The organism is Bradyrhizobium sp. CCGUVB4N, assembly GCF_024199945.1.
Taxonomy (GTDB): domain Bacteria; phylum Pseudomonadota; class Alphaproteobacteria; order Rhizobiales; family Xanthobacteraceae; genus Bradyrhizobium.
Window position 1 is genome coordinate 4,111,791 of sequence record NZ_JANADP010000001.1, and the last position, 112,789, is coordinate 4,224,579.

General features: G+C 64.5%; 104 protein-coding genes and 1 tRNA gene (1 of these 105 running past the window's edge). 71 read left to right on the plus strand and 34 right to left on the minus strand.

All coding sequences use genetic code 11. The features are described from left to right. Window positions 1-264: 264 nt before the first annotated feature. On the plus strand, window positions 265-408 hold the full coding sequence (locus NLM31_RS18480) for a hypothetical protein (protein ID WP_254130729.1): 144 nt from the start codon (window positions 265-267) through the stop codon (window positions 406-408). Between the two features lie 34 nt (window positions 409-442). Here NLM31_RS18480 and NLM31_RS18485 read toward each other — a convergent pair whose 3' ends face one another. Continuing rightward, the gene (locus tag NLM31_RS18485; protein WP_254130730.1) at window positions 443-646 is read right to left on the minus strand and encodes a hypothetical protein; all 204 of its coding nucleotides are present in this window, start codon (window positions 644-646) and stop codon (window positions 443-445) included. 113 nt (window positions 647-759) lie between these two features. On the opposite strand from NLM31_RS18485, the gene NLM31_RS18490 reads away from it, so the two are divergent. Then, window positions 760-1,524 carry a Crp/Fnr family transcriptional regulator gene (locus tag NLM31_RS18490; RefSeq protein ID WP_254193175.1) on the plus strand — a complete coding sequence of 255 codons (765 nt, stop codon included), beginning with the start codon at window positions 760-762 and terminating at the stop codon, window positions 1,522-1,524. Window positions 1,525-1,531: 7 nt separating this feature from the next. Continuing rightward, window positions 1,532-1,765, plus strand: a complete 234-nt coding sequence (locus tag NLM31_RS18495) for a DUF6894 family protein (RefSeq protein ID WP_254130732.1) — start codon at window positions 1,532-1,534, stop codon at window positions 1,763-1,765. Between the two features lie 7 nt (window positions 1,766-1,772). Here NLM31_RS18495 and NLM31_RS18500 read toward each other — a convergent pair whose 3' ends face one another. The 4 genes from NLM31_RS18500 to NLM31_RS18515 all read right to left on the minus strand — a co-directional run bounded on the left by NLM31_RS18500 (window position 1,773) and on the right by NLM31_RS18515 (window position 5,545). After that, entirely contained in the window at window positions 1,773-2,435 is a 663-nt protein-coding gene (locus NLM31_RS18500; protein ID WP_254135375.1) for a flavin reductase family protein, read from the minus strand. Between the two features lie 108 nt (window positions 2,436-2,543). Then, window positions 2,544-3,023, minus strand: a complete 480-nt coding sequence (locus tag NLM31_RS18505; RefSeq protein ID WP_254193176.1) for an MgtC/SapB family protein — start codon at window positions 3,021-3,023, stop codon at window positions 2,544-2,546. Beyond that, complete coding sequence (locus tag NLM31_RS18510; protein WP_254130734.1) at window positions 3,020-3,598, minus strand: peroxidase-related enzyme; 579 nt, start codon at window positions 3,596-3,598, stop codon at window positions 3,020-3,022. The genes NLM31_RS18505 and NLM31_RS18510 overlap by 4 nt, the downstream gene beginning before the upstream one ends. A gap of 210 nt (window positions 3,599-3,808) precedes the next feature. Continuing rightward, the gene (locus NLM31_RS18515; RefSeq protein WP_254130735.1) at window positions 3,809-5,545 is read right to left on the minus strand and encodes an ATP-binding protein; all 1,737 of its coding nucleotides are present in this window, start codon (window positions 5,543-5,545) and stop codon (window positions 3,809-3,811) included. A gap of 437 nt (window positions 5,546-5,982) precedes the next feature. Between NLM31_RS18515 and NLM31_RS18520 the strand changes: the two genes are divergently transcribed. Continuing rightward, a complete protein-coding gene (locus NLM31_RS18520) occupies window positions 5,983-6,951 on the plus strand; it encodes a catechol 2,3-dioxygenase (protein WP_254193177.1) in 969 nt (322 codons plus the stop codon). A 212-nt stretch (window positions 6,952-7,163) separates the two neighbouring features. Here NLM31_RS18520 and NLM31_RS18525 read toward each other — a convergent pair whose 3' ends face one another. Both NLM31_RS18525 and NLM31_RS18530 read right to left on the minus strand, forming a co-directional pair. Then, on the minus strand, window positions 7,164-10,679 hold the full coding sequence (locus NLM31_RS18525; RefSeq protein ID WP_254193178.1) for a molybdopterin cofactor-binding domain-containing protein: 3,516 nt from the start codon (window positions 10,677-10,679) through the stop codon (window positions 7,164-7,166). After that, window positions 10,679-11,161: a (2Fe-2S)-binding protein gene (locus NLM31_RS18530; protein ID WP_254193179.1), complete on the minus strand. Its 483-nt coding sequence runs from the start codon at window positions 11,159-11,161 to the stop codon at window positions 10,679-10,681. Before NLM31_RS18530 ends, NLM31_RS18525 begins: the two co-directional genes overlap by 1 nt. Window positions 11,162-11,421: 260 nt before the next feature. On the opposite strand from NLM31_RS18530, the gene NLM31_RS18535 reads away from it, so the two are divergent. From NLM31_RS18535 to NLM31_RS18570, 8 genes are all read left to right on the plus strand, one after another. Continuing rightward, window positions 11,422-12,879, plus strand: coding sequence for a 6-hydroxynicotinate reductase (locus NLM31_RS18535; protein WP_254196225.1), 1,458 nt, complete (start codon window positions 11,422-11,424; stop codon window positions 12,877-12,879). Beyond that, window positions 12,876-13,772, plus strand: a complete 897-nt coding sequence (locus tag NLM31_RS18540) for a UPF0280 family protein (protein WP_254193180.1) — start codon at window positions 12,876-12,878, stop codon at window positions 13,770-13,772. Before NLM31_RS18535 ends, NLM31_RS18540 begins: the two co-directional genes overlap by 4 nt. Window positions 13,773-13,787: 15 nt before the next feature. Further along, window positions 13,788-14,372, plus strand: coding sequence for an amino acid synthesis family protein (locus tag NLM31_RS18545; RefSeq protein ID WP_237858693.1), 585 nt, complete (start codon window positions 13,788-13,790; stop codon window positions 14,370-14,372). Between the two features lie 78 nt (window positions 14,373-14,450). Then, a complete protein-coding gene (locus NLM31_RS18550) occupies window positions 14,451-15,653 on the plus strand; it encodes an ABC transporter substrate-binding protein (protein ID WP_254193181.1) in 1,203 nt (400 codons plus the stop codon). A 172-nt stretch (window positions 15,654-15,825) separates the two neighbouring features. Then, the gene (locus NLM31_RS18555; protein WP_254193182.1) at window positions 15,826-17,715 is read left to right on the plus strand and encodes an ABC transporter permease; all 1,890 of its coding nucleotides are present in this window, start codon (window positions 15,826-15,828) and stop codon (window positions 17,713-17,715) included. Further along, window positions 17,712-18,503: an ABC transporter ATP-binding protein gene (locus NLM31_RS18560; protein WP_254130743.1), complete on the plus strand. Its 792-nt coding sequence runs from the start codon at window positions 17,712-17,714 to the stop codon at window positions 18,501-18,503. Before NLM31_RS18555 ends, NLM31_RS18560 begins: the two co-directional genes overlap by 4 nt. Beyond that, window positions 18,500-19,204, plus strand: coding sequence for an ABC transporter ATP-binding protein (locus NLM31_RS18565; RefSeq protein WP_128952391.1), 705 nt, complete (start codon window positions 18,500-18,502; stop codon window positions 19,202-19,204). The genes NLM31_RS18560 and NLM31_RS18565 overlap by 4 nt, the downstream gene beginning before the upstream one ends. A gap of 24 nt (window positions 19,205-19,228) precedes the next feature. Next, window positions 19,229-19,684 carry a MarR family winged helix-turn-helix transcriptional regulator gene (locus tag NLM31_RS18570; protein ID WP_128952390.1) on the plus strand — a complete coding sequence of 152 codons (456 nt, stop codon included), beginning with the start codon at window positions 19,229-19,231 and terminating at the stop codon, window positions 19,682-19,684. 165 nt (window positions 19,685-19,849) lie between these two features. Here the strand turns inward: NLM31_RS18570 and NLM31_RS18575 are convergent, their stop codons facing one another. Continuing rightward, window positions 19,850-21,046: an amidohydrolase family protein gene (locus NLM31_RS18575; RefSeq protein ID WP_254130745.1), complete on the minus strand. Its 1,197-nt coding sequence runs from the start codon at window positions 21,044-21,046 to the stop codon at window positions 19,850-19,852. 157 nt (window positions 21,047-21,203) lie between these two features. Here NLM31_RS18575 and NLM31_RS18580 point away from each other — a divergent pair, with 157 nt between their 5' ends. The 3 genes from NLM31_RS18580 to NLM31_RS18590 all read left to right on the plus strand — a co-directional run bounded on the left by NLM31_RS18580 (window position 21,204) and on the right by NLM31_RS18590 (window position 23,819). Further along, window positions 21,204-21,977 carry a ferredoxin--NADP reductase gene (locus NLM31_RS18580; RefSeq protein WP_254130746.1) on the plus strand — a complete coding sequence of 258 codons (774 nt, stop codon included), beginning with the start codon at window positions 21,204-21,206 and terminating at the stop codon, window positions 21,975-21,977. Window positions 21,978-22,083: 106 nt separating this feature from the next. Then, window positions 22,084-22,410, plus strand: a complete 327-nt coding sequence (locus NLM31_RS18585) for a hypothetical protein (protein WP_254130747.1) — start codon at window positions 22,084-22,086, stop codon at window positions 22,408-22,410. Between the two features lie 92 nt (window positions 22,411-22,502). Then, window positions 22,503-23,819, plus strand: coding sequence for a cytochrome P450 (locus NLM31_RS18590; protein WP_254193183.1), 1,317 nt, complete (start codon window positions 22,503-22,505; stop codon window positions 23,817-23,819). Here the strand turns inward: NLM31_RS18590 and NLM31_RS18595 are convergent. Together NLM31_RS18595 and NLM31_RS18600 are read right to left on the minus strand one after the other, a co-directional pair. Then, window positions 23,720-24,970: a DUF763 domain-containing protein gene (locus NLM31_RS18595; RefSeq protein WP_254193184.1), complete on the minus strand. Its 1,251-nt coding sequence runs from the start codon at window positions 24,968-24,970 to the stop codon at window positions 23,720-23,722. The genes NLM31_RS18590 and NLM31_RS18595 overlap by 100 nt on opposite strands. Window positions 24,971-25,006: 36 nt before the next feature. Continuing rightward, window positions 25,007-25,516: a MarR family winged helix-turn-helix transcriptional regulator gene (locus tag NLM31_RS18600; protein WP_254130750.1), complete on the minus strand. Its 510-nt coding sequence runs from the start codon at window positions 25,514-25,516 to the stop codon at window positions 25,007-25,009. Between the two features lie 154 nt (window positions 25,517-25,670). Here NLM31_RS18600 and NLM31_RS18605 point away from each other — a divergent pair, with 154 nt between their 5' ends. After that, window positions 25,671-25,895 (plus strand): hypothetical protein, encoded by a 225-nt coding sequence (locus NLM31_RS18605; protein WP_254193185.1) that lies wholly within the window; start codon window positions 25,671-25,673, stop codon window positions 25,893-25,895. A gap of 139 nt (window positions 25,896-26,034) precedes the next feature. Next, window positions 26,035-26,334, plus strand: coding sequence for a DUF2218 domain-containing protein (locus NLM31_RS18610; protein ID WP_254130752.1), 300 nt, complete (start codon window positions 26,035-26,037; stop codon window positions 26,332-26,334). 3 nt (window positions 26,335-26,337) lie between these two features. Here NLM31_RS18610 and NLM31_RS18615 read toward each other — a convergent pair whose 3' ends face one another. Both NLM31_RS18615 and NLM31_RS18620 read right to left on the minus strand, forming a co-directional pair. Then, complete coding sequence (locus tag NLM31_RS18615) at window positions 26,338-27,138, minus strand: ABC transporter substrate-binding protein (protein WP_254193186.1); 801 nt, start codon at window positions 27,136-27,138, stop codon at window positions 26,338-26,340. A gap of 10 nt (window positions 27,139-27,148) precedes the next feature. Further along, a complete protein-coding gene (locus tag NLM31_RS18620) occupies window positions 27,149-28,129 on the minus strand; it encodes a tripartite tricarboxylate transporter substrate binding protein (RefSeq protein WP_254193187.1) in 981 nt (326 codons plus the stop codon). Window positions 28,130-28,247: 118 nt separating this feature from the next. Here NLM31_RS18620 and NLM31_RS18625 point away from each other — a divergent pair, with 118 nt between their 5' ends. The 8 genes from NLM31_RS18625 to NLM31_RS18660 all read left to right on the plus strand — a co-directional run bounded on the left by NLM31_RS18625 (window position 28,248) and on the right by NLM31_RS18660 (window position 35,449). Then, window positions 28,248-28,958 carry a TetR/AcrR family transcriptional regulator gene (locus tag NLM31_RS18625; RefSeq protein ID WP_254130755.1) on the plus strand — a complete coding sequence of 237 codons (711 nt, stop codon included), beginning with the start codon at window positions 28,248-28,250 and terminating at the stop codon, window positions 28,956-28,958. Between the two features lie 74 nt (window positions 28,959-29,032). Further along, a complete protein-coding gene (locus tag NLM31_RS18630) occupies window positions 29,033-30,004 on the plus strand; it encodes an amidohydrolase (RefSeq protein ID WP_254193188.1) in 972 nt (323 codons plus the stop codon). After that, window positions 30,004-30,888 (plus strand): amidohydrolase, encoded by an 885-nt coding sequence (locus NLM31_RS18635; RefSeq protein ID WP_254193189.1) that lies wholly within the window; start codon window positions 30,004-30,006, stop codon window positions 30,886-30,888. The genes NLM31_RS18630 and NLM31_RS18635 overlap by 1 nt, the downstream gene beginning before the upstream one ends. Then, window positions 30,885-32,186, plus strand: a complete 1,302-nt coding sequence (dctA, locus tag NLM31_RS18640; RefSeq protein WP_254193190.1) for a C4-dicarboxylate transporter DctA — start codon at window positions 30,885-30,887, stop codon at window positions 32,184-32,186. Before NLM31_RS18635 ends, dctA begins: the two co-directional genes overlap by 4 nt. A 66-nt stretch (window positions 32,187-32,252) precedes the next feature. Further along, window positions 32,253-32,966, plus strand: coding sequence for a PIG-L deacetylase family protein (locus NLM31_RS18645; RefSeq protein ID WP_254193191.1), 714 nt, complete (start codon window positions 32,253-32,255; stop codon window positions 32,964-32,966). Next, window positions 32,963-33,646: a 4-carboxy-4-hydroxy-2-oxoadipate aldolase/oxaloacetate decarboxylase gene (locus tag NLM31_RS18650; protein WP_254193192.1), complete on the plus strand. Its 684-nt coding sequence runs from the start codon at window positions 32,963-32,965 to the stop codon at window positions 33,644-33,646. Before NLM31_RS18645 ends, NLM31_RS18650 begins: the two co-directional genes overlap by 4 nt. A 19-nt stretch (window positions 33,647-33,665) precedes the next feature. Next, entirely contained in the window at window positions 33,666-34,535 is an 870-nt protein-coding gene (locus NLM31_RS18655) for an ABC transporter substrate-binding protein (RefSeq protein ID WP_254193193.1), read from the plus strand. Continuing rightward, complete coding sequence (locus NLM31_RS18660; protein ID WP_375167493.1) at window positions 34,535-35,449, plus strand: DUF1932 domain-containing protein; 915 nt, start codon at window positions 34,535-34,537, stop codon at window positions 35,447-35,449. Before NLM31_RS18655 ends, NLM31_RS18660 begins: the two co-directional genes overlap by 1 nt. A gap of 42 nt (window positions 35,450-35,491) precedes the next feature. On the opposite strand, the gene NLM31_RS18665 is transcribed toward NLM31_RS18660, so the two are convergent. The 3 genes from NLM31_RS18665 to NLM31_RS18675 all read right to left on the minus strand — a co-directional run bounded on the left by NLM31_RS18665 (window position 35,492) and on the right by NLM31_RS18675 (window position 38,426). Beyond that, complete coding sequence (locus NLM31_RS18665) at window positions 35,492-35,782, minus strand: hypothetical protein (protein ID WP_254130761.1); 291 nt, start codon at window positions 35,780-35,782, stop codon at window positions 35,492-35,494. A gap of 157 nt (window positions 35,783-35,939) precedes the next feature. Then, on the minus strand, window positions 35,940-37,145 hold the full coding sequence (locus NLM31_RS18670; protein WP_254193194.1) for an amidohydrolase family protein: 1,206 nt from the start codon (window positions 37,143-37,145) through the stop codon (window positions 35,940-35,942). Window positions 37,146-37,184: 39 nt separating this feature from the next. Further along, the gene (locus tag NLM31_RS18675; protein ID WP_254193195.1) at window positions 37,185-38,426 is read right to left on the minus strand and encodes an amidohydrolase family protein; all 1,242 of its coding nucleotides are present in this window, start codon (window positions 38,424-38,426) and stop codon (window positions 37,185-37,187) included. A gap of 204 nt (window positions 38,427-38,630) precedes the next feature. Between NLM31_RS18675 and NLM31_RS18680 the strand changes: the two genes are divergently transcribed. Continuing rightward, the gene (locus NLM31_RS18680) at window positions 38,631-39,539 is read left to right on the plus strand and encodes an amino acid ABC transporter substrate-binding protein (RefSeq protein WP_254193196.1); all 909 of its coding nucleotides are present in this window, start codon (window positions 38,631-38,633) and stop codon (window positions 39,537-39,539) included. Window positions 39,540-39,549: 10 nt separating this feature from the next. Here the strand turns inward: NLM31_RS18680 and NLM31_RS18685 are convergent, their stop codons facing one another. Continuing rightward, entirely contained in the window at window positions 39,550-40,776 is a 1,227-nt protein-coding gene (locus NLM31_RS18685) for an MFS transporter (protein ID WP_254193197.1), read from the minus strand. A 92-nt stretch (window positions 40,777-40,868) separates the two neighbouring features. On the opposite strand from NLM31_RS18685, the gene NLM31_RS18690 reads away from it, so the two are divergent. Genes NLM31_RS18690 through NLM31_RS18705 form a run of 4 tightly spaced genes read left to right on the plus strand, consistent with a single transcriptional unit; the run spans window position 40,869 to window position 44,459 of the window. Then, window positions 40,869-41,339 (plus strand): MarR family winged helix-turn-helix transcriptional regulator, encoded by a 471-nt coding sequence (locus NLM31_RS18690; protein ID WP_254135378.1) that lies wholly within the window; start codon window positions 40,869-40,871, stop codon window positions 41,337-41,339. A gap of 2 nt (window positions 41,340-41,341) precedes the next feature. Then, the gene (locus tag NLM31_RS18695) at window positions 41,342-43,393 is read left to right on the plus strand and encodes an FUSC family protein (protein ID WP_254193198.1); all 2,052 of its coding nucleotides are present in this window, start codon (window positions 41,342-41,344) and stop codon (window positions 43,391-43,393) included. Beyond that, window positions 43,390-43,596 (plus strand): DUF1656 domain-containing protein, encoded by a 207-nt coding sequence (locus tag NLM31_RS18700; protein ID WP_212027832.1) that lies wholly within the window; start codon window positions 43,390-43,392, stop codon window positions 43,594-43,596. Before NLM31_RS18695 ends, NLM31_RS18700 begins: the two co-directional genes overlap by 4 nt. Then, on the plus strand, window positions 43,593-44,459 hold the full coding sequence (locus NLM31_RS18705; RefSeq protein ID WP_254193199.1) for an HlyD family secretion protein: 867 nt from the start codon (window positions 43,593-43,595) through the stop codon (window positions 44,457-44,459). Before NLM31_RS18700 ends, NLM31_RS18705 begins: the two co-directional genes overlap by 4 nt. Window positions 44,460-45,101: 642 nt before the next feature. Here NLM31_RS18705 and NLM31_RS18710 read toward each other — a convergent pair. The 3 genes from NLM31_RS18710 to NLM31_RS18720 form a co-directional block, all read right to left on the minus strand. Beyond that, on the minus strand, window positions 45,102-46,313 hold the full coding sequence (locus tag NLM31_RS18710; protein WP_254193200.1) for an acyl-CoA dehydrogenase family protein: 1,212 nt from the start codon (window positions 46,311-46,313) through the stop codon (window positions 45,102-45,104). Between the two features lie 23 nt (window positions 46,314-46,336). Next, on the minus strand, window positions 46,337-47,455 hold the full coding sequence (locus tag NLM31_RS18715; RefSeq protein ID WP_254193201.1) for a glycoside hydrolase family 172 protein: 1,119 nt from the start codon (window positions 47,453-47,455) through the stop codon (window positions 46,337-46,339). A 93-nt stretch (window positions 47,456-47,548) separates the two neighbouring features. Then, window positions 47,549-49,174, minus strand: coding sequence for a long-chain fatty acid--CoA ligase (locus tag NLM31_RS18720; protein WP_254193202.1), 1,626 nt, complete (start codon window positions 49,172-49,174; stop codon window positions 47,549-47,551). Between the two features lie 195 nt (window positions 49,175-49,369). On the opposite strand from NLM31_RS18720, the gene NLM31_RS18725 reads away from it, so the two are divergent. From NLM31_RS18725 to NLM31_RS18790, 14 genes are all read left to right on the plus strand, one after another. Next, window positions 49,370-51,229, plus strand: coding sequence for an NAD(P)/FAD-dependent oxidoreductase (locus tag NLM31_RS18725; protein WP_254193203.1), 1,860 nt, complete (start codon window positions 49,370-49,372; stop codon window positions 51,227-51,229). Next, on the plus strand, window positions 51,226-52,029 hold the full coding sequence (locus tag NLM31_RS18730; RefSeq protein ID WP_254193204.1) for a shikimate dehydrogenase: 804 nt from the start codon (window positions 51,226-51,228) through the stop codon (window positions 52,027-52,029). Before NLM31_RS18725 ends, NLM31_RS18730 begins: the two co-directional genes overlap by 4 nt. Before the next feature lie 131 nt (window positions 52,030-52,160). Continuing rightward, window positions 52,161-52,979 carry a lytic transglycosylase domain-containing protein gene (locus tag NLM31_RS18735; protein WP_254130772.1) on the plus strand — a complete coding sequence of 273 codons (819 nt, stop codon included), beginning with the start codon at window positions 52,161-52,163 and terminating at the stop codon, window positions 52,977-52,979. A gap of 112 nt (window positions 52,980-53,091) precedes the next feature. Next, window positions 53,092-53,313 carry a hypothetical protein gene (locus NLM31_RS18740; protein WP_092230347.1) on the plus strand — a complete coding sequence of 74 codons (222 nt, stop codon included), beginning with the start codon at window positions 53,092-53,094 and terminating at the stop codon, window positions 53,311-53,313. Window positions 53,314-53,325: 12 nt separating this feature from the next. After that, the gene (locus tag NLM31_RS18745) at window positions 53,326-53,748 is read left to right on the plus strand and encodes a hypothetical protein (RefSeq protein WP_254193205.1); all 423 of its coding nucleotides are present in this window, start codon (window positions 53,326-53,328) and stop codon (window positions 53,746-53,748) included. A gap of 310 nt (window positions 53,749-54,058) precedes the next feature. Continuing rightward, a complete protein-coding gene (locus tag NLM31_RS18750; protein WP_254130774.1) occupies window positions 54,059-54,505 on the plus strand; it encodes a MaoC family dehydratase in 447 nt (148 codons plus the stop codon). An 84-nt stretch (window positions 54,506-54,589) separates the two neighbouring features. Beyond that, a complete protein-coding gene (locus tag NLM31_RS18755; protein ID WP_254130775.1) occupies window positions 54,590-55,087 on the plus strand; it encodes a hypothetical protein in 498 nt (165 codons plus the stop codon). A 252-nt stretch (window positions 55,088-55,339) separates the two neighbouring features. Further along, window positions 55,340-56,494, plus strand: a complete 1,155-nt coding sequence (locus tag NLM31_RS18760) for a LuxR C-terminal-related transcriptional regulator (RefSeq protein ID WP_254193206.1) — start codon at window positions 55,340-55,342, stop codon at window positions 56,492-56,494. 226 nt (window positions 56,495-56,720) lie between these two features. Next, window positions 56,721-57,698, plus strand: coding sequence for an AraC family transcriptional regulator (locus NLM31_RS18765; protein WP_254130777.1), 978 nt, complete (start codon window positions 56,721-56,723; stop codon window positions 57,696-57,698). A gap of 61 nt (window positions 57,699-57,759) precedes the next feature. Beyond that, the gene (locus NLM31_RS18770) at window positions 57,760-58,314 is read left to right on the plus strand and encodes a DUF3455 domain-containing protein (RefSeq protein WP_254130778.1); all 555 of its coding nucleotides are present in this window, start codon (window positions 57,760-57,762) and stop codon (window positions 58,312-58,314) included. 2 nt (window positions 58,315-58,316) lie between these two features. Further along, a complete protein-coding gene (locus NLM31_RS18775; RefSeq protein ID WP_254193207.1) occupies window positions 58,317-58,565 on the plus strand; it encodes a DUF6894 family protein in 249 nt (82 codons plus the stop codon). Window positions 58,566-58,787: 222 nt separating this feature from the next. Beyond that, complete coding sequence (locus tag NLM31_RS18780) at window positions 58,788-61,823, plus strand: autotransporter domain-containing protein (protein ID WP_254193208.1); 3,036 nt, start codon at window positions 58,788-58,790, stop codon at window positions 61,821-61,823. Between the two features lie 147 nt (window positions 61,824-61,970). After that, window positions 61,971-63,089: a helix-turn-helix transcriptional regulator gene (locus NLM31_RS18785; RefSeq protein ID WP_254193209.1), complete on the plus strand. Its 1,119-nt coding sequence runs from the start codon at window positions 61,971-61,973 to the stop codon at window positions 63,087-63,089. A gap of 106 nt (window positions 63,090-63,195) precedes the next feature. After that, entirely contained in the window at window positions 63,196-64,317 is a 1,122-nt protein-coding gene (locus tag NLM31_RS18790; RefSeq protein ID WP_254193210.1) for a helix-turn-helix transcriptional regulator, read from the plus strand. Between the two features lie 199 nt (window positions 64,318-64,516). Here NLM31_RS18790 and NLM31_RS18795 read toward each other — a convergent pair whose 3' ends face one another. Next, entirely contained in the window at window positions 64,517-64,675 is a 159-nt protein-coding gene (locus NLM31_RS18795; protein WP_254193211.1) for a hypothetical protein, read from the minus strand. Window positions 64,676-64,733: 58 nt separating this feature from the next. Here NLM31_RS18795 and NLM31_RS18800 point away from each other — a divergent pair, with 58 nt between their 5' ends. Both NLM31_RS18800 and NLM31_RS18805 read left to right on the plus strand, forming a co-directional pair. Further along, window positions 64,734-64,967 (plus strand): hypothetical protein, encoded by a 234-nt coding sequence (locus NLM31_RS18800; protein ID WP_254193212.1) that lies wholly within the window; start codon window positions 64,734-64,736, stop codon window positions 64,965-64,967. A gap of 14 nt (window positions 64,968-64,981) precedes the next feature. Beyond that, entirely contained in the window at window positions 64,982-65,710 is a 729-nt protein-coding gene (locus tag NLM31_RS18805; protein WP_254130785.1) for a sulfite exporter TauE/SafE family protein, read from the plus strand. On the opposite strand, the gene NLM31_RS18810 is transcribed toward NLM31_RS18805, so the two are convergent. Together NLM31_RS18810 and NLM31_RS18815 are read right to left on the minus strand one after the other, a co-directional pair. Further along, window positions 65,707-68,910 carry an efflux RND transporter permease subunit gene (locus NLM31_RS18810; protein WP_254193213.1) on the minus strand — a complete coding sequence of 1,068 codons (3,204 nt, stop codon included), beginning with the start codon at window positions 68,908-68,910 and terminating at the stop codon, window positions 65,707-65,709. The genes NLM31_RS18805 and NLM31_RS18810 overlap by 4 nt on opposite strands. 133 nt (window positions 68,911-69,043) lie before the next feature. Continuing rightward, complete coding sequence (locus NLM31_RS18815) at window positions 69,044-70,285, minus strand: efflux RND transporter periplasmic adaptor subunit (protein WP_254193214.1); 1,242 nt, start codon at window positions 70,283-70,285, stop codon at window positions 69,044-69,046. A 200-nt stretch (window positions 70,286-70,485) separates the two neighbouring features. Here NLM31_RS18815 and NLM31_RS18820 point away from each other — a divergent pair, with 200 nt between their 5' ends. Continuing rightward, the gene (locus tag NLM31_RS18820; protein WP_254193215.1) at window positions 70,486-71,094 is read left to right on the plus strand and encodes a TetR/AcrR family transcriptional regulator; all 609 of its coding nucleotides are present in this window, start codon (window positions 70,486-70,488) and stop codon (window positions 71,092-71,094) included. 15 nt (window positions 71,095-71,109) lie between these two features. Here NLM31_RS18820 and NLM31_RS18825 read toward each other — a convergent pair whose 3' ends face one another. The 4 genes from NLM31_RS18825 to NLM31_RS18840 all read right to left on the minus strand — a co-directional run bounded on the left by NLM31_RS18825 (window position 71,110) and on the right by NLM31_RS18840 (window position 76,402). Further along, window positions 71,110-72,594 (minus strand): amidase, encoded by a 1,485-nt coding sequence (locus NLM31_RS18825; protein WP_254193216.1) that lies wholly within the window; start codon window positions 72,592-72,594, stop codon window positions 71,110-71,112. 188 nt (window positions 72,595-72,782) lie between these two features. Next, a complete protein-coding gene (locus NLM31_RS18830) occupies window positions 72,783-74,150 on the minus strand; it encodes an MFS transporter (RefSeq protein ID WP_254193217.1) in 1,368 nt (455 codons plus the stop codon). Between the two features lie 75 nt (window positions 74,151-74,225). Then, the gene (locus NLM31_RS18835; RefSeq protein ID WP_254193218.1) at window positions 74,226-75,755 is read right to left on the minus strand and encodes an aldehyde dehydrogenase; all 1,530 of its coding nucleotides are present in this window, start codon (window positions 75,753-75,755) and stop codon (window positions 74,226-74,228) included. Beyond that, entirely contained in the window at window positions 75,752-76,402 is a 651-nt protein-coding gene (locus NLM31_RS18840) for a GntR family transcriptional regulator (protein WP_254193219.1), read from the minus strand. Before NLM31_RS18840 ends, NLM31_RS18835 begins: the two co-directional genes overlap by 4 nt. A gap of 154 nt (window positions 76,403-76,556) precedes the next feature. Here NLM31_RS18840 and NLM31_RS18845 point away from each other — a divergent pair, with 154 nt between their 5' ends. The 3 genes from NLM31_RS18845 (at window position 76,557) to NLM31_RS18855 (ending at window position 78,613) form a co-directional block, all read left to right on the plus strand. Then, window positions 76,557-77,330 (plus strand): alpha/beta fold hydrolase, encoded by a 774-nt coding sequence (locus NLM31_RS18845; protein WP_254193220.1) that lies wholly within the window; start codon window positions 76,557-76,559, stop codon window positions 77,328-77,330. A gap of 55 nt (window positions 77,331-77,385) precedes the next feature. Further along, window positions 77,386-78,291, plus strand: a complete 906-nt coding sequence (gene rnz / locus NLM31_RS18850) for a ribonuclease Z (protein ID WP_254193221.1) — start codon at window positions 77,386-77,388, stop codon at window positions 78,289-78,291. Between the two features lie 118 nt (window positions 78,292-78,409). Further along, complete coding sequence (locus tag NLM31_RS18855) at window positions 78,410-78,613, plus strand: hypothetical protein (RefSeq protein WP_254130795.1); 204 nt, start codon at window positions 78,410-78,412, stop codon at window positions 78,611-78,613. 36 nt (window positions 78,614-78,649) lie between these two features. Here NLM31_RS18855 and NLM31_RS18860 read toward each other — a convergent pair whose 3' ends face one another. Beyond that, the gene (locus NLM31_RS18860; RefSeq protein WP_254193222.1) at window positions 78,650-79,513 is read right to left on the minus strand and encodes an IclR family transcriptional regulator; all 864 of its coding nucleotides are present in this window, start codon (window positions 79,511-79,513) and stop codon (window positions 78,650-78,652) included. Between the two features lie 139 nt (window positions 79,514-79,652). Between NLM31_RS18860 and NLM31_RS18865 the strand changes: the two genes are divergently transcribed. The 8 genes from NLM31_RS18865 (at window position 79,653) to NLM31_RS18900 (ending at window position 87,097) form a co-directional block, all read left to right on the plus strand. Continuing rightward, window positions 79,653-80,573, plus strand: a complete 921-nt coding sequence (locus NLM31_RS18865; RefSeq protein WP_254196227.1) for a dihydrodipicolinate synthase family protein — start codon at window positions 79,653-79,655, stop codon at window positions 80,571-80,573. A gap of 27 nt (window positions 80,574-80,600) precedes the next feature. After that, window positions 80,601-82,040, plus strand: a complete 1,440-nt coding sequence (locus NLM31_RS18870) for an FAD-binding oxidoreductase (protein ID WP_254193223.1) — start codon at window positions 80,601-80,603, stop codon at window positions 82,038-82,040. 2 nt (window positions 82,041-82,042) lie between these two features. Further along, window positions 82,043-83,143: a four-carbon acid sugar kinase family protein gene (locus NLM31_RS18875; protein WP_254196228.1), complete on the plus strand. Its 1,101-nt coding sequence runs from the start codon at window positions 82,043-82,045 to the stop codon at window positions 83,141-83,143. Further along, a complete protein-coding gene (pdxA, locus tag NLM31_RS18880; protein WP_254130799.1) occupies window positions 83,140-84,177 on the plus strand; it encodes a 4-hydroxythreonine-4-phosphate dehydrogenase PdxA in 1,038 nt (345 codons plus the stop codon). The genes NLM31_RS18875 and pdxA overlap by 4 nt, the downstream gene beginning before the upstream one ends. A gap of 13 nt (window positions 84,178-84,190) precedes the next feature. Then, entirely contained in the window at window positions 84,191-85,321 is a 1,131-nt protein-coding gene (locus NLM31_RS18885; protein WP_254193224.1) for an iron-containing alcohol dehydrogenase, read from the plus strand. Window positions 85,322-85,380: 59 nt separating this feature from the next. Beyond that, the gene (locus tag NLM31_RS18890; RefSeq protein WP_254193225.1) at window positions 85,381-86,352 is read left to right on the plus strand and encodes a tripartite tricarboxylate transporter substrate binding protein; all 972 of its coding nucleotides are present in this window, start codon (window positions 85,381-85,383) and stop codon (window positions 86,350-86,352) included. Window positions 86,353-86,495: 143 nt separating this feature from the next. Further along, a tRNA-Gln gene (locus NLM31_RS18895) sits at window positions 86,496-86,569 on the plus strand. A gap of 153 nt (window positions 86,570-86,722) precedes the next feature. Further along, window positions 86,723-87,097 carry a DUF1428 domain-containing protein gene (locus tag NLM31_RS18900; protein WP_254193226.1) on the plus strand — a complete coding sequence of 125 codons (375 nt, stop codon included), beginning with the start codon at window positions 86,723-86,725 and terminating at the stop codon, window positions 87,095-87,097. A gap of 12 nt (window positions 87,098-87,109) precedes the next feature. Here the strand turns inward: NLM31_RS18900 and NLM31_RS18905 are convergent, their stop codons facing one another. After that, window positions 87,110-87,892, minus strand: coding sequence for an inositol monophosphatase family protein (locus tag NLM31_RS18905; RefSeq protein WP_254193227.1), 783 nt, complete (start codon window positions 87,890-87,892; stop codon window positions 87,110-87,112). 2 nt (window positions 87,893-87,894) lie between these two features. Beyond that, window positions 87,895-88,896, minus strand: coding sequence for an inositol 2-dehydrogenase (gene iolG, locus NLM31_RS18910; protein ID WP_254196229.1), 1,002 nt, complete (start codon window positions 88,894-88,896; stop codon window positions 87,895-87,897). Between the two features lie 246 nt (window positions 88,897-89,142). On the opposite strand from iolG, the gene iolD reads away from it, so the two are divergent. From iolD to NLM31_RS18945, 7 genes are all read left to right on the plus strand, one after another. Further along, a complete protein-coding gene (gene iolD, locus NLM31_RS18915; protein WP_254193228.1) occupies window positions 89,143-90,984 on the plus strand; it encodes a 3D-(3,5/4)-trihydroxycyclohexane-1,2-dione acylhydrolase (decyclizing) in 1,842 nt (613 codons plus the stop codon). Window positions 90,985-90,999: 15 nt separating this feature from the next. Further along, window positions 91,000-91,899 carry a myo-inosose-2 dehydratase gene (gene iolE, locus NLM31_RS18920; RefSeq protein ID WP_254193229.1) on the plus strand — a complete coding sequence of 300 codons (900 nt, stop codon included), beginning with the start codon at window positions 91,000-91,002 and terminating at the stop codon, window positions 91,897-91,899. A gap of 209 nt (window positions 91,900-92,108) precedes the next feature. Further along, window positions 92,109-93,362: an ABC transporter substrate-binding protein gene (locus NLM31_RS18925; protein ID WP_254193230.1), complete on the plus strand. Its 1,254-nt coding sequence runs from the start codon at window positions 92,109-92,111 to the stop codon at window positions 93,360-93,362. Window positions 93,363-93,428: 66 nt separating this feature from the next. Then, window positions 93,429-94,292, plus strand: a complete 864-nt coding sequence (locus tag NLM31_RS18930) for a branched-chain amino acid ABC transporter permease (protein WP_254130808.1) — start codon at window positions 93,429-93,431, stop codon at window positions 94,290-94,292. Further along, window positions 94,292-95,263 (plus strand): branched-chain amino acid ABC transporter permease, encoded by a 972-nt coding sequence (locus NLM31_RS18935; RefSeq protein ID WP_254193231.1) that lies wholly within the window; start codon window positions 94,292-94,294, stop codon window positions 95,261-95,263. Before NLM31_RS18930 ends, NLM31_RS18935 begins: the two co-directional genes overlap by 1 nt. After that, window positions 95,253-96,020: an ABC transporter ATP-binding protein gene (locus tag NLM31_RS18940; RefSeq protein ID WP_254193232.1), complete on the plus strand. Its 768-nt coding sequence runs from the start codon at window positions 95,253-95,255 to the stop codon at window positions 96,018-96,020. The genes NLM31_RS18935 and NLM31_RS18940 overlap by 11 nt, the downstream gene beginning before the upstream one ends. Further along, the gene (locus tag NLM31_RS18945; protein WP_254193233.1) at window positions 96,017-96,736 is read left to right on the plus strand and encodes an ABC transporter ATP-binding protein; all 720 of its coding nucleotides are present in this window, start codon (window positions 96,017-96,019) and stop codon (window positions 96,734-96,736) included. Before NLM31_RS18940 ends, NLM31_RS18945 begins: the two co-directional genes overlap by 4 nt. Here NLM31_RS18945 and NLM31_RS18950 read toward each other — a convergent pair. Continuing rightward, complete coding sequence (locus NLM31_RS18950) at window positions 96,718-97,404, minus strand: TetR/AcrR family transcriptional regulator (protein ID WP_254193234.1); 687 nt, start codon at window positions 97,402-97,404, stop codon at window positions 96,718-96,720. The genes NLM31_RS18945 and NLM31_RS18950 overlap by 19 nt on opposite strands. 89 nt (window positions 97,405-97,493) lie before the next feature. Here NLM31_RS18950 and NLM31_RS18955 point away from each other — a divergent pair, with 89 nt between their 5' ends. After that, window positions 97,494-99,782: an arylsulfatase gene (locus NLM31_RS18955; RefSeq protein ID WP_254193235.1), complete on the plus strand. Its 2,289-nt coding sequence runs from the start codon at window positions 97,494-97,496 to the stop codon at window positions 99,780-99,782. 22 nt (window positions 99,783-99,804) lie between these two features. Here the strand turns inward: NLM31_RS18955 and NLM31_RS18960 are convergent, their stop codons facing one another. From NLM31_RS18960 to NLM31_RS18975, 4 genes are all read right to left on the minus strand, one after another. Continuing rightward, on the minus strand, window positions 99,805-100,110 hold the full coding sequence (locus NLM31_RS18960; protein ID WP_254193236.1) for a hypothetical protein: 306 nt from the start codon (window positions 100,108-100,110) through the stop codon (window positions 99,805-99,807). 100 nt (window positions 100,111-100,210) lie between these two features. After that, the gene (locus tag NLM31_RS18965; protein WP_254193237.1) at window positions 100,211-100,789 is read right to left on the minus strand and encodes an invasion associated locus B family protein; all 579 of its coding nucleotides are present in this window, start codon (window positions 100,787-100,789) and stop codon (window positions 100,211-100,213) included. Between the two features lie 64 nt (window positions 100,790-100,853). Continuing rightward, window positions 100,854-103,991, minus strand: a complete 3,138-nt coding sequence (locus NLM31_RS18970) for an efflux RND transporter permease subunit (protein ID WP_254193238.1) — start codon at window positions 103,989-103,991, stop codon at window positions 100,854-100,856. Next, complete coding sequence (locus NLM31_RS18975) at window positions 103,988-105,163, minus strand: efflux RND transporter periplasmic adaptor subunit (RefSeq protein ID WP_254193239.1); 1,176 nt, start codon at window positions 105,161-105,163, stop codon at window positions 103,988-103,990. Before NLM31_RS18975 ends, NLM31_RS18970 begins: the two co-directional genes overlap by 4 nt. A gap of 400 nt (window positions 105,164-105,563) precedes the next feature. Between NLM31_RS18975 and NLM31_RS18980 the strand changes: the two genes are divergently transcribed. The 5 genes from NLM31_RS18980 to exbB all read left to right on the plus strand — a co-directional run. Continuing rightward, window positions 105,564-105,803 (plus strand): hypothetical protein, encoded by a 240-nt coding sequence (locus NLM31_RS18980; protein WP_254135380.1) that lies wholly within the window; start codon window positions 105,564-105,566, stop codon window positions 105,801-105,803. Window positions 105,804-106,036: 233 nt separating this feature from the next. After that, window positions 106,037-108,445, plus strand: coding sequence for a TonB-dependent siderophore receptor (locus NLM31_RS18985; RefSeq protein ID WP_254193240.1), 2,409 nt, complete (start codon window positions 106,037-106,039; stop codon window positions 108,443-108,445). A gap of 305 nt (window positions 108,446-108,750) precedes the next feature. Continuing rightward, window positions 108,751-111,267, plus strand: a complete 2,517-nt coding sequence (locus NLM31_RS18990; RefSeq protein WP_254193241.1) for a TonB-dependent siderophore receptor — start codon at window positions 108,751-108,753, stop codon at window positions 111,265-111,267. 20 nt (window positions 111,268-111,287) lie between these two features. After that, the gene (locus NLM31_RS18995; RefSeq protein WP_254130820.1) at window positions 111,288-111,977 is read left to right on the plus strand and encodes a Fe2+-dependent dioxygenase; all 690 of its coding nucleotides are present in this window, start codon (window positions 111,288-111,290) and stop codon (window positions 111,975-111,977) included. Continuing rightward, window positions 111,974-112,789, plus strand: the 5' portion of a protein-coding gene (exbB, locus tag NLM31_RS19000) for a tonB-system energizer ExbB (RefSeq protein WP_254193242.1). The gene runs 189 nt beyond the window's last position; only the first 816 of its 1,005 coding nucleotides appear in the window; it begins with the start codon at window positions 111,974-111,976; the stop codon falls past the right edge of the window. Before NLM31_RS18995 ends, exbB begins: the two co-directional genes overlap by 4 nt.

Sequence of the window (112,789 nt, forward strand, 5' to 3'; positions counted from 1 at the left end):
CTATTCCTCGAACACTCTGCAATCGAGCAAACGCTGCTCGTCGCGGCCGTCTTGCGATTCATGATCGTGATCGCGGGCGTGAAATTCCCCGCTCGTGCTGGCCGCAAAACGACAGCGATACTTATGAGTTGGTTACGACTTGCGGTCCGGTAAGCCGAATCCGATCACAGCCGCTTGAGCGAAATCATTTTCCGCGCCGACGAAACCGTCCTGAAACAGAGCCATCCCACCAATAGGGGTATCGAGCTCACACAGGAGGCGAACATGCGCCGTATGGTTTTCGCAATTGCCTTGCTCGCGGTGGCTTCGGTCGGAATCTCGGCTTCGTTTGCCGCAGTCCACCAGGCCAGGACACTGACCTTCGCGGAGCGCTTCGCGCCGGCGCTTCCGCTGATGGACAAGCACTAGCATTGGCGTGCTTTGCGGCCTCGGGCCGCGCCGACTACTTCGGAGCCTGTGGAGCGGGTGAGGACAACGCGCGCTCCATCTCGGAGGCGGCTTCGCCGTCGCGGACCTTCTGCAACATCGCGTGACGCTCTGCGCCGGGCGGCAGTTTCTTTGCCGCGGCACGCGCGTCCTGTGTGAACTTGTCCAGGCGTTCCTGAAGGGACAGGGCGGGACGCGTTCGGTTGCGCTTTTTGGTCATGGTTTGCCCTTTCGAGCGCCAAGCCAACCATGTGCAGCCAATTCGCGTCCTTAACTTTTGTTGGAACCGGGCTGGCGGATTGCGGGTTTTTATCCCGACGGCGCCGCGGCGCCATGAGTTCCATCTCCACGACCGGAGCAAACGACGTGCCCAGCGACGCGATCCGCGCGGCGCTCATCAAGCGCCTGCGCATCTCGTCCGCGATCGCGGACGAGGACATCAGCGAGATCGAAGCCCTTCCGATTTCGGTGCGGCAGTACCCCGCCGAAACGGCGGTGGTGCGCGACGGCGAGCGCGCGACCGATTGCTGCCTGATCGCCGACGGATTCTGCGCGCGTTCCAAGACGATCGCAAACGGCAAGCGGCAGATCCTTTCGCTCCACATCCCTGGCGAGATTCCGGACCTGATGAGCCTGTTCCTGCACGTGATGGACCATGATTTGTCGACGCTGACGCCGGCGACGCTCGGCTTCATCAGCCACGAGACGCTGCAAAAGCTGCATCGCCGTAGGCCTGTCGTCGCCGAGCTGTTCTGGCGCGACACGCTGATCGATGCCGCAATGTTTCGCGAATGGATCGTCAATGTCGGCCAGCGTCCTGCGCCGGCGCGGCTCGCCCATGTCATGATCGAATTGCGCGAGCGCCTGAGGATCATCGGGCGCGTCGACGGGGCGAGTTTCGAGATGCCGCTGACGCAGGAGCAGATCGGCGAGGCGCTCGGGATTACCGCAGTTCACGCCAACCGCGTCATCAAGCAATTGCGCCAGGAAGGGATCGTCGAGTTCCATCGGGGCCACGCCACCGTGCTCGACGAACGGAAATTTTTGGAACTCGCCGATTTCGACGACCGTTATTTGCACCAGTCGCCAACCCTTTGAGGCGCCGATGCCCCGATTTCATTTCGACATCCACGAGAACGGCCGCTTCATTCGCGATGAGACCGGGCAGGACTTCGCCAACGCGGAAGGCGCGCGCAAGGAGGCGGTGCTCACCGGCGTGTCCATAGCTCGCGACGCGTTCGTTGCCGGCACGGCCCATCATGTCGTCGTGGATGTCCGGGAAAGCCAGCACGACCCGTGTCTCAAGGTGTCGATCACGCTCGAGGTCGAGGAGGCCTGAAGCAGTGCTACGCCTGCCGCTGGCTCCAGTAGTCGTCCAGCGTCGGCGTCTCCATGTCGAAACGATCGCGAATGGTCGCGCAGGTGCTGCCGCCGAGCCTGGCGATGGCATCGAGCCTGGCAGGGTCGATGTGCAGGCGTTCGGCGTCGACGACGTCTGAATGGTAATGCGCGAACAGGATCTCGCCCATGATGATCTGACGCGATTTGCCGAGTTCGAGCGTGATATGGCGGCGGCATTCGAACGCGGCCGGCGCTTCCTTGATCCAGGGCGACGCCACGGTCTTGCCCGGCATGGCGGTTAGCCCAGCGGCCTTCAACTCGTCATGCTCCGGCGCGAACGGCACGGCGCAGACATGCATCGCCTCGGCAATCGCGTGCGAGACGATGTTGACGGTGAAGACCTCGGTCAGGCGGATGTTGAGACCGGTGTCCTTGAACCGCATGTCCGGATGGTTCTCGACGCCGAGCGCGAGGATCGGCGGATCGGCCGACAGGCAATTGAAGAAGCTGAATGGCGCTGCGTTGATCTTCCCTGCGGGATCAACCGTCGTCACCAGCGCGATCGGCCGCGGTACGACGGTGCCGATCAGTAGCTTGTACTTGTCGCGCGCCGATAGCTCGCGGAAGTCGAACGTGACGTCGTCGGGAGTGTGAGCACTGCTGTCCATCATGTCTCTCAGGTCGGAACGGCAGTCGAGCCAGCGACCACCGAATTCTTCGGGGCAATTATCAGCGCTTCTGACCAAGATGCGAGCGGAAGATTTGAGCAAGGGGCGCTACGTTTGCCTGTGATCCCCGTGCTGCTCGTCCTTGCCGCCGAGCATTCGGTGCACCCAGTGCTCGATCCGGCGGCCGATCGTGAGCACAGCGAAGGCCAGCGCCAACGCGACCATAACGATCCTCCACTGTCCGGCGCCGCAGACGACGCCGAGGCATGCGGCAAGGAAGGTGCAGGCGGCACTGGTCAGACCGCGGACGCGAAATCGATCACTCTCGTGGACGATCACGCCGGCGCCGAGGAAGCCAATGCCGGTGAGGATGCCCTGGATGACCCGGCTCGTCGCATCGGCAACTCTGCTGGGCTCGGCGAGCTGCAACGCGAGCAGGACCATGGTCGCGGTGGAGAGGCCGACGATGCCGAGCGTCTTCAACCCGATCGGATTGCCATGCAGATCGCGGTTGAGCCCGATCGCGCTGCCGGCAAGCGTCGCGACACCGAGGCGCAGCAGGATTTCTGTCCAGTCGAGCTCCGTCATGTCTTGGGCAGTCGTCCCATCAGGTAGAATTCGTCATTCGGCCGCATGCCGGTGAAATTCGCCAGACGATTGGACAGCGCGAAGAAGGCCGCGATCGCCGCGATGTCCCAGATATCGTCGTCGCTGAAGCCGTGCGGGGCGAGGCTTGCGAAATCCTCCTCGGATATCCGTTGCGCGTCGGCCGAGATCTTCATCGCGAAATCGAGCATCGCCTTTTGCCGCGGCGTGATGTCGGCCTTGCGGTAATTGATCGCGACCTGGTCGGCGATCAGCGGATTCTTGGCGCGGATGCGCAGGATCGCGCCATGGGCGATCACGCAATATTGGCACTGGTTGGCTGCCGAAGTCGCCACCACGATCATCTCGCGCTCGGCCTTGGTCAGGCCGCTGTCCTTCTCCATCAGCGCGTCGTGATAGGCGAAGAAGGCGCGGAACTCGTCGGGCCGGTAGGCCAGCGTCAGAAACACGTTCGGTACGAAACCGCTCTTTTCCTGCACGGCGAGGAGACGGGTGCGGATGTCGTCAGGGAGCGTGTCGAGAGCGGGTGCGGGGAAGCGTTGCGCGGGCTTTGTCATGGGCATGGATTCCGGCTTGGGGCCGGCAACCATAGTCGATGCGGGAGGCCGCCTCAATGTGCTGTTCTCGTGCCCCGGACGCAGCGCAGCGCTCCTTCAGCGGTCTGCTGCAGAGCCGGAGCCCATGTCTCCGAGAGTTCAGTGTGCGCGGTGTGGGTCCCGGTTCTGCGCAGCAGCGTTGCACGCTGCAGCGCGTCCGGGACACGAGAGCTACCGCAGCGGCTTCTTCAGCAGCGAGAAGCGGTCCGGATCGAGGCCCATCGAGGGCTGCAGCATCGGTGTCTCGGCCGGCGCCAGCGTCTTGGCCGTCGGCGCCTGGAACACGGGGTCGTTCGGGACGTCGCGCTGCGAGGTCGCGCCGCGCCAGCGCTCGAGCACCGCGCCGACGAAATGCATGTCGTGACCCGACGTGATCGACGGCACGCTCGCGATGGTGGCTTCGCCGCGCGGCAGTTGGTGCGGCGGCACCTCCTTGAAGCGCAACCGCGTCGGCAGTGCGACGCCTTCGCCGAACGCCAGCACCTCGCGGGTGCCGAGCGAGGGCACGAAGGACAGCAGGTTCGCGGCCGCATCCGACACCGCGGCGCGCAGCAGCGCCTGGTCGCGATCGTTGGCAAGACGCATCGTGAACAGCGTGTTGCACTGGGAGATGATGGTGGCGTCGAGCTCGGCGGGACGCTGCGTGATCAGGCCGAGATAGACGCCGTATTTACGGCCTTCCTTGGCAATGCGCGAGACGGCCTTGCGGGTCGGACCGAAGCCGATATTGCGGTCGGCGGAAGCGTAACGGTGCGCTTCCTCGCAGACGAACAGCATCGGCGAGACGCCGTCGCTCCACAGGCCGAAATCGAACGCCATGCGGCAAAGCACCGAGACGACGGAATCGATGACCTCCGCCGGGAATCCGGCGAGCTGCATCACCGTCATCGGCTTGCCGTTGGCAGGCAGGCGGAACAGATGGCTGATCACCTCGGCCATGGTGTCGCCGCCGACATTGGCGTTGTCGAACATGAAGGCGTAGCGCGGGTCGTTCTTCACGGCCTCGATGCGCGAGATCAGCTTGTGATAGATGATGCGCGAAGAGCGGTTCTCCAGCTTGCCCATGCGCTCGTCGATCAGCGAGATCAGATCGACCAGACGATACGGCACCGGCGTATCGACGGTGAAGCCGATCTGCTTTGGATCGACGCGTTTCAGGCCGAGCCGATCGGTGTTCTGGTATTGCGTGTAGATGCCCTTGGCCATCGGGATGACTTCGGCGAGGACGTCGAGCTCCTCCGGCACGCCGGCGCGGCCGCCGAACAGCACGTCGACGATTTCCTCGAAATTGAACAGCCAGAACGGCAGCTTCAGGTTTCGCGGGTTGAGCACCAGCGCGCGGTCGCCAAAGCAGCGGCCATATTCGTTGTGCACGTCGAGCAGGAAGATGCGCAGGTTGGGCCGCGCTTTCAGGATCTCGTTGAGCAGCAGCGACACGCCGGTCGATTTACCGACGCCGGTCGACCCCAGCACCGCAAAGTGCTTGGAGAGCATTTCCTCGATATCGACATAGGCGACGACGGAACGGTCCTGCTGGAGGAAGCCGACATTGATCTGGTCCGAGCCGGTCGGCGCGTAGATGGTACGCAGCTCCTGGCTGGTGATCAGGTCGACCGCATCGCCGATGGTGGGATAGTTGGTGACGCCGCGCTGGAATTTGGCCTTGTCGGCGGCATTGAGGATCTCGCCGAGCAGGTCGACCGAGGCGATGGCGATGTAGTCAGGGCTCGACAAGTTCTCGCAGGACACCTCGGTGATCATGGCGACGATGACCGAGCTGGCGCAGCGGATGCTGACGAAGCGGCCGACGGTGGCCCGAACCTCCGAGACCGGCATCTGGCTTGCCGCCAGAAGCCCGACCCGGGCGAGCGATCCGCGTACCGAAATGACGCGTCCAAAGGAAGTCACGATGGATGAACCTGGAAAGTCCGAGGAGTTTGCCCCTGACTATGCGAGGTGGGGCTGCACAAACGGTTAAACGGCAGGCGCGGCAGCTTCGTTAAATGTGCCGAAATTCGGCAGGCTGGATTGTACCTAATGCATACTTGGGCACGGAATCGGCCGGAAAATGCTGCTTTGTTGGGCTCTTGTGGCCAAATTCGATTAAGGAAGATTTTACCATTCGGGCAGTCCGTCGGCCGTTCAGGGGACCGCCGTTCATCGATGGGAACGAGGTCCACGTCGCAGGGGCCATGCGTTGATTTGTTGACGGGACCTAATCATTTGTACATTAGTACAAATGAGCCCGTGGCCGAGTGCCGTCCGGGCGCACCCATCAAGATTGCGCCCTGCGCCCGATTGCGCGATGCCCGTGAACCGGATCGCCACGCTTCTGGAGGAAGCCCATGCAGCCCGAACCGATCCTCGATCTCGCCCATCTCGGCCACATGGAACTGCTGACGCCGAAGCCCGACGAGAGCCTGAAATTCTTCGTCGATGTCATGGGCATGACTGTCAGCGGGCAGAAGGGCGAGTCCGTCTACCTGCGCGGCTGGGACGATTACGAGCGCTATTCGCTCAAGCTGACGGCGTCGAAGACCTCTGGCATGGAGCACATGGCGTTGCGCGCGCGCAGCCAGCAGGCGCTGGAGCGCCGTGTCGCCGCGTTGAAGGGCTCTGGCTTCGACATCGGCTGGATCGACGGCGACATGGGGCAGGGGCCGACCTTCCGCTGCCGCGACCCCGATGGCCACATCGTCGAGCTCTATTACGAGACCGAATGGTACCAGGCACCGCCGGAGCTCAAACCTGCGCTCAAGAACCAGGCACAGCGTTTTCCCGCGCGCGGCGTCAATGTCCGCCGTCTCGACCACCTCAACTGCCTTGCCGTCGACATCAAGGCCAACCGCGAGTTCTTCGAGAATTATCTCGGCTGCCGCCTCACCGAACAGATCGTGCTCAATGACGGCCGCGAAGCTGCGATGTGGCTGACGATGTCGAACAAGAGCTACGACTTCGCCTATTCGCTCGACCATTCCGGCACGCGAGGCCGTTTCCACCACGTCACCTACGCGCTCGACAGCCGCGAGGAGATTCTCCGCGCTGCAGATATCTTCCTGGAGAACGGGGTGCACATCGAGACCGGCCCGCACAAGCACGCGATCCAGCAGACCTTCTTCCTCTATGTCTACGAGCCCGGCGGCAATCGCGTCGAAGTCGCCAACGCCGGCGCCCGCCTCATCCTCGCGCCGGACTGGAAGCCGATCGTGTGGACGGAAGAAGAGCGCAAGAAGGGCCAGGCCTGGGGGTTGAAGACCATCGAGTCCTTCCACACCCACGGCACGCCGCCGGTGGAGGTGAAGAAGCACAGCTGATCACCTCCGCTCTCTCCGTTCCCTCGCCCCTTGTGGGGGAGGGGCAGGGAGGGGGGTACCACACGGGGACTCTTTCCGTCGCGCAACTTGAGTTGGCGCGACATCAATCATCAGCACCTTTTCCTGGGCCACCCCTCTCCCTAGCCCTCCCCCACAAGGGGGGAGGGAACAGACCTCCGATGTAGAGGCCGTCGGGATTATGCCATCAGGCATTAGTGCGCCGACGCCCGCACGCGTGCGATCGTCTCGCGGACGCCGGTCCAGGCCGGCTTGTCCGGCGCAAACTGCCCACGCAGGAAGCCGACGAGCGCCTCGACCTGCGCGTCGCTCATGCTATTCCCGAAGGCGGGCATGTAGCCGAGATCGCTGGAGGCGGGCTCGGCGATGCCGTGCAGAATCACCTGCACGAGATTGTCCGGCGTCGTGCCGTGCAGATTGCTGTTGAGCGCGAGCGAGGGACGGCTGCCGAACAGCGGCAGGCCGCCGACCTCGTGGCAGACCGCGCAGGCGCCCTGATAGAGCCGCGCGCCGGTCGAGGACGCGACGGTGACTTGCGTTGTGCTCTCGAGCTTCGCCGCAAGCGCGGGCGCGTCCGCCTTAGTGTCGTTGAACGAGCCGAGATAGACCGCCATCGCGCGGATGTCGGGATCGGGCAGCGCTTTGAGATCCCTGACGATCGGCGCCATCGGGCCGGCAGCGACGCCGTGATAACGCGAATGTCCGGTACGCAAATAGGCGAACAGCTCGTCCTCGCTCCAGGGGATTGGAGCCTGCGATAGCGACGTCAGCGGCGGCGCCTCCCAGCCCTCGGCAAAGCCGCCGGCGAGATAGGCCCGGCGCTGCTCGGCGCCAAGCGCATTGCGCGGCGAATGGCAGGCGCTGCAATGGCCGAGGCTCTCGACCAGATAGGCGCCGCGATTCCAGGCCTCCGACTTGGCGGGGTCGGGCTTGAACGCCCTGGTCTGGTGGAACAGCGCATTCCAGCCCGCGAGCAGTGGACGCAGGTTGAACGGGAAGGTGAGCGTGTTCGCAGGGGCCGTTGCGCGCACCGAGGGCTGCGCCATCAGATAGGCGTAGAGCGCCTGCATGTCGGCATCATCAGTCTTCGAAAAGTGCGTGTACGGGAAGGCGGGATAGAGCTGTCGCCCGTCGCGATGCAGCCCCTCGCGCATCGCGCGCTCGAAGGCGGGATAGGACCAGGCGCCGATGCCGGTCTCGACGTCGGGCGTGATGTTGGTGCTGTAGATGGTGCCGAACGGCGTCGGAAGCGCGCGGCCGCCGGCGTTGAGCACGCCGCCGAGGCTGGTGTGGCATTCCGCGCAATTGCCGAGCGCTGCGAGCTGCTGACCGCGGGCGATCGTCGCGGCGGAATAGACCGATGCATCGGGCCGCGCGATCGGCGCGATGGCCCGCCCTGGCAGCAGCGCCGTGCCGATGCCGATCGCGGCGGTGCAGACGGCCGCGATCGTCGCGAAAATTCCGGCGCGCTTGGCGAAGGGATTCTCCCAGATGCGCGACGGTTTTGGCGCCGTGGTGGGCCCGGGCAGGGCCTGAGGTGTGGGCGAAGCCTCACCGTGCAACCCCTTCAGGATGCGCTCCGGCGTGAACGGCGGCTCGCGAAAGCGCACGCCGGTGGCATCGAAGATCGCGTTCGCGATCGCCGCCGCGCTCGGCACCGAGGCGGACTCGCCGACGCCGAGCGGTGGCTGGTCCTGTCGCGGCAACATCAGCACATCGATCTTTGGCACGTCGGGGAAGGGGATGATCGGATAGGCGCCCCATTCCCGCGCCGCCACTGCGCCGCGCTCGAACGAGACCTCCTCCATCAGCGCGCGGCTGGTGGACTGGATGACGTTGCCGTGGATCTGGTGGCGCACACCGTCCGGATTGATCATCAGGCCGGAATCCTGTCCCGCGACGACGCGGGTGACGCTGACGTCGCCGGTGGACTTGTTCACCGCGACGTCGGCGACCCAGGCCGACCACGCCGCGCCATAGCCGGGAAACTTGCTGTGGACATAGAGCGCATAGGCAAAGCCGCGGCCGTGGACGATATCGCCGTCCTTCTCCTCGCGCACCGGACGCGGCGTCCAGCCGGCGCGTTCGGCCACCGCGTTGACGAGATCGACGGCGCGCTGGTCCTTCAGGTAACGCAGCCGATATTCGATGGGATCGACGCCGGCCTCGGTCGCTGCCTCGTCGATATAGGATTCATGCGCAAAGGTGTTCGGCAGCGCCGAGACGCCGCGAAACCAGGACGCGCGCACGATCGGCGCCATGTCGTGGGCGACGACGCGCATGTGGTCGTAGTCGTAAGGCGGGATCGCGGTGCGATCGCCCATCTGGAGCACGGTGGGCTCGGATGGAATTCGTCCCGTCAGCAGCAGCGCGAGCGTTGGTGCCGCGTTCGAGGGATAGCGCGTGGCGAGATCGTAGCCGGCAATGCCGCCTTGAGCGTCGAGGCCGCCATTGACATCGATGAGCTGCGCGGTGCCCTTGGGCTCCCAGGCGTGCTCCTGCTCGCGCGTCAGCTGCACGCGCACGGGGCGGCCGACGGCACGCGACAGCAGCAGCGCGTCGGCGGTGACGTCGTCGGCGCAGTTGCGGCCATAGCAGCCGGCGGCCTCGAGCCGGATCACCTCGACCTCGCTCTCGGGACGTTCGATCAGCAGCGCGAGATCGGCGCGCAGCACGTGCGGGTTCTGTGTGCCCGACCAGACCCGGACGTTGCCGTCCTGGAAGTCGGCGACCGCGCAGGACGGACCGATCGAGGCGTGCATCTGATACGGCCAGACGTAAGTGCGCGGCATCGGCTTGGCAGCGCCGGCGATCGCCGCATCGACGTCGCCCTTGTCGATCAGCGTGCGCGGCGTCGACGGATGGGCGCGCAGCGCGGTCTCGACATCGGCGAGATCGGCGAGCTCAGGCGTCGGCTTCCAGCTCACCGCGAGCCGCTCGGCCGCGCGAATCGCGTTCTCCTCGCGCTCGGCGACGACGCCGACGAAATCGCCGATCCGCACGACGGCGACGAGACCGGGGATATCGCGCACCGAGGACTCGTCGACCGCGATCAGGCTGGTGCCGACGAAGGGGCCGGCATCGACGCCGGAATAGGGCGGCCGCACCACGCGGCCGTGCAGCATGCCGGGCAGGCGAATGTCGTGGACGAAGGTGAGCTCACCCGTGGCCTTGGCGGGAAGATCGACGCGCGGCATCGATCGGCCGACGATGGCGTAATCGCCGACGGCCTTGACCTGCACATCATCGTCAAGCTCGAGGCGAAGGGTCTCGCCGCCGATCAGTTCGCCATAGCTGACGCTGCGATTGTGGCCGCGGACGAGGCCGTCCTCGATCGCGAGCTCTTCGGCCGGCAGCTCCAGCCGTTCGGCCGCGCGTGCGATCAGGAAGTGCCGTGCTTGTGCTGCGGCCTTGCGCAAGGGAACGGCCGTGATCTGGATGGTCTCGCTCGCAATCGTCGCGCCCTGGTTCGGCACCACTGCGGTGTCGCCGAGCACCACGACGACGCGCGCAAAGGAGACGTCGAGCTCTTCGGCGACGATCTGGCCGAGTGCGGTGCGGATTCCGGTGCCGAGATCGACATGGCCGTTATAGGCCGTGACCGATCCATCGGCGGTGATGCGGACGAAGGTTTCGGATGTGACCTCGTCCACCGTGCGGACGACGACGAGCGAGCCGCGCTCAGCTCCGTTCGGATGCGGGGAGGACATCAATCACGGGCCTCGGCGAGCTGGCCCGATGCGCGCATCACGGCGCGCAGGATTTCGACATGGGTGCCGCAGCGGCAGAGATTGTAGCGCAGCGCGGCGAGCGCTTCCTGCTCGGTCGGCTGCGGGTTGATCGCAAGCAGCGCCTTGGTGGTCATGATCATGCCGTTGAGGCAGTAGCCGCATTGCGCGGCCTGCTCGGCGATGAAGGCCTGCTGCACGACATCAGGCTTGTCGCGCGTGCCGAGTCCTTCGAGCGTCACGATGTCGCGTCCGGCGCAGCCGCTGATCGGAATCACGCAAGAGCGCGCGGCCGTGCCGTCGATCAGGACAGTACAGGTGCCGCATTCACCCAGGCCGCAACCGTATTTCGGGCCGTTGAGTCCGAGATCATTGCGCAGCACATAGAGCAGCGGCGTCTGGCGCTCCGCCGCGACGTCGTGGATCCTGCCGTTCACGGTGAGGCGGATCGGTGCCTGCGTCATCCTCGTTCCCAAACCCTGCGATCGCAAAAATTCCAGATCGCTTGAAATCTACGTCGCGACGATACCGTTTGTACACAAACGTGCAAGCGGCCATGCCGCAGTGCAGCGCAACTGCCCGCTTTGTGGACAAAGCCGGGAGGCAAATGAGGTTTTATTCGGCAGGCGCGGCTTTTCGCGCGCGGCGCCGCTTGACAGCTATCAGGACCGCGCGCAACATCGTTCGTATACGAATGATAACCGCAATGTCTGCTGGCTTCGACATGGTGATGGAAACAACGAGCGCTGCCGTCGACAAGATCCGCTGCGATGCCTGTCCGGTGATGTGCTACATCAAGCCGGGCGCGGCGGGCGCCTGCGACCGCTATGCCAACCACGACGGCAAGCTTGTCCGCGTCGATCCGCACATCATTCTCGAACGCACGGTGTCGCAGGGCGGCAAGCTGGTGCCGTTCAGCCGCACCGAAGACTGGGACGGCAAGCTCGTCCATGAGCCCTCGACCTTCGTGACCGCGATCGGCGCGGGCACCACCTATCCCGACTACAAGCCGGCGCCGTTCATCGTCTCCTCCGAGGTCGACGGCGTCGACATGGTGACCGTCGTCACCGAAGGCATCTTCTCCTATTGCGGCATCAAGGTGAAGATCGACACCGACCGCTATCTCGGCCCGGAGACCGCGACCGTGCGGGCGCAGGGCGAGGCGGTCGGCCATGTCACCACCAGCGAATACGGCTCGCAGATGCTGTCGCTCGGCGGCGTCCATCATCTGACCGGCGGCTCCAAGAAGGAGGGCCGCGTCACCTGCGACACGCTGATGGATCTCGCCAATTGCAAGGCGGTGGAGCTCACCATCGACGGCGGCGCCAGCGTGGTGGTGCAGGCCGGCCAGCCGCCGATCGTCAACGGCGTCAAAGAAGAGCGCATGCGCGTCGGCTGCGGCTCGGCGACCATCGGCATGTTCGCCAAGCAATGGCACGGCAAGGTCGACGAAGTCGTGGTGGTCGACGACCATATCACCGGTGTGCTCAGCGAGCATCAGGCCGGCAAGCTGCTCGACATCGCCGACACCGGCATCAAGATGAAGGGGCGGCGCTCGACGCCCGGCCGCTATTTCCAGGTTGCCGATCCCGGCACGGGCTGGGGCGGCACCAACATCTCCGATCCGCTGGCGATCCTCGGGCCGTTCGACGCCAAGGAGGCCAAGCCCGGCCTCTCGATGCTGATGGTGTCCACGACCGGCGAGCACTCCTCCTACTATGTGCTCGACGAAGCCTTGAAGCCGGTCGAGACGGAGATGCCGGCCGACCTGAAATTCTCGGTCGAGCGCATTCAGGAAAATTGCGAGCCGGCGCTGTGCACCGTGCTGTTCATGGCCGGTGCCGGCGGTTCGTTGCGCGCCGGCGTCACCGACAATCCGGTGCGGTTGACGCGCTCGGTGAAGGACGCGCTGACGCGCGTCACCAGCGGCGGCGCCCCGGTCTATGTCTGGCCCGGCGGCGGCATCACGTACATGGTCGACGTGACCCAGATGCCTGCAGGCGCATTCGGTTATGTGCCGACGCCGGCGCTGGTTGCGCCGATCGAATTCACGATGAAATTGACCGACTATGCCGCGCTCGGCGGCCATATGGATTACGTGAAGCCACTGTCGGAGGTGAGGGACGGCGATGATGTCCGTCAGTTGCCCTGGCAGAACCCGATTCCGGGACGGCGGGCATGACACGGCTCCCGCAAATCGCATTGCTGTCTGATGGCCGGCGGCTGCATTTGCAGGATGGACCGATTGATCTGATCGTCGAGGCGAGGGGGCGCGAGCACGAGGTGCGCGCGGCTTACGAGGCTGGAGTGCGCCGCTTCACCGGTCTGCTCGACGAGCTCTGTGTGGAACTGCCGGAGCTACGGACGGCTGCCGAGAGGCAGACGTCGCTGAAGGGCGTGGTCGCGCGTCGCATGCACGCCGCTGTCGCGCCTTATGCCGCCGATGGCTTCATCACGCCGATGGCCGCGGTGGCGGGCAGCGTGGCCGAAGAGATTCTCGGCGCGATGCTGGACGCTGCGTCGCTCGACCGGGTCTACGTCAACAATGGCGGCGACATCGCGCTGCATCTCGGCGAAGGCGAGCATTTTTCCGTGGGGCTGATGGACCGGCCCGACCGCGACGGCGTGATGCGCGCCATGAGGGTCGATGCGGATGATCCGGTGCGCGGCATCGCGACCAGCGGGCGGCATGGCCGCAGCTTCTCACTCGGCATCGCCGATGCCGTGACCGTGCTGGCGGCGACGGCCTCGCAGGCCGATGCAGCCGCGACTGTGATCGCCAACGCCGTCGATCTGCCCGGGCATCCCGCCATCATCCGACAACCCGCAAACGAGCTTCAACCCGACAGCGATCTCGGTGCGCGTCTCGTCACCCGCGATGTCGGTGAATTGTCGCAAGAAGAGATCGCCAAGGCGCTCGAATCTGGCGCGGAATGTGCACGGCAATTATTCGATCGCGGACTGATCGAGGGGGCCGTGCTGCGGCTTTGTGGTGATATGCTTGTCATCGGAACCAAGGATATAGAAGAGCAACGACCGCGCCCGCTTGTGCTGGAGAACGCAGTCTGTGCCTGAACAGGGAAGCGAAACATGAGCGCGATCATCCGCAAGATCGTCACCGTCGTCGAAGAGACGCAGATGGAGATGGGCCGCCAGGTCTCGCCGCCGACCCGGCGCGCGGCCGCGATCGCCGTGATCGAAAATCCCTTTGCCGGAAAATATGTCGAGGACCTTTCGCCGCTGATCGCGATCGGCGAGGAGCTTGGTGATCTCTTGGCGAAGCGCGCGGTCGCCGCACTCGGCATCGATGGTGCGAAGGCGCAGAGCTACGGCAAGGCCGCGGCCGTCGGCGAGAACGGTGAGCTGGAGCACGCCGCCGCGATCCTTCACCCCAAGATGGGCGCGCCGGTGCGCAAAGTGCTGAGCAAGGGCGCGGCGCTGATTCCGTCGTCGAAGAAGCGCAGCGGCCCCGGCACGACGCTGGACATTCCGCTCGGCCACAAGGACGCGGCCTTCGTGCGCAGTCATTTCGACGGCATGGAAGTGCAGATCAACGACGCGCCGCGCGCCAACGAGATCATGGTTGCGGTTGCCGTCACCGACAGCGGTCGTCCGCTGCCGCGCGTCGGCGGGCTGACGGTCGCGGAGATCAAGGGCGAAGACGGTTTGAAATAGGGGACGGTTCGGAGCGGCGGGCACTGCTTCTCCGGCATGATCGCGGTCGAGAGATAAAGTTCAAAACTGGAGGTTGGGATGCGAGCAAGAAACTATTTTGTCGGCGCGGCCTTTGCGCTTCTGGCTGCCGGCATGGGTCATTCTGCCATGGCAGAGGACATCAAGATCGGCGAGATCAACAGCTACTCGCTGCTGCCGTCCTTCACCGAGCCCTACCGCAAGGGCTGGCAGCTCGCCGTCGAAGAGATCAACGCGGCCGGCGGCATCAACGGCAAGAAGCTCGTCGTCGTCTCCAAGGACGACGGCGGCAAGCCGGCGGATGCGCAGACCGCGGCCAATGAGCTCGTCTCCAGCGAAGGCGTCGCGATGCTGACGGGCACGTTCCTGTCCAACATCGGTCTCGCCGTCTCTGACTTCGCCAACCAGAAGAAGGTGTTCTTCCTGGCGGCCGAGCCGCTGACGGACGCCGTGACCTGGGCGAAGGGCAACAAGTACACCTTCCGCCTGCGTCCCTCCAACTACATGCAAGCCGCGATGCTGGTGGAAGCCGCCAGCAAGCTGCCTGCAAAACGCTGGGCGACCATCGCGCCGAACTATGAATACGGCCAGTCGGCCGTCGCGGTGTTCAAGAAGCTGATGTCGGAGAAGCGCCCCGACATCCAGTGGGTCGACGAGCAGTGGCCGCCGCAGGGCAAGATCGACGCGGGTCCGGTGGTGCAGGCCGTGGCGCAGGCCAATCCGGAAGCCATCCTCAACGTCACCTTCGGTCCCGATCTCGTCAAGCTCGTGCGCGAGGGCAACACCCGCGGTCTGTTCAAGGGACGCGAGGTCGTATCGTTCCTGACCGGCGAGCCGGAATATCTCGATCCGCTCAAGGACGAGACGCCCGATGGCTGGATCGTCACCGGCTATCCCTGGTACTCGATCAAGACGCCCGAGCACGACGCGTTCCTGAAGGCTTACCAGGCCAAGTACAACGACTATCCGCGCCTCGGCTCGATCGTCGGCTACCAGACCATCAAGGCGGCTGCCGCCATCCTGGCCAAGGCCGGCTCGACCGACACCGACAAGATGATCGCAGCCGCTGAAGGCCTGTCGATGCCGTCGCCGTTCGGCGAGATCACCTTCCGCAAGATCGACCACCAGTCGACGCTGGGCGCCTTCGTCGGCAAGACCGCGCAGAAGGACGGCAAGGGCGTGATGGTCGACTTCTCCTACAAGAAGGGCTCGGACTATCTGCCTGGTGATGCCGAAGTCGAGAAGCTGCGGCCGAAGGATTGATGCGTCTTCACTTCTCCCTCTCCCCGCCCTTCGCGGGGAGAGGGTAGGGGTGAGGGGCTCTCTCCACGCTCCGCGATGGTGGAGAGAGCCCCTCACCCGGATCGCAAGGGCGATCCGACCTCTCCTCGCAAGAGCGGGGAGAGGTGAAATTCAGACCTAACCCGGACCGCCGATGGCCTTTTACGTCGTACAGTTTCTGACCGGTCTCGCCAGCGCAGCGTCGCTGTTCCTGGTGGCCTCGGGCCTGTCGATCATCTTTGGCGTGACGCGGATCGTGAATTTCGCGCATGGCGCCTTCTACATGATCGGCGCCTATATCGCCTTCACGCTGACCGAGCGCTTATCCGGCGCGTTCGGCTTCTGGGGCGGGGTGGTCGTGGCGGCGCTGGCCGTGGCGCTGATCGGCGTCCTCGTCGAGATGGTGCTGCTCCGGCGGATCTACCACGCGCCCGAACTGTTTCAGCTGCTCGGTACATTCGGCCTGACCCTGATGGTCGAGGATCTCGTGGTGCTGATCTGGGGGCCCGACGATCTCGTCGGCCGCCGCGCGCCGGGCTTCAAGGGCGCGGTCGATTTCTTCGGCCAGAACATCCCGAGCTATGATCTGTTCCTGATTGCGCTGGGCCCCGTCGTGCTCGGTGTGCTCTGGCTGTTGTTCCAGCGCACGCGCTGGGGCGTGCTGGTGCGTGCGGCGACGCAGGACCGCGACATGGTCGCCGCGCTCGGCGTCAATCAGAAATGGCTGTTCACCTCCGTGTTCGCGGTCGGCGTCTTCCTCGCGGCCCTTGGCGGCGCGCTCCAGATCCCGCGCGATGCCGTGCATCACGCCATGGATCTGCGCATCATCGTCGAGGTCTTCGTCGTCGTCGTCATCGGCGGCCTCGGCAGCATCGTCGGTGCGTTCGTCGCGGCCGTGCTGGTGTCCGAGCTGAACGCCTTCGGCATCCTTATCTTCCCGAAGATCTCCATCATCCTGGTCTTCCTGGTGATGGCTGTGGTGCTGATCGTTCGGCCCTGGGGCCTGTTCGGCAAGCCGGAGGCGGCCGCGCGCAAGACGCCGGGTCTCACCGTCAATCCCTGGCGTCCCTTGACGTCGAACGAGCGGCTCGCCTCGCTGGCAGCACTGGTGGTCGCGGCCATGCTGCCGCTGTTCGCCGGCAATTATGCGCTGACCGTTGGCTCGGAGATCGCGATCTTCGTGATCTTCGCCGTCAGCCTGCACTTCCTGATGTCGGTCGGCGGGCTCGCGTCCTTTGGCCACGCGGCCTATTTCGGCCTCGGCGCCTATGGCGTCGCCTTCCTCGCCAAGATGGCGGGGCTGCCGATGATCGTCTGCCTCTTGCTTGGACCGCTGCTTGGTTGCATGGGGGCTGCCGTGTTCGGCTTCTTCGCCGTGCAGCTCTCCGGCGTCTATTTTGCGATGCTGACGCTGGCCTTCGCGCAGATCGTGTGGTCGATCGCGTTCCAGTGGGTCAGCGTCACCGGCGGTGACAACGGCATTCTCGGTGTCTGGCCGGCGAGCTGGGCGGCGAGCCCGTCGCATTTCTACTGGCTCGCGCTCGGCGTCGCGGCGCTCGTGACCGTTGCGCTGCGGATCGCGGTGTTTTCGCCATTCGGCTACGCGCTCCGCGCCACGCGTGACTCGCTGCTGCGCAGCGAGGCGGTCGGCATCAACGCCAAGCGAATCCAGTGGACCGCGTTCGTCATCGCGGGCACCACCGCCGGCATCGGCGGCGCGCTGTTCGCCTACCTCAAGGGCAGCGTCTTCCCCGACAATCTCGGCATCTCGCTCTCGGTCGATGCGCTGGTCATGGTGCTGCTCGGCGGCGTCGAGACGGTGTCGGGCGGGGTGATCGGCGCCATCGTCTACAAGGCGCTCAACATCTGGCTGGTGAGCCAGACCGATCTGTCGAAACTCGTGCTCGGCGGCTTCATCGTGCTGATCGTCGTCGTCTTCCCCAAGGGCATTGTCGGCATGCTGGAGTTGCTGGCGCAGCGCCGCAGGAAGTCGTCGCCGCCGGGATCTTCCCTGCTGGCCAAGCCGATCGAGTCCGCCGAATGAGTGTTGCACCCCCACTTCTCGCGGTCGAAGGCCTGACCAAATCCTATGGCGGCATCCACGCCGTGCGCGGCGTCTCGTTCTCGCTGCGCGCCGGCGAGATCCTGGCGCTGATCGGCCCGAACGGTGCAGGCAAGAGCACGTGCTTCGACATGCTCAACGGCCAGAACCGGCCCGATACCGGCCATGTCCGTCTGCTGGGTGAAGAGACCACCGGCAAAAAGCCGCGCGAGATCTGGCGGCTCGGCGTTGGACGCACCTTCCAGATCACGGCGACCTTCGCCACCATGACCGTGCGCGAGAACGTCCAGGTCGCGCTGATCTCGCACGGCAAGCAGCTGTTCAATCTCTGGGGCTCGGCGCCGAATGTCGACCGCGGCGAGGCCGGCCGCCTGCTCGAGCTCGTCGGCATGGGCGGCTATGCCGATCGTCCCTGCGGCGAGCTTGCCTATGGCGACCTCAAGCGGCTCGAGCTCGCGGTGGCGCTCGCCAACGATCCAAAACTGCTCCTGATGGACGAGCCGACCGCCGGCATGGCGCCGCGCGAGCGTGTCGAGCTGATGCGGCTCACCGCGCAGATCGCGCGGGAAAAGTCGATCGGCGTGCTCTTCACCGAGCACGACATGGACGTGGTGTTCGAGCATGCCGACCGCATCATCGTGCTGAATCGGGGGACGCTGATTGCCGAAGGCTCGCCGGCCGAGGTGCGCGGCAATCCGCAGGTGCAGGCGATCTATCTCGGCGAGGGTCTGCTTTACGAGGGCGGCCATCGCGAAGGGGCCTCGGCATGAAGCTCACGGTGCAAGACCTCAACAGTCATTACGGCCCCGCGCATATCCTGTTCGACATCGGTTTCGAGGTCGGCGAGGGCGAGGTGGTGGCGCTGCTCGGGCGCAATGGCGCCGGCAAGTCGACGACCTTTCGTTCGATCGTCGGCCTCGTCGCGCAGCGAACCGGCCGGATCATGTTCGAAGGCAAGGATGTCTCGGCGAAGCCGACGCACGAGATCGTGCGTGAGGGGCTCGGCTATGTGCCGGAGGAGCGCCGCATCTTCACCGATCTGACGGTGGAGGAGAACCTCGAGGTCGGCCGCCAGCCCAAGCGACCGAATGCACCTCACTGGGATCGCGAAAAGCTCTTCACGCTGTTTCCGAACCTCGGCGAGATGAAAAATCGCCCGGGCGGCCGCATGAGCGGCGGCGAGCAGCAGATGTTGACCATCGCGCGCACGCTGATGGGCAATCCGTCGCTGGTGCTGCTGGACGAGCCCTCGGAAGGCCTGTCGCCAAAAATCGTGGAGCAGATGGTCGATGCCATCCTGACCATGAAGAAGGAAGGCGTCAGCATCGTCGTCTCCGAGCAGAATCTGCACTTTGCGCGGTTGATCTCCGATCGCGCCTATATCATCGAGCGCGGCCGCATCTGCTTTGGCGGGACCATGGCCGAGCTCGACGCGCGTCCGGATATCCGCGACGCGCATCTGTCGTTGTAAGGGCAAGGGAAGGGCAGCGCAGGGATGGCGAGGAGCGTCACGGCGAAGAAGAGCGTCAAGCAGGGCAAGCCGCCTTACGTGCTCGACGAACAGGTCGGCTTCATCCTGCGCCAGGTCTGGCAGCGCCACAGCTCGATCTTCTCGCGCGACATCGGCACCAATCTGACGCCGACGCAGTGGGCCGCGCTGTCGAAGCTCGCCGAGACCGGACCGTGCTCGCAGAACCAGCTCGGGCGGCTGACCGCGATGGACGTTGCCACCATCAAGGGCGTGATCGATCGCCTGACCGCGCGTGGCCTGACCGAGACCAGCCAGGATCCCGAGGACGGGCGGCGCCTGTTGGTGAGCCTGACGCGCGCCGGTCAGCAGCTTGCGGAAAAGCTCGCGCCGAACGCGATTGCGATCACCCGCGAGACGCTGGCCCCGCTCGATGCGAAAGAGCGCGAGCTGCTGATGGCGCTGCTCAACAAGCTGCGGTGAATCCCGCTCTTTCACCGTCACCCTGAGGTGGCCGCTTCTTCAGCGGCCCTCGAAGGGCGACGGCCCGACTGCAGCTCGGCCGTTCATCCTTCGAGGCTCGCGCGCGGCGCTGTCGCGCCGTGCACTCGCACCTCAGGATGACGGGTCGAGAGCTTTTTGGCGGCTCTACTTCGCCACGATCTCCGGCACCCTTCCGGCCGGCGGCGTATTGCGGCTGCGCTGCGTGCGCACGATGCCATCGATGATGGTCATGCCGATGCCGGGGAGGTCGCCGAGCTGGACGCTCTCCAGGATGGTCTTGCCGGGCGAGTGCTGCGCCTTGTCCATGATGACGAAATCGGCGGAGCGGCCGACCTCGATCAGGCCGCAATCGAGCTGCCGCATCCGCGCGGTGTTGCCGGTGGCGAGGCAGAACGCGATCTCGGCCGGCAGATCGCCGAGCGAGGACAGCATCGAGACCATGCGCAGGATGCCGAGCGGCTGCACGCCGGAACCGGCGGGCGCGTCGGTGCCGAGGATGACGCGGTGCAGGTCGCCCATCTCGCGCGCGATGCGCAGCGTGAACAGGGCCGAGCGCTCGTTGCCGTTATGCACGAGCTCGAGGCCGCGCTTGCAGCCCTCGCAGATGCAGCGGATCTGGTCGTCGGGGAGCGCCGTGTGGCCGCCGTTGATATGGCCGACCACGTCGGTGTCCGCCTCCAGCACCACGTCCTTGTCGATCAGGCCTGAGCCGGGGATCGAGGGGCCGCCGGTGTGGATGGTGCTCTGGATGCCGTATTTGCGGGCCCAGCCGACCATCTTGCGTGCGGTCGGGCCGTCCTTGACGCCGCCGAGGCCGACTTCGCCGAGCAGCTTCACACCAGCGGCAGCCAGCTCCTTGAAATCCTCCTCGACCATCTCGCATTCGATCACGGGCGCGCCGGCGTGAACCTTCACGCCGCCGGGCCGCAGATTCCAGAATGCGCGCTGGGCGAAGATCGCCATGGCCTTCAGCCCGACGACGTCACGCGGGCGGCCGGGCATGTGCACCTCGCCGGCGGAAATCATCGTGGTGACGCCGCCGTGGAGGTTACTGTCGATCCAGCCGATCTGGTTCTGGCGCGGCGTCCAGTCGCCGGCGACGGGGTGGACGTGGCTGTCGATCAGGCCCGGTGCGACCGTGGTGCCGTTGGCCTCGACGATGGTGGTGGCGTCGTCGGTGTTGAGGTCCTTGAAGCGGCCAATCGCGGTGATCTTGCCGTTCTCGGCGACGATGGTGTCGCCATCCAGGATCGGCTTTTCCATCGCGCCGGACAGGATCAGGCCGATATTGCGGATCACGAGCTTCGAGGGTCCGGTGGCCTGGGGTGCGTCATGCGCCATGGAAGGGGCTCCTTATTCCTAACTGCAACGCTTTCGATCTTGGGCAGCCTTGACCGCGGGATCAAGCAGGATTATTCATTAGTATACGAATGATCGTGTACAAACGACGCATAGCTGCCGGCCTCGGAACCGCAATTGACGCGACAGGGAAGCTGAGATGAGCAATTTCAATCAGGAAAGCGTTTTGAGCGTCCACCACTGGACCGACACGCTGTTCTCCTTCAAGACCACCCGCAGCCCGACCTTCCGTTTCCGCAACGGCGAGTTCACCATGATCGGGCTCAAGGTCGGCGAGAAGCCGCTGCTGCGGGCCTACAGCGTCGCCAGCGCCAATTACGAGGACACGCTCGAATTCTTCTCGATCAAGGTGCCGGACGGCCCGCTGACCTCGCGGCTCCAGCACCTGAAGCAAGGCGACGAGATCATCGTCAGCCGCAAGGCCACCGGCACGCTGGTCATCGACAATCTGGAAGCGGGCCGCAACCTCTACCTCATCGGCACCGGCACGGGCCTCGCGCCGTTCCTGAGCGTGATCAAGGACCCCGAGACCTATGAGCGGTTCGAGAAGGTCGTGCTGCTGCACGGCTGCCGGCATGTGAAGGAACTCGCCTATGGCGAGATGATCACCGAGCATCTGCCGAAGGACGAGATGCTCGGCGAGTACATCCAGAACCAGCTGATCTACTACCCGACCGTGACCCGCGATCCTTTCCGCAACCGTGGCCGCATCACCGACCTCATCACCTCCGGCAAGCTGTTCGACGATATCGGCCTGCCGGCGATCGAGGCGGCCCATGACCGTGTCATGATCTGCGGCAGCCCGGCACTGGTTGCCGATACCCGCGTGCTCCTGGGCGAGCGCGGTTTTGTCGAAGGCAATCATGGCGAGCCGGCCCAGTTCGTGGTCGAAAAGGCCTTTGCCGAGCGCTAAGCCGGGACTACCCGCACAATAACACCGTATTTTCGCCGCGGCGGGGGCGTTGCCCCGCCGATTCGGCGCTTGATACACTGTGAGAACGAATCAGCGGAGTTCCCACATGGTTGCGGACAGCGACAGCAACATCGCCTGGCACCGGGTTCAGTTGAAGAAGAACCGCGCCGAGTTGAAGGCGCTCGAGACCGCGCGCTTCACGATGGGCGAGATCGCGTCCTCGAAGCGCGACGGCCAAACCCAGAAGGCGATCGGGGATCTCAAGCGCAAGATCGCGCAGTCCGAGCGCGCGATTGCCGATCACGACAAGCGTACGCGCCGTCCGCTCGGCACCGACATGCAAAGCCTGAGCAATGGCAGCTGGAGCCATTGGGACGCCTACACCAACCAGCAGCAGCGCAAGGCCGGCCCGCGCACGCCGGGGCGGGGCTAGGTCCGCTGCGCAGGCCGGGGCGGTTCCAGCCCTTGCGCCCACGGCGCCACTCACCATCTGGTTGAGGCGCCACCAACCACTCCGGTGATCCCATGGCACCGCGCCTCGATTTCACCAGCGAGGCCTTCTTTCGCGACCCGCCCAAGGCCATCGCGGCCTTGCGGGCGGCCGGCCCTGTCGTCGCGACGCGCTTTCCCCTTGTCGGCGATGTCTGGATCACCACCACCCACGATGCGACCGCAGAGGTGCTGAAGGACAGCACGATCTTCACGCTGCGCAAGGAAGATGGCGAGGTCGCGGGCCTGCGCTGGTGGATGCCGGGGCTGGTCAGGACCATCGCCAACAACATGCTGACGATGGACGAGCCGGATCACACACGGCTGCGCAGCATTGTCGACGAAGCGTTTCGCCGCCGCGCCATCGTTGCGATGGAGCCGCGCATCCGCGCCATCGCGGATGGCTTGGCCGATGAGCTGTTTGCGAACGGCAGCCCGGCCGATCTCGTCCAGGGCTATGCGCGCATCCTGCCGCTTTCGGTGATCTCCGAGCTGCTCGGCCTGCCCATGACCGATCGCCCGCGTTTCATCGCCTGGGCCAATGCGATGTCGTCACTGACGAACGTGGTCAGCTTCTTTCGCCTGCTGCTCGCGTTCCGCAAGATGCGCTTCTATCTCGAACAGCAGTTGCAGATCGCGCGCGAGCGGGGCGGCGAGGGCCTGATCGCCGAGCTGGTCCAGGTCGAGCGCGAAGGCGGCGAGATCACGCCGGACGAAATGGTCTCCATGGTGTTCCTGTTGCTCGCGGCGGGCTCGGAGACCACCACGCATCTCATCAGCGGCTCGGTCTACGAGCTGCTCAGGAATCCGGATCTGCGCGACTGGCTGGAGGAGGATTGGAGCCGTGCCGGGCTGGCGGTGGAAGAATGCTTGCGTTTCGTCTCGCCGGTGCAGTTCTCGAAGCCGCGCTATGTGCGGCGGGATGTCGAACTCGGTGGCGTGCGCCTGAAGAAAGGCGACCGCGTCATGGTGATGCTCGCGGCCGCCAACATGGACCCGGCGGTGCATGACCAGCCGGAGCGGCTCGATCTCGCGCGAAAACCCAACCGGCACATCTCCTTCGGCACCGGAATTCATTTCTGCCTCGGCCATCAACTGGCGCGGATCGAAGGCGCGTGCGCGCTCCAGGCATTGTTCACGCGCTGGCCACGGCTTGGGCTGGCTGTCGATCCGTCACAGATCCATTGGCGCAAGCGGCCGGGGCTCCGCGCAATCGCAAAGCTGCCCGTTGTGGCCGACGGCGGTGAGCGGCGTCAGCCCGTCGATTTCCGTGATGCGAGCAGATCGCGCTCCCAGCCGAACACCGAGCGGCCGTCGAGATCGGGCGAGGCGGCGCGTTCGCCCTCGATATAGGCCTCAACCGACGGCCCGGTTGCCGTCCGCTCCAGCCGTCGCGCCTGGTCGTCGAGGCGCCTGATCGCCTGCATCTCCTCTTCGCGTCCGAGCTTGGCGCCCTGGATCGCGCCCTTCAGCACGCGGATGGTCTCGTCATAGACCTTGATCGGGACGGGGTAGGGATGCCGGTCCTTGCCGCCATGGGCGAGCGAGAAGCGCGCCGGATCGTTGAAGCGATAGGGGGCGCCGTGCACGACTTCGGCGACCATCGCCAGCGACCGCACCGTGCGCGCGCCGACGCCCGGCGTCAGCAGCAGCTCGGGGAAGTCGACCGGCCCGCGCTCGGCGGCGGCTGCCAGCGTGCCATGCAGGCGGCGCGCGAACACGTCCTTCGGCCGGACATCATGATGGGCGGGCATGATCAGATGCGGCAGCACCGCTTGCGCCGGTTCGGGCGCAGTGCCGGTGAGCCGCTCGAATTCGGCGAGGATGCGATCGGGGCCGAGATCGCTGAGCAGGTCGAGCTGCGCATTGCGCGAGACATCGGCGCGATGGTCGGTGAGATTGACGATCTCGCCTTGCTGCGGGCCGTCGATCGCGCTGTGGGGCGCGTCGACAAAACTCTTCAGCGCCTCGGAGTGCCAGTGATAGCGGCGCGCCTGCCGCTTGTCGCCGTTCATGCCCTGCTGCACGACCGTCCACTTGCCGTCGGCGGTGACGAAGAAGCCGTGGAGATAGAGATCAAAGCCGTCCTGCACGGCAGCGCTATCGACCTTGGCCACCAGACGGCTGGCGCGGGTGAGGCTGACGCCGTCGAAGCCGACGCGATCGCCGAGTTGCAACAGCTCATCCGGCGTCTTGCGCGAATGCTGGCCGCGGCCGCCGCAGACATAGATGCCCAGTTCGTCCTGGAGCGGGCCGAGCCCGCGCTTCAGGGCGCCGATCACGGAGGTCGTGATACCGGAGGAGTGCCAGTCCATCCCCATCACGGCGCCGAACGACTGGAACCAGAAGGGATGCGAGAGCCGCTGCATGAATGCATCGCGGCCGTAGTGATGCACGATCGCCTGCGTCACGATCGCTCCCAGCGAGGCCATACGGCTCGCCAGCCATGGCGGAACCCGCCCGGTATGGAGAGGAAGATCGGCGCTGCCGGTTCGTCTGGTCATGGCTATCACTGATAGCCGAATTCGGAACCGCGCGCACTAGTCGCGCGCAGGCTCCAGCGTCGTCAGCAGCTTGTGCAGCAATCGCGTTGCGCGTTCGACATCGGCTTCGGAAAGCCCGCCGAGAACCATCCTCTCGCCCGTTTGCAGAACCTCCGCCATGACGCGCTCGGCGAGCGTTCGCCCCTTGGCGGTCAGTCGCACCGGCTTGCTGCGCTTGTCCGCGGCGTCCTCCGCGCGGGTGATGAGGCCGCGCTGCTGCAGGGCGTTGAGCACCTTGGTCAGTCCGCCCGATGAAATCAGGATCGCCGGATAGAGCTCGGTCGGGATCATCTCATGGGGCGGAGCGGCGCCGCGCAGCGTGATCAGCACCTCGAACTCCATGAACGACAGATCATGCGCGGCGATCTGCTCGGCCACGCCGTCGCGCATCAGGCTGTTCAGGCGATAGACCCGCACCAACATCTCGCCGACCGGCGTGACGGATTCCGGCCAATGCTTCTTCTTGAGGGCGAGGAGCTTGTCCGCGGGATAGCGCGGTTCGGTCATGGGCCCGTGTCCTTACGTAAAGTTCATCCGTGGATGTCTTGCTAGAAAGATATTTGCGGAATATGTCTTTCTAGGAAGATAATTGGTCGAGAACGAGCCGCCGTGCTGGACGCCAGCGCGCGAGCGGGAGAGCTGTTGCCAAATGGAGACTGCGATGATGACGCGATACCTGATACTGGCCCTGACGGCGGCGGCGATCCTTGCGTCGCCGGCTACCTGGGCCGCGAGCGGCCGGACCAAGACGGGCGTTGCTGCCCGGACCGCGACCAAGCAAGCCTCGGCACGGCAGGCCTTCGGCGCCGTGCCGGCGAGCGCCGCGGCGAATTCCGCAGACGGGGCGGCCGTTGCTCGTCCGCCGGCCCAGCCGGGCGCCTGGTAGATTTTCCTGAGCGGATGGTGACATCGTCCGAGCGCCTCACGGCATCGTTAGCGGCAAATAGCTTGCTGGCAAGATACCTGCGGCCTACATCGCGATGCAAGACGCGCGTCGGACACCATTCGCCTGAAAGGGCATACCCATGAATCATTCCGTGGCTGAGATCACCACCGAGCGGGCGAGCATCTATCTGCAGCAGCTCTGCAAGCATTTCGCTCACAAGCTTGCGGTCGAGTTCACGCCGGAGCAGGGCACGATCCCGTTTTCGATGGGGACGTGCCGGCTGCAAGCTGCGGGCGACAAGCTCACGCTGAAGGCGGAGGCCGAGAACGCGGACCTCCTCGTCCAGGTCGAAGGCGTTGTCGAGCGGCATCTCGTCCGCTTCGCCTTCCGCGATCCGCCGGAAATCGTCTGGCGGACTGCGGAGAAGGCGGCGAATTGAGGTCTATTCGCGCGTCGCCCTGGTCGCGCCGCGCAAGCCCGCCTGCTGCTGAATCGCGTCGAGTGCGCCCGACGACTGCTCGTCTGCCACAAAGCGGTTGAGCAGGGGAAGGGCGGCCTCACGTCCCTTGGGGACTGCGATGGCCATGTGCTCCGCACCCCAATTGCCGTCCAGGATTTTCGCGCCCGGCATCTGGTCGGACATTTCGAACAGCGTCGGCTTGTTGGTGGCGTAGAGATCGATCTCGCCGCGGCCGAACATGGCGATGGCGACCTTGACGCTTTCGGCGGGAACGATGGTTGCGTTCCTGAACTTCGTCGGCAGGGTGCGCTCGGAGGTCGAGCCTTTGGTGACGCCGATCTTCACGCCCGGCTTGTCGATATCCTCGACCTTGCCGATCCGCGAATTCGCGGGAACGAGAAAGCCGAGCTCGATCGCCAGCACGGGCCGGCTGAAGCTGACCTCATTGGCGCGGGCCGGGGTGGCGTTGGTCACGGTGAAGTCGACCTGGCCGTCGTGGATCGCGGTGACGATATCGGCGACGCGCTGAAACCTGACATAGTCGATTGCGACGCCGAGGCGCTTCGCCAGCTCGCCGCCGAGGTCGTAGGCGAGGCCGTGCGGCTTGCCGGCCGCGTCTGTCACCATCGAGGTCGGGCTGCCCGGATAGATGCCGACGCGCAAGGTGCCGCTCGGCGCCAGCAGTTTTGCTTCCCCGTCGGCGCGCGCGGGCGTGCCCACCAGGCTAACCAGTGCGAAGGCGAGCAGGGTGCCGTGCGTGATACGCTCAAATGTGGTCCTCATGTGCAGGACCTCACTGCGCGCGGATGTCGGCAGCCTTCAGCACCGGCTCCCATTTGGTTGCCTCGGCGTGCATGTAGGCATCGAAATCCTTGGCGGAGGAGCCGACGGGGGCTGCGCCGATCTTGCCGAGCGTGGAGAGCACGTTCGGATCCCTTAGCGCCGCCTTCAGATCGGTCTCGAGTTTTGCCACGATCTCCGGGGGCATTTTTGCGGGTCCAAGCACGCCCCACCAGACCGAGACGTCGTAGCCGGGTACGCCGGACTCGGCGACGGTCGGGACGTCAGGCAGTGCCTTGGAACGCTCGGCCGAGGTCACTGCGAGCGCGCGCACCGGACCACCTTCGAGCTGGCCGATGGCTTCCGCGAGCGGATTGATGCTGAGCGGGATCTCGCCCGCGATGACAGCGGTCAGCGCCGGCGCGCCGCCCTTATAGGGGATTGCGACGATCTTGGTCCCCGACATGTATTTCAGAAGCTCGCCGGCGAGATGCGCCGAGGTGCCGTTGCCGGACATGCCGTAGGACAGCTTGTCCGGATCCTTCTTTGCCGCGGCCAGGAGATCGCCGAGCGTCTTGTAGGGGCTGTCCTTGGCCACCACGATCGCAAGCGGCGAGGAGGCGACTTCGCTGATCGCAGTAAAGTCCTTGAATGTGTCGTAGGGCACGCTCGGATAGATGAACTGGTTCAGCGGATGGCCGCTGGCGACGAGGATCAACGTATAACCGTCGGGCGCGGCCTGCGTCAGCGCCTGCGAGGCGACGATGCCGCCCGCGCCGGGGCGGTTGTCGACCACGGGCTGCTGGCCCCAGGTCTTTGCGAGCGCCTGGCCGAGCGTGCGGGCCAGCACGTCGACCGCGCCGCCGGCGGCATAGGGCACGAGGATGTGGACCGGCTTGCTCGGATAATTGTCGGCGGCCTGCGCGACGCCGCTCGCGAGCAGCAGACCGGCGCCGAGCATCAAAGCGCCGATCTTCGTGTTCAAACCCAGCATACTTCAGCACTCCCTGGGGGCATTCGCGTCCGTGCGGTTGATCTTCCGAGCCGCTTCCGGACGTTGCCCGTGGTTTTTGTTGACGAGACCTGATCTTTTGTACGATAGTACAAATCACATGGTACGCAAGCCCACCAGCAAGGAAACGGCCCGCAAGCCGAACATGCGCGAGGCGATCCTCGCCGCGGCCGAGGAGCTGTTCGCCACCAACGGCTTCAACGCCGTCTCGGTGCGCGACATCGCACAGGCCGCGGGGGCCAATCCCGGCAGCGTGACCTACCACTTCAAGACCAAGGACGGTCTGCTGCTGGAGATCTACCGGCGCCATTGCGGGCCGATGAACCTCCGCCGCTCGGAGCTGCTCGCCGCCGCCAAGCGCGTGCGCGATCTGCAGGACCGGCTCGAAGCGGTGGTGCGGGCCTATGTGGTGCCGGCCTTCACCTCGGGCAGCGATCTCGCCGGCGGCGGGGCGCGTTTCACGCGGCTGCGCGCCGTGATGTCGGCCGAGGGCAACGAGGTCGCGCGAAAAATCATCGCGCAGACGTTTGACGATACCAGCCACGCCTTCATCGACGCGATCCACGACAGCCTGCCGCACATTCCGCGCACCGACATCGTCTGGCGCAGCCACTTCCTGCTCGGCGCACTTTATTATTCGCTGGTGACGCCGGATCGTGTCTCGCGCCTGTCGCGCGGCGAGGCCGACGGCAGCGATCCCGCCAATGCCATCGAGCAATTGGTGCAGGCTACTGTTGCGGCGTTTCAGGCGCCGGCCCTGGATCAGGCCGCGCCGGCGCGGCGGCGGACTGTTGCAAGCAGCAAGACTTGAAAGAAATCGCCCGAGGGGAGGCGCGTAACAGCGCTTCCGCTCGCAAGCGGACATGTGATGGGGTGTTTTGGGAAATGAACAGGCGGGAGTGCTTGCATCTCTTGACCGGGCTGGCCGGTGCCGCGCTCGCGGGCGAAGCGCGTGCGCAAGGCGCCGAGCCCAAAGCTGAACCCAAGGCGATGCCGACGATCACGCCGCCGGATCCAAATCCCAAGACACCCTCGTTCAAGCTGCCGCCGAAATCCTGCGACAGCCATACCCACATCTTTGGGCCGGCGTCCCGTTATCCCTTCTCTTCGAGCCGCCCCTACAACACCGCCGATGCCCCGCTGGAGACGTTCCGCAGTGTGCACGAGGCAATCGGCGTCGAGCGCTGTGTGATCGTGAATGCCACGGTGCACGGCACCGACAATCGCGTTGTCACCGATGCGATCGCGCAGAGCGAAGGTGCCTACAAGGGCATCGCCAATGTCAGCGACGAGATCAGCGAGAAGGAGCTGGCGGCGCTCGACAAGGGCGGTATCTGCGGCTGCCGCTTTGCCTTCCTCAAGCGCCTCGGCGGCGTCGGCGACATGAACAAGTTCCAGCGCATCGTGCATCGCGTCGCCGAGCTCGGCTGGCACATCGACGTCTATTTCGAGCCCGGTACGATCGCCGAATTCGCGCCGATCCTGACCGCGCTGCCGGCGCCTTACGTGATCGATCACATGGGCACGGTGCAGGCCGCGAAGGGGCTCGACGATCCCGGTTTCACGGCGCTGCTCGATCTCCAGAAGAAGGACGCGAAGTGCTGGGTCAAGATCACCGGCCTCGAACGTGCTTCTGCCGCCGGCAAGCCCTTCCACGACGCCGTGCCGTTCGCGAAGGCGCTGATCGACAACGCGCCCGACCGCGTCATCTGGGGCACCGACTGGCCGCATCCCAACGTCAAGACCGTGCCGAATGACGGCGAGATCGTCGATTTGATTCCTCTCTTCGCGCCGGACAAGGCGATCCAGCAGAAGCTGCTGGTCGACAATCCCGCACGCCTGTTCAAGTTCAGCTGATGAATATGATGTACACGCCGACCATTCCACCGCCCGATCCGAACACGCGCACGCCGAAGTTCAAGCTGCCGAAGCTGTCGTGCGACGCGCATTGCCATATCTTCGGTCCCGGCGCGAAATATCCCTATTCGCCTGACCGCTCCTACACGCCGCCGGATGCGCCGCTTGAAGACTTCAAGGCGCTGCACGCCAAGCTTGGCGTGGAGCGCGCGGTCATCGTCAATGCCAGCGTGCACGGCGTCGACAACACGGTCGCGCTCGACGCTATTGCGCAGAGCAACGGTGCCTATCGTGCAGTCGCCAATATCGACGATACGATCACGGAGCAGGGGCTTCGCGTGCTGCACGAGGGCGGCTTCCGCGGCTGCCGCTTCAATTTCGTCCGGCATCTCGGCGGCGTCCCCGACAAGCGCGTGTTCAACCGCATCATCGCCATGGTCGCGCCGCTCGGCTGGCACATCGACCTGCATTTCGATGCGATCGACCTGCCCGAATATGCCGACATGCTGACAAGGCTGCCGCTAAGCTACACCATCGACCATATGGGACGGGTCAAGGCCTCCGACGGGCTCGACCAGCTGCCGTTCAGGATCCTGATCGAGCTGATGCAGCGTGACGAAAAATGCTGGGTCAAGATCTGTGGCTCGGAGCGGGTCTCGACCGCCGGCCCGCCCTTCACCGATGCAGTGCCTTTCGCGCGAAAGATCGTCGAGACCGCGCCCGGTCGCATCATTTGGGGCACCGACTGGCCGCATCCCAACGTCAAGGTGATGCCGAATGATGGCGATCTCGTCGATTTGATCCCGCTGTTCGCGCCGGAGCCGGAACTCCAGCAGAAGATTTTGGTCGATAATCCCGCGCGTCTGTTTGGATTCGACGAATGACCGCGATGGCGATCGACAAGCCGCGCGGGCGCGCCTGGTGGAAGGAGCTCTGGATCCAGGTGCTCATCGCCATGGCGGCCGGCATCGCGCTTGGCATCGTCAATCCGGAAGCCGGCGCGAAGATGCAGCCGCTCGGGGACGCCTTCATCAAGGCGATCCGGATGCTGATCGCGCCGATCATCTTCTGCACCGTCGTTCATGGCATCGCCCATATGGCCGACATGGCGCGGGTGGGCCGCGTCGCCGTCAAGGCCATCATCTATTTCGAAATCATGACCACGATCGCGCTGATCATCGGTCTCATCGCGGTCAATGTGCTCAAGCCCGGCGCCGGCATGAACATCGATCCCGCCAGCATCAATGCGAGCGCGGTCGAGCCCTACGTCAAGCAGACCGCCGTGATCGGCTTCGTGCCGTTCCTGATGAACATCGTGCCCGCGACTTTCATCGGCGCCTTTGCCGAGGGCAACATCCTCCAGGTGCTGTTCATTTCGGTGCTTTGCGGCTTTGCGCTGGTGCAACTCGGCGAACGCGCCGCGCCTCTGGTCAACCTGATCGACATCGCCGCCAAGATGGTGTTTGCCGTGGTCGGCTTCGTGATGTGGGCCGCACCGATCGGTGCGTTCGGCGCAATCGCCTTTACTGTCGGCAAATTCGGCGTGGGATCGCTGGCCTCGCTCGGCAAGCTGCTGGGTGGGTTCTACCTCACCTGTGTCATCTTCATCATCGTGGCGCTCGGTCCCGTCGCGCGGCTCTGCGGTTTCTCGCTGCTCAAGCTGATCCGCTACATCTGGGAGGAGCTGCTGATCTGCATCGCGACCACCTCGTCCGAGACGGTGCTGCCGCGGATGCTGACCAAGCTGGAGAAAGCGGGCTGCGAGAGGAGCGTGGTCGGGCTCGTGATCCCGACCGGCTATTCCTTCAATCTCGACGGCACTTGTCTCTACCTTGCCGCCGCTTCGGTGTTCCTGGCGCAGGCGACCAACACGCCGTTCGGGCTCGCCGAGCAGATCGAGCTGCTGCTGATCCTGCTCGTGACCTCCAAGGGCGCGGCGGGCATCGCGGGCGCGGCCTTCGTCGTGCTGGCGGCGACGCTGTCGGCCACCGGCTCCATTCCCGTGACCAGCGTCGCGCTGGTGCTCGGCATCCATCGCCTGATGTCGCAGGGGCTGACGCCGACCAATCTGATCGGGAACGCGGTCGCGACCATCGCGATTGCCAAATGGGAAGGCGCGCTCGACGGCGAGCGCTTGAAGCGTGTGCTCGACGGCGAGGAACCCGCGGCTGCCGCGGCCTGATGAAATTGCTGCCGGCATGACGCCGGCAGCCTATGATGTTGACGAACGAAAGAGGGGAGTTCTCCCATGAAAACAGGTCTCGTGGTTACCGCCCATCCCGGCGATTTCGTCTGGCGCGCCGGTGGCGCCATCGCGCTGCATGCGAGGAAGGGCTATCGCATGAAGATCGTCTGCATGTCCTTCGGCGAGCGCGGTGAGAGCCAGTTCGCATGGAAGGAGAAGGGCGCGACGCTGGAATCGGTCAAGGCCGGCCGCAAGGACGAGGCGGAGCGGGCGGCAAAGCTGCTGGGCGCCGAAATCGAGTTCTTCGACTGCGGCGACTATCCGCTGAAGCTGACCGAGGCGCATTTCGACCGCATGGTCGACATCTACCGCGAGCTCAATCCGAGCTTCGTGCTGACCCACGCGCTGGAAGATCCCTACAATTTCGACCACCCGAACGCGGCGCATTTCGCTCAGGAGACCCGCGTCGTCGCACAGGCCATGGGGCACAAGCCCGGTGCGCAGTACAAATATTCCGCGCCGCCGGTGTTCCTGTTCGAGCCGCACCAGCCCGAGCAGTGCAACTACAAGCCGGACCTGCTGCTCAAGATCGACGAAGTCTGGAAGGAGAAGTGCGAGGCGTTCCAGATCCTCGCCGCGCAAAAGCACCTCTGGGGCTATTACGAGCGCGTCGCGCTCAATCGCGGTATCCAGGGCAGCCGTAACACCGGCGTGCCCATGACTTATGGCGAGGCCTACCAGCGCCTGTTCCCGACGGTTGCGGAGGAGCTGGCATGAAGCCCGTCGTCGTTCGCAACATCAAACGTGCCGATCCCGCTGGCATGGCGGAGTACGGCGTCTCGACCGTGCACGAGGCTTATGGCCGCGTCGGCCTGATGAAGCCTTATCTGCGGCCCGTCTGGGCGGGCGCGTCGATCGCAGGGCCCGCCGTCACCGTACTGGCGCAGCCAGGCGACAACTGGATGATCCATGTCGCGGTCGAACAATGCAAGACGGGCGATATCCTCGTCGTCGGCTGCACCACCGACAATACCGATGGCATGTTCGGCGAGCTGCTGGCGACTTCGCTGCAGGCGCGGGGCGTGCAGGGGCTGATCATCGATGCCGGCTGCCGCGACGTCAAAGCGCTGCACGAGATGAATTTTCCAGTGTGGTCGCGCGCAGTCTCGGCCAAGGGCACGGTCAAGGCCACGCTCGGCTCGGTCAACATCCCCGTCGTCTGTGCCGGCGTCAATGTCGATCCCGGCGACATCATCGTCGCGGATGACGACGGCGTCGTCGTGGTGCCGAAGCGCTATGCTGCCGAGGTCGCGGAGAAGGCGAAGAAGCGCAGCGCCGACGAGGGTGGCAAGCGCAAGCGCCTCGGCTCGGGCGAACTCGGCCTCGACATGTACAGCATGCGCGAGGCGCTGGCGAAGGCGGGGCTGGTCTACGTCGACAACCCCGAAGACGTCTGAAGCGAAGGGAAACCTGCGGATGGATCGTCTCAAGCTGAAGGCCGTGCTCGGCAGTCACCCTCACGTCAAGGCGGTCAAGAGCGGCGAACTCCGCTCCGACCTGTTTGACCTCGACTTCATCGAGTACACACCGACCAACGCGGCGTTCAAGTCGATGGTGCGCGAGCAGGCGTTTGACGTCTGCGAGATGGCGATCGTCACCTATCTGATGGCGAAGGCGCACGGCAAGCCGCTGGTGCTGCTGCCGGCGACCATGATGGGCCGTTTCCAGCATACCCATGCGCTGTACAATCCCGCGAAGGGGACGCTCGGACCGTCCGATCTCGAGGGCAAGCGCGTCGGCATCCGCTCGTTCACGACGACGACCGGCGCCTGGATCAGGGGCATCCTCGCCAACGACTATGGCGTCAATCTCGACAAGATCCGCTGGGTGACGTTCGAGGATCCGCACGTCGCCGAATATGTCGACACCACCGAGCGCGCGCCAAGGGACAAGAAGGTCCTGCAGATGCTGCTCGACGGCGAGGTCGACGCCGTTCTCGGTGAGACCTCCGATAATCCCAAGCTGAAGTCGCTCTTCCCCGATCCCGCCGCGGAAGCCGCGACATGGTATGCGCGTCGCGGCGTGGTGCCGGTCAATCATCTCGTGGTCGTGACCGAGAGCCTCGCGAAATCGCGCCCCGATGTGGTCACAGGCGTCTATGATCTGCTCAAGCGGAACAAGGAACAGATGGGGCCTGCGGCGACGCCCGACTTTGTGCCGTTCGGGATCGAGGCCAATAGAAAGCCGTTGGAGCTGATCGTCGACTACGCATTCCAGCAGGCGCTGATTCCACGCCGCTATGCAGTCGAAGACCTGTTCGACCCGACGACACGAGGATTGATCTGATGGCAGATCCGAAGCGGTGGCAGATCGGGCTGGTTGGCTACGGCGAGGTCGGCCGGATCCTGGCCGAGGATCTGCGCCAGCAGGACATCAGGGTCGCTGCGTATGACATCAAGCTCGGCGGCGAGCGGGCCGCTGCGCTAAAGGAGCATGCGGCGAAGTTCGGCGTGGCGCTCGCGGCGTCTCATGCGGAGCTGACCGCAAAATCCGATTTCATCATCTCGGCCGTCACCGCGAGCCAGGCCGTCCCGGTCGCAAAGGCTTGCGCGGCGGCGATCAACCAGGGCACCTGGTTTCTCGACTTCAATTCGGCCTCGCCGGGCGCCAAGCAGCGCGCGGCGGCGTTGATCGATGGCGCGGCCGGGCGCTACGTCGAGGGCGCCGTGATGACCTCGGTGCCGCCTTATCGGATCAAGGTGCCGCTGCTGCTCGGCGGTCCCGGCGCGAGGGAGCTCGAGCCGTTGCTGAACGCGATTGGTTTCGCAGCGAAGGTTGCGAGCGACAAGCTCGGTGTGTCCTCGGCCGTGAAGATGTGCCGCAGCATCATGATCAAGGGCCTCGAGGCCATGGTCATCGAAAGCTTCACCACCGCGCGCGCCTATGGTGTCGAGGATGCGGTGCTGGCGTCGCTCACGGAAACCTTTCCCGCGATCAATTGGGAGAAGCAGGGCGCCTATTTCTTCCAGCGCGTGATCGAGCACGGCCGCCGGCGCGCCGAAGAGGTGCGCGAGGTCGCGGAGACCGTGCGCGAGGCGGGGCTGACGCCGTGGTCGGCGCAGGGGACGGCCGAGCGTCAGGCCTGGGTCGCCGATCTCGCCGACGAGGGCCTGTTCGGTGCGAAAGGAACGAAGGAATTTGCGCGGAGCGCGGATTGGCGCACCGAAGCGGATCGAATTCTGGCGAAGATCAAGCACTAGAGCTGAGTACGGCGCTCAGCTCAGAACTTTGCCGCCATCGCGCTAGCCAGAGATCTCGTCGCGAGCGGCCTCGATCAAGTCGATCAGGCTGGTAGCTTCGCGGACGACGTCCTTGGGGCGCTCGGTCCTGAACTCGGTCAGGATCATGCGAATGCACTTGTCGGCGGTGTCGAGCGTCCACAGCGCGCGGGCCATGTCGTTCTGCGAATGGATGGCCGAGATGTCGAGACCCGACAGGACTTCACCGATGCCATTGAGCCGCTTGACCGCGGTTTCGGCGGGCGTGTTGGCCCGAATAGACTGATAATCAATGCTGCTGAATGCGCTGAACATATCCATAACTTCCCCAGAGAACGCAGACGGTCAGTGCGCACGTCCCAGTATGGTTAGTGCCGCCTTTCCCGCAATGCGTTGGGCTACGGTCCGGGATTCTACCGGGTTCGGATTCGGCGGAAACCGGCGGTAAAATCGGATCGGAAAGGTACGATGATCAGCGATTTTTCGCGACAACCACACCGTTAGACGCCACGAGCATACCTGCCTTGTAAACAGCGCGGCCCTGCGGCACCGCGACGACGGCCTCCGGAGCGTGTTCCGCGTTCAGCGTCACGAAGTCCGCCTTGGCGCCGACGCGCAGGCCGTAGCCCTCGAGCCGCAACGCCTTGGCACCGGCCGCTGTGACGACATCGAACGCGACGCGCAATTCCTCGTCGATGTTGAAGCCCGAGCGATAGCCGAGCGTGGTCGCCCGGCGCAGCATGTCGCCGTCGCCATAGGGCCACCAGGAATCGCGGATGTTGTCGTTGCCGCTGAACACGGTGACGCCGGCGTTGCGCAGCGCCAGGATCGGCGGGAAGGCACGGGCGCCCGGTGCATTCGTCATGATCGCGACGCCGGAACGGGCGAGGATGTCGGCGACCGTCTTGAGCTGATCCGCGGAGATATCGCCGAGCCCATAGGCGTGGCTGACGGCGACATGCCCCGCCATGCCGAGCGCACGCGTGCGCTCGGCGATCTGCTCGATCTCGAAGGCGCCGAGCGTGCCCATGTCGTGCAGGTGAATGTCGACGTCCACGCCGTGCTTGCTGGCGACGCCGAACACCACGTCGAGATGCTTCTCGACATCGCGATCGAAACTCGCGGGATCGAGCCCGCCCACGAGGTTCGCGCCGAGGCCGATGGCCTCGTCCAGCAGTTGCGGTGTGCCCGGGCTCGCCAGGATGCCGCTTTGAGGGAACGCGACGAGCTGGATATCGATCAGGTCGCGATATTCCTCGCGCACGCGCAAGATCGTCTCCAGCGATTTCAGGCCGACCGAGCCGTCGACCATGACGTGGCTGCGCATCTGCGTTGAGCCATGGGCGATGCAGAGATCGAGCTGGTTGCGCGCCCGCACGTCCATCGGCGCTGACACCGCCATGTTCTGGGCCTGGAAGGCCACGCGTTCGTGCACGTTGAAGCCATTGGTGCATGGCTTGTGCGGGCGCCAGGCGTCGCCATAGAAGCTGGTGTCGAGATGAATGTGGCCTTCGACGAAGCCGGGAACGACGAGGGCGTTGCCGAGGTCGATCGTCTCGCCATCGCCCGTGGGCGCGTCAGGGGGCATGATCGCGGCGATGCGCCCGTCCTTGACCGCGATGTGATGGCGAGCCCCGCCGTCGAAGCGGGCGTTCAGGAAGATCTTGTCGAAGGCCATCCGGTTGCTCCGTTGGTCGATTGGAGTTGTACGAGCGGTTCAGTTTGTCGGATTAAACAGTGTCGCTCGCTTCCGCTCAAAGGTCTGCCGCCCGTTCTTGAACCCCATCAGGATATCCGGCAGCTCGGCGACGGCGAAGCGGCTATCCTGCGTGTCGAGCACGACGAGATCGGCGGGCTTGCCGACCGCGATCCCGTAATCCCCGAGGTTCATCAGCCGCGCCGGCAGTTCTGTGACGAGATCGAGGCAGGTGTCGAAATCGCCGACGGCGGCGTGGGAGACATTGGCGTAAAAGTTCGCCATCCGCAGCAGCGAGGCATCGCCGAACGGCGTGAAGGGATTGAGCACGTTGTTGGTCGCGACCGAGCAGACGATACCGTCGCGCGCGAGCTTGTGCGCCAGCGTCATCCCGCGCGGCGCGTTGTGGGTGGCCTCGCGTCCCATCAAATAGAGATCGGTCGCGGGCAGCACGGTGACGGCAACACCGGCCTTTGCCAATTGCGCGATGGCGGCCTTCAGCCGTTCCGGCGGCAAGGCCGAGAGTTTCGTGGCATGCCCGATCGCAACGCGACCACCATAGTTGCGCTGTTCGGTCTGTCGGCAGACCTCATCGAGATGCGACCATGAGGGATCGAGATCGAAGTCGAGATGGAGATCGACGTCGAGGTCGAATTGCTGGGCGAGGTCGAAGATGCGTGCGAGATGCGCGTTCGGATCGGTGTCCGTATAGGGGCAGCCGCCGATCGCATCGGCCCCCTCGCGCAAGGCCTGAACCAGCAGTTCCTCGGCTCCGGGATCGTTGGTCAGGCCTTCCTGCGGGAAGACGCAAAGCGACAGATCGATCGCCCAGGCATAGTCGCGCTTGAGTCTCTTGATCGCCTCGAAGCTGCGCAGGCCGATGCGCGGGTCGATCTCGACATGGGTGCGCATTCGCGTCGTGCCATGGACGATGGCGCGCTCGAGCACCTTTGCGCCGCGTGCATAGACATCGTCGACGCCAAAATCCCGCTTCATCGCCGAAACGGCACGGATGGCATCACTGAGCGTGCCGTGGATATGCCCGCAGCGTTCGAGCAGGCAGGCCTTGTCGAGATGGATGTGGGTGTCGACGAAGCCGGGCAGGGCCAGCCGCCCCCCGACATCGACCTCGACCGCCTCGCAGGCCAGCCTGGGTTCGATTGCGGCAATACGTCCGCTCTTCACGCCGATATCGACGGGCGCAGGGGATGATCGCAACAGGGCGTTGCGGAAGATCATGTCGAAGGCGGTCTGCACGGTCATGGCGAGGAATCTGGCTGGAGAACCTATGGTAGTCGGCGAGGTCGCGCCTGTGCGGCAATGTAGCGGAGACCAAGGGCCAGCCGCCATATCGAAAGCTGTGATAGCTGATAGACGCAGGCTGGTCTGGCGGCAGGCCTGCGCCTGGGCTATCAACCCTTCGATTGCGCCCGGCATGGAGGCGCAACCCGCTTTCAGGAGCCCCCGATGCGTCTACCCGCCGTTCTCTTGGCCTTCACTTGTCTTGCCGGTGCAGCGTCCGCCGAAGATCTGTCGGGCACGCTCCAGAAGATTAAGGAGACCAAGAAGATCACGCTGGGCTATCAGGAAGCCTCCGTGCCCTTCAGCTATCTCGACGGCAACCAGAAGCCGGTGGGCTTCGCTATGGATATCTGCCTCAAGATCGTCGACGCCGTGAAGAAGCAGCTTGGCATGCCCGACATTGCCGTCGACACTGTCGCGGTGACCTCGTCGAACCGCATCCCGCTGATGGTGAACGGGACGCTCGACCTGCACTGCTCGGCGACCACCAACAATGCCGACCGCCAGAAGCAGGTCGCCTTCACCAATACGCACTTCCTCAGCGCGACGCGATTTGCGGCCAAGAAGGCCGCCAAGATCAACACCATCGACGATCTCAAGGGCAAGGCCGTGACCGCGGTCGCAGGCTCGGTCAATCTGAACCAGCTCGCCAAGGTCAATACCGAACGCAATCTCGGCATTAGAATCATGCCGGCCGTGGATCAGGCCGAGGCGTTCCTTCTGCTCGAGACCGACCGCGCGCAAGCCTACGCGCTCGACGACGTCCAGCTCGCCGTCGCCATTGCGCGCTCGAAGGAGCCGGCCCTGTTCATGATCAGCGAAGAGACGTTCGCGAAGGCCGAGCCCTTCGGGATCATGCTGCGGCGTGAGGACGCGCCGTTCAAGGCGCTGGCCGATCGCGCCACCGCCGAGCTCTATGCGAGCCCGGAGATCGAGGTGCTCTACAGGAAGTGGCTGGAATCGCCGACGCCGCCGAACGGCATCAACTACAATGTTCCGATGTCGACGGCCTTGCGCAATGCGTTCAAGAACCCGAGCTCGAGCGCCGATCCGGACGTGTATCTCGTGAAGTGAGGCGAGGGCGCTAGCGCGTCCGCGGCGTGTCGAGCAGCTGCCCGGCGAGCGCCGCACCGACCACCGCAATCGCGGCCATCGCAAGCGCCCACGAGACGAACAACCGGTGACCAATCAGCGCGCCGCTCAGAAGCGGGGCGCTGATATTTGCGCCCGACATCAGCGACTGGTTGAGGCCCATGATCATGCCCTGGCGGTTGATCGCCGTCGACCGCGACAATTCCGCCGTCAGCGTGCTGCGGGCGAACATGGTGCCGACGATGATCAGCGTCAGATAGAGTGCGAGCAGGCTGATGTTGCTGCCGGCCGCGAGGCCGGCAAATCCAAGGCCCATGCAGGCGAACGCCGCCATCACGATGCTGCGGTCGGAGGCGACGAGGTTCGCCCGCGTGATCAGCAGGCCCTGAACCACCATGTTGATGAAGCCGGCATAGGCGAACATCCAGCCGAGCTCGCGTGCGCCGAAGGGATGGCCGTCCCAGGAGAACCGCGCCGACAGGAACAGGCCGATCTGCGACAGGAACATCGAGTTGACGAAGAAGAACACGATCAGCAGGCCGAGCAGGCGCCAGGCGTAGCGCATGCCGAACAGGCTGCGGGTCAGCGTCGGCTCGGGCACGCGATGCTGGTAGAGCGGTTCTGACGCCGGATGGTCGGGCGGAAGCAGGGCGATCGTTGCGAGAATGCTGATGAGCGAGAGCGCCGCCGCGGCCCACACCGGTGCGGTCTGGCCGTAATGGACAAGGAAGCTCGAAAGCGCAGGTCCCAGCAGCAGCCCGGTTCCAATCGCGCCGCTGGTCATGCCGAGCGCCTGCTTGCGTGTCGCCGGCGCGCTATGCTCGGCGGCATAGGCATGCGCGACCGAGATGTTGCCTGAGGTCAGGCCATCGATGATGCGCGCCAGGAACACCAGCGTCAGGTTGCCGGCCAGCGCGAGCAGGACAAATCCGATCAGGGTTCCGATCTGGCTGATGACGAGAACCTTCCGCCGTCCGTAGCGGTCGGACAGAATGCCGACCACGGGACCGGCGATCAGCTGGCAAACGGCATAGACCGAGATCAGTGCGCCGACCAGGAACGGCGTGGCGCCGAGCCGCTGCGAATAGAACGGCAGCAGCGGCAGGATGATGCCCATCCCCGTGGCATCCACGGCCACGACGACGAAGGTCGGGACCAGCGACAGCGCGCTCTCGCCCGCGATCGCCTGCCGTGCCTCTGCCGTGGAACCCGGGCCCATATCGCGTTGTCCTCGTTCGCGTTTGCGTGATCGATCCCGATACGCAGGATTATATAGTTGCAGGCTAATAGTTCGTGTCCTATCTAATTTGCATGGCACCCTCGCAAGGCTATATCCACGGCGAAATCGGCCGGCTCATCACGCGCCTTGCCCGCATCTGGCGGCGGGAGTCGGATCAGGCGCTGTCCGATCACGGCCTGTCCTATGCGACGGCGATCCCGCTGCTGGTGCTGTCGCGGCAGGGCGAGACCGTCCGTCAGGGCGTCCTGGCCGACGAGCTCGGCATCGAGGGGCCGTCGCTGGTGCGGCTGATCGATCTGCTCCAGGCCGAGGGCCTGGTGGAGCGCCGCGAGGACCCGACCGACCGGCGTGCCAAAACGCTCCATCTGACGAAAGCGGGCGAGGCCAAGGTCGAGGAGACCAACCGGATCTTGCGGCGCGTACGGGCGAGCCTGCTGAAAGATATCCCGCCGGAGGAACTTGCGATAACCTTCGAGACGCTCCAGCGCATCGAGCGGCGGGCCAGCCTGCTTGAGGCAAAGGCGCTTCCAGAGGCGAAATAGTCATGCGCGCGGAAGAGCCGTTCCTGGTCCGCCATGCGGACCTCATTTTTGCATTGAAGACGTTTGCCGCGTCGATGCTGGCGCTGGTCATTGCGCTCGCGATGGACCTGCCGCGGCCGTATTGGGCGATGGCCACCGTCTACATCACATCGCAACCGCTTGCCGGCGCGACCAGCTCGAAGGCCTTCTTCCGCGTGATGGGCACGCTGGTCGGCGCGACCATGACGGTGGCGCTGGTGCCGAACCTCATCAACGCGCCCGAGCTGTTGTGCCTCGCCATCGCGCTCTGGGTCGGGCTCTGCCTGTATCTCTCGCTGCTCGACGGCACGCCGCGCAGCTACGTCTTCATGCTGGCCGGATACACCGTCGCGCTGATCGGCTTTCCCTCGGTGTCCGAGCCCGGTGCAATCTTCGACACTGCGGTGGCAAGGCTCGAGGAAATCTCGCTGGGCATCATCTGCGCCAGCCTGGTCTCGACCATCGTGTTTCCCCGCAGCGTCGCGCCCGCGGTCGCCGGCCGTGTCGATACCTGGCTCCTGGATGCACGCCGTCTCAGTCAGGTCGTCCTGCTGCGCGAGGGCACCAGCGACACCCGCCGTGGCAAGCGTCTCAAGCTCGCGACCGACATCGTCGAGATCGACACGCTCTCCACCCATCTCGCCTATGACCGGCTGACCGATCGCAATGCGGTGACCGGCCTCGGCGAAATCCGGCTGCGCATGCTGATGCTGCTGCCCGTGATCGCCTCGCTGGAGGATCGGCTGGCGGCGCTCGGGGAGGAGGCTCTGCGCCGGCAACCCGAATTGAAGCAATTGCTGGAGGACCTGGCGCAATGGATCGTCAGCGACGTCGGCGCACGGCAGCCGGCCGAGCGGATTCGCGCCATGATCGCCGAACGGCAGGCCGTGCTCGATGACAGCGCGTCCTGGGAGCGGATCATCATCACGAGCCTGCTGTCGCGACTGCGCGAGCTCGTCGATCTCTCGCGCGACTGCCGCGAGCTGAGCAAGGCGATCGCCGAGAATCGCAACGTCTCGACGCTCGATCTGGCCTTCCATTCCGAAGCCGGCGCCGCGCCGGTACGTCACCGGGATCGCGGACTAGCGCTATGGTCAGCGGCCGGCGCGGCCGTGGCGATCCTGATCTGCTGCGCGTTCTGGATCGGCACGGGCTGGCCCGACGGCGCCTCGGCACCGATGATGGCGGCGGTCGCCTGTTCGTTCTTCGCAGCCCAGGACGAGCCGGCGCGCTTCATCCGCAGCTTCGGCCTGTGGTCTCTGGTCGCCATCGTGGTGGTCGCGATCTATCTGTTCGCGCTGGTGCCTGCGATCTCCCATATCGAGGTTCTGGTCGTCGCGCTGGCGCCGACCTTCCTGCTCTATGGCTTCCTGATCGCGCGGCCGGCAACGGCGGGCACAGGCATGGCGCTCGCGGCCAACACCGCAACGCTGCTTGCGCTGCAATCGACCTACATCGCGGATTTCGCCTCTTACGCCAATTCCGCTGTCGCTTTCTTCGTCGGCGTCCTCATCGCCGAGATCGTGACGCGGATCGCGCGCGGGGTGGGCGCAGAGTGGATCGCCAATCGTCTGGTGTTGTCGAGCTGGATCACGATCGCGGTCGCCGCCGAGCGGCGGGGAAAACGCGACCGCGCGGAGTTCGCGGGCCTCATGCTGCACCGGCTCGGGCTGCTGGTGCAGCGCATCGCCTTCCTGTCCGAGAGCGATCGGCGCGACGCCGACAGCCTCGTGCAGCTCCGGATCGGCATCAACATCATCGATTTGCGCCGTGCGCGCTATGGGCTTGCGGTATCGACCATCTCGGTGATCGACGACATGCTCGACCAGCTTGCCATCGCCTGCCGCAGCTATGCGGGCGGAGGAATGCCGCGCGAACTCCTGACCAGCGTCGACCGGGCGCTGGCCCAGGCGGTGAAGGATCCCAATGACAGCGCGCGGGAAGATGCGCTGATCGGCCTCGTCGGCATCCGCCGTGGCCTGTTCCCGGACGCGCCGGCCTATCGGCCGCGCGCAGATGCGAGTGTGGCGGCATGAGATACGTGATCGACATCTATGGCGTGCTCGTGCCGGCGCTCTTGCTCTGGATCATCGTCGCCTATGTGCTGAGTGCGATTCTGCGCCGTCTGATGCAGCGCTTCGACCTCTACCGGCTGGTCTGGCACCGCGCACTATTCGATTTCGCGATTTTCGTCTGCCTTCTCGGCGGCGTCGTCTATCTCTCGGAGTATCTCTCATGAAGGGGAATTTTGCTTGGATCGGCCGGCTTGCGGTCACGGTCATCGTGGTCGTCGTGGCGCTCGGCGTGGGTCGCGAGCTCTGGGTCTATTACATGGAGTCGCCGTGGACGCGTGACGGCCGTGTGCGCGCCGACGTGGTGCAGGTCGCGCCTGATGTCTCCGGCTTCGTCACCGACGTACTCGTCAAGGACAACCAGAAGGTCCATCGCGGCGACGTGCTGTTCAAGATCGACCGCGAACGGTTTGCGTTGGCGTTGCGGCAGGCTGACGCGTCGGTGGCGGGTCATCAGGCGACGCTCGATCAGGCCAATGCCGATCTGAAGCGCTACAGCACCCTGACGACCGATGCCGTCTCGCAACAGAAGCAGGAGCAGGTGCTGGCGACCCAGCTCCAGGCCAAGGCGGCCTTCGATGCGGCGGTTGCCGACCGCGCGGTCGCCCAGCTCAATCTCGATCGCAGCGAGGTCCGGGCGTCCGTGAACGGCGTGATCACCAACATGGATCTGCGGCCCGGCGCTTACGTCACCGCCGGGAAGGGCGTGATGGCGCTGGTCGACAGCGACACGCTGCACGTGGAAGGCTATTTCGAGGAGACGAAGCTCGCGCGCATCCGCGTGGGCGACAAGGTGCAGGTTCGCCTGATGGGTGAGAAGGGCACGCTCTCAGGTCATGTCGAGAGCATCGCCGCCGGCATCGAGGATCGCGACCGCGCCGAGGGCGCAAGCCTGCTCGCCAACGTCAACCCGACCTTCAGCTGGGTGCGGCTCGCCCAGCGCGTGCCGGTGCGCATCGCGCTGGATCCGGTGCCTGATGGGATGTCGCTGGTCGCCGGACGTTCGGCCACCGTGGAGGTATTGGACTAACGCAGCGAGCAGATGATCACGCTTGGCTTGGGGAAAACCGGCAACAAACGTTTCAATGCCAGATCGTAAGGCTGATCCTGACGCGCGTGTATGAGTCGGGGATCTGTATGGGCGTTTGGTTTTTAGTCCTAGCAGCCTGCGTCGTCGGCGCGTTGCTCGTTCTGGCGTTCTGCCGATAGTGCCGACAGCGGATGCATTTGTTGCTGCGAAGCATCAGCGAGCCGCGGAATGGCGGTTCCAGATCGATGGTTTTTGACTGTGCATGGATGAGCGCGTTCACTTCCGGGATTGGAGGCGGACGTGAGCTGGTTGTTTGTGTTTTTCATTGCCGCGAGTGCAGTCGTTCTGATCGCCCATGCGATTGACGCGATGCGTTCTTGAATTTGCCTGTGTCTCGGTGTCGTCGGTAGCTCGGTAAGCGCCGAAAAGAGCCGAGGGGGCGAGCGTCAATTTGAGGAACCTGGCCCTGCGGGCCAAGTTTGTCACAGCAGGAGGAATACGATCATGCTTGCGTTCTATCTGCCGATCATCATTTTCGGAGCGATGCTCGAAGCGATTTCGGGCCGGAAAGCATCGCCGCCAAGCGACGACTAGTCGCCGATCCTGTTGCGCGGGCTCCGGTGCTGACGCGGTAACATCCGGCTAGATATTCGAATATTTCTTCAGCTCGAACCGCGCGATCTGGTTCCGGTGCACCTCGTCCGGCCCATCCGCGAGGCGCAGCAGGCGCGCGGTGGCGTAGGCCTGGGTCAGGCCAAAATCGTTCGAGGTGCCGCCGCCGCCGTGGGCCTGGATCGCCCAGTCGATGATCTGGCAGGCCATGTTGGGCACGGCGACCTTGATCATCGCGATCTCGGCCTTCGCGACCTTGTTGCCGACGGTGTCCATCGCGTAAGCCGCGTTCAGCGTCAGCAGCCGGGCCTGCTCGATCATGATGCGGGCTTCGGCAATGCGCTCCTGGGTGACCGTCTGCTCCGAGACCGGCTTGCCGAAGGCGACGCGGCTGCGCACGCGCCGGCACATCTTTTCCAGCGTGCGTTCGGCAAGTCCGATCAGCCGCATGCAATGGTGGATGCGGCCGGGACCGAGGCGGCCCTGCGCGATCTCGAAACCGCGGCCTTCGCCGAGCAGCATGTTCTCCTTGGGGACCCGCACATTGGTGAAGATCACCTCCGAGGCGCGGTCGGGTACGCCGTAGAAGCCGAACACGGGCAGGGGCCGCTTGACCTCGACGCCGGGCGTGTCCATCGGCACCAGGATCATCGATTGCTGCTTGTGGCGATCGGCATTGTCAGGATCGGTCTTGCCCATGAAGATGCAGATCTTGCAGCGCGGGTCGGTCGCGTTGGTCGTGTACCATTTGCGCCCGTTGATGACGTAATGGTCGCCGTCGCGCACGATCGAGCTTTCGATGTTGGTCGCGTCGGATGAGGCGACCGCAGGCTCGGTCATGGCGAAGCAGGAGCGGATTTCGCCTGCGAGCAATGGCTTCAGCCAGCGCTCCTTGTCCTTCTCCGTACCGTAGCGCTCCAGCACTTCCATGTTGCCGGTGTCCGGCGCCGAGCAGTTGAACACCTCCGGCGCCAGATGCGAGCGGCCCATGACCTCGCAGAGCGGGGCATATTCGAGATTGGTGAGGCCCGCGCCGTGGCTGGACTCCGGCAGGAACAGGTTCCAGAGGCCCTCGGCGCGCGCGAGCGGCTTCAACTCCTCGACGATTGGATAGACTTTCCACGGCCCAAGCTCTTCCGCCTCGCGATAAAATCGCTCCTCGTTCGGGTAGATGTGCCGGTCCATGAAACTCTCGAGCTTGCGCTTGAGCTCGACGACTTTTGGCGACATCGGGTAGAGCATGCTGGACCTCCTCAGGCCTCGGGCTAGTCGATCTCGAGATATTCCGGGTCGGCGAGTTTCGGGAACGGCGCGGCCGGCAGCGTCTGGTACCAGAACGCCACGGAGGCGATGTCGTCCTGCAGCGGGAGGTATTTCGCCTCCTTGAGGCCCGTCCGCCAGCCCAGCGCCTGGATGGTGACGCGAAGGTCGCTCTGGAAGCGGATGGGATCGGGGATGTGCCAGCGATACATGCCGAAGCGCTGCTGCGACTTGTAGACGCCGTCGGGACGGATCACCTGCGGCAGGCCGGCATAGGGCGTGGTGAATTCCTGGTAGCGCGACTGCTGCACGGCGCCGCGACCGGAATGAGCCACATAGGGATCGAAATTATACGCACCGCAGAAATAATCCTCGGTGCCGGTGCCGCAAATGGTCGGGAATTCACCGTCGCCGTCGATGAAGAACTTGATCTCGCCTTCGCCCCACCAGCCGTTGTTGTTGACGCCCCAGGCCATGTAGGTGCCGATATACTGGCCGCGCCCGCTGACGCCGTCGAGGATGGTGTAGACCTCCTTGTAGGGCAGCGGATTGGTGCGGCGGAATTGCGCGTGGAAATAGGCGCAGTCCTCGGGCACTTCGGTCAGCGTGTAGTTGATCTGGTAGTAGACGGTCAGCGCTTCCTCGCTGCGGTTCTCCATCGTGAACCGTGCGCGCTTCCGGAAGGGCATTTCCCAATAGCAGTTGAATGCGCGGCCGGGATTGACGCAGACGGCGAGCGACGTCACCTGCGCAAACTCCTCCCATCCGCAGGCGAAGAAATCGCCGGCCGGGCATTCGACGCTCGGATGCTCCTGGCCGTCCCAGTAGACCCGCAGGATCGAATGGCGCAGCCGTCCCCGCGCCAGCGTCATCCAGATCTGCTGGATGGCGCCCTGGCCCTCGATATCGGCAAGTGTGAACGTCGCGCCGGGCTCGATCACGACAAAGGGCGAAACCTTCCAGCCCTGCCCAAGGTCACGGGCCTGAGGCGCCGCGGGCCCGTCGACGGACATGCCGCCCTTGCCCTTTTCGCCGGTGAAATTCTCGGGGCTGATCGAACGCGTCTGCGCGTTCGACAGGCGCGACAGATTGCCGAGATGCAGGCCCAATCCGGAAAACGCCATGATGTCCTCAATCAGGGGTTAGCGATGCCTCGGATATATCGCCGGCGAATCTACCAAAAGATGAAGATGATCGCGCAATGAGAGGGGCCAAACCTACCCGACGCGGTACGCCTTGAATTTCTCGCGCAGCGCAGATTTGAGCACCTTGCCGGTGCCGGTCATCGGGAATTCGTCGAGGAATTCGACCGCATCCGGCATCCACCAGCTCGCGATCCTGGGACGCATATGGTCGAGCAGGGTCTTGCCGTCGACGGTCGCGCCCTTCTTGCGGACGACCAGAAGCAGGGGGCGCTCCTGCCATTTCTCGTGCGCGATGGCGACCACGGCGGCCTGCAGCACATCGGGATGGGACAGGGCGATGTCCTCGAGCTGGATCGAGGAGATCCATTCACCGCCCGACTTGATCACGTCCTTGGAGCGGTCGGTCAGCGTGACGTGGCCCTGCGGATCGATCACGGCCATGTCGCCGGTGATCAGCCAGCCGTCCCGATCGAGGCCTTCCTCCAGCTTCATGTAGCCGGAGGCGACCCAGGGGCCGCGCGCGCGCAGATGGCCGACCGTCTTGCCGTCGCGCGGCAGCTCAACACCGCCATCATCGACGATACGCAAGGCGGTGCCGAAGCAGGCGCGGCCAGAGACCTGGCGTCGATCGAATTTCTCGGTATCGCTGAGATGCTCCGACCCAGGCCGCAAGCCCGGCATCGAACAACCCAGGGCCTCAGTCATGCCCCACGCCTGGATATAGTCGACGGCGTAGTCACGTTTGAGCTTCTCGACCATCGTGCGCGGTGGTGCCGAGCCCGACGACAGCGTTGCACGTAGCGTCGAAAACTTGTTGCCGGTGCGGCCGAGCCAGTCGAGCAGGATCAGCCAGAAACTCGGCACGCCCGCGGACAGCGTCACTTTCTCGCCTTCGAGCAGCTCGTAGAGTTTTTCGGGCTCGTAATTGCGGCCGGGCAACACCAGCTTCGAGCCGGTATAGGGCGCCGTGAACGGCATGTTCCAGCCATTGCCGTGAAACAGCGGCGCCATCGGCATCATCACCTCGCGCACGCCTTCGACATGCCCGGTGAGGAAGTCGAAGCTGCAACACGTCATGGTCTGCAGGATCGCGGCGCGGTGCGAATAGATCACGCCTTTCGGATTGCCTGTTGTACCGGACGTGTAGCAGATCGTGGATGCGGACTTTTCGTCGAACTCCGGCCAGGCGAAGCCAGCCTCGCTCTCCTTTGCGAGAAGCTCCTCATAGCAATGAACGTTGGCAAGCGTCGTCTCCGGCATCCGCTCGCGCGAGGACATCACGACGAAGGCCTCGATGGTCTTGAGTTGCGGCGCGATCGCCTCGACGATCGGCAGCGTGGCGCGATCGACGAACAGCAGGCGATCTTCGGCGTGATTGATGATGTAGACGAGCTGTTCGGGAAACAGCCGCGGATTGACGGTGTGCAGCACGTAGCCCATGCCGGGCGCGGCGTAGAACATCTCGAAATGGCGATGGGTATTCCAGGCCAGCGTCCCGACGCGATCGCCTTGCTTCATGCCGAGCCGCTTGAGCGCCAGCGCCATGCGCTTGATGCGCGGATGGGCGTCTGCATAGGTATAGCGATGGATATCGCCCTCGATTTCGCGCGCGACGATCTCGGCCTCGCCGTGATAGTCGGCGGCATACTGGATCAGGCCACTGATCAGCAGCGGCATGTCCATCATCAATCCCTGCATTGTCCCCTCCGGATCGCCAGTGACGTTCTGAAATGACGTCGTTGCGTGGCATAGGCTTGTGATTTGCACGGAAGGTTAGCGGAACGTCCCGCGGCGTTCACGCAAAAAGCGAGGGATGAGATTGCATGCGTCACTTTTTCGGGGCTAACGTGCGATGAGCTGTCGGCGAAGCTGCGTTCGCCGTGGAGGAAATCGATGTCAGCGGAAAGACACAAGACCGGTACAACCGGCGAATCTACGGTCGACATTGCCGCACTCCGCGCGCGCTATCGCGATGAGCGCGACCTGCGTCTGCGCAGCGAAGGCAAGGCACAATATGTCGAGGTGACAGGCGATTTCGGTCGTTACCTCGACGATCCCTGGGCCGATCCCGGATTTGCGCGCGAGCCCGTCAGCGAAGAGACCGAGGTCGTCATCGTGGGCGGCGGCTTCGGCGGCTTGCTGTGTGGCGCGCGTCTGCGTGCGGCCGGCATCACTGATTTCCGCATCGTGGAAAAGGCGGCCGATTTCGGCGGCACCTGGTACTGGAATCGCTATCCGGGTGCGGCCTGCGATACCGAGAGCTACATCTATCTGCCGCTGCTGGAAGAGACCGGCTACATGCCGGTGCGCAAATATGCGCGTGCCCCAGAGATCTACGAACACTCGCGCCGCATCGGTCGCCACTTCGGCCTCTACGAGCGTGCGCTGTTTCAGACCGTCATCTCGCGAATGGAATGGAAGGAGGGCGAGGCACGCTGGCTGGTCGAGACAGATCGCGGCGATCGCATACGCGCACGCTTCGTCATCCTTGCCGGCGGTCCGCTCAGCCGGCCGAAGCTGCCCGGCATTCCCGGCATCGAAAGCTTCAAGGGCCACAGCTTTCACACCAGCCGCTGGGACTATTCCTACACCGGCGGCACCGCGGAGGGCGGTCTCGACGGTCTCGCCGATAAGCGCGTCGGCATCATCGGCACCGGCGCCACCGCGGTGCAGTGCGTGCCGCATCTCGGCCGCTCGGCAAAGGAGCTTTTCGTGTTCCAGCGCACCCCATCGGCGATCGGCGTGCGCGACGACCGGCCGACGGATCAATCCTGGGCTGAAGGCCTGAAACCCGGCTGGCAGCGCGAGCGGATGGACAATTTCACCGCCGTGATTTCGGGCGAGCCGTTCGAGCAGGATCTCGTGCAGGACGGCTGGACCGGCCTGCTCGGCGAAATCTTGCTGGCGCCGCGTCGTCAGCCACAACCGGTGACCTCGATGGAAGAGGCGCTGAAGGTGATCGAGCAAGCCGACTATCGCAAGATGGAGGAGATCCGGGCCCGCGTCGACGCCGTGGTCAAGGACGAGGCAGCCGCAGCGGCGCTAAAACCCTGGTACAAGGCGTTCTGCAAGCGGCCGTGTTTTCACGACGAATATTTCGACACGTTCAATCGCGCCAACGTGCATCTCGTCGACACCGGGGGCAGGGGCGTCGACCGCATCACCGAGAATGCGGTCGTCGTCGACGGCAAGGCCTACGAGCTCGACTGCCTGATCTATGCCAGCGGTTTCGAGGTCGGCACCGACTATGCGCGGCGCATGGGCTTCGAGGTCTATGGCCGCGACGGCGTCAGCCTGTCCGAGCGCTGGCGCGATGGCGTCAAGACGATGCACGGCTTCTACAGCCGAGGCTTTCCGAACTGCTTCCTGATCGTGACGGTGCAGGCCGGCCAGAGCGCCAATTTTCCGCACATCATCGACGAGCAATCGCAGCACATCGCCTATGTCATCGATCAGGCGCGCAAGCGCGGTGCGAGGACGCTGGAGCCGACGCTCGCCGCCGAGAATGCCTGGGTCGACGAAGTGGTGAAGGCCGCGGTCGGCCGCCAGACCTACCTCGCCGAATGCACGCCGGGCTATTACAACAATGAAGGGGTGTTCGATCCGATCGCGGCGCGCAACAGCCAGTATTGGCGCGGGCCGATGGCCTTCCTCCGGCTGCTCGCCAAATGGCGGAAGGAAGGCGGCCTGGACGGATTGGAATTGACCTATGGAGCGGACGCGAGGACCGACGGCGCCCAGGTCCCGGCATGATTCCGGCTCCCACAGGTGCGACGCGGCTTTACGTCATCGTCGGCGATCCCATCGCCCAGGTGCGTTCACCTGCGGGAGTCTCGGCCGAGTTCGCGGCGCGCGGCCATGACGGGATTCTCGTTCCTGTTCAGGTTGCGACCGCCGATCTGCCGGAGCTTCTCTCGGTGGCGGGCCGATTGATGAACCTCGACGGCATCGTCGTGACCATTCCACACAAATTCGCCTGCTACCAGGCCTGCGCCAGTACGACGGAACGTGCGCACTTCCTGCGCACCGTCAATTTGATGCGCCGGCGGGCCGACGGTTCATGGCACGGCGACATGGTGGACGGTCTCGGCTTCGTCGGCGCCGCGCGGGCGAAGGGGATCGATCCCCGCGGCATGCGGGCGCTGCTGGTCGGCGCGGGTGGTGCCGGTTCGGCCATCGCGCTCGCCTTGGTCGAGGCCGGCGTCAGCGAGCTCGCGATTCACGACACCGCAGCCGAGCGCCGCGACGCCCTGGTCGGCCGGCTCAACGGGCTCGGCAAAGCGCCCGTGCGGGCAGGCACCGTCGATCCCGCAGGTTTCGACTTCGTCGCCAATGCCACACCCGCCGGGATGAAGCAGGGCGACCCGCAGCCGGTCGATGTCACGCGGCTGGCGCCGTCGGCCTATTGCGGCTGCGTGATCACCAAGCCCGAAATCTCGCCCTTCATTGCAGCGGCACGGGCGCTCGGCTGCGTGACGGCGACCGGCACCGACATGTACCGGCAGCACCAAGGCATCATGGTGGATTTCCTGCTCGGGATCGATGGCGATTGATAAGCCTTTGATTCATGTCAAGCGCATTGCTTGCATTGATTGCATCGGTCGGGGCTTGAGCGGGCGCGGCTGGCGTAGGATCATGCCCGCGCGCGGGCCGGTCGCGTAAAGTCGAAGGAAGGGACCACGGAATGATCAAGGGCAGGGCCGTTGCGACGGCGACGATTGGCGCGGCCGCGCTACTGTTGTCCCTGGCCTCCGCGGCCCATGCCGCGCAATGCGGCAACGGACCCGGCGGCTTCGAGGCCTGGAAGCGGGAGTTCAGCGCGGAGGCGCAGGGCAAGGGCATCGGCCAGACCGCGATCTCGGCGCTGATGCAGACCAATTACGCCAGCGCGACCATCGGCGCCGATCGCAGCCAGCACAGTTTTTCACTGTCGCTCGACCAGTTTCTGGCCAAGCGCGGTGCCACCACGATCGTCGCGCGCGGCCGGTCGCTGAAGCAGTCGCAGGCGGCGATGTTCGCCTCGATCGAGCAGCGCTACGGCGTGCCACCGGGGCCGTTGATCGCGATCTGGGGCATGGAGACCGGTTTCGGCAGCCAGCGCGGCAACCAGAACATGCTCTCGTCGATCGCGACGCTCGCCTATGACTGCCGCCGTCCCGAATTCTTCACAGAACAGCTCTATGCTGCGCTGAAGCTGGTCGACCGTGGCGTGCTGTCGGGATCCACCCGCGGCTCCATGCATGGCGAGGTTGGTCAGACCCAGTTCATGCCCAAGAACATCCTGGCCTATGGCACCGGCAATCTCGAGGTCGCCGCCAACGCGCTGAGCTCGACCGCGAACTTCCTCAAGGCCAATGGCTGGCGTGCGGGAGCCGGCTACCAGCCGGGCGAGCCGAATTTTGCCGCGATCCAGGCTTGGAACGCGGCAGGCGTCTATCAGAAGGCCATCGCACTGATGGGACGCCAGATCGATGGGGGCGGCGGGGCGGCAGCAGCGCGTTGAGGGTACTCCGCAAGGCGTGACCTGCTGAAGAGAGAAAGTTGTTGCTTTCAGGAACCGACGGCATGAGGTTTGCTTAGATCAAGTTCAGGGCTGGGCATGAGGAGAACTCAACATGGCTACCCAGATCGTGATGGACCAGACCGGCGATACACGCCACGAGTTTGATCCTGAAAATGCCGAAGCGTTGGCGCGGGCCGAACAACGCTTTCGGGAGCTGACGGGTGCGGGCTTTACCGCCGCGTACCGGACCGGGCCCGGCGAAGTCACGCGTATCAAATCGTTCGACCCGACCGCGCAGGAAACGCTGTTCTATCCCCGCCTGGTCGGCGGTTGATCTGAACGGCCGATGATCGCGGTCTTCAGGCTTCGCGCGCCCGCGCGAGCGCGTTTGCACGCGCTCCGCGAGCTCTACCGGCGCTTCTTCGGCGAGAACACGCCCGAGGCGCGCGGGCGGCGGCTGCTGGCCGAATGGCTGTCTGAAGAGCAGCGCGCACAGTTCGAGCAGCACCGGCATTTCGATGTCATCGGTTGCGACAGCGGCAAGCGCTATCGCATCCACTACGGCACCGCCGCCAACGTCCACGAGGTCGACAATGCCGGAAATGCGACGATGGGGTGGTGCTTCGTCCCGTCAGGCTTCCTGGTGCCGGGCGACGTGATGCTGGCGCAGAAGATCGCGCTCGAGACGGACGAGAGAGGCGCGCTGGCGCTGGCGAACCGGTTTCCGCCGACAACACATTCCGAGCATTTTTACCGGCGGCCGTTCTAGCTTTCAAAACCGGCGCGGCGCCCTAGTAGTGCGAGGTGCGGTAGGCATCCAACGCATGTGCAGCGAACACGCCGATTGCGCAGAGGGCAAGCAAGGCTGAGATCAGCTCGATCATGACGCACGTCCCTGTATGATTTTGATAACCAGTAAAGCGGCCATCTGTTTCAGGCGTGTTTCGTCGATTTGGGAAAGGGGTTTCGCGGGGAACCCGGGGCTGGCCTGCGAGCGGTCAAACCGCTACATGCGACACGCGTCTATTCCCCCCGGTCGCGTACATCGCGCGCGGTCGCCCATATTTCGAGGCAAAATCATGGCACAGGTCGCCTGGTTCGACGATCTCACCGTCGGCATGCGTTTCAAATCCCCCGAGGTCGAGGTCACCGAGGCCGACATCAAGCGGTTTGCCGCCGAGTTCGATCCGCAGCCGATGCATCTGGACCATGAGGCCGCCAAGCAGACCCTGTTCAACGGCCTGGCTGCGTCGGGATGGCACACTGCGGCGATCGCCATGAACCTCGCGATCCAGACCCGTCCGTTCGGCCCGCATCCGCTGATCGGCGCCGGCGTCGACGGCCTGCGCTGGACCATCCCGGTGCGGCCGAATGACCGCCTGCACCTGGTCGGCGAGGTCATGAGCCTGACGCCGTCGAAGTCGAAGCCGCAGGGCATCGCGCTGGTCAAATGGACCATGTTCAACCAGAACGGCGAGGAGGTTTACACCTTCACACCGATCGCGATCGTGCCGCGGCGCGCCTAGCGCGGCCGGATCGAGCCGGTTGAAACTCTTGCGGCTTGCGGAGAGAGATGGTCAGCTTGAGCAGGGGAATTGCTGGAGGCTGACATGAAACGATCTCTTCTTGCCGCCGCAGTGCTGGCCGGCGCCTTGAGCGCCGGGCCTGCCGCCGCGCAACAGTCCAAGGTCGGCGACTGGACCATCGAGAAGCGCACCCAGGACACCCATTGCAACGCGAGCCGCGGCTACAAGGACAAGGACGACGAGAACCGCGATTACGTCATCGTCATCACCTATTCCGACAAGGCCATCGTGATCGTAATGATCTATGACGGCTGGGAGTGGGACAAGGTTGGCGAGATCCTGAAGGCCGACGTCGGCACCGACGACGCCGACATCATGTCGAAGGCGAAGTGGGAGGTCATGGACAAGACCACCGTGCGTGGCATCTTCGAGTATGATCAATCGATCATGGATCGCCTGTCGAAAGCCAAGCGCCTCACGCTCGATTTCGAGGACGATGACGACGACAGCATCGAGATGCAGATTCCGCGCGCCGGCGAGGCGCTCGCCGCGCTGAAGTTCTGCGAGGAGAACCGGAAATAAAATGCCGCGCGCCCTGGACGCGGCTGATTGAGCAAGCGGTGAGCGGGCGCGTGATGCCCGGCACACAGCCCGCCGGCTGTTCGCATTTATCCTAGTCTTTGGCGAAAACGTCCAAGCCGCACCCTGCGGTTGACGTTACGCAAGGACGATGTTCGAGATTCCAGCATTTTTTTCTGACGTTTTCTCGTCGTCGACCACGGCGATCGGCCGGCCCGTCTTCATCGTCAGCCTCCAGACCGCATTGCTCCGCCGATGACGATCCTCGAGGCCAGCAGGTTCTCCTCGCTCGTCGGCGAGATCTACGATGCGGCGGTCGATCCTGCACAGCGAAGCGCCGCCCTGGAACAGGTTGCCGGCTTTGTCGGCGGCTCGGCCGTGACCATTCTGTCGCGGGACGCCGCCAGGCTCTCGATCGAAATCCACCAGCACTATGGAACTGAGTCCCGCTTCCGCGAACTCTATCGGGACCGCTATGTCGAGCTCGATCCCTTGCTCGATCGCCATCTCGAACTGCCCGTCGAACGGACCATCGGCGTGGCCGACGTCATGCCCTATTCGGACTTCGTGGCCACGAGCTTCTATCGCGAGTGGGTGGAACCGCAGGGCGCCGTCGATCTCGCGACCGTCACGCTGGAGCGATCGCATGCGCGCACCACGATCCTGCAGGTCATGCGCGGCCGGTCACGCGGAACCGTCGATGACGCCATGCGCGAGCGCATGCGGCTGCTCGCGCCGCACATCCAGCGCTCGCGCGTCATGGGTCGGCAGATCAGGGCGCGCTCCCACACCGTGGCCGACCTCGCGGAGGTCCTCGACGCCTTGAGCACGGCGATCTGCCTGTTCGATGCGGACGGGCGTGTCGTTCATGCCAACGCGTCGTGTCGGCAAATGCTCGCCGACGGAAATCTGCTCGCGATCGTCGGCGATCGCATCGTCGCGCGTAACACCCAGGCCGACAAAATATTCCGCGGTCTCTTTGATGCCGTCGCCGGTGGCGGAACCGGGTCTGCCGATCGCCGCAGGATCGAGCTGATGACGTCGGCCGACGGTCAGCACTATCTGGCCTACGCGTTTTCGCTGACGCCCCAACGTAGCCTGCATCGCGATGCTGCAGCCACGGTGCTGTTCCTGCAAAAAGCCTCGATGGTGCCCCAGCTCGCAACGGATGCGATCGCTGCAGCATTCCGGCTGACACCGTCTGAAATGCGCGTGCTGATGGCCATCGTCGAGCTTGGCGGAGTTCCCGACATCGCGGCAAAGCTCGGAATTGCCGAGACGACGGTGAAGACGCATCTCGGCCGCCTGTTCGAGAAGACCGGCGCCGGCAGGCAGGCCGACCTCGTGAAGATCGCGGCGGGCTTCGCTGCTCCATTCGTGCAGCCGATCGGCCCGGACGACACCGTGTGATCCAATTCACATCGCGGCCTGCGAAATTGCGCGATCTCAATCCAATGTGAAGACCAGGCGACACTCGTCCTCCGAACGTATGACGCTTGTCATCTGACATTTTCGTATAGCCATTTTCTGACATGCGAGAGGCAATGCGCGCCATCACAACAATGCGCGGCACCGGATACGAGTGCAGGAAACAACAGCGCGTGGCCGAGCCTGCTCGTCGATTGGAGGGATTGCAGTGAGCAGCAATAATGATGTTTCAGTTCTCAAGGTCTCCTCGAGCGACATTCCGGAAAGCGAACGCGTCACCACGCTGCGCGATTTCTACTGCCGCGGCACAGCGAAGGCAGAGCTCGAAATTCGCGATGGCGAACCGATCATCGCAAATCTCACGGCGCATTCACTGCCCGACGCGCACTTGCTCCTCGGTACGCTGTTTGGTGCCAAGCTCGTTCGTTCCCGGCAGCTCGTCGTCGACGACGGCGACGACAGTCTTGCGTTCGTGTTCAATCGCTCGGGAACGATCGGGGTCACGGGGCGGGGACGGGATCTGCTGCTCGGTCCCGGAGACGCGGTGCTGGCGAGCGCCGAGGACGCCACGACTTTCGAACGATTCGTGGAAGGAGACTGCTTCTCGCTACGGGTGCCGCGGCGGGTACTTGCACCGATCATCATGGACGTCGATGACGCCGTGATGCGCGTTATCAGGGACCGGCAGGCCGAGATCAGGGTGCTGGTCGACTACGCCGCCTCGCTGGTGCGGGAGCACGCATTGGCGACGCCTGCATTGCGCGAGCTCGGCGCCGGGCATTTGCACGATCTGCTGGCGCTCGTGCTCGGTCCAACCGACGACATCAGGGAAAGCGCCGGCCGGCGCGGCGCGAAGGCCGCCCGCCTGCGTAAGGCCAAATTCCTGATCGTCAACAATTGCTGGCGGCAGGACATCTCGGTCGCGGGCGTCGCACAGGAGCTCGGCGTCACGCCGCGCTACCTCCAGCGCCTGTTCGAGGCCGACGGCAGGACGTTTTCCTCGTTCCTGATCGAGCAACGCCTGAAACGTGCCCATCGCATGTTGCGGGAACCGGAATTCGCGGAGCGTCCGGTCTCCTCGATCGCCTACGACGTCGGCTTCGGCGATCTCTCCTATTTCAACCGATCTTTCCGGCGGGCCTACGGGGCCACGCCGAGCGATGTCAGGAGCGGCGCGGCGGAGTGATCGTATCCGCGGGGCATTTGAGCGGCCCGCCGATTTTTAGGCCGGGCCGGGAATTTTTCACATGATCCTTGATCGTGAAATCATGGCTATCGCGCGATTATTGAAACGTAGTGCCGTTGTCGCGAGCGTGCTCTGTGGAGCGTCGGCTTTGGCGGGGACGCCGGACGAGATCAGGGTTCCCGGAGAGATTCCGGGCACGGTCCTTCATGCCGAGGGCGCGCAGATTTACGAGTGCCGGCGCGACCCCACAAATCAGCTGGTCTGGCAGGTGCGGGAGCCGACCGCGACGCTGATCGACCGCGGCAAGTCGGTCGGGCGCCACTCGGCCGCACAGCATTGGGACACCGTCGATGCCAGCACACTGATGTGGGAGCACAAGGACGGCAGCTTTGTGATGGCGAAGATTGTCGCCCAGGCGGCAGGCCGCAGCGCCGACGATCTGCCGTGGCTCAAATTCGGAGTGATCACACAGAGCGGCGACGGCCTGTTTTTCGGCGCCAGCCACGTGCAGCGCATCAACACGCAAGGTGGTGTGCTCCGGGGCACGTGTCAGCAGGCGGGGACCTATCGCAGCGTGCCGTATTCCGCCGATTACGTGTTCTGGCGCGTGGAGTAGACATGCGCCGTTTCTTCTTCGACCTTCTGGTCGGCAATGTCGTCAAGATCGATCCGGGTGGCATGGTGTTCGAGCATGCGAGAGCGACCTTCGCGGTCGCCGACGAGATGGCAAATCACCTCTTCGTCTGGCGCGATGATCTGCGCGATCGCGATGCCTGGATCCGCGTCAGGGACGATGGCGGCCGCGAGATCTATCGCGCCGCGGTCTGGGCCGAGAGTGCCGAGAAGGCGGGCTGGGACCTGGCGTGAGCCTGTGGGCAGTGTCACAAGTCTGCACCAGTGCTTGCGAAAGAGCGTCAGTTCGCTCTGAGCCGAACCTCGGTCGCGTCCGTCCAAGTCGGATGTTGACTGTCCTCCTACCTTAGCGATCAGCGATTCACGTTCGCTGCGCCGGCCTCCTTCGAAGGGAGGAGGCTGGTTGCAATAGGTCTGCACGCCCATTGGGCGGAAGGCCTCGCTTGGGGAATGAAGATGAAACGAAGGCTTCTCGCAACCGTCAACCGCCGCCTGCTGCGGGTCCCGGCATCAGCACTTCTGCTGGGGCCGTGGATCATGACCGGGCGCGCCGAAGCTGCGTGCACGCCGCCGTCGCCGGTCAACAACACGACTATTACCTGTTCCGGCACGACGACCAACGCCAACGGTACGATCGGTTATGGATCGGCCACCGACACCGGCAACACCATCAACGTGACGTCCGGCTCGTTCCTGAACGGCACGACCTCCGGCATCACGCTCAACCAGGGCTCGATCAACAATGCTGGCGCCATCCTGGCCGGGACCGCAGCGTCGAATGGCGCCACCGGAATTGCTGCCTTGGGCGACCTCGATCTGAAGAACACCGGAGATCGCGTTCAGGCATTCGGGACCAACGCTGTTGGGGTCAATAGCCTCGGTACGGTGAATGTGAAAACTGAGAATTCAGGAAGCATCTACGCGATCGCCGCAGGCGGCATCGCGATCCAGGCAAACGTCGTCAACCTGTCCACCAGTCAAAATGGCCAGGTTCAGGGCGATCGGTTTGGAATCACCGCAACGACGGCTACGACGGTCGACAACAATGGTACGATCTCCGCAGGGGCAACCAACGGCATCGCGATCAATACATCCGGTACCGCTGTCGTCAACAACACCAACGGCATCACCGGAGCTATCGCAATTCGCGCGGAAACAGTGACTCTCGGTAACACCGGCACCATCCGAGCCGGTGCGGCCGGCATCTCCTTCACGAGCATGGCGACGATCACCAACAATAGCGCCGGCGAGATCGAAGCGGACGGCGTCGCAATATCTGGCCCAGGCACTGCGACGGTCGTCAACTCCGGCGAGATTTCTGGGCTCTTGGGCGGAAGCCAGGCCATCGCGGCGAATATCGTTGTTGTGTCCTCGAACACCGGCCGTATAGAGGCCGGAGCGCAGGGCGTTCTTGCCAACACTGCAACCGTCAGGAACGACAGCGCCGGAATCATACAGGCAGACGACGTCAATGGGGCCGCGATCAATGCGATCGTCGCGACCGTCTCCAATGCGGGACAGATCCTCGCATTGAGCGCGGGCGGCGTCGGTATTTTGGCCGGAACAGTGAATGTGACTGACAACACCGGCACGATCACGGGTGAGGCCAACGCGATCCGATCGCCGTCGGGTTCGGTCACCGTCAACAACAACGGCGGCAAGATTCAGTCCACGAATATCAACTCCATCGCGGTGTTTGCAGGAGCGGACGCAACCGTCAGAAATAGCGGCACGATCAAGGGGGGCTCGAACGGTGGAAAGGCGATCCGCGCTACTAACAATGCGACGGTCGAGAATCTGTCGGGAGGACTCATCTCCGGAGGGCAATTCGGCATCAGTGCGCACAACATCGTGCTGAGCAATGCCGGTGTGGTCGAAGGATCGGGCGGTAGCGCCGTCGACGCCACCACGGCGGATGTCCGAAATTCAGGCATTCTGCGGACGTCGACCTTTTACGCCATTTCGGCGACGAGCACTGTGGCGGTCGTCAATTCGGGAACGATCACCGGAGGCCTGGCCGGTATCGGCGCCGGGGGGCAGGCGAATATCACCAATTCGGGGCTCATCACCGGCAGGTCAGGAATCGTCGCCTCGAGCACGCTCAACCTGACGAACATGGCCGGCGGCAGCATCGCGGGAACGGACCAGGCTATTGTTGCGCAGGGGGCCGCCACGATCGTCAACGCCGGCACGATAACCGCAACTTCCGGCGTGGCGATCAGGTTGTCGAGGGCGGCCGACACGCTGACGTTGCTGCCGGGCTCGAAGATCAATGGCGTGGTCGATTTCGGCTTCGGTGATGACGTCGTCAACGTCAACCTCGCACCGAGCAGCAAGGTCTCCTCGCTCACGACGATTGATCTGCCGACCTTCATTCACTTCACCGGTACCATCAATACCATCACGTCTGGTGGCGGTTTCAATGGCCCGTCGGTACTATCCGGCACCACGCTCGCAACCCTCGATCCCACCGCGCTCGCCCAGACCGACCGCACGCTGATGGACTTTAGCAGCGGCGTCTCTTCGCTCGTGCAAGGCCGACTCAACGGCACAGGCTCCGGCGCGAACAACATGATGGCGATGGCCTATGCGCCCGAAACCGCGCAGGCGGGACCCTTCACCAAGGCGCCGCACAGCCTGTGGACCGATCCGGCGCCGATCACGGTGTGGGCCAACAGCTTTGGTGGCCAGCGCATCCAGGACGAGACCGCCGCAACGCTGCGCGCGACCTCGACGGCCTGGGGTGGCGCTATCGGCATCGATCGCAAAGTGCAGCCGAACTGGCTGGTCGGCGCGTTCCTCGGCGGCGGGCAGGGCGGCCTCTCGGTCGATCTCAACTCGCAGTCGGTGGACACCAATTATGTGTTCGCGGGTGCCTACAGCCGCTTCGAATGGGCCGCGCAATTCTTCGACTTCACCATCCAGGGCGGCAATGCCGACAACAAATCGCGGCGGCTGGTGCTCAACAATGCCGTGGCGAGCGGCATGGAGACGGCAACCGCCAGCTATCGCGGCTGGTACATCAGCCCCGAGCTTGCCTATGGCTACAAGCTCGACATCGGCAATGGCTACCTTCTGACGCCGACGGCGCGGCTGCGCTACGTCGCCGGCCGGTTCGACGGCTATAGCGAGGCCGGCTCTGCGCAAGGGCTGTCGGTCGGCAGCCGCACACTCCAGGATATCGAAGAACGCGGAGAGGTCGATCTCTCTCGGGTGACGCGCTTCGACAGCGGCGAGCTCAAGGCCAACATCCATGGCGGCGTGATCGCGCTCCAGCGCGTGGGTGACACCGGCATCAACACGGTGCTGCTCGGCCAGAATCTATCCTTCGTGACGCCAGGCAGAAGCAGCACCGTCGGCGCGGTCGCGGGCTTCGGCCTCGACTATCGCACCACGACCAACGTCTCCGTGTTCGGCGCGGTGGAGGGCATGGTGATGTCCGACCAGAGCCGCACTGGAACCGCAAGAGGGGGCCTCCGCGTCGCGTTCTGAGCCGGCATCAGCCCTGGCGGCCTGAACGCGATGCCCGCCGGCCGGGCTCCATCCGCCCGGCCGGCACCATCCTCCGATCGGAGGATGAGGGGGTGCCCCGATCGTGATATTGTGCCCGGCATTGTTCATCCAAAGCCATACAACGCCATGCCGAGAGCTCGGAAGCTGCCCGATCTGGTCGAGTCCATCTACGATGCCGGTCTCGACCCCTCGCTCTGGAACGACGTCGTCGTGGGTATCCGCGATTTCGTCGGTGGCCAGGCCTGTGGGCTGTTTTCGAAGGATTCGATCAGCAAGTTCGGTGTCACGCACTATTATTGCGGAGCCGATCCGCACTACATCCAGCTCTATTCCGAGACCCACTCCAAGTTCGATCCGTTGGCGATCCTGCCGCCACACGGCCAGATCGTCAGCATCCCCGATCTCGTTCATTTCGACGAATATCGCCGCGGGCGTTTCTATCAGGAATGGATGCAGCCGCAGGGCTCTCACGATGCCGCCAATGTCGTGCTCGAGAAATCGAACGCGCACTGCCCGGTGATGATGACGGTGCTCTCGGGCCGGCGCATGGTCGACCCCGGAATGAAGCACCGGATGTCGCTGATCGTGCCGCATGCCAGCCGCGCGCTGCTCGTCAACCGGGCGATCAACTCGAAGCTGACGCTGGCCACGGCACTCGCGGATGTCCTGGACAACCTCTCATCCGGCATTTTCCTGCTCGATTCCTGCTGCCACCTGGTGCACGCCAATGCGAGCGGCTACGCGCTGCTCGAAGCCGGCGACGCGGTCCGCATCGTTGCCGGCCAGCTCATGACCAGCGGCACCGAGGCCAATCAGACGCTGCGGGATGCTTTTGCGGCCCGCGGCGATGCCGCCTCGCTTCTCGCAGGAGGGCATGCCATTCCGTTGCTTTCGCCGAAGGGCGAGCGCTACGTCGCGCATATCCTGCCGTTGTCCTCGGTGCTGCGGAACGGCAGCGAGCGCTCGTCCGATGCCGTCGGTGCGGTGCTGCTGCGCAAGGTCACGCTTGGCGGGCACGCCTACGGCGAGCTGATCGCGCGGACCTTCGATCTGACGCCGGCGGAACTGCGCGTGTTCCTGTCGATCGTCGAGGTCGGCGGCGTCCCGGAGACGTCCATCGCGCTCGGTATAGCGGAGACGACTGTGAAGACGCATCTGCATCGCGTGTTCGCCAAGACGGGCGTCGCGCGTCAGGCGGATCTCGTCAAGCTCGCGGCCGGATTCTCCAATCCACTTGTCAACTAGCCGGTTATTTGGCGCGAAACCGTTGAACCTATCGGTGTCTCGGCCGACTCCATAGAAAAGCCGCAGGGCATCAACGTCTCAAATCCGCGCTGGACTATTGGCTTCAATGCAGCTGACCGCAGAACATTCCGAGTTGATCGAGAGCATCTATGACGCCGGACTCAATCCTGAGTTGTGGTCCGATGTCGTCGTCATGCTCAACGGATTTTTCGGCAGCCGGGCCTGCGGCCTGATTTCAAAGGACAAGGTCAGCAAATCCGGATCGACGCATTATTATTGCGGGGTCGACCCGCATTTCATCCAGCTCTATGCCGACGAATACGCGCAGCATGACCCGCTCGCCAGGCTGCCGCGCTATGGCGAGGTACGCAACATCCCCGACCTCGTGAATTTCGACGAATATCGGCGCGGGCGCTTTTATCAGGAATGGTTGCGCCCCCAAGGCTGTGCCGACGTCGCGAATGTGGTGCTGGAACAGGCGAGTTCGCCGTGTCCGATGCTGATGACGGTGATCCCGGGCAGCGAGATGCTGGACGCGAAGATGCGTGCGCGCATGCAACTCATTGTTCCACATGCCAGCCGCGCCTTGATGATCAACCGCGCGGTCGAGCGGAAGCAGCAGAAGGCCATCGCGCTTGCCGATGTCGTGGATCAATTGAGTGCCGGCGTGATCCTGCTCGATGCCGCCTGCAACATCGTCTACAGCAATCCGGCGGCCGCCGCGATCCTGGACGAGGACGACGTCTTGCGGTCAGTCAATGGCCGCCTGCTGGCGAGATCGCCCGACGCGAACGCGGCGCTGCGCAACGTTTTTCGTGACGAAGCGGAGGTCGCCGCAGCTGCGGCGGCGGACCGCAATATTCTGCTGACATCGAGCGACGGATCGCATCACGTCGCCCATGTGGTCGCGCTGCCCTCGCTTCTGCGCGAGGGGAATGTGGGGCGTGCCGGTGGTGCCATCGGCGCCCTGTTCGTCTGGAAGGCGAAGCTCGATGCGCGCTCCTGCGCCGGGCTGCTCGACCGTACGTTCGAGCTGACGCCTGCGGAGCTCACGGTTCTGCAGTCCATTGTCGAAATCGGCGGCGTGCCGGAGACGGCCGACGCGCTCGGTATAGCCGAGACGACGGTGAAGACGCACCTGCATCGCGTGTTCGCCAAGACCGGTACGAGCCGCCAGGCCGACCTCGTCAAGCTCGCGGCAGGTTTTGCCAACCCTCTGGTGCACTGACGCATCGTCAGCGCTGAACAAAGCATCAGCACCGCGCCCGCAATTTCATCATCAGATTGTTATCGCGCGTCATTCGTTTGGGTGACGCGATTTGCTGCGTTCTCTCCTACGAGAGCACACACGCGTTCTTGTTCGTCGCGTGCGATTCGTGTGTGAAGCAACTCACAGTGGTTCAGGGTGAATTCCATCAATCTCGCTTTCAGGTTGAGAGGAGATCGTCATGCGAACAACGGCACGGAGCCTTGTCGGGAAATTCCACGACGCCGTCGATCGCATGGTCGCAGCGCTGCATCAGCAGCGTGCCATCGAAGCCCGGCGCGTGTTGCAGCGCTACCGCCATCTGCTGGAAACGCAGCACGAAACATTGCCTTTGAGTGACGCCGATTTTGTCTGCAGCGAAGAGGAATTTTCAGAAAATGCCGATCAATCTGATGCGCGCGAGCGCGGAGTCAGTCACGCGGGTCTCGCGCGCGCGTAACGGCAACATCGTTGCAGTAGCGCTCACCGCCGCGCTCATCGTCCTTCAACTGGCAGGGCTCATCATGCTGGAACGATCGCATGCGCATGCGATGCAGGTGTCGTTTCCGCGCGAGCCTGCAAGCTGCGGAGAAAGCGCCGCCGCACCGGTCCCGCAGATCCCCTATGATTGAGTGGAGGGCAGACCGTGCCTGACATTACGACACTGCTGCTCCTCAGCACCGCCGTATTCGCCGGAGCGTTCGTCTCAGGGCTCTCGGGATTCGCATTCTCGGCCGTGGCGGGCGCGATCCTGTTGCGGGTGTTCCAGCCGCTGGAGGCCGTGCCGCTGATGATGGCCTGCAGCATCGGCGTGCAGGCGACCAATCTGTGGGCGCTCCGGCGCAGCATCCGCTGGGAGGGAAGCCTGTTCCTGATCATCGGTGGGCTGATCGGCGTTCCCATTGCGGTATCGCTATTGCAGTCGACCGACACGCATCTGCTTCGGCGCGGCTTTGGTGTGGTCGTTGCGCTCTATGCCGCCTACATGCTGCTGCGGCCGACGCTGGTGACGGCCGGTGAGGCGGTCGGCCGGCACTGGGTTGCGTTGATCGGCTTCGGAGGAGGGCTCGTCGGCGGGCTCACCGCGATGCCCGGCGCGATCCCGACGATCTGGTGCGACATGCGTGGCATGCCCAAGAGCGAGCAGCGCGGGCTGGTCCAGCCGTTCATCGCCGCGATGCAGGTCTTTGCGATCATCCTGCTGGTCGGGCATCAGGATCTGTCGTCAAAGGTCTTCGTCGATCTCGCGGTCAGCCTGCCTGCGCTGTTCGCGGGATCCGCGCTCGGTGTGATTGCCTTTCACCGGGTGAACGAGACGGTCTTTCGCAAGACCGTGCTCGTTCTGTTGCTGATATCGGGGATTTCCCTGATCTAGTGGCCAGGGACTTCTTGGTTAAGGCCCTGAACCGGAGCCGCGCTGATGTCGCTGCCGTGATGCACCAGCGGCTTCATGCCGGTGACGGTCCGCAGCAGCACATAAAACACGGGCGTCAGGAACAGGCCGAACACGGTGACGCCGATCATGCCGGAGAACACGGCAACGCCCATGGCGCGCCGCATCTCCGAGCCGGCGCCGGTCGAGAGCACCAGCGGCAGCACACCCATGATGAAGGCCATCGACGTCATCAGGATCGGACGCAACCGCAGCCGGCTCGCCTCGATCGCGGCCCGGATCGGCGTGCGACCTGCGAATTCGAGCTCGCGCGCGAATTCGACGATCAGGATCGCGTTCTTGGCTGAGAGACCCACGAGAACGATAAGTCCGATCTGGGTGAAGACGTTGTTGTCGCCCTTCGAGAGCCAGACGCCGAACATCGCGGCCAGCAGACCCATCGGCACGATCATGATGATCGAAAGCGGCAGGGTCAGGCTCTCATAAAGCGCCGCCAGCACCAGGAACACCAGCAGGATCGCCAGCGGGAACACCCAGAGCCCGGAATTGCCGGCGATGAACTCCTGATAGGTCAGGTCGGTCCATTCGAAGGCAAAACCCGGCGGCAGCGTCTCCGCCGCGATCCGCGTCGCAGCCTCCTGCGCCTGGCCGGAGGAGAAGCCGGGGGCGGCCGCCGCGTTGATGTCGGACGACAGGAAGCCGTTGTAGCGGATCGCGCGCTCAGGGCCCGCGCTCTGGCGGATCGTGAGCAGCGCCGATAGCGGCACCATGTCGCCCGAGGATGAGCGCACCTTCAGCTGCCTGATGTCGTCGGCGCGTGCGCGGAACGGCGCATCGGCTTGGACATAGACGGAGTAGGTACGGCCAAATTTGTTGAAGTCGTTGACGTAGTAGGACCCGAGGTAGATCTGCAGCGTGTTGAACACCTCGGTCACGGGGACGCCGAGCTGTAGCGCCTTGGTGCGGTCGATGTCGGCGAACAGCTGGGGCACGTTGACCTGGAAGCTCGAGAACACGCCGGCGATCTCCGGCGCTTTCTGCATCGCCGCCATGAACGCCTTGGTCGCCTCGTTCAGCGCCTCATAACCGAGACCGGCGCGATCCTCGATCTGGAGCTTGAAGCCGCCGATGGTGCCGAGGCCGTTGACCGGCGGCGGCGGGAACATGGCGATGAAGGCTTCCTGGATGCCGGAGTATTTCTTGTTCAGGTCGGCGGCGATGGCATTGCCGCTCAGTGCCGGGCCCTTGCGCTCGTCGAACGGTTTCAGCGTCGAGAACACGATGCCGGCGTTGGACGAATTGGTGAAACCGGAGATCGACAGGCCCGGGAAGGCCACAGAACTCTCGACACCGGGCTGGGTCAGCGCGATGTCGCTCATCTTGCGGATCACCTCTTCGGTGCGGTCGAGCGTTGCTCCGTCGGGCAGCCGCGAGAAGCCGACCAGATATTGCTTGTCCTGGCCCGGCACAAAGCCGCTCGGCACCTGCTGGAACAGGAAGGCGGTCAGACCGACCAGGACCACATAGAGCCCCATCACCGCGGCCTTGCCGGAGATCACCTTGGTGACGGTGCCGCTGTAACTCTCCGAGGAGTAGGTGAAGGCGCGGTTGAAGCGGCGGAAGAACCAGCCGAGGCCCTTTTCCATGATGATCGTCAGGCGGTCCTTGGGCTCGTTATGACCTTTGAGCAGCAGGGCCGACAGGGCCGGCGACAGCGTCAGCGAGTTGACGGCCGAGATCACCGTTGAGATCGCGATCGTCAGCGCGAACTGCTTGTAGAACTGCCCGGTGAGGCCGGAAATGAAGGCCAGCGGCACGAACACCGCGATCAGCACCATCGCGATGGCGATGATCGGCCCGGACACCTCGCGCATCGCCTGATAGGTGGCGTCGCGCGGCGACAGCCCGCCCTCGATGTTGCGCTCGACATTCTCGACCACGACGATGGCGTCGTCGACGACGATGCCGATGGCGAGCACGAGGCCGAACAGGCTGAGCGCGTTGATGGAGAAGCCGAACACATGCATCACGGCAAACGTGCCGACGATCGAGACCGGCACGGCGAGCAGCGGGATGATCGAGGCGCGCCAGGTCTGCAGGAACAGGATCACGACCAGCACCACCAGCGCGATCGCCTCGAGCAGCGTGTGGATCACGGCCTCGATCGACGAGCGCACGAACTGGGTGGGATCGTAGACGATCTGGTAGGACACGCCCTCCGGCATGTTCTTCTTGATCTCGGCCATGGTGGCGCGGACGTGGTCGGAAATCTCCAGCGCGTTGGAGCCGGGCGCCTGGAAGATCGGGATCGCAACCGCCTGCTTGTTGTCGAGCAGCGAGCGCAGGCCGTATTCGGATGCGCCGAGCTCGACCCGCGCGACGTCGCGCAAGCGAACGACTTCGCCGCGGGTGCCGGTCTTGACCACGATGTCGCCGAACTGCTCTTCGTTGGCCAGACGTCCCTCGGCGTTGACCGATAGCTGCAGGTCGATGCCCTTGACGTTGGGAGAGGAGCCGACCACGCCGGCGGCCGCCTCGACGTTCTGCGCCTGGATCGCCTTGACGATGTCGCTGGCGGTCAGCCCATGCTCGGCCGCCTTCTGGGGATCGACCCAGACCCGCATCGAATAGTCGCCGGCACCGTAAAGCTGGACGTCACCGACACCGTCGATCCGCGCCAGGCGGTCCTTGACGTTGAGCACCGCATAGTTGCGCAGATACGTCATGTCGTAGCGGTTGTTCGGCGACAACAGATGCACGACCATGGTGAGGTCGGGCGACGACTTCTTGGTGATGATGCCGAGCTGGCGCACCACCGCCGGCAGGCGGGGCTCGGCCTGCTGCACGCGGTTCTGCACCAGCTGTGTTGCCTTGTCGGGATCGGTGCCGAGGCGGAACGTCACCGTCAGCGTCATGGCGCCGTCGGTGGTTGCCTGGCTCGACATGTACAGCATGCCTTCGACGCCGTTGATCTGCTCCTCGATGGGCGTGGCCACCGTTTCCGCGATCACCTTGGGATTGGCGCCGGGATAGGTCGCGCGCACCAAGACGGAGGGCGGCACCACATCCGGATATTCGGAGATCGGCATCGCGAACAGCGAGATCAGGCCCGCGAGGAAAATCAGCACCGACAGCACGCCGGCGAAAATCGGACGATCAATGAAGAACTTCGAGAGATTCATGGCTTTGCCCCTGCAAGAGAGACAGCTCTCCCGTATTCCGGGACGCGGGCTGTGCCGCGCTCCCGGAATTGGGATGCGATGTCTTGGTCGTTAAGTCGTCGTCATTCCGGGCGCGTGGCCCGGAACGAGGTAACTAGCGTTGCACCACGTCCTGGTTGCTGTGGTTGGAGGCCTGCTGGCCGCGCGCACCCATCGCCGCGACCTCGGTCTTGAGGAGAGCGCCCGGCCGTACGCGCTGCAGGCCGTTGACGACGATGCGATCGCCGGTTTTGAGGCCCGCTGTCACGATGCGCAGTCCGTCGACCGAGCCGCCAAGCGTGATCGGCCGGTAGACCGCACGGCTGTCATCGCCAACCGCCATCACGAACTTCTTGTCCTGGTCGGTGCCGATCGCACGCTCGTCGATCATCACCAGCGACTGCTGTTTCGGCTGCCCCATCCGTACGCGGGCGAACTGGCCGGGAATGAGACGCCCGTCCTCGTTCTGGAATACCGCGCGGACACGGATGGTGCCGCTCTGGCCGTTGACCTGGTTGTCGATGAGCTGGATATGGCCCTTGGCCGAGAGGCCGCCGGAGGTCGCCATCTCGACCGGGATCTGGTCGAGATTGCCGCGCTTGCCGGTGCTATCTGCGATCGAGTTCAGTGCGCGCAGCACGACCTCTTCATCCGCATCGAAGGAGGCGTAGATCGGATTGACCGAGACCAGCGACGTCAGCACCGGGGAGGCGGTGCCGGCGGCGACGAGATTGCCGACGGTAATCTCGAACTTGCCGACGCGCCCGTCCACGGGCGCGCGCACTTCGGTGTAGTCGAGATTGAGCTTTGCGGTCTGGAGCGTCGCTTCGGCCGCCTTCACGTTGGCGATGGCCTCGCGATTGGCGTTGTCGCGCTGGTCGTAGTCACGCCGCGTGACGACGGCATTGCCAACCAGCTGTGCGCCGCGCTCGAGTTCGCTCTGGGTGAACACCACGCGGGCCTTCGCGGCCTCGAGCTGTGCGTTGGCCTTATCGACCTCGGCCTCGTAAGGCGCGGGGTCGATCTTGAACAGGACGTCACCGGCCTTCACCAGCGCGCCCTCGGTAAAGTTGGTCGACAGGATCGCGCCGGCCACGCGCGGTCGAAGTTCGACGCGATTGATGGCCTCTAATCGGCCGGAGAAATCGTCCCACAGCACGGTCTGCTTTGGTTCGATCATCGCGACCGTCACGGAGACGGCCTGCTCAGCGGCGGCCGCCGTTGCGGTCGCTTGCGCGGCACGGAAATAGTGGCCGGTCGCGATCGAACCGGCTACGGCGAGGGCGCCCACGATCGCGACACCGCCGAGAAGACGGCGGACACGGCCAGGGCGAGAGGTGTTTTGGGAGGGGGGCATTTGCGCGCTCCAGAAATGTAGTGTTCACTACAGATGTGGAGCTGGATATCGCAGCGCAAGATACTTATGTACCGTTCACTAAGAAAATTGTAGCCGCTTACCGCAAGAATGTGAAGTCGGCAGAAATATAAAGGTAGAACAAATAGATAGGATTTGACGTTAAGCCTCCGGCGGAACGTTAATTCCAAGGAGACAGGCAGATGGGCATGGGACGCCCCCGCGAATTCGACGCTGAAGTGGCGTTGGATCAGGCGATGGAAGTGTTTTGGCGCCATGGCTATGAGGGCGCCACGATTGCCCAGCTGACCGAGGCGATGGGCATCAACCCGCCGAGCCTCTACGCGTGCTTTGGTAACAAGGAAGGCCTGCTGAAGGCCGCGCTGGACCGCTACACCAAATTGCGCGGCGCCTGGATGGACGAGGTGGTCGCCGCACCGACCGCCCGCGATGTCGCCGAGCGGATGCTGATGGGCATCGCCGAAAAGCAGACCGATCCCGCCAATCCGCCGGGCTGCCTGCTCGTGCAAGGTGGCATCGCCACCGGCTCCGGCTCCGAAAACGTCCCCTTCGAGCTCGCCGCGCGCCGCGCCCAGAACGAGGACCAGCTCCGCGACCGTTTTGTGCGCGCCAGGGCGGAAGGCGATCTCAAGCCGACGTCCGATCCCGCCGCGCTTGCGCGCTATGTGTCGGCCGTGTCGGTCGGCATGGGCGTGATGGCGTCCTCAGGCTCCGACCGCGACGCGCTGCGGCAGGTGGCGAGCGTGGCCGTGCAGGCCGTCGAGGCGCAATCGGCCGACAGAGCCTCATAACGCCGTCGATCTCGGCTAGCTCGCAGCCAGCGCCGGCGGCGGTACGAAGCCGCCGAACGCACGTTCGATTAGCCCCGCCAGCGCAATCGTCGTGCGGTCTTCCAGATACGGCCCGATGATCTGGACGCCGACCGGCAGGCCCGAAGCCGTGCGCTCGATCGGCACGGCGGTTGCAGGCAGTCCGCAAGTGGAAGCGGGGTCGGCCCAGATGAAGCACGCATCAGAGTAGTTATAGCGCTTGCCATCGATATCCAGCTGCCGCGCGTCGAACGGCTCGGAATGGTCGTGCGGAAAGGCCGGCACGGCGGCGGCGGGATAGATCACCGCGTCGAACTCGCGGAACAGCTCATGCCACTTTTGCTGCAGTTGCAGGCGCGCCGCATCGGCCGCCAGCCACTCACGATGGATCATGCCCCAGCCGCGTGCGCGCTCGGCCTGAAGGCTGCGGTCGTCGGGCGCGAGTGCTGCGGCCAATCCTTGCGCTTCTGCGAGGGCGGCCGGCGTGAGGCGCGGACTTCTCGCTGCGTTCAACAGCTTCATGTAGAGCCGTGCGGAATCCGCGAGGTCAGGCAGTGCCGCACTGGCGCGCGCGACCCGCGCGCCCGATTTGCCGAGCCGGTCCGCCAACCGTCCAATCGCTGAACGTACGGCGTCTCCCGTCGGCATCAACGGATGCGTGTCAATCACGAGGATTCTGAAATCCTTGAGCTCGTCATGCCGCGGAGCAGGCAGCGCGAGGCGATAGCCGATGCCGTCGCGCATTTCATCGGGGCCGGCGATCACGTCGAGCGACAACGCGAGGTCCGAGGCCGTGCGCGCCATCGGCCCGACGACCGCCAGATCGCCCTGGCCCGGGACGGGCGTGGCCGGCGGCAAACTATATCCGCGCAGTGGCACCAGGCCGAGGCTCGGCTTGTGTCCGAACACACCGCAGAAATGCGCCGGCACCCGGATCGAGCCGCCGATGTCCGAGCCGATCGAGAGCGGACCGAAGCCCGCGGCCAGCGCCGCGCCGCATCCGCCCGAGGAGCCGCCGGGGGACCGGCCGAGGTCCCACGGGTTGTTCGTCGCCCCGTAGATCTCGTTGTAGCTCTGGAAATCCCGCAAACCGATCGGGATGTTGGTCTTGCCGATGATGATGGCGCCGGCCGCTTTCAAGCGCGCGACCAGAACAGCATCTTCGGCCGGTTGAAAATCCCTGAAATGCGGAAAGCCCCATGTCGTCGGCAGTCCGGCGACGTTGAACGGCTCCTTCAAGGTCACGGGGATACCGAGCAGCGGCTTCCGCTCGCCGCGGCCAAGCGCAGCATCGGCGGCGCGCGCGGCGTCTCTGGCGCGATCGAAATCCCGAACGATGATCGCGTTGATCGGCCCGTCCAGCGCCTCGATGCGCGCAATCGTATGTTCGAGCAATTCCGACGCGGAGATCTTGCGCGCGTGCAGGGCGCCGAGGAGTGCGCCGATCGAGCCGTAGTTCAAGTCAGCGGCATCTGCGGTCATCACGAACTCCCTTGCATCTTATCGTGTCGGCGAGCCGATCCGGGTATCAAGCATGCAATTCCGCAAGAGAGATGAGGAGGCGATGTAACGGGAACCAGATCTGCCCGCCGATCGGGGCAGGAGACGTTCGAATCTGAAATTTTGCGTGGATGGCCGGGACAAGCCCGGCCATGACGCAGTGGAGTGAGTCAGGAGGCTTCCTTGAGCACCGGCGCAGCGGAGTCCTCGGCCTTCAGCTCCTCGAGACTGCGATGCCGCGGCTCGATGCCGAGCCCCCAGACCGTGATGATCTGGACCACCAGGAGGCCGATCATCAGCGCCATCACGCCGGCAACCCCACGCGTCTCGAACAGCGAGACGACGAGGAACGGCGTGACGATCGTGGCGCCGCGTCCCAGCGTGTTGACAATGCCCGACGCGCGCAGGCGGACCTCGGTCGGAAACAGTTCGGGGATGTAGATGCCGAACAGAAGCGCGACCAGGACGTAGATCGGCACCGTCAGCGCGAAGCCCACGGCCGGCAGCAGGATCGGATCCGAGATCATGGGGTAGAGGATGCCGAGCGCCACCGTGATCAGCGATGCGCCGATGATGGTCGGCTTGCGGCCCCAGCGGTCCGCGGTCAACGCGCCGATCGCCGAGCCGATCGGGGCGCCGAGCGCCATCAGCAGCGAATAACCGAACGACGTCGCGATCGAGAGGCCCTGCTTGACGAAGAACACGGGCAGCCAGGTCACGAAACCGTAGAGCAGGGTGTTGATCGTGATCAGGCAGACCGAGCCGACGATCATCCGAGACAGCAAGGGCGCGGTGAACAGCGTGCCGAGATCGGCCGCGACCGGAGCCGATGTGATGGGCGCGGGAGCAGGCAAGGGCTGGCCCTGCGCCGCTTCCTTCTCGATCGCCTGCATCAGCGCTTCCGCCTCCGCCGTGCGCCCGACAGCTTCGAGCCAGCGCGGCGATTCCGGCAGCGACTTGCGCATGTACCAGACGACGAGCGCGCCGATGCCGCCGAGCACGAACATCGAGCGCCAGCCGTATTGCGGCACCAGCACGGAGGCGACCAGCAGTGCCACTGGCAATCCGGTGACGACGCATACAGTGGTGAAGCCGAGCCATTTGCCGCGGGTGCGGGCAGGCACGAACTCCGTCATCGTCGAATAGCCGACGACGTTCTCCGCCCCCAAGCCGACGCCCATCACGAAGCGGCAGGCAATCAGGAAGGCCATGTTCGGCGAGAACGCGGCGGCCAATGAGGCAACGCCGAAAAGCAGCAAATTGAATTGATAGGTAAAGCGGCGTCCGTAGCGATCGCCGAGAAAGCCGGTGCCGAACGACCCCAGCATCATGCCGACGAAGGTCGCGGAGATGAAGGCCGCGTTCTGGGAGAGTGTCGAAAAGCCTGATTTCAGCGTTACGCTGAGCACGGTGCCGGCGATGTAGATGTCGAAACCGTCGAAGAACATGCCGATGCCGATCAGCAGCATGATGCGGCGGTGGAATGGCCCGATCGGCAGCCGATCGAGACGGCTGCCTGCGTTCACCGATGTCGACATGTACGCTCTCCCTTGACTGTCATTCTGGTTGATGCGGCCCGCCTTCTTTGGGCGGTCAGCCGCTTCTGGTCTCTGCTAGTTCAATCGTTTCTGGTTGGCCGTGTCGCGATACCAGTCGAACGGCTGCTCATGCGTCGCGACCATCACGCTCTTGGTGTTGAAATGGTCGTCAAAGCTCTCGGTGCCGCATTCGCGGCCGATGCCGGAATCGTCGACGCCGCCCCAGGGCGAGGCCGGATCGAGCCGGTGGTGATCGTTGACCCAGACGATGCCGGCCTTGACCGACGCGGCGACGCGGTGCGCGCGGGCGACGTCCCGGGTGCGGATCGCCGCGGCGAGACCGAATGGGGAGTCGTTCGCGAGCCGCAACGCGTCGGCCTCGTCCTTGAACGGCGTTACCGACGTGAACGGACCGAACACTTCCTCCTGGAAGATGCGCATGTCGGAGGTGACGTCGGCGAACACCGTCGGCTCGACGAAATAGCCGTTGTCATGGCCCGGCACCTTTGCGGCGACACCGCCGGTGACGAGACGTGCGCCGTCCGCGTGGCCATAGCCCGCATAGGCGAGAACGCGGTCGCGCTGCCGCGCCGAAATCACGGGGCCGAGCTGCGTGCTGGCATCGAAGGGATCGCCGATACGGATCGTGCGGGTCTTGGCCTGCAGCTTCTCGACGAATTCATCGTAGATCGAGGCCTGAACGATATGGCGCGAGGCGCAGACGCAGGTCTGGCCGGCGCCGATGAAGGCGCCGAATGCGGCATAATTGACGGCGCGATCGACGTCGAAATCGTCGAACACCATCACCGGAGTCTTGCCGCCGAGCTCCATGGTTTGATGCGCGAACACCTTCGCCGCCGCGCTGCCGGCGATGCGGCCGGCCTCGGTGCCGCCGGTGAGCACCAGCTTGTTGATGTCGCCATGCTCGGCCAGCATCTTGCCGGCGCTCTGGCCCAGCCCAAGCACGATGTTGAAGACGCCGGGCGGCAGGCCCGCCTCGGTGAAGATCTGTGCGAGCTTCAAGGTCGTCAGCGGTGTGTATTCGGACGGCTTGACCACGGTGACGCATCCGGTCGCCAGCACCACGGCGAGCGACTTGCACAGGATCATCAGCGGGTGATTGAACGGGGTGCAATTCGCGACGACGCCGATCGGCGTGCGGAGCGTATAGTTCAGGTATGCGCCTTCGACCGGGATGACGGAGTCGCGGCGGGATAACGCAAGGCCGGCGAAATAACGGAAGAAGTCGGGCAGGCGGGAGAGCTGCGCGCGGGTCTCGTTGATCGGGCGGCCGTTGTTGAGGGTCTCGAGCCGGTACAGGCTGTCGAGATTGGCCTCGAACGCATCGGCGAGCTTGTTGACCAGCCTGGCGCGCGCGCGTGTGTCCATGCTGCGCCAGGCCTTGCCTTCGAACGCGGCGCGCGCGCTTTTCATGGCGCGGTCGATGTCCTCGGCGGTTGAATTGGGAATCCGCGCGATCACGTCGCCGGTTGCAGGGTTGCGAACATCGAGCATCGCGCCGTTGCCGGCTTCGACTTCACGCCCATCGACGAAATTGCCGTGGATTTCGACGTCGATCGAGGCGGGTTTCGACGGAACGTTCATGATAACCTCTCTTCGACGATGACGGCGTTGCGCTTGAGCGCCGGCAGGACGCGTTTTTCGGTGGCCCCGATGTGGGCCTTGATGATGCGCGCCGCGGTTCGTGTTTCGCGGCTCTGCATGGCGTCGATCAGGGCAACGTGCTCGGCAACGAGCTTTGCGGGGTCGTGGCCTTTCAGATTGGAAATGCTGACGCGGACGAGGCGATCGGCCTGGCCGATCAGATCGCACAGCGCGGTCGCCATGCGGCGATTGCCGGACGCATGCGCCAGCGCGGTGTGGAAGCCGCGATTGTAGGTGATGAAGTCTTCGTGGTTGCCGGCGAAGCGGCGGAATTCGTCGAGCGATTTCAGCACGCTGTCGGGGGCGCTCTCGATCGCCTCGGCAACACAGGCCGGCTCCAGCGCAAGACGGAAGCGCAAGAGATCGCGGGCGTCGGACAGCGAGATCGGTGTGACCCGATAGCCCTGGCGCGGCTGCACGGTGACGAGGTGCTCGCGCTGCAGTCTTAAGAGCGCGTCCCGCACAGGCTGGCGGCTCACCTCGTAGCGTTCGGCCAGGTCCTGTTCGCGCATTTCATCACCCGGAGCCAGGCGGCAAGCTAAAATATCAGCTCTGAGAAGATCATAGATATTCTCGCGCAAAAGCATGTGATTTGGAATCTCCTTGGCCATAATCTCTCAGTCCTGATATTTCACGTCAAGGCCTAAATGCTTGAATTCCCGCCGAATTGATTTATCAATCGGACCGATGAGGCACGCGGTCACGCGTGTTCCGAGCGACGCAGCCGAGGAAAGACCGGACATGGACAGGCTTTTTGCCAACGGGACCGTCAACGTCGCGCAATCGGGCGAGGGGCCGCCGCTGTTTCTCTTTCACTCGTTGTTGTCGGATCGCGCGAGCTTCGACGCGGTTGTGCCTGAGCTCGCGCCGTCGTTCCGGACCATCGTGCCGGAGCTCCCGGGGTTCGGCCGTTCACGCGCCGTGGAAGGCGGTCTTGCTGCGGTCGCCGACCGGATGGCCGAGGCCGTGCGGGATGCTGCGGGCGGCGCGCCGGCGATCGTGCTCGGCAATGGTTATGGCGGGTTCGTCGCCTTGCAGATGGCGATCCGGCATCCCGAGATCGCGAGCAGGCTCATCCTCGCCGACAGCGGTGCGGCGTTCTCCGAGCCCGGCCGCGAGGCGTTTCGCAACATGGCGAGGGTGTCGCGGGAGAAGGGACTGGAGGCCATCACCGACGTCGCGATGCGGCGCCTGTTCGCGCCCGAGTTTCAGGAGCAGCAGCCCGACCTGATGAAGGACCGTCGTGCAGCTTTTCTGCGAACGGATCCCGATGTGTTTCGCGCGGCCTGCGATGCCCTGGCGAGCCTCGATCTCCGCGCCGAACTTGCCTGCGTGAAAGTTCCGGTTCTTGTGATGGTCGGCGAGCATGACGAGGCAACGCCTCCGCCGATGTCGCATGAGTTGGCCGCGGGACTTCCGCGCGCCGAACTCAAGATCCTCGCGGGTTGCGCCCACGTACCGCAGCTGCAATCGCCGCGACAGTTTCTCGACGCCATGAAGGAATTTCTGCTCTGAGCTCGCAGGCCGTATAAGGGGGGATCGGCCCTGCGATTTCGCACCAGAGTAGGCAATGTTCGCCCTGACATTTCTCGGGACTTCGGCAAGCGTGCCATCCGCGGAGCGCAACCATCCGGCGCTTCTGCTCGAGGCCGCGGGCAATCGCATCCTGATCGATTGCGGCGAAGGCACGCAGCGCCAGCTGCTGCGAAGCGGCGCGGGCTTTCGACGGCTCGATCGCATTCTGCTGACACACGGCCACCTCGATCATGTGCTCGGCATCCCCGGCCTGTTCTCGACATTGGGGCTGCGGCAGACCTCCGATGTCATGATCATCCATGGCGGGCCGGGCACGCTCGATCTCGTCATCCGCATGCTTGCAGGGCTGTGGGGTGAGGGGCGCGCGCCGATCTCCGTGCAGTTCGCGCCGCTGTCGGAAGGCCCCGTCGTCGACGCCGGCGACTTCAACATCGGCTGCTTTCCGGTCCGTCATCGCAACACCGACAGTTTCGGCTTCGTTTTTGAAAGCCCTGCGCGGCGTCATCTCTTGTCAGATCGCCTCTCGGCGCTCGGTGTGCCCGACGGTCCCGTGCGCGGCGAGCTTGCCGCAGGTCGACCGGTCACGGTTGAAGGAGGCCGGACGATCCATCCGGAGGATGTTCTGGGTCCGCTGGGTGGGGCCAGGAAGCTGGTCGTGATCGGCGACACCGAGACCACCGAGGGGCTTTCGACACATGCCGCGGATGCGGACCTGCTGGTGATCGAGGCGACGTTCCTGGATCGGGATGCGCCGACGGCGCGAGATTACGGCCATCTCACCGCGACGGAGGCGGCTCGGTTCGCGGCCACGAATAACGTTCGGCAGCTCGTGCTGACCCATCTGTCGGGCCGCTATGAGGACGGAGAGATCCTGGCCGAGGCGGCAAAGATCTTCCCGAACGTCCGGATCGCTGCAGATTTCGATCGTATCGCTGTTTAGGCGGTGCGTTGCACGGCCATTAATCTTACCTGTCAAGGTTGACGCGACTTCATCCCCGCAGCCGCGCGCCAGCGCGGTATTTTCGCGAGATCAGAAATCAGTTTGTATTGAGAGTATCATGTCTCGTTCCGTTGAATTGATCGTTGAGGGCTATGTGCGGCTGAACGATCGCCATGCGCTGGAGGATATTTTGGCGCATCGCCAGGATCTGCTGCGTCAGCTGGTGGCTGTGACTGGCGTCGACCCGCAGCACTCCATCGCGCAGGTGAACGAGGAAATCACCATCATCGAAGCCGGACTTGCCACGCTCGTCCCGGAATAGCCATCTTCAGAGACCGCGCTTCGGCCGACAGCGCACTCAGCTCAACAGGCCCGATTTGATCGCGAGCCCCTGCACCTTGCCCGTCAGCAGCGTCAGCTTCGGCAGCGCCTGGTCGCGAAAGGTCGGCATGTCCATGCGCATTGCATCCACGGTGACGCTCAATCCCGCGATCACAAAACCCTGGGCGTCGAGGATCGGCGTCGCCAGCGTGCGCAGGCCATAGGCGTTCTCGCCGTCGGAGACGGCGTAGCCTTTCTTCTTCACCTGGTCCAGCCGTGCGAGCAGGGCATCGAGATCGGTCAGCGTTCGCTCCGACAGCTTGACGCGGGGGCGTGCCTCCAGCCGCGCGATCTGCTCGTCACGCTGAAGATGCGCCAGCATGGCATGGCCGAGCGCGGCGCTATAGGCGGGGATGCGCGCGCCGGGCCGGCGATCCATCTTGTAGCGGTCGAGGCCCGCACTGGCGCGCGCAAGATAAATCACGTCGCCGCCGTCGAGGATGCCAAGCGAGGCCGCATCGCCGACCTCGGGGACCAGATCGTGCAGCAGCGGCTCGACGAGGGCACGCAACGATCCGTGCGACAGCACGGTGTAGCCGAGGTCGAGACAGGCGACGCCGAGACGGAACCGGCGGCTCTGTGGCACGGCCTGGAGATAGCCGAGTTCGATCAGGGTCTGAATCAGCCGGAATGCCGTGCCGCGATCGAGCTCGGCGCGTGCGGCAACTTCGCTCAACGTCAGCTCGAAGGCCTCGCTGGTGAAACTCTTGAGCACGGCAAAGGCCTTGCCGACGGACGCGACATAGTTCTTGGGATTTTTATCCTTGGGATTCTTATCCCTAGGGTTTTTCGGTGTAGCTTCCGGGGCGCGCTTCGCCGGCTTCTTTTCGACCTTGGCCATGCCTGTATGCCCTGCCATGACAGCCACAGCCCTTGACGCGGCGGCAGCCTGATCTTACCAACGGGTCAGATTATAACAAATGTTCGCATTCCGAACAACATCGATCTGACGATCGGAGGAAGCTTTGTCGACATCATCGCTGCACCCCCAGTCCTTGCACCCACATGGCGTGTTCTCCGCCGCGCTGACGCCGCTCGATGCCGAGCTCGCGCCCGATCATGCGCGCTTCATCGCGCATTGCCGTTACCTGCTGGACGAAGGCTGCGATGCCATCGCGATGCTTGGCACGACGGGGGAGGCGAACTCCTTCTCGGTCTCCGAGCGCACGGCGCTGCTGGAGGCCGTGATCGCCGGCGGCATCAAGCCGAACCAGCTGCTGCCGGGCACCGGCGTTGCTGCATTCACCGAGACCATCGCGCTGACGCGCCATGCACTGTCGGTCGGCGTCGATACCGTGGTGATGCTGCCGCCGTTCTACTACAAGAACGTCAGCGATGATGGCGTCTATGCCGCCTACAACGAGATCATCCAGCGCATCGGCGATAAGCGCCTCAGGATCGTGCTCTATCACATCCCGCAGATGTCGATGCAGCCGATCTCGCACGCGCTGATCGAGCGGTTGCGTACGGCCTATCCGTCGACCATCGTCGGCATCAAGGATTCCTCGGGCGACTTCGCCAACATGACCGCGATGGTCGAGCGGTTCCCCGGCTTTTCGGTGCTGACCGGCGCCGACCCGCTGCTGCTGCCGCTGCTGCGCAAGGGTGGCGCTGGCTGCATCACGGCGACCTCGAACCTCATCGCGCGCGATCTCGCCTATGTCTTCAAGCATTTCCGCGACAGCGACGACGACGCCAAGCTCGCGGCTGCGCAGGCGCGCATCGTGAAGGCGCGCGAGCTGGTCTCGCGCTTCGCGCAGATGCCGTCCCTGAAGGCCCTGATGGCCGAGCGCACCGGTCACGCCGGCTGGCAGCGCCTGCGGCCGCCGCTGGAGACCTTGCCGGCAGCTCAAGTGAAAGAGCTGCTCGCGAATGCCGCGGCATTCGCGACGGCTGCCTAAGGCGGACGCGGACGGCGAGGCGATCCGATGTCCGACTCTTTCCAGGACGCGCTGACCGGGCTCGCCGCCATCGTCGGCGACAAGCACGTCATTGCGTCCGGGTCTGACCAGGAGCCCTATGTGGTGGACTGGCGCGGGCGTTATCGCGGCCGCGCGGTTGCGGTGGTGAAGCCCGGTTCGACCGCCGAGGTCGCGTCCGTGGTCAGATATTGCGCCGGGAAGCAGCTCGCGATCGTGCCGCAAGGCGGCAACACCGGGATGTGCGGGGCTGCGACGCCGGATGATGCTGCCGGCAACGTCGTGATCCGGCTGGATCGCATGCGCACCGTGCGCGATGTCAGCCCGCTCGCCAACACCATCACGGTGGAGGCCGGCTGCATCCTCGCCGAGGTGCAGAGTTCGGCCCGCGACGTCGATCGCTATTTTCCCTTGAGCCTGGGTGCCGAGGGCTCCTGCCAGATCGGCGGCAACATCTCGACCAATGCCGGCGGCACCGCCGTGCTGCGCTACGGGCCGACGCGCGATCTCGTGCTCGGCCTGGAGGTCGTGCTGCCCGACGGGCGCGTCTTCAACGGCCTGCGCGCGCTGCGCAAGGACAACACCGGCTATGCGCTCAAGCAGCTCTTCATCGGCGCGGAAGGCACGCTCGGCATCGTCACCGCGGCGGTGCTGAAACTTTTCGCGCCGCCGCGCAGTTCGGCATTGGCGCTGTTGAAGCTCAGGGGCGTCGAGCAGGCGCTCGAGATCATGGCGCGCCTGCGCGGTGCGGTCGGCGACCGGCTCGGCAGCCTCGAGATCATGTCGCGGTCCCAGATCGAGGCGATCGCCGTGACCGTGCCGCACGTCACCATTCCCTTCACGCTGACGACACCATGGTATCTGATCGTCGAGCTGACTGACACGCTCGCGGGCGTTGACCTCAACGAACCTCTTGCGGCGGTGCTTGCCGATGCGATGGAAGCAGGGCTCGCGGAAGACGCGATCCTGGCCTCGAACCTTGCGCAGGCGAAGGCGATCTGGACCGTCAGGCACAGCGTGTCGGAAGGCAACAAGCGCAGCGGCTATGTGGTGTCGCATGACAGCGTGGTTCCGCTGGAGCGTCAGGCGGCCTTCGTCACCAATGTCGAGGCCCGGATCAAGGCCGCCGTGCCGCATGCGAACGTGGTGATGCATGGCCATATCGGCGACGGCAATATCCATGTCATCGCGCTGATCGACCGTGCGCGTTGCCAGGATCCGGCCGCGACCGCGGCGCTGGTGGCTGAGATCAACGAGATCGTCGATGACGAGACTGCGGCGCAGGGCGGGGCGATCAGCGCCGAGCATGGCATCGGCATCACCAATCGCGGCCGGCTTGCCCGTGTCGCCGATCCCCTGGACATCGAGCTGATGCGCGGCATCAAGCAATTGCTCGATCCGCAGGGCTTGATGAATCCCGGCAAGATCTTTGGCGAGGGAGCGGCATGACGATGACCAGCGTCCGCCTGCTTGCTGACGATTTGACCGGCGCGCTCGACACCGCGGCGGAGTTCGTTGGCCTGTGCGGACCGTTCGATGTCATCTGGAAGGATACGGTGTCGGGTTCCCCGAGCCTCGCCATCGACAGCGGCACGAGGGAACGCTCGAAAGCCGAAAGCGTCGCGATCGTCGGCCGGCTGGCACCGCTGCTTCAGGACAGCACGATCGCCTACAAGAAAGCGGACAGCCTGCTGCGCGGCGCATGGGCAGCCGAGCTCGGTGCCTGCCTGGGCACCGGCCACTGGGCGTCCTGCGTGGTGGCGCCTGCCTTCGACTATCAGGGACGCCGCACCGTCGATGCCCAGCAATATGCGCGCACGGTGGATGGCGACTGGCATCGCGTTGGCGACAATCTACTGGATCAGCTGAGACAGGATGGCATCGCGGCGCAGCGCGGCAACGCCGACACGCTGGCGCAAGGCGGCGTTCAGGTCTTCGACGCCGAGAGCGACGTCGATCTCGATCGCGTCGTCGAGATGGCGCGGCGAATGCCCGGGCCGGTGCTGTGGTGCGGAAGTGGCGGGCTGGCCGGTGCCCTCGCGCGGGGCCAACGCGCAGATGCGCTTTCGAAATTGAAGCGCCCGGTGCTGGGCCTGTTCGGCTCTGACCAGGCCGCCACTGCCTCCCAGCTGGATGCATGTGGCGAGGCCACTGTTGCGCTTGGCGAAGGTGAGGGCCGCGCTATCGTTCAACGCAAGCTGGCCGATGCCGGCGTGGCGCTGGTGAAATTCTCGCTGGCCGAAGGGCTGTCGCGCGCCGACGCTGCGCAACGGATCGCGCGCGAGCTGACGGCGTTGGTCACGACGCTCGATCCGCCGGGAACCCTGATCGTTGCTGGCGGAGAAACGCTGAAGGCCGTATGCCTTGCCCTCGGCGCGCACGCGCTGCAGGTGACAGGGCGGATCGTGCCGGGCTTGCCGCGCTCGACGCTGCAAGGCGGCCGCTGGGCCGGCGTCGATGTCGTCTCGAAATCCGGAGCCTTCGGCGCGCGCGATCTCTGGCGCGATCTGCTCCGGGACAATCATTTGCTCAATCAGGGGAGTCCGACATGACCTCTCGTCATCTTGCCATCACCATGGGCGATCCCGCCGGGATCGGACCGGAGATTATCGTCAAGGCCTGTGTGGGATTGAAGGAGCGGATCGCGCGTGGCGATCTGCGCCTGCTGATCATCGGCAGCGGCGCGGCGCTGGACGGCGCGAAGGCTGCGCTCGGCAGCGACGTTGCGATCCCGCAGGTGACCGCGGATGATCGCGACTGGCCGAACCTCTGCTATTTGCAGGCCGACGTCGAGGGCGACCCGATCAAGCCCGGCGTGCTCAGTGCCGATGGCGGCCGCTTTGCCTATAAGGCGATCGAGCAGGGCGTGCGCCTGACCCAGGCAGGCCGAACCGGAGCCATCGTAACCGCGCCGCTGAACAAGGAAGCCCTCAACAAGGCCGGCTATCATTTCCCCGGCCATACCGAGATGCTGGCGCATCTCACCGGCGTGCGCGGCTCGGTGATGCTGCTCGCTCACGGCAACATGCGTGTCAGCCATGTCTCGACCCATGTGGCGCTGGAGGATGTGCCGAAGCGTCTGACGCCGGAGCGGCTGCGCATGGTGATCGATCTCACCAATGATGCGCTGCTGCGGCTCGGCATTGCCAAGCCGAAGATCGCGATCGCCGCGCTCAATCCGCATGCCGGCGAGGGTGGCCTGTTCGGCCGGCAGGACATCGACGTCTCCGCGCCGACGATCGCGAAGGCGGTCGCCGACGGTCTCGACGTCGTCGGTCCCGTGCCCGGCGACACCATCTTCGTCAAGCTGCGCGCCGGCCAGTACGATGCGGCGGTCGCGATGTATCACGATCAGGGGCACATTCCGGTCAAGCTGCTCGGCTTCCAGGTCGATCCCGCGACGGGCCGCTGGCAGGAACTCTCCGGCGTCAACATCACGCTGGGTCTGCCGATCATCCGCACCTCCGTCGACCACGGCACCGCCTTCGACATCGCCGGCAAGGGCATTGCGAACGAGCACAGCCTGATCGAGGCCATCGATTATGCCGAGCGGCTGTCCGCAGGCAGCACCGCATCCAAGTCCTGAGATCGAGCCCACGATGACCAACGCCTTCACGCCCATCGAAATCCTCCGCCCCACTATCTTGGAGTTCGGCAACGGCACCATCACCGCTGCAGCGCGCTTCGCCGAGCGGATCGGTGCCAAGCGGCCGCTGGTGATCTCCGATCCCTTCAACGCGCGCCGCGTCGACACGCTGGCGCTGCCGGGCGCCGTCAAAGTGTTCGGCGAGGTCAAGCCGGAGCCGGACCTGCCCAATCTCGAGAAGGCGGTCGCGATGGCGAAAGAAGCCAAGCCCGATCTCGTCGTCGGCTTCGGCGGCGGCAGCGCGATGGATCTCGCCAAGCTGGTCGCGGTGATGTGCACGTCTGAGGTGCCCTTTGCCGACATCGTCGGGCCGGAGAAGGTCGCCGGCCGCAGCGTCGCGCTGATGCAGATCCCGACCACGTCCGGTACCGGCAGCGAGGCCGGCACCCGCGCGCTGGTCACCGATCCCGTCAGCCAGAACAAGCAGGCGGTGCAGAGCCGTTTCATGCTGGCCGATATCGCCATCGTCGATCCCGATCTGACGATGACCGTGCCGAAGGAGATCACGGCTGCCACCGGCGTCGATGCGCTGGCGCATTGCGTGGAGGCCTATACCAGCCGCAAGGCGCACCCGACGATCGACCTCTATGCGCTCGAAGGCGCGCGGCTGGTCGGGCGTTATCTCAAGCGCGCGGTGGCCGATGGCGGCGATCGCGAGGCCCGTGCCGGTCTGTCGCTGGCTTCGCTCTATGGCGGCTATTGCCTGGGGCCGGTGAACACCACTGCCGGCCACGCCGTGGCCTATCCGCTCGGCACGCGTCATCACATCGCGCACGGTCTCGCCTGCGCGATGATCTTCCCGCACACGCTGGCGTTCAACATGCCGGCGGTGGAGGCGAAGACGGTCGCGGTGCTCGGAGCGCTCGGTCTGCCGGAGCAGAACGATCCGAAGCTTGCATTCGATGCGACCTACGCCTTCTGCAAGAACCTCGGTGTGGAGATGCGGCTGTCGGCGCTCGGCGTGCCAAAGGACGATCTCGGCATGATGGCCGACGAGGCGCACGCCATTCGCCGCCTGCTCGACAACAATCCGCGCGATTTGGGACGGGATGCGATCCTCAACATGTACGAGGTCGCGTTCTAGCCATCTCCGCCGTGCGCGGCGCTCAATCAATAACATTCAAAAAAGTAGAGGAAACTTCGATGAGATCGATGTGGCTTGGTCTTGCCTCGGCAATCCTGCTGGCGATGTCGCCGGCGAGTGCGCAGGATGGTTATCCGTCCAAGCAGGTGACGGTGATCGTACCCTTCGCCGCCGGCGGCACCGCGGACATCTTTGCGCGCATGGTGTCGAACCATCTGCAGATGAAGCTCGGCAAGCCGTTCGTGGTCGAGAATGTCGGCGGCGCCGGCTCGATCCTCGGCGTGACGCGGCTGGCGAAGTCGGCCCCCGATGGCATCACGATCGGTCTTGCCAGCACCTCGGCGCTCGCGATCAATCCGTCGCTGTACGGGCCGAAGCTCAGCTACCAGCCGGACAGGGATCTCGCGCCGGTCGCCCAGATCAGCGTCGTGCCCAACGTGCTCGTCGTCAATCCCGACAAGATCAAGGCACGGACCGTGCCGGAGCTGATCGCCTATCTGAAGGCGAACCCGGACAAGGTCTCGTTCGGCTCGGCCGGCGTCGGCACCTCGCAGCATCTCGCAGGCGAATTGTTTCAGCAGATGACCGGCACCAAGATGGTGCACGTGCCCTACAAGGGCTCGAGCCAGATGCTGACGGACCTGTTGAGCGGCCAGATCGATCTCGCCTTCGACAACGTGCCGCTGCTGCTGCCGCAGGTGAAGACCGGCCAGCTCGCGATGCTGGCAACCGCAACGCCGAAGCGCGCCGCCTTCGATCCGGAGGTGCCGGCCGTGGCCGAATTCTTGCCCGGTTTCGAAGCAGTCGCCTGGCACGGCTTCTTCGTTCCGGCCAGCACGCCGAAGCCGATCATCGAAAAGCTCTCGGCCGAGATCCGCGCCTACATGCAGCAGCCGGAGACGGTGCAGAAGATGGCCGAGCTCGGCGCCACCGCAGTCGCGGTCGATTCCGAGCCGTTCGCCGCCTACATCGCCTCCGAGACCGAGCGGTGGAAGAAGGTGATCGAGGCCGCGAACATCAAGATGGAGTAGGGGACGATCCGTCCACCGCAGCGCTTGCCAGTCCGGGGACGAGCAGGTAGAAGGCTGCACGCCTGAGCCGTGATTGCGCAGACCGCGCTTCCGGCCACAGTCGGACAGATCAGTAAGATATTGAATTTGTTCGACTATTCCGTTGGGGAATGGTGTAACGGTAGCACAACAGACTCTGACTCTGTTTGTCTTGGTTCGAATCCAGGTTCCCCAGCCATTCAAGGCGCCTCCCACAGGCCTGAATTGCCTCTGACCCGGCCGTCTGCCGTGCCCGGCTCGCGACGGTTTGCCTCATCCCGACTTCGCCATCGCGTGTCGGATCGGTGTGCGTCCGATCGTCCTTGGGGCACATAACCCAAGGAGATCCGAGATGCCCTATGTCGATGGTTTCGTGCTGGCGGTGCGCAAGGACAAGATCGAGGCCTACAAGGCGCTGGCCCGCACGGCTTGCGAGGTGTGGATGGAGCACGGCGCGCTCGACTATGTCGAATGCATCGGCGATGACGTGCCCTATGGCGAGCTCACATCCTTTCCGCGCGCGGTGATGGCGACGGAGGATGAGGTCGTGGTGTTCTCGTGGATCGTCTACCGCGATCGCGCGAGCCGCGATGCCGTCAACGCCAAGGTGATGGCCGATCCGCGGCTGAAGGGCTCCGACATGCCGTTCGACGGCAAGCGCATGATCTATGGCGGCTTCACGACGCTGCTGCGGGCATGTGATGAGCGGGCTTCACCTGCGCAATAGACTTTGCGCCGGCTAGGAAATCCCCGTGATGTCGCTGAGCTGCGACGCCAACGCCGGCGTACAGCCCAGGATCGGATTGCCCTTGCTGATGCCGTCTCCGGCGAAGAAGTCGTTGACCCAGCCACCGGCCTCGCCGACGATCACAATGCCGGCGGCGACGTCCCAGGCGTTGATGTGCAGCTCGGCATAGGCGTCGGTGCGCCCGTTCGCGACATGACAGAGACCCAGCGTGCCTGAACTCCCGCGCTTGATCGAGCAGCCGGCGGAATAACCGCGGCCGATCATGTCGAGATAGCGCTGCGAGGGTATGCGGGCTGACCAACCCAGTTCGACATAAGCGCGGCGGATGTCATCGGCGCCTGAGACGGCGATCGGCTGCCCGTTGAGCGTCGCACCCTGGCCACGTTGCGCGACATAGAGCTCGTCCAGCGCCGGTGCCGCGACGATGCCGATCGTCGGCTCGCGGTTCAGCAGGAAGCCCATGGAGATGCACCAGTTGCGATCGCCGCGCGCAAAGTTCGAGGTGCCGTCGATCGGATCGAGGATCCAGACCGCATCGCTGGCCTCGCCGCCGCCTTCCTCGCCGATCACGGTGTCGCCAGGGAAAAGCTCTCTGAGCCGTGCGCGCAAAAAATCCTCGACGGCGCCGTCGGCGACGGTGAGCCAATCCTGCGCCCCCTTCATCGTGACGCCGAGGCTTTCCTTGCGGCCGAAATAGTCGAGCGCCATGCGTCCCGCCTCGGCGACGAGGCCCTGCGCCGCGTAGCGCCGCAGCATGAGCTCGGCGGGGGTCATGGTCAGACGGCCTCGATGGCGACAGGGCGACCAGTCCGGGCCGATTCGGTGGCGGCGTCAGCCAGCATCTGGGCGCGCAGTCCGTCGAGACCGGTCGGAGAGGGCGCTGCCTTGCCGGCGCAAGCGTCGATGAAGGCCGCGAGTTCGACGCGATACGCGGCGGCATAGCGTTCGAGGAAGAAGTTCTGCACCGGATCGGCGCGGAAGCCTGCGCCGGTGGCGATCTCGACGGTTGTCTCGTGGATGTTGCCGGCCCTCAGCATTCCCTTCGAGCCATGCACCTCCACGCGCTGGTCGTAGCCGTAAGTGGCGCGGCGCGAATTCGAGATCTGCGCGATGCGTCCGCTCGCCGTCTTCATCAGCACCGCGGCGGTATCGACGTCGCCGGCCTCACCGATGGCCTTGTCCACCAGCGCCGAGCCGAGCGCGAAGACCTCGACCGGCTCCTCCGCCAGCAGGAAGCGCGCCATGTCGAAATCGTGGATCATCATGTCGCGGAAGAGACCGCCCGAGCGTTTCACATACTCGACCGGCGGCGGTCCGGGATCGCGCGAAATGATGTTGACGATCTCGATCTCTCCGGCCTCGCCCTGGCGTAGCCGCTTCTCCAAAGCCGCGAAGTTCGGATCGAAGCGGCGATTGAAGCCGATCATCAGCGGCTTGCCTGTCTTCTCGACCGTGGCGAGACAGCGGCGAATGCGTCCCGAATCGAGGTCGACCGGCTTCTCGCAGAACACAGCCTTGCCAGCCGAGACGGCGGCCTCGATGAGGTCGGCATGCGTGTCGGTCGGCGTGCAGATCAGGATAGCGTCGATGCCGGAATCGCTCAGCATCGCGTCGGTGTCGGCCGCTTTCGCGCCTGCAGCCTGCGCCAGCGAGGACGCTGCCTCGCGCGAGGCGTCGGCCACCGCGACGAGGTTTGCATCGCCGCGCGCGGCGACATTAAGGCCGTGAATGCGCCCGATCCTGCCGGCGCCAAGAAGTCCAAACCGCATTGTCATCATCATGTCCGTCTCAGACGGAAGCGCTCCCTCGGGTGGCATATTTTGTTTGTCTTGCTTGACTATTGGATTAAGCATTCCATTCTCTGCGCCGCCTAGTCAAGGTCGGAGCGTGCGCTTCTCGATGTCGTCAACCGCGTCACGGCATCGTGTCAGATCGGATGACGACGAAGGCGCGGTCGGCGCGATGATGGAACAATTTCCGCCAGCTTGCCCAAGCCGGGTGGCGCGGTTGAGTGGGAGCGAGTAATGGCGACGATCAGGCTGACCATGGCGCAGGCGCTCGTCGCCGCGATGGCTGCGCAGCGAACGGTGATCGACGGGCAGGATCAGCCGCTCTTCGCCGGTGTCTGGGCGATCTTCGGGCATGGCAATGTCGCGGGTCTTGGCGAGGCGCTGTATGCCGCGCGCGACCGTCTGCCGACCTTACGTGCGCACAACGAGCAGGCGATGGCGCATGCCGCGATCGCCTTCGCCAAGGCCTCGCGCCGCCGGCGCATGATGGCGGTCACGAGCTCGATCGGGCCAGGCGCGACCAACATGGTGACGGCCGCAGCCGTTGCTCACGTCAATCGCCTGCCGGTGTTACTGCTGCCGGGCGATGTCTTCGCCGGCCGTCGCCCCGATCCCGTGCTGCAGCAGATCGAGGATTTCGGTGACGGGACTGTCTCCGCCAATGACTGCTTCCGGCCGGTCTCGCGCTATTTCGACCGCATCACCCGGCCCGAGCAGATCATGCCCGCCTTCGAGCGTGCGATGCAGGTCCTGACGGATCCTGCCGAATGCGGGCCCGTGACGCTCGCGCTCTGCCAGGACGTGCAGACGGAAGCCTTCGACTATCCCGACTGGTTCTTCGCCGAGCGCGTCTGGCAGCCGCGCCGGGCGCGAGCCGACGAGACGCAAATGGCGCAGGCCGCAGCGCTGCTCAAAGCCGCGAAACGCCCGCTCGTCGTCGCCGGCGGTGGCGTTCTCTACAGCGAGGCGGAAGGCGAACTCGCAGCCTTCTGCACAGCGCACGGCATCCCGGTGGCGGAAACGCAGGCCGGCAAGAGCGCGCTGCCTCACGACCATCCGCTCAATCTCGGCGCGATCGGCGTGACCGGCACGGGCGCGGCCAACGATGCGGCGCGGCAGGCCGATCTCGTCCTTGCGATCGGCACGCGCTTGCAGGATTTCACCACAGGTTCGCGCTCGCTCTTCGCCGACCCGGCCTGCCGGATCGTCGGTCTCAATACGCAGCCCTTTGATGCCGGCAAATATCGTGCGCAGCCACTCGTCGCCGATGCCAAGGTCGGCCTGGCGGAGCTTGGCGCCGCACTTCAGGGCTGGGCGGCGCCCGCCGGTTGGACCGGCCAGGCCAAAAGCGGCCGCACGGCTTGGCTCGAAACGGCAGCGCGCTACCTAGCTGCCGGCAACGAAACCTTGCCGAGCGATGCGCAGGTCATCGGTGCCGTTCAACGCCGCAGCCGGCCCAGCGATGTCGTGCTTTGCGCGGCCGGTGGCTTGCCTGGCGAGCTGCACAAGCTCTGGCAGGCGAGCGCGCCCGGCGGCTACCACATGGAATACGGCTATTCCTGCATGGGCTACGAGATCGCCGGCGGTCTTGGCGTCAAGCTCGCCGATCCCGCGCGCGACGTCATCGTGATGGTCGGCGACGGCTCTTATCTGATGATGAACTCCGAGATCGCGACGTCGGTGATGCTCGGTGTCAAGCTCATCATCGTCGTGCTCGACAACCGCGGCTTCGGTTGCATCAACCGGCTCCAGAACGCGACCGGCGGTGCCCCCTTCAACAACCTCCTGCGCGACGCCCGTCACGAGACGCTGCCCGCGATCGATTTCGCCGCCCACGCCGCCGCGATGGGGGCGAACGCGCGCAAGGTCGCGAGCATTGGTGAGTTGGAAGCGGCCTTCGACGAGGCGCGCCGCCATGATCGGACCAGCATCATCGTGATCGACACCGACCCGATGCCCTCGACCGATGCCGGCGGCCATTGGTGGGACGTGGCGGTGCCGGAGGTTTCGGGACGCACCGAGGTCGAAGCCGCAAGGCGCAACTATGTCGAGGCGCTCGTGCGCCGCAAATACTGATCAAGCGAGGACGACATGCCTATCCGTATCGGCGCCAACCCCATCGGCTGGTCGAACGACGATCTGCAGGAGATAGGCGGCGAGACGTCGCTCGAGACCTGCCTCGCCGAAGCGCGTGAGGCGGGCTTCGAGGGCATGGAGCTGGGTCACAAATTTCCGCGCGAGCCGCAGACGCTGAAGGCTGCGCTCGCGCCGTTCGGCATGGCCTGCATCTCCGGCTGGTATTCGGCCGAACTTCTGCGGCGCGATGCCGATGAGGAGATGCGGCACCTGCGTCCGCATCTCGATCTGCTGAAGGCGATGGGATCGACCGTGTTGGTCTTCGCCGAGACCTCGAATGCGATCCATGGCGATCGCAGCAAGCCGCTATCGCAGCGTCCGGTCATGAAGGCGGGCGACTGGGCGAAGTTCGGCCGCCGCATGACGGATGTCGCGGAGCGTACGCTCGCCGAGGGCGTCAGGCTGGTCTACCATCATCACATGGGCACGATCGTGGAAAGCGCCGATGATATCGATGCCTTCATGGCGGCGACTGGTGATGCTGCTCATCTCCTGCTCGACACCGGTCACGCCACGTGGGGCGGCGCCGACCCGGCCGCGCTGGCCCGGCGTTATCGCACCCGGATCAGCCATGTCCACGCCAAGGACGTGCGCCGGGCGGTGATGGAGCAGGCGCGCCGCGAGGATTGGAGTTTTCTCGACGCGGTGCTGGGGCAGGGCAGCGAGCTCGGCGTCTACACAGTCCCCGGCGACGGCATGGTCGATTACCCCTCCGTGTTCCGCGAGCTGCCGGGCTATTCCGGTTGGGTTGTCGTTGAGGCGGAGCAGGATCCGCGGAAGGCGCACCCGCTGACCTATGCCAGGAAGGGGATCGCCCATCTGAAGACGAGCTTGAAGGAGGCCGGGCTCACCTAGGCAGCAAGCGCGCCGCAGCGGTTGCGCGCGCCTCCCGGGCCCGCGTCATCGGTGCTTCCTTGTGCAACATCGTCGCAATCCGTTTCACCTTGCCGGTACTCCGCTGGCATGCCATCCTCTCGCCGCCAGGAATAATCAAACGGAAGCGGGCGCCCGCCACAGCTTCCAAAAAACCTTGGTTGGGGAAACCCTTTGGGAGGTCTGATTTCATGACATTGAAGCACGTCACGGGGCTGCTTTGCGCGGCCGCGATGTCCCTTGTGCTCGCGGCCGGCGTGCGCGCCGAGGACAAGGTGGTCAAGATCGGCGTCATCATGCCGATGTCCGGCGGCACCGCCTCGATCGGCGCGCATGCCAAGGCGGCCATCGAAGTCGCCATGGACATCATCAACAACGCACATCCCGAGCTCGGCAATCTGCCGCTGGCCAAGAACGCCGGCCTTGCCGGCCTCGGCGGCGCCAAGATCGAGGCGGTCTTCGCCGACAACCAGGGCAACCCGGCGACGGGACAGAACCAGGCGCTGCGCCTGATCACGGAAGACAAGGTCGCGGCCGTGTTCGGCTCGTATCAGTCCGGCGTGACGCTGACATCGAGCGCCATCGCCGAGAAATACGGCATTCCCTTCCTCAATTCGGAATCGGTAGCCGCCAATCTCACCGAGCGGGGCTTCAAATGGTTCTTCCGGACCACGCCGATCGCGACGGATTTCGCCAAGATCTACGTTGATTTCCTTGCCGACATGAAGGCCACCGGCGCCAAGACCGACGCGATCGCGCTGGTCCACGACAACACCGAATACGGCACCTCGGTCGCCAATACGATCAGCGCCGCCTTCAAGGAGAAGGGCCAGCCGGTCGCGCTCGACGTCGCCTATCCCGTCAATGCCACCGACGTGCAGGGCCAGGTGCTCCAGCTCAAGGACAAGAAGCCCGACGTGATCATCATGATCTCCTACACGTCGGATGCGATCCTGTTCGCCAAGACCATGCAGTCGCTCGACTACAAGCCGGCGATCCTGCTCGCCGACGACGCCGGCTATTCCGACCCGTCCTTCATCAAGGCGGTCGGCAAGATCTCGCAGGGCGTCTTCAACCGCTCGTCCTGGGTCGTCGGACCGCCGGGCTCGGCGTCGGCCGTCATCGCCGACATGTACAAGAAGAAGAGCGGCGAGGAGATGGACGACACGGTCGCCCGCCAGATGCAGGGCTTCTTCGTGCTCGCCGACGCCATCGATCGCGCCGGCGCGACCGATCCGGCCAAGGTGCAGGCCGCGTTGAAGGCGACGGAGCTGAAGGCCGACCAGCTCATGATCGGCTACAAGGGCGTGAAGTTCGACGACAAGGGCCAGAACATCCTGGCGTCCGGCGCGATCATCCAGCTTCAGGACGGTGAGAACTACGTCTCGGTGTGGCCGAAGACCAACGCCGAGAAGCCGCCCGTGCTGCCGTACAAGGGCTGGTGAAATTGTTGAAGGCGGGGCCGCGCGTCCCGCCTTTCCCAAACTGATTTGATCAGAGCAACGCGGCTCATGTCCTTTGTCCTCGTGCAGGTGATTGTCGGCGGGCTTCTGCTTGGCGCCGTCTACGCCCTGTTTTCCTCGGGCCTCACGCTGGTGTGGGGCATGATGAACATCGTCAATTTCGCGCATGGCGATTTCGTCATGCTCGGGATGTATGTCGCCTATGTCGTCTACACCCTGATGGGCGGCGGGCCGATCCTGGGTGCGCCGCTTGCAACGCTGGTGCTCGCAACCGTCGGCGTCGTCGTCTACTTCGCCCTGATCCGCGACATCATGAAGGGGCCGATGCTGGCGCAGATCCTCGGTACCTTCGGCCTCGCGCTGCTGCTGCGCTATTCCGTGTTCTGGTGGTTCGGCGCCAACTTCCTGTCGATGCCGCCGAACATCGTCGGCGGCACCTATGCGTTTGCGGGCCTGCGCATCGAGGCCTCGCGGCTGCTGGCCGGTGTGGTCGCGCTGCTGGTGACGCTCGGCCTGCATCTGTTGCTGACCCGCACCTCGCTCGGCTCGAAAATGCTGGCGGTGGCGGAGGATCAGACCGCGGCGCAGCTGATGGGGATCAGGCCCGACACCATGCAGGCGATCGCCTGGGCGATCGCGGCCGGCGCCACCGGCCTTGCCGGCGCGCTGATCGCGAACTTCTTCTACATCGTGCCGACCGTCGGCGAGACGCTTGGCATTGTCGCCTTCGTCACGGTCTCGCTTGGCGGTTTCGGCAGCGTGCCCGGCGCGCTGGTTGCGGGCCTGTTGATCGGCGTGATCGAGTCACTGTCCGGCTATCTGATCGGTGCGGTGTACAAGGACATCGTCGTCTATGTCCTGTTCCTGTTCTTCCTCTGGTTCCGGCCGCAGGGCCTGATGGGGAAGATGTGATGCGGCGCCTGATCTGGCTCTCGGTCGTCGTCGCGGTTGCGATCGCCTATCCACTGCTGTTGTCTTCGCCGTTCCAGCAGCGCCTTGGCGCGCTGGTGCTGCTCTACGCGATCGCGGCGTCGGCCTGGAACATCGTCGGTGGCTATGCCGGCCAGGTCTCGGTCGGCCATGTCGTGTTCTTCGGCTGCGGGGCCTATGCCGCGATGGGGTCCTACGCCAAGTTCGGATTGTCGCCGTTGCTCGGGATTCCGGGCGGCATTGTCATCGCGGTCGCGCTTGCCGCGATTATCGGCGTGCCGACGCTACGGCTGTCGGGCCATTACTTCAGCATGGCGACGATCGCCGTCGCCGAGACCGTGCGATTGATCGTCACCAACACCGATTGGCTGGGGGCGGCGGTCGGCCTCTCGGGCCCGACCGTGCCGCGCAACATCTTCGATCTCTCGTTCCTGTCGTCTCTGCCATATTACTATCTCTTCCTCGTCATCCTCGCGATCACGCTGTTCATCACCTGGTGGATGACCAACAGCCGGATGGGATTTTATCTACGCGCAATCAAGGATTCCGAACGCGCCGCGCGCTCGCTCGGTGCACCCGCCAGCCGCACCAAGCTTTACGCCTATATGCTGAGCGCGGCATTCACCAGCGTCGCCGGCGCGCTCTATGCGATGATGTTCGGCTTTGTCGATCCAGAGTCAGGCCTCGGAATCCTGATCTCGGTGAAAATCCTGATCATGGCAGCGCTCGGCGGGGCAGGGCTGCTGTTCGGGCCATTGGTGGGCGCGGCGATCCTGGTGCCGCTGGAAGAGATCTCCAACAGCTGGCTCGGCGGCAAGGGGGCAGGCCTCACCTTCGTGGTCTATGGCGCGATCATCGTGCTGATCGCACGTTTCCAGCCCGGTGGTTTGCTCAGCCTGTTCACGCGGCGCAGGAAGCCAACATCCGACACGGGAGCCAGCCATGCTCCTTGAGGCACGCGGAATCACAAAAGCGTTCGGCAGCTTCAAGGCGGTGGATGACGCCTCCGTGACGCTGGAGCAGGGCGATATTCTCGGCCTGATCGGCCCGAACGGCGCGGGCAAGTCGACCTTCTTCAATTGCCTGACCGGCGATCTCAAGACCACTTCCGGCCGAGTCCTGTTCGAAGGGCGCGATATCACCGACTCCACGCCGGAGCTGCGTGCCGGGCTCGGGCTTGCCCGCACCTTCCAGGTGCCGCAGACCTTTGAAGGCATGACCGTCCTGGAAAACGTCATGATCGGTGCATTCCTGCGCACCGCGCAGCGCAAGGAAGCCGAGACCAAGGCGCGCGCCGTGCTGGAACGCGTGGGCATGAGCCGGCTTGCGGATGCGCCGGCGCGCTCGCTCGGCACGCCCGGCCGCAAGCGGCTGGAGATCGCCCGCGCTCTTGCGACCGAGCCAAAGGTGCTGCTGCTCGATGAGGCCATGGCTGGCCTCAACGCCCATGAGGTGAAGCTTGCGATCGATCTCGTCCGCGACATCCATCGTTCCGGCGTCACGCTCGTCATCGTCGAGCACATCATGGAAGTGATCATGTCGCTCGCCAGCCGGGTGATGGTGTTTCACCAGGGCAAGGAGATTGCCCGCGGCTCGCCGCGCGAGGTCACCTCGAACCCGGCTGTGATTGAGGCCTATCTCGGCAAACGCGCGGCGAAGGCGGCCGCCGGCCACACGCCGGTCGAGCTGTTGGGCGGGCCGGACCTATGAGCGGACCGTTGCTCAGGATCGAGCACCTCGAGGTGCGCTATGGCGACCTCATCGGCGTCTCCGACGTGTCACTGGAGGTGCCTGAGGGCAGCGTCGTCGCGCTGCTCGGCTCCAATGGCGGCGGCAAGACCACGACGCTGAACGCGATCGCCGGCCTTATCCCCGTGCATTCCGGCACGATCAGCTTTCGCGGCGAGGAGATCGCCGGCCAGAGGGCCTTTGCGATCGTGCGCAAGGGGCTGGCGCTGTCGCCGGAGGGCTGGCGGCTGTTCGTGCAGCAGAGCGTCGAGAACAACCTCATGCTCGGCGCGACGCCGCTGCATGACAGATCGCGCCAGACCGAACTGCTCGAGCGCGTCTACGAGATCTTCCCGCGGCTGAAGGAACGCCGCAACCAGCGAGCCGGCACCATGTCCGGCGGCGAGCGGCAGATGCTCGCGGTCGGCCGGGCGCTGATGAGCGACCCGAAGCCGTTGATGCTGGACGAGCCATCGCTTGGCCTTGCGCCGGCGGTGGTCGAGTCCATGTACGAAACGTTTGGTCGCCTGCATCGCGAGGGCCTGACCATCCTGCTCGCCGAGCAATCGATCGAGCTCGCACTGGAAGTCTCCGACTTCGCCACCGTCCTCCAGGTCGGCAAGAGCGTGCTGTCCGGTACCGCCGCGGCATTGGCCGAGGACCCGCAGGTCCAGAAGGCCTATTTGGGCGTGGACTGATCGATCTCTGCCTGCAGCAGCAGCAACAGGCAGCCTGCAAGCCGCGTCTCCATCTCTTTCGACCGAAGCGACAGCGGTCCGGGATCGTTGAGGATCGCGTTCACCAGCGTGCCCAGCACCACCTGGAAGCCGAACGCGATGGCGCGGGTCTTGGCGGCCGCGCGGCCCTTGCCCATGGCCGGCAGCAGGAGAGGGGTGGCACGCGCGGTGGTGGCCTTGGCCAGTGCCTTGAACGGCGTCCATTTGTCCGGACGGGTGTCGTCGTGCTGGAGCGCTGCACGGAGCACGCCTTCGTGGTGGCGCATCCAGGCGATGATGCCGCTGACGACGATATGGCAGAGCTTGTCGAGATTGGTCTCGGGCGACGGCCGCCTGATTTCGCCGAGCCGCTGCTCGCCGTCGCGTGCGGCGAGCGCCATCAGCGCGTTGAAATAGGCCTCCTTGCTCTCGAAGCGGCTGTAGAAGGCGCCGACCGTGGCGTCGACTTCAGTGCAGAGCGCCTCGATCGAGAGCTCGGCCAGGCTTCGCGTCCGCAGCATATCGGCGCCGGCCCGCAGCAGCGCCAGCGTCGTCTCGCGGCTGCGTCTCTGGCGTGACGGGGCGACGCCCGGCAGGTCGAAATCGCGGGAGCCAGGCGCCTCGGAAAATGGTCGCGTTCGTGCTTGCATCCACCCAAAATCGTAATCATAATTCTGATTATAATTTAGATTGAGACGAGCCGCGGGTCAACCGCGACGGCCGGGACAGGGAGCAACAGATGAGCGCAGGCAGTGGCACGCCGTTTCGCGGCACCGTCGGCAAGACGGTTGCGGAGTCGAAACCCTGGTGGCCGGAGGCCGTGAAGCCGCCCGCGGGCGCGCCGAACATTCTCGTCGTGCTGTTCGACGATGTCGGCTTCTCCGATTTCGGCTGCTACGGCTCGAGCATCAAGACGCCGACCATCGATCGGCTCGCTGCGGAGGGGCTGCGCTACTCGGGCTTTCACACCACCGCGATGTGCTCGACGACGCGCGCCGCGCTGCTCACCGGGCGCAACCATCATTCGGTCGGCGTCGGGTGCCTCGCCAATTTCGACTCCGGTTATCCCGGCTATCGCGGCAAGATCGCGCGCGAGGCGGGGACGCTGGCCGAAATGCTGCGCGTGCACGGCTATCGCAATTACATGGTCGGCAAATGGCACGTCACGCCGCTGACCGAGAGCGGGGCGACCGGCCCATTCGACGGCTGGCCGCTCGGGCGCGGCTTCGACCGCTTCTACGGCTTCCTCGACGCCGAGACCGACCAATACGCGCCCGAGCTCGTCTCCGACAACACGCACATCGATCCTCCCGGCACCTACGCCGACGGCTATCATCTGACCGAGGACCTGATCGACCAGGCGATCCGCTTCATCGGCGATCACCATGCCGACCGACCCGATATCCCCTGGCTCACCTGGGTCGCACTCGGCGCCTGCCATGCGCCGCACCAGGCGCCGGCCGACATCATCCGCAGCTACGATCCCGAATTCGTGCACGGCTGGGATGTCGAGCGCGAGCGGCGGCTGGCGCGCCAGAAGGCGATGGGACTGGTGCCGCAGGAGACGCGGATGCCTGATCGCAACGACGGCGTGAAGGCCTGGGAGGATCACTCCACAGACGAGCGTCGTGTGTTCACGCGGCTACAGGCGGCCTTCGCCGGCATGCTTGACCATTCCGACCGACATCTCGCGCGCCTTGTTTCATTCCTGGAGACGGCTGACATTCGCGACAACACGGTCATCATCGTGATGTCCGACAACGGCGCGAGCCAGGAGGGCGGCCCGCTCGGTTTCGTCAACGCGATGGGACCGTTCAATTTCAAGCCGGAGCCGATTCCCGAGAAGCTCGCCCGCATCGACGAGATCGGCGGACCCGACACCCACAGCAATTTCCCCCATGGCTGGGCCATGGCCTCCAACACGCCGCTGCGCCGCTACAAGCAGAACACCCATGGTGGCGGCATCCGCGATCCCTTCGTCATCAACTGGCCGAAACGGATTGCAGCCAAAGGCGAGCTGCGGCACCAGTTCGTGCACGCCTGCGACCTGACACCGACGCTGCTCGAGTTGATCGGGGTCGGCGCGCCATCCGAGATCGCCGGCTGCCCGCAGATGCCGCTCGAAGGCGAGAGCTTTGCGCGCTCGATCACGGATGCGTCCGCGCCTTCAAAACGCTCGCCGCAATATTTCGAGATGTTCGGTCATCGCGGGCTCTGGCAAGGCGGCTGGAAGGCGGTCGCCTACCATCCGCCCGGCACGCCGTTCGAGAAAGACAAATGGGAGCTGTTCCATCTCGACCGCGATTTCTCCGAGACGGACGATCTTGCGACGAAAGAGCCTGAGCGGCTGGCGCAGATGATCGCGACATGGTGGGACGAGGCCGAGAAGCATGACGTGCTGCCGCTCGACGACCGTTTCGGGCCGCGCTTTGCCGAGAACGCCGCGCGCTTCCACGGCGCGCGCCACCATTTCGTCTTCCACCACGGCATGGGCCACGTGCCGACCGACGTCGCGCCCGATGTGCGCAGCCGCAGCTACACGATCGAGGCGCATGTCGAGATCGGCGACGCGGGCGCCGATGGCGTGCTGATCTCGCATGGCGATGCGACGTCGGGCTACAGCCTTTATGTCAAGGACGGCCATCTCGTGCACGACCTCAACATCGGCGGCAGCCATCAGATCGTGCGCTCCGACCGCCAGGTTCGCTCCGGTGCGCGTCGGCTGGGCGTTCATGTCGAGCGTCTCGTCCGCACGGAGCCGCCCGCCAAGGGCTCGCGCACCGGTGTCACCGACTACACGCTGTTGATCGACGGCGAGAAGGCCGGCTCGCTGCAGACCCAGCTCGGCTTCCATACGCTGATCTCGTGGTCGGGCCTCGACATCGGCCGCGACCGCGGCAGCCCGGTGTCGCACTACGAGGCGCCGTTCGAGTTTGAGGGAAAACTGCTGCGCGTCACCGTCACCATGCACAACGACCAGACGCTCGACGGCGAGGCCGTCGGCAATGCGCAGATGGCGCGGCAGTAAGCGCGACGCCGCAGACGGGTCGCTACGGCTTGGCTGGGGGCGGTTGCAGCGGTCCAATCGCGAAAGGGGCGTCCGTGTTGCGTTCGCGCGTCGTGCGAATGCGCTTCACATCGGAGGTGGACGACGATTTGCCGGCATTGGGCGTCTGCGAGAAATTGCCGTCGGTCTGGTCGTTGCGTGGCCGCACCCTCGCATCATGGACGGTCGGCTCGGCCGTTGGCGTCGGCGGCGACTGCAATTGGGCCTGAGCGCGTGTGGCGGCGCCGATCACACCAAAGATGGTGATCAAGACAGCAAGCCGATCGAGGCCCGACTTTTCTCGCGTCATGCTCCACCGCCGTTGCCGGAACACCCGGCTGCGGCACCAGCGTAATCCAGCACGGGCGGCTCGGGAAGCCGCCCGGTGCAAGCCACCGACGTCTGCGGACCTACTTGATCTTGTCGTAAGCGGCCGCAAAGTCGTTCAGCGGCATCGGGATCGCGATCGTTTCCTTCGCCATGTTCTGGAAGGAGACCTTCAATTGCTTGCCCGACTTCAGGCTCGCGAGCAGGTCGGGTGCGATCGGCGTCGAGGCGTAGCAGCCGCGGTTCTCGCAGGTCTGGATCTGGAGATCGACCGCCTTGCCCTCGTCGACCTGAAGCTTGGCGCCGACCGGCAGGTTGAGGCCGAGCGGCAGTTGGAGCAAGGCGACCGGCGTGCGGGTATCGGGCGCGATGCGGATGTTGATCAGGACGATGGTCTGGCCGGTCTTGGTCAGGACCGCGTTCTGCTCGATCGCGCATTCGAGCGGCGCGTCGCGGCTCGCGCTGGTGCAGCGTGCGATCCAGCCGGGCTGCGCCGGAGCGCCTTCAGCGGCCTGCGGCTGGGTCGGTGCGGGCGAGGGCGCCGCCTGCGCGGCCGGGGTTGGGGACGCTGCGTTCTTCTTGGCGCCCTGCTGGGCATACGCGGCACCCGTGGACAACAGGGCAGCGGCGGCGAGAGCGACAAGTCTGGATTGCATGGGCATGGCGAGACCGCGTTGGCGTGAACCGAGGGCCTCGCTGTAGCGTCGCGGAAGCCGCGGCGCAAGCTTACTCGGCGGCTTCCTTGACGGTGCCGTGCCCGGTCGCCTCGTGCCCTTCGTCCTCGGCCGAGTGGCTCTTGAACAGGTTCGAGAACTTGTCGAGATAGAGGTAGACGACCGGCGTGGTGAACAGCGTCAGCGCCTGGCTGACGATGAGGCCGCCGACCATGGCGTAGCCGAGCGGCTGGCGGATCTCGGCGCCGGTGCCGTGGCCGAGCATCAGCGGCACGCCGCCGAGAAGTGCGGCCATCGTGGTCATCATGATCGGGCGGAAGCGCAGCAGCGCGGCCTGGCGGATCGATTGCTCCGGCGTCTTGCCGTCGCGTTCGGCGGCGATGGCGAAGTCGACCATCATGATGCCGTTCTTCTTCACGATGCCGATCAGCAGGATGACGCCGATCAAGGCAATGAGGCTGAACTCGAAGCCGGCCGCCATCAGGATCGCGAGCGCACCGACGCCGGCCGAGGGCAGGGTCGACAGAATCGTGATCGGGTGGATGTAGCTCTCGTAGAGGATGCCGAGGATCAGATAGACCACGACCAGCGCCGCGAGGATCAGGAGCGGAACGGTGCCGAGCGATTGCTGGAACGCCTGCGCCGTGCCCTGGAAGCTCGAATTCAGCGTTGCCGGCGCGCCCATGTCGGCCATCGCCTTCTGGACGGCTTCGGTAGCCTGGCCGAGCGCAACGCCCTGCGCGAGGTTGAAGCTGATCGTGATCGCCGGGAACTGGCCCTGATGGCTGATCGAGAGCGACCGGACCGGATCGGTGGTCCAGGTCGCAAAGGTCGACAGCGGCACCTGGTCGCCGGTCAGCGGCGATTTCAGATAGAGCTTGTTCAGCGAATCCAGATTGCCCTGCATCTCCGGCAGGATTTCCAGGATCACGTGATAGCTGTTGAGCTGCGTGAAGTACTGAGCGACCTGGCGCTGGCCGAACGCATCATACAGCGTGTCGTCGATCAGCTGCGGCTGGATGCCGTAGCGCGAGGCGGTGTCGCGGTTGATCTTGAGCTGGACCGTGGTGCCCTGGGTCTGCTGGTCGGTCGCGACGTCGCGCAACTCCGGCAGCGTCTGCATCTTGGCGAGGATCTTCGGCGCCCACGAATTGAGCTCGCCGAGATCGGCGTCCTGCAGGGTGAACTCGAACTGCGTACGTGTCGGACGGCCACCGAGGCGGACGTCCTGGGCCGCCTGCATATAAAGGCGGGCGCCGGACACCTTCTCGAGCTTGGGACGCAGCCGCGCGATGATCTGTTGCGCAGATGCGTCGCGCTCGTTGCGCGGCTTCAGCGTGATGAACATGTTGCCGTTATTGCCGGCGCGGCCGCTGCCACCGATGTTCATTGCCACCGATGCGATATCGTGATCCTCCATCACGATCTTGCCGAGCTCGACCTGACGGCGCTGCATTTCGGCGAAGGAGATGTCCTGGGAGGCTTCCGAGGTCGCGGTGATCAGGCCGACGTCCTGTTGCGGGAAGAAGCCCTTCGGGATCAGGATGAAGAGATAGACCGACAGACCGAGCGTGGCGAAGAAGATGACGAGCGTGGTGCGCCGCCAGGCCATGGCGTGGTCGAGCACGTATTCATACCCGCGCAGCAGAGCGTCGAACGCGTTCTCGCTCCACTGGTAGAACTTGCCGTGGGTGACCTCGCTGTGGGAACGCAGGAAGCGCGAGGCCATCATCGGGGTCAGGGTCAGCGACACGAACATCGAGACGAAGATCGTCATCGCCAGCACGACCGCGAACTCGCGGAACAGGCGTCCGATGATGCCGCCCATCAGCAGCAGCGGGATCAGCACCGCGACCAGCGAGATCGAGATCGACACGATGGTGAAGCCGATTTCCTTGGAACCCCTGAAGGCGGCGGCGAGCGGCTTCTCGCCTTCCTCGATGTAGCGCGTGATGTTCTCGAGCATCACGATGGCGTCGTCGACGACGAAGCCGACCGCGATGGTGAGGGCCATCAGCGACAGATTGTCGAGCGAATAGCCGAACACCCACATCAGCGCACAGGCGCCTAACAGCGCCAGTGGAACCGTGATGGTCGGAATCACCGTTGCCCAGAAGCTGCGCAGGAAGACGAAGATGACCATGACCACCAGCGCAATGGTCAGGAGCAGCGTGAACTGCACGTCCTCGACCGCGGCGCGGATGGTGGTGGTGCGGTCACTGATGACCTCGATCTTGACGGCGGGCGGGATCGCCGCGACGAGGCGGGGCAGGGTCGCCTTGATCCGGTCGACGGTCTCGATGACGTTGGCGCCGGGCTGCTTGAACACGACCAGGAACACGCCGCGTTTGCCGTTGGCCCAGGCCGCCTGCTTGGCGTCTTCAGGACCGGTCACCGCCTGACCGATGTCCTTGATCCGCAGGGGACCGCCGTTGCGGTAGGCGATAATGACGTCGTTCCAGTCCTTGGACTGCAACAATTGGTCGTTGGCGTAGATCGTGTAGGCGCGCTTCTCACCGTCGATATTGCCCTTGGGGCTGTCGACAGTGGTGATGCCGATCGCGCTGCGCACATCCTCGAGCGACAGGCCCTTGGCCACGAGTTTCGCCGGATCGATCTGGACGCGAACCGAGGGCTTCTGCTGGCCGCCGATGAACACCTGCGCCACGCCGGAGATCTGGCTGATCTGCTGGGCGAGCTGGGCGTCAATCGAATCGCTGACGGTGGTCAGCGGCAGCGTGTCCGACGTCGCCGACAGCAGCAGGATCGGCGAGTCCGCCGGGTTCACCTTGCGGTAGGTCGGCGGCGAGGGCAGGTTCTTCGGCAACTGGCCGCTGGCGGCGTTGATGGCGCCCTGCACGTCATTGGCGGCGCCGTCGATGCTGCGGTTGAGGTCGAACTGGATGGTGATCGACGCCGTGCCCAGATAGCTCGTCGAGGTCATCTGCGCGATGCCGGGAATCTGGGCGAACTGGCGCTCCAGCGGCTGCGCGACCGACGAGGCCATCGTCTCCGGGCTGCCGCCCGGCAGATTGGCCGTGATCTGGATGGTCGGGAAGTCCACCTGCGGCAGCGGTGCGACCGGCAGCAGCGGATAGGCGACGAGACCGACAAAAAGAATGCCGGCCATCAGCAACGATGTGCCGATGGGATAACGGATGAAAGGTGCCGAAATCCCGCCTTCGGTCATTCCTGCTGAACCTTGCTTTTCTGAACCGGATCCGAACTCGCCACGGCCGTCGAAACGAGGCTGCCGGGCTGCACCTTATACTGACCGCCGGTGATGACTTGCTGACCGGGGCTCAAACCTTCCTCGACGACCGAACGTCCGTCGATGGAGTAGTTTACCTTGATCTTGCGTGCCTCGGCCTTGTTGTCCTGGCCGACGGTATAGGCGTAGAGGCCGTTGGTTGAATGCAGCACCGCGTCATCGGGGACGATGGTCGCATCCTTCAGGGTCCGCACCAACAGGCGTGTCGACACCGATTGCCCCGGCCACAGCGTGTGTTCCTTGTTGTCGAACACCGCCTTGAGCCGAATAGTCCCGCTGGTCGTATCAACCTGGTTGTTGATGACGGCGAGCTTGCCCTCGGCCAGCGTCTTCTTGCCGTCGGTGGTGAACGCGATCACCTTGAGCTCGCCGGACTTCTGGCCCTCGCTGATATAAGGCAGCTGGTCTTCCGGTGCGGTGAAGATCACCGTGATCGGCTCGACCTGGGCGATGGTGACGACGCCGGTCTGGCTCGAGGCGTTGACGATGTTGCCGAGGTCGACCTGGCGCAGGCCGGCGACGCCGGTGATCGGCGACTTGACCTGGGTGTAGTCGAGCTGGGTCTGGGCGTTGGCGATCGCGGCTTCGTCGGCGGCGATCTGGGCGGTGAGCTGGGCAACGGTGGAGCGTTGCGTATCGGTCTGTTGCCGCGTCGCGAATTCGCCGAGCTTGGTGTAGCGCTGCAGATCGAGATTGGCGTTGGCGAGATTGGCCTCGTCCTGCGATTTTTTGGCCTTGGCCTGATCGAGGGCGGCCTGGAACGGGCGCGGATCGATCTCGACGAGGAGATCGCCTTGGTTGACCATTTGACCTTCGGTGAACGCGATCTTGTCGATCTGGCCGTCCACCCGGGTCCGGACTTGTACGGTGTTGAAGCCTTGCACCGTGCCGAGGCCGGTCAGGTAGACCGGGAAGTCCGCCTTCTGGACCGGCGCAACGCTGACGGGGACGGCGGGCGCCCGCGGCGGGCCCTTCTGCGCGGTCTGGGCTTTCCCGGCCTCAGCCGCCGAGAAACGCTGCCAGCCGTAATAGCCGCCACCGGCCACAGCTGCGATGATGACAATCCACAGGATCGGCCGTGACTTTTTCATATCTATTTGTATCGGCTTGTATGCCCAAAGGAACGACTTAAGCGCCAGCAACAAGTTCCCGGCGCTGTTGTATAATACACGCCAAGTTCCAGTGTAAACAGCACTATCGGCTGGGAATCCTAAACAATTGGAAAGCTTTGCACCCCGTAGGCAACCGGGTGGCGAAGCGGTGTGCAGTGCTGCATTTTCCCGATGCGAACCGACAAAGTGCAAAAGTTGGGCAGTGCTCGCGGACCGCGTGAGCGACCAACCATGCGCGCGTGGCGTCGCACGCGGCTGGCCGCATCGTCGATGTTTCGGATTGATCGCAGTTAGGATGGTTCTAAACCGGCGGCATGCCGTTGCGGTTGTCAGGAAAATCAGTGTCGTTCATATCGGCCCGCCACAACGGGAGCACATGATGGACGAGCTGAACGGCAAGCTGATCGCGTGTCAGATCTTGATCACGGGGTTGATCGCGCGCGTCGCCAACGAGCAGCGTGATCCCTTGCGCTTCCTCACCGACTTTCGCGACGAGATCAAAGCCGTCGTCAACGGCATCAACATCGCCGGCATGGACAACTCCGATCGTGTGCGCGCGACCGCGCAGCGCACCGTCGACGAATTGTTCTCGTTGATGAAGCCGCCGAGCAGCGACTGACGGCTGCGCAAAATGATGCGCGAAGACAAGCGCCGTCGTTTCTGATTGCTTCAATATGTCGCGCGACATTTCATCGTTTCCGATTCGAAATTTTAGAATCGATTTGAACTAGAGCGATTCAAGTGGTCGCGCGCGTCTCCTCGCATTGACCTGATTTTTCGTGATCGATAGCACCGCCTCATCGTTCGTCGCGCATGTCGCGGATCGACGAATATAAATTGGGGTGCGTTGGAATGGGGCTGGCGGTGGCTCCGCGATCGTTGCGTGCGATCGCGGCAAGGAATTCGTTTGAACTCGATGGCAATTCCGGCAAGGCGGTGTCCGCCGTCGCCGGCCTGATTGCAGTGGCGTCGGTCTCGGGCGGCGCACAGGCGCAGCAGTCGAGCCTGCCGCCGGTGAATGTCGATGCGCCGGTCGAGCGTTCGCGCCCGGCAGCCTCCAAGCCGACGCCGGAGCAGGTCCGTGCGCGCAACGCGCTTCGCCGCGCTGCGCAGCGCCAGCAGGCGCAGCAGCAGGCCGCCGCCGCGGCACCGGCCCCGGCCGGTGCAGTGGATCGCAATCCCTATGCCGATCCGGCTGCGCCCTACAAGGTCGACCACGTCCAGGCCTCCGGCAAGTTTCCCGAGCCGATGCTGAACACGCCGAAGACGATCACGGTGCTGAGCAAGGAAGTGCTCGAGGACAAGAATGCGACGACGCTGAAGGAAATCGGGCGCTCGACCGCCGGCGTGACGCTGGGGTCGGGCGAGGGCGGCAACGCCTTCGGCGACCGCTTCTTCATCCGCGGCTTCGACGCGCGCAACGACGTCTTCATTGACGGCATCCGCGATCCCGCCGTGTCGATCCGCGAGAACTTCTTCACCGAGCAGATCGAGATCCTGCGCGGACCGGCATCGTCCTATGCCGGCCGCGGCACCGCCGGCGGCGCCATCAACATCGTCACCAAGCAGGCCGGCGACGTCAATTTCAAGCGGATGGATACCGAGTTCGGCACCGACCGGACGAAGCGGGTCACGCTCGACGTCAACCAGGTCGTCGATCCGACCTTCTCGGTGCGCACCGGCGGCCTGTTCCAGGACGCCAATGTTGCCGGCCGCAACTACGTGACCGACGATCGCTGGGGCACGTTCCTGTCGACCAAGTATACCCCGACCAACGACATCAAGATCACGACGAACTACGTCCACACCGATCTCAGCGGTCTGCCCGATTTCGGCGTGCCTTATTACAAGCAGGGCAACGTGCCGGTGACGTCGGCCGGCATTCCGCGCGGGACCTGGTACGGCTTCCTCAACCGCGACTTCCAGACCGCGCGGCAGGATTTCGGCACCGCGACCGCAGAGTACAAGGTCAACGAAGCCATCACGCTGACCAGCAAGGTGCGCGGCGAGCATTCGCTGCTGAACTATATCGGCACGCTGCCGCAGAACCCGGTGACGACCAACATCAATCCGCTGCTCTGGACCACGACGGCGAGCGCGCAGAGCCGCTACCAGACCGTGGACGTGTGGGCCAACCAGAACGAGGCCACGTTCAAGCTCGACACCGGCGGGGTCAAGCACACCGCGGTGTTCGGCGTCGAATACACCAACGAGAACATCTCGATCGATCGTTACTCGGGTCTTGCATCGGAGCTGGCGGGCTCCGGCTTCACGAGCAACGGGGCTCTCTCGGGGATCAATCTCTACAACCCTCAGTCCACTTACGTCGGTGGCTTCGGCACACCGACGCTGACGGGCAATCCGACGCGCTACGGTGTCAACACCAGCAGCGTCTACGTCATGGACACCGCGAACTGGCAGGACACCGTCATCGTCAATGGCGGCATCCGCTACGACGGCTACAACATGAGCTCGTCGACCAATGCGGCCTATCTGAAAATGAACTCCGATCTGGTCAACTATAACGTCGGCCTGGTCTATAAGCCGATGTCGATCGGCAGCATCTATGCGGCCTACGCGACCTCGGCCAATCCGTTCGGCTCGGAGCTCGACGCGACCGGCACCGATTACGGTGGCGTTCCCGCCAACACGACCGTTCTGCTCGGGCCCGAGCGCAACAAGGCGGCGGAGGTCGGCACCAAGTGGGAGCTCGCCGATCGTCACCTGCTGGTCTCTGCGGCGCTGTTCCAGACCACGAAGGACAATGCGCGCGAGACCAACGCTGCGGGCCTCCTCACCTCGGGCGCGGCCTACAAGATCCAGGGCATCGACATCGAGGCCGAGGGCAAGATCACCGATCGCTGGAGCATCTTCGGCGGCCTGGTGCTGATGCAGTCCAAGGTCACGCAGAGCAACATCGCCTCCAACCTGGGCCTGCAGCTCGCCAACGTCGCCCACCAGTCGTTCAGCATGCTGACCAAGTACAAGTTCGACGGCGATTGGGAAGTCGGCGGGCAGGCGGTGTATCGCTCCAAGGTCTATGGCGGCACGTTCGCGGCCAACACCGGCAACGAGCTGCCGAGCTACTGGCGCTTCGATGCGTTCGTCGAGAAGAAGATCGACAAGAACTGGACCATGAAGTTCTACGCCCAGAACCTCACCAACAAGCTCTACTACGACACACTCTATCGCAGCGCCGTGCCGTTCGTCGCGGTCGCGCCGGGGCGGGCGTTCTACATCGTCACGACGGCCAAGTTCTGATGACGTTCTGATTGCGCCGTTCCAAAAACGGGATGCCTGCCACGGCAGGCGTCCCTGCGCTCCTGCAATCGACCACGATGCGCGCCATCCGCAACTTGGTACCAGTTTAGAACGCTTACAAACTTCAGTTTAGAACGGTTCAAACTGAAATGCGTGAGCAAGTTTAGAATCGCTATGAAGTGGCTGGTTTGTTGCCCAGTGTTGCCGTGATCGCGTTGACCCCCCTGAACACGCTCGGTAGCACCAATGCGTCGCGTTGTCGCAACGCGACTATTGGAAGCAGAAGAAGCACAGTGGGGCGTGTGATGGGCGTTACAAGAACACCGCGGTCGTTGCGTTCGGTCGCGGTTCGGAAATCATTGGGCAGCAATCTCGATGGCGCGACCGGCAAGACCGTGTCTGCCGTCGCGAGCCTGATCGCGGCCGCGTCCGTCTCGGGCGGCGCGCAGGCGCAACAATCGACGCTGCCCCCCGTCAACGTCGATGCCCCGAAGGAACGTCCGCGCTCCACCGCTGCAAAGCCGACACCCGATCAGGTTCGCGCCCGCAATGCGCTGCGCCGTGCCGCGCAGCGCCAGCAGGCAGCAACGGCCCCGGTCGTTGATGCGGCCGGGCCGGCGCCCGATCGCAATCCCTATGCGGATCCGGCTGCGCCGTACAAAGTCGATCACGTTCAGGCCGGCGGCAAGTTTCCCGAGAAGCTGGTCGATACGCCGAAGTCGATCACGGTGCTCAGCAAGGAAGTGCTCGAGGACAAGAACGCCACGACGCTGAAGCAGGCGATTTTGAGCACCGCCGGCGTGACCCTGGGCACAGGCGAGGGCGGCAACGCTTTCGGCGACCGCTTCTTCATCCGCGGCTTCGATGCTCGCAACGACGTCTTCATCGACGGCGTGCGTGATTCCGGCGTCAGCGTGCGTGAAAACTTCTTCACCGAGCAGGTCGAGATCCTGCGCGGCCCGGGCTCGACTTTCGCGGGTCGCGGTACCGCTGGTGGTGCGATCAACATCGTCACCAAGCAGGCGACGGCGGAGAAGAGCTTCTACAACATGGATACCACGTTTGGCACCGACAAGACCAAGCGCGTGGTGCTCGACGTCAACCAGGTGATCGATCCGAGCTGGTCTGTGCGTGCGGGCGGCATGTTTCAGGACGCGGGCGTTGCCGGGCGCGATTACGTCAAGGACAATCGCGACGGCGCGTTTGTTGCCACGACCTGGAAGCCGATCGATGCGGTCAAAATCCAGGCGAACTACATTCACACCGAACTGACCGGCCTGCCGGACTTCGGCGTGCCGTACTACCGGCCGAGCACGGCGAGCACAGCCGGCGGCCCGTTCCCCGACTTCGGATCGAACAGAAACGCCTGGTATGGCTTCGTCAATCGCGATTTCTTCCGAACCGGTCAGGACATCGGCACTCTCAATGCCGAAGTGCAGATCACGCCAGACCTGTTGCTCACCAACAAGTTTCGGGATTCTTATTCCACCCAGAACTACATTGGCACGCTTCCGGAAGGCCCGGTTCTGGCTACCCCGTTGTCGGCCTCGACGCTCAGCGCCAATCCGCAGAGCCGTTTCCAGACCACGAACGTGATCGCCAACCAGACCGAGGCGACTTACAAGTTTAGTGACGGTGCTGGATTCAAGCACACGGCTCTGGCCGGTTTCGAATACGACAACGAGAGATTATCCATCGACAAATATACCGGTCTCAGCTCCGAAGCTCTACCCGGAGGTTTCAGCGGGTCGGGATCGTTGTCCGGCGTGAGCGTCTTCAATCCGCAGTTCACGAATCTTCCGTTCGGAATTCCCGGGGGCCTGTCGGGTCTGCCCACCAAGGTCACCATCGACACCAAGAGTGTCTACGTGATGGACAGCGCGAACTACAACGACCAGCTGATCCTGAACGGCGGCTTTCGCTATGATGATTACAACATCAAGGCGACCGGATATGGCACCGTTGGAGGTGTGGCAAACGTCTTTGGCCAGCAGCAGCAAGAATACTTGATGCCGAATTTCAACCTCGGCCTCACGTTGAAGCCGCTGCCGAACGGGAGCGTCTACGTCGCTTATGCCACCTCGTCGAACCCCGTCGGTGCCGAATTCGACGGCACCAGCGTTCAGTATGGTGGCTTGGCTCCATCCCTGAACGGCAATCCCAACCAGATATTCGGGCCCGAAAAGAACAAGGCGATCGAACTCGGCACAAAATGGGAGCTGTTCAACCGGCATCTGCTACTGACCGCTGCGCTGTTCCAGACGGAGAAGGACAACGCGCGTGAATCCCGCAACATAGCTGGGGCCGGGGGGAGCATCGTGTCCCTCATTACCGCGGGCGCGGCCTATCGCATTCGCGGCATCGACCTCGGCGTCGGCGGCAAGATCACCGACAAATGGAGCGTCTTCGGCGGCTTGGTGTTGATGCAATCGGAGGTCACCAAGTCGCTGATCCCGCCGGCGAACACGACCCTGTACACCACGAACGTCGGCCTGCCGCTCTCGAATGTCGCGCACCAGTCGTTCAGCATGCTTTCGAAGTACCAGATCAACGACGTGTGGGAGCTCGGCGGCCAGGCGGTGTACCGTTCGAAGATCTACGGCGGCACGTTCCTCGCGGCCAACCAGGGCACCTCGATCCCCAGCTACTGGCGCTTCGACATGTTCGCGGAAGCGAAGATCAACAAGAACTGGCAGGTCAAGCTGTTCGTCAACAACATCTTCGACAAGCGTTACTACGACGCGCTGTACCAGAGCGCCGCGCCCTTCGTGCTGGAAGCACCGGGACGGGCCGCCTATCTGGTCCTTTCGGCGCGCTACTGATGGAGAAATAACGAGGTGCCATGCTGACATGCATAGACGGCGTCCTGAGCAAGGAAGATGTGGCGGATTTCCGCCGCATCATGGACGCCAGTGAATGGGAAGACGGCCGTTCCACCGCGGGCGCGCAGTCAGCAATGGTCAAGCGCAACGAGCAGTTGCCGCCGGATAGCGAGGTCGCGCGCAAGCTCGGCCATCGCATCATCTCGGCGTTGACGGCGAACCCGCGATTTCTGGCAGCCGCGATCCCGCTCCAGATCTTCCCGCCGCTGTTCAACCGCTATGCGGCGGACAGCGGCCACCATTTCGGCCTGCATGTCGACAACGCGATCCGCGGCGACCGGCTGACCGGCCTTCGCATCCGCACGGATCTGTCGGTCACGCTGTTCCTCAGCGAGCCTGAGGATTACGACGGTGGCGAACTTGTGATCGAGGACACCTACGGCTCGCACGAAGTCAAGTTGCCAGCCGGGGACTGCGTGCTCTATCCCTCGACCAGCCTGCATCTGGTCACGCCGGTGACCAGGGGAGCGCGGGTTGCGTCTTTCTTCTGGCTCCAGAGCATGATACGGGACGATCAAGCTCGCAGCATGATCTTTGATCTCGACACCGCCATTCAGGCGCTGGTGGCACGGCTCGGGCGTGACGATCCCGAAACGGTCAAATTGACGGGTATCTATCACAACCTCATTCGCTACTGGGCCGAAGTATGAAGATCACATCTTTCCAAGCAAGCCTCGCTGCAGCCGTGCTGCTGACGGCCACCTGGCTCGCAGCTCCTGTTTCTGCCCAGACACAAACCCAGCCGGCCGCGCCGGCACGGCCCGTTGCGGCGCCGGCACCCGTGGCGGCCCAGCCGGCTCCGGCTGCTCCCGCAGTTGCGGCACAGCCGAATGTTGCGGCGCCCGCGCCGTCGACGGCCGCCCCCGTGGTGGCTGCGCCCGCGGCCGCCGCGCCCAGCGCGACCGAGGCTAGCGTCGCCCCGGCATCCGAGGCGGCGCCGAAGGCCGGCATCGCGCCGGCCATGAAGGAATTGTCGCCCTGGGTGATGTTCATGTCGGCGGACATCATCGTGAAGGCGGTGATGATCGGGCTTGCCTTCGCCTCGCTCGTGACCTGGACCGTCTTCATCGCGAAGTCGATCGAACTGTCGGTCGCGTCCGCCAAGCTCCGGTCGGCCTTGAAGAAGATCGCCGAGGTTCGCTCGCTTGCGGAAGCCCAGATGGCGCTCGGCACCAAGCAGGGCATCCTGCCGTCCTTCCTGGCGGCAGCGCTGCGCGAGGCGCGGATGTCGGCGGGCCTCTCCAGCGACACCGGCATCAAGGAGCGCGCGGCCTCGAGCTTCGCCGAGATCGTGCGCGCCGAACAGCGCCGTATTCGCATCGGCATGGGCTTCCTCGCCACCATCGGCTCGACGTCGCCCTTCGTCGGCCTGTTCGGTACCGTCTGGGGCATCATGAACAGCTTCATCGGCATCTCGAAGTCGCAGACGACGAACCTCGCTGTCGTCGCTCCCGGTATCGCC

Excerpts from the sequence above, each read along its gene's own strand:
- NLM31_RS18770 (WP_254130778.1), top strand. The coding sequence starts at position 57,760 with ATGATCCTTGATCGTGAAATCATGGCTATCGCGCGATTATTGAAACGT.
- NLM31_RS18615 (WP_254193186.1), bottom strand. The coding sequence starts at position 27,138 with ATGAGGACCACATTTGAGCGTATCACGCACGGCACCCTGCTCGCCTTC.
- NLM31_RS18710 (WP_254193200.1), bottom strand. The coding sequence starts at position 46,313 with ATGCTCTACCCGATGTCGCCAAAAGTCGTCGAGCTCAAGCGCAAGCTC.
- NLM31_RS18980 (WP_254135380.1), top strand. The coding sequence starts at position 105,564 with ATGGACGAGCTGAACGGCAAGCTGATCGCGTGTCAGATCTTGATCACG.
- NLM31_RS18830 (WP_254193217.1), bottom strand. The coding sequence starts at position 74,150 with ATGTCGACATCGGTGAACGCAGGCAGCCGTCTCGATCGGCTGCCGATC.
- NLM31_RS18685 (WP_254193197.1), bottom strand. The coding sequence starts at position 40,776 with ATGGGCCCGGGTTCCACGGCAGAGGCACGGCAGGCGATCGCGGGCGAG.
- NLM31_RS18520 (WP_254193177.1), top strand. The coding sequence starts at position 5,983 with ATGCAGCCCGAACCGATCCTCGATCTCGCCCATCTCGGCCACATGGAA.
- iolE (WP_254193229.1), top strand. The coding sequence starts at position 91,000 with ATGCCTATCCGTATCGGCGCCAACCCCATCGGCTGGTCGAACGACGAT.
- NLM31_RS18860 (WP_254193222.1), bottom strand. The coding sequence starts at position 79,513 with ATGGCCAAGGTCGAAAAGAAGCCGGCGAAGCGCGCCCCGGAAGCTACA.
- NLM31_RS18935 (WP_254193231.1), top strand. The coding sequence starts at position 94,292 with ATGCGGCGCCTGATCTGGCTCTCGGTCGTCGTCGCGGTTGCGATCGCC.
- NLM31_RS18825 (WP_254193216.1), bottom strand. The coding sequence starts at position 72,594 with ATGACCGCAGATGCCGCTGACTTGAACTACGGCTCGATCGGCGCACTC.
- iolD (WP_254193228.1), top strand. The coding sequence starts at position 89,143 with ATGGCGACGATCAGGCTGACCATGGCGCAGGCGCTCGTCGCCGCGATG.
- NLM31_RS18630 (WP_254193188.1), top strand. The coding sequence starts at position 29,033 with ATGAACAGGCGGGAGTGCTTGCATCTCTTGACCGGGCTGGCCGGTGCC.
- NLM31_RS18590 (WP_254193183.1), top strand. The coding sequence starts at position 22,503 with ATGGCACCGCGCCTCGATTTCACCAGCGAGGCCTTCTTTCGCGACCCG.
- NLM31_RS18705 (WP_254193199.1), top strand. The coding sequence starts at position 43,593 with ATGAAGGGGAATTTTGCTTGGATCGGCCGGCTTGCGGTCACGGTCATC.
- NLM31_RS18760 (WP_254193206.1), top strand. The coding sequence starts at position 55,340 with ATGACGATCCTCGAGGCCAGCAGGTTCTCCTCGCTCGTCGGCGAGATC.
- NLM31_RS18500 (WP_254135375.1), bottom strand. The coding sequence starts at position 2,435 with ATGGACAGCAGTGCTCACACTCCCGACGACGTCACGTTCGACTTCCGC.
- NLM31_RS18490 (WP_254193175.1), top strand. The coding sequence starts at position 760 with ATGAGTTCCATCTCCACGACCGGAGCAAACGACGTGCCCAGCGACGCG.
- NLM31_RS18565 (WP_128952391.1), top strand. The coding sequence starts at position 18,500 with ATGAAGCTCACGGTGCAAGACCTCAACAGTCATTACGGCCCCGCGCAT.
- NLM31_RS18930 (WP_254130808.1), top strand. The coding sequence starts at position 93,429 with ATGTCCTTTGTCCTCGTGCAGGTGATTGTCGGCGGGCTTCTGCTTGGC.
- NLM31_RS18555 (WP_254193182.1), top strand. The coding sequence starts at position 15,826 with ATGGCCTTTTACGTCGTACAGTTTCTGACCGGTCTCGCCAGCGCAGCG.
- NLM31_RS18730 (WP_254193204.1), top strand. The coding sequence starts at position 51,226 with ATGATTCCGGCTCCCACAGGTGCGACGCGGCTTTACGTCATCGTCGGC.
- NLM31_RS18855 (WP_254130795.1), top strand. The coding sequence starts at position 78,410 with ATGTCTCGTTCCGTTGAATTGATCGTTGAGGGCTATGTGCGGCTGAAC.
- NLM31_RS18735 (WP_254130772.1), top strand. The coding sequence starts at position 52,161 with ATGATCAAGGGCAGGGCCGTTGCGACGGCGACGATTGGCGCGGCCGCG.
- NLM31_RS18995 (WP_254130820.1), top strand. The coding sequence starts at position 111,288 with ATGCTGACATGCATAGACGGCGTCCTGAGCAAGGAAGATGTGGCGGAT.
- NLM31_RS18545 (WP_237858693.1), top strand. The coding sequence starts at position 13,788 with ATGAGCGCGATCATCCGCAAGATCGTCACCGTCGTCGAAGAGACGCAG.
- NLM31_RS18840 (WP_254193219.1), bottom strand. The coding sequence starts at position 76,402 with ATGCTTTTGCGCGAGAATATCTATGATCTTCTCAGAGCTGATATTTTA.
- NLM31_RS18990 (WP_254193241.1), top strand. The coding sequence starts at position 108,751 with ATGGGCGTTACAAGAACACCGCGGTCGTTGCGTTCGGTCGCGGTTCGG.
- iolG (WP_254196229.1), bottom strand. The coding sequence starts at position 88,896 with ATGATGACAATGCGGTTTGGACTTCTTGGCGCCGGCAGGATCGGGCGC.
- NLM31_RS18495 (WP_254130732.1), top strand. The coding sequence starts at position 1,532 with ATGCCCCGATTTCATTTCGACATCCACGAGAACGGCCGCTTCATTCGC.
- NLM31_RS18610 (WP_254130752.1), top strand. The coding sequence starts at position 26,035 with ATGAATCATTCCGTGGCTGAGATCACCACCGAGCGGGCGAGCATCTAT.
- NLM31_RS18775 (WP_254193207.1), top strand. The coding sequence starts at position 58,317 with ATGCGCCGTTTCTTCTTCGACCTTCTGGTCGGCAATGTCGTCAAGATC.
- NLM31_RS18780 (WP_254193208.1), top strand. The coding sequence starts at position 58,788 with ATGAAACGAAGGCTTCTCGCAACCGTCAACCGCCGCCTGCTGCGGGTC.
- NLM31_RS18945 (WP_254193233.1), top strand. The coding sequence starts at position 96,017 with ATGAGCGGACCGTTGCTCAGGATCGAGCACCTCGAGGTGCGCTATGGC.
- NLM31_RS18740 (WP_092230347.1), top strand. The coding sequence starts at position 53,092 with ATGGCTACCCAGATCGTGATGGACCAGACCGGCGATACACGCCACGAG.
- NLM31_RS18965 (WP_254193237.1), bottom strand. The coding sequence starts at position 100,789 with ATGCCCATGCAATCCAGACTTGTCGCTCTCGCCGCCGCTGCCCTGTTG.
- NLM31_RS18970 (WP_254193238.1), bottom strand. The coding sequence starts at position 103,991 with ATGACCGAAGGCGGGATTTCGGCACCTTTCATCCGTTATCCCATCGGC.
- NLM31_RS18755 (WP_254130775.1), top strand. The coding sequence starts at position 54,590 with ATGAAACGATCTCTTCTTGCCGCCGCAGTGCTGGCCGGCGCCTTGAGC.
- NLM31_RS18505 (WP_254193176.1), bottom strand. The coding sequence starts at position 3,023 with ATGACGGAGCTCGACTGGACAGAAATCCTGCTGCGCCTCGGTGTCGCG.
- NLM31_RS18960 (WP_254193236.1), bottom strand. The coding sequence starts at position 100,110 with ATGACGCGAGAAAAGTCGGGCCTCGATCGGCTTGCTGTCTTGATCACC.
- NLM31_RS18580 (WP_254130746.1), top strand. The coding sequence starts at position 21,204 with ATGAGCAATTTCAATCAGGAAAGCGTTTTGAGCGTCCACCACTGGACC.
- NLM31_RS18700 (WP_212027832.1), top strand. The coding sequence starts at position 43,390 with ATGAGATACGTGATCGACATCTATGGCGTGCTCGTGCCGGCGCTCTTG.
- NLM31_RS18925 (WP_254193230.1), top strand. The coding sequence starts at position 92,109 with ATGACATTGAAGCACGTCACGGGGCTGCTTTGCGCGGCCGCGATGTCC.
- pdxA (WP_254130799.1), top strand. The coding sequence starts at position 83,140 with ATGACCTCTCGTCATCTTGCCATCACCATGGGCGATCCCGCCGGGATC.
- NLM31_RS18645 (WP_254193191.1), top strand. The coding sequence starts at position 32,253 with ATGAAAACAGGTCTCGTGGTTACCGCCCATCCCGGCGATTTCGTCTGG.
- NLM31_RS18620 (WP_254193187.1), bottom strand. The coding sequence starts at position 28,129 with ATGCTGGGTTTGAACACGAAGATCGGCGCTTTGATGCTCGGCGCCGGT.
- NLM31_RS18690 (WP_254135378.1), top strand. The coding sequence starts at position 40,869 with ATGGCACCCTCGCAAGGCTATATCCACGGCGAAATCGGCCGGCTCATC.
- NLM31_RS18905 (WP_254193227.1), bottom strand. The coding sequence starts at position 87,892 with ATGACCCCCGCCGAGCTCATGCTGCGGCGCTACGCGGCGCAGGGCCTC.
- NLM31_RS18525 (WP_254193178.1), bottom strand. The coding sequence starts at position 10,679 with ATGTCCTCCCCGCATCCGAACGGAGCTGAGCGCGGCTCGCTCGTCGTC.
- NLM31_RS18675 (WP_254193195.1), bottom strand. The coding sequence starts at position 38,426 with ATGACCGTGCAGACCGCCTTCGACATGATCTTCCGCAACGCCCTGTTG.
- NLM31_RS18750 (WP_254130774.1), top strand. The coding sequence starts at position 54,059 with ATGGCACAGGTCGCCTGGTTCGACGATCTCACCGTCGGCATGCGTTTC.
- NLM31_RS18550 (WP_254193181.1), top strand. The coding sequence starts at position 14,451 with ATGCGAGCAAGAAACTATTTTGTCGGCGCGGCCTTTGCGCTTCTGGCT.
- NLM31_RS18975 (WP_254193239.1), bottom strand. The coding sequence starts at position 105,163 with ATGAAAAAGTCACGGCCGATCCTGTGGATTGTCATCATCGCAGCTGTG.
- NLM31_RS18745 (WP_254193205.1), top strand. The coding sequence starts at position 53,326 with ATGATCGCGGTCTTCAGGCTTCGCGCGCCCGCGCGAGCGCGTTTGCAC.
- NLM31_RS18585 (WP_254130747.1), top strand. The coding sequence starts at position 22,084 with ATGGTTGCGGACAGCGACAGCAACATCGCCTGGCACCGGGTTCAGTTG.
- NLM31_RS18540 (WP_254193180.1), top strand. The coding sequence starts at position 12,876 with ATGACACGGCTCCCGCAAATCGCATTGCTGTCTGATGGCCGGCGGCTG.
- NLM31_RS18575 (WP_254130745.1), bottom strand. The coding sequence starts at position 21,046 with ATGGCGCATGACGCACCCCAGGCCACCGGACCCTCGAAGCTCGTGATC.
- NLM31_RS18625 (WP_254130755.1), top strand. The coding sequence starts at position 28,248 with ATGGTACGCAAGCCCACCAGCAAGGAAACGGCCCGCAAGCCGAACATG.
- NLM31_RS18955 (WP_254193235.1), top strand. The coding sequence starts at position 97,494 with ATGAGCGCAGGCAGTGGCACGCCGTTTCGCGGCACCGTCGGCAAGACG.
- NLM31_RS18595 (WP_254193184.1), bottom strand. The coding sequence starts at position 24,970 with ATGACCAGACGAACCGGCAGCGCCGATCTTCCTCTCCATACCGGGCGG.
- NLM31_RS18665 (WP_254130761.1), bottom strand. The coding sequence starts at position 35,782 with ATGTTCAGCGCATTCAGCAGCATTGATTATCAGTCTATTCGGGCCAAC.
- NLM31_RS18845 (WP_254193220.1), top strand. The coding sequence starts at position 76,557 with ATGGACAGGCTTTTTGCCAACGGGACCGTCAACGTCGCGCAATCGGGC.
- NLM31_RS18815 (WP_254193214.1), bottom strand. The coding sequence starts at position 70,285 with ATGCCCCCCTCCCAAAACACCTCTCGCCCTGGCCGTGTCCGCCGTCTT.
- NLM31_RS18940 (WP_254193232.1), top strand. The coding sequence starts at position 95,253 with ATGCTCCTTGAGGCACGCGGAATCACAAAAGCGTTCGGCAGCTTCAAG.
- NLM31_RS18720 (WP_254193202.1), bottom strand. The coding sequence starts at position 49,174 with ATGCAGGGATTGATGATGGACATGCCGCTGCTGATCAGTGGCCTGATC.
- NLM31_RS18725 (WP_254193203.1), top strand. The coding sequence starts at position 49,370 with ATGTCAGCGGAAAGACACAAGACCGGTACAACCGGCGAATCTACGGTC.
- NLM31_RS18650 (WP_254193192.1), top strand. The coding sequence starts at position 32,963 with ATGAAGCCCGTCGTCGTTCGCAACATCAAACGTGCCGATCCCGCTGGC.
- NLM31_RS18660 (WP_375167493.1), top strand. The coding sequence starts at position 34,535 with ATGGCAGATCCGAAGCGGTGGCAGATCGGGCTGGTTGGCTACGGCGAG.
- NLM31_RS18655 (WP_254193193.1), top strand. The coding sequence starts at position 33,666 with ATGGATCGTCTCAAGCTGAAGGCCGTGCTCGGCAGTCACCCTCACGTC.
- NLM31_RS18870 (WP_254193223.1), top strand. The coding sequence starts at position 80,601 with ATGTCCGACTCTTTCCAGGACGCGCTGACCGGGCTCGCCGCCATCGTC.
- NLM31_RS18535 (WP_254196225.1), top strand. The coding sequence starts at position 11,422 with ATGGTGATGGAAACAACGAGCGCTGCCGTCGACAAGATCCGCTGCGAT.
- rnz (WP_254193221.1), top strand. The coding sequence starts at position 77,386 with ATGTTCGCCCTGACATTTCTCGGGACTTCGGCAAGCGTGCCATCCGCG.
- NLM31_RS18485 (WP_254130730.1), bottom strand. The coding sequence starts at position 646 with ATGACCAAAAAGCGCAACCGAACGCGTCCCGCCCTGTCCCTTCAGGAA.
- NLM31_RS18800 (WP_254193212.1), top strand. The coding sequence starts at position 64,734 with ATGCCGATCAATCTGATGCGCGCGAGCGCGGAGTCAGTCACGCGGGTC.
- NLM31_RS18790 (WP_254193210.1), top strand. The coding sequence starts at position 63,196 with ATGCAGCTGACCGCAGAACATTCCGAGTTGATCGAGAGCATCTATGAC.
- NLM31_RS18950 (WP_254193234.1), bottom strand. The coding sequence starts at position 97,404 with ATGCAAGCACGAACGCGACCATTTTCCGAGGCGCCTGGCTCCCGCGAT.
- NLM31_RS18600 (WP_254130750.1), bottom strand. The coding sequence starts at position 25,516 with ATGACCGAACCGCGCTATCCCGCGGACAAGCTCCTCGCCCTCAAGAAG.
- NLM31_RS18985 (WP_254193240.1), top strand. The coding sequence starts at position 106,037 with ATGGGGCTGGCGGTGGCTCCGCGATCGTTGCGTGCGATCGCGGCAAGG.
- dctA (WP_254193190.1), top strand. The coding sequence starts at position 30,885 with ATGACCGCGATGGCGATCGACAAGCCGCGCGGGCGCGCCTGGTGGAAG.
- NLM31_RS18680 (WP_254193196.1), top strand. The coding sequence starts at position 38,631 with ATGCGTCTACCCGCCGTTCTCTTGGCCTTCACTTGTCTTGCCGGTGCA.
- NLM31_RS18605 (WP_254193185.1), top strand. The coding sequence starts at position 25,671 with ATGATGACGCGATACCTGATACTGGCCCTGACGGCGGCGGCGATCCTT.
- NLM31_RS18875 (WP_254196228.1), top strand. The coding sequence starts at position 82,043 with ATGACCAGCGTCCGCCTGCTTGCTGACGATTTGACCGGCGCGCTCGAC.
- NLM31_RS18890 (WP_254193225.1), top strand. The coding sequence starts at position 85,381 with ATGAGATCGATGTGGCTTGGTCTTGCCTCGGCAATCCTGCTGGCGATG.
- NLM31_RS18570 (WP_128952390.1), top strand. The coding sequence starts at position 19,229 with ATGGCGAGGAGCGTCACGGCGAAGAAGAGCGTCAAGCAGGGCAAGCCG.
- NLM31_RS18635 (WP_254193189.1), top strand. The coding sequence starts at position 30,004 with ATGAATATGATGTACACGCCGACCATTCCACCGCCCGATCCGAACACG.
- NLM31_RS18670 (WP_254193194.1), bottom strand. The coding sequence starts at position 37,145 with ATGGCCTTCGACAAGATCTTCCTGAACGCCCGCTTCGACGGCGGGGCT.
- NLM31_RS18810 (WP_254193213.1), bottom strand. The coding sequence starts at position 68,910 with ATGAATCTCTCGAAGTTCTTCATTGATCGTCCGATTTTCGCCGGCGTG.
- NLM31_RS18715 (WP_254193201.1), bottom strand. The coding sequence starts at position 47,455 with ATGGCGTTTTCCGGATTGGGCCTGCATCTCGGCAATCTGTCGCGCCTG.
- NLM31_RS18785 (WP_254193209.1), top strand. The coding sequence starts at position 61,971 with ATGCCGAGAGCTCGGAAGCTGCCCGATCTGGTCGAGTCCATCTACGAT.
- NLM31_RS18885 (WP_254193224.1), top strand. The coding sequence starts at position 84,191 with ATGACCAACGCCTTCACGCCCATCGAAATCCTCCGCCCCACTATCTTG.
- NLM31_RS18900 (WP_254193226.1), top strand. The coding sequence starts at position 86,723 with ATGCCCTATGTCGATGGTTTCGTGCTGGCGGTGCGCAAGGACAAGATC.
- NLM31_RS18530 (WP_254193179.1), bottom strand. The coding sequence starts at position 11,161 with ATGACGCAGGCACCGATCCGCCTCACCGTGAACGGCAGGATCCACGAC.
- NLM31_RS18820 (WP_254193215.1), top strand. The coding sequence starts at position 70,486 with ATGGGCATGGGACGCCCCCGCGAATTCGACGCTGAAGTGGCGTTGGAT.
- NLM31_RS18695 (WP_254193198.1), top strand. The coding sequence starts at position 41,342 with ATGCGCGCGGAAGAGCCGTTCCTGGTCCGCCATGCGGACCTCATTTTT.
- NLM31_RS18560 (WP_254130743.1), top strand. The coding sequence starts at position 17,712 with ATGAGTGTTGCACCCCCACTTCTCGCGGTCGAAGGCCTGACCAAATCC.
- NLM31_RS18510 (WP_254130734.1), bottom strand. The coding sequence starts at position 3,598 with ATGACAAAGCCCGCGCAACGCTTCCCCGCACCCGCTCTCGACACGCTC.
- NLM31_RS18480 (WP_254130729.1), top strand. The coding sequence starts at position 265 with ATGCGCCGTATGGTTTTCGCAATTGCCTTGCTCGCGGTGGCTTCGGTC.
- NLM31_RS18835 (WP_254193218.1), bottom strand. The coding sequence starts at position 75,755 with ATGAACGTTCCGTCGAAACCCGCCTCGATCGACGTCGAAATCCACGGC.